The 115,343-nt window shown below is 39.3% G+C and carries 99 protein-coding genes, 1 pseudogene and 4 riboswitches (1 of these 104 running past the window's edge); of the genes and pseudogenes, 22 read left to right on the top strand and 78 right to left on the bottom strand.

Annotated elements, in window-relative coordinates; all coding sequences use genetic code 11:
- The 5 genes in view from CIL03_RS15435 to CIL03_RS15415 are tightly spaced (at most 24 nt apart) and all read left to right on the top strand, a layout consistent with a single transcriptional unit that may run on beyond the window.
- Nucleotides 1-266: the 3' portion of a GntR family transcriptional regulator gene (locus CIL03_RS15435; protein WP_094886783.1), read on the top strand. The gene continues 130 nt to the left of window position 1, outside the view; the window shows 266 of its 396 coding nt (coding positions 131-396); the start codon falls outside the window, past its left edge; it ends in the stop codon at nucleotides 264-266.
- Complete coding sequence (locus tag CIL03_RS15430) at nucleotides 267-1,376, top strand: DUF1648 domain-containing protein (RefSeq protein ID WP_094886782.1); 1,110 nt, start codon at nucleotides 267-269, stop codon at nucleotides 1,374-1,376.
- A gap of 24 nt (nucleotides 1,377-1,400) precedes the next feature.
- Nucleotides 1,401-1,604, top strand: coding sequence for a PLDc N-terminal domain-containing protein (locus tag CIL03_RS15425; protein WP_094886781.1), 204 nt, complete (start codon nucleotides 1,401-1,403; stop codon nucleotides 1,602-1,604).
- A complete protein-coding gene (locus CIL03_RS15420; protein ID WP_094886780.1) occupies nucleotides 1,605-2,513 on the top strand; it encodes an ABC transporter ATP-binding protein in 909 nt (302 codons plus the stop codon).
- Nucleotides 2,513-3,286, top strand: a complete 774-nt coding sequence (locus tag CIL03_RS15415; protein ID WP_094886779.1) for an ABC transporter permease — start codon at nucleotides 2,513-2,515, stop codon at nucleotides 3,284-3,286. The genes CIL03_RS15420 and CIL03_RS15415 overlap by 1 nt, the downstream gene beginning before the upstream one ends.
- 299 nt (nucleotides 3,287-3,585) lie before the next feature.
- Here the strand turns inward: CIL03_RS15415 and CIL03_RS15410 are convergent, their stop codons facing one another.
- The 11 genes from CIL03_RS15410 to CIL03_RS15355 form a co-directional block, all read right to left on the bottom strand.
- Nucleotides 3,586-4,287, bottom strand: a complete 702-nt coding sequence (locus CIL03_RS15410) for a hypothetical protein (RefSeq protein WP_094886778.1) — start codon at nucleotides 4,285-4,287, stop codon at nucleotides 3,586-3,588.
- A 2-nt stretch (nucleotides 4,288-4,289) separates the two neighbouring features.
- Nucleotides 4,290-5,147: an ABC transporter ATP-binding protein gene (locus CIL03_RS15405; protein WP_094886777.1), complete on the bottom strand. Its 858-nt coding sequence runs from the start codon at nucleotides 5,145-5,147 to the stop codon at nucleotides 4,290-4,292.
- Nucleotides 5,137-5,514, bottom strand: a complete 378-nt coding sequence (locus CIL03_RS15400; protein WP_094886776.1) for a GntR family transcriptional regulator — start codon at nucleotides 5,512-5,514, stop codon at nucleotides 5,137-5,139. Before CIL03_RS15400 ends, CIL03_RS15405 begins: the two co-directional genes overlap by 11 nt.
- A 164-nt stretch (nucleotides 5,515-5,678) precedes the next feature.
- Entirely contained in the window at nucleotides 5,679-6,134 is a 456-nt protein-coding gene (locus tag CIL03_RS15395; protein ID WP_094886775.1) for a DUF4064 domain-containing protein, read from the bottom strand.
- Between the two features lie 53 nt (nucleotides 6,135-6,187).
- Nucleotides 6,188-7,069: a ComEC/Rec2 family competence protein gene (locus CIL03_RS15390; protein WP_094886774.1), complete on the bottom strand. Its 882-nt coding sequence runs from the start codon at nucleotides 7,067-7,069 to the stop codon at nucleotides 6,188-6,190.
- 132 nt (nucleotides 7,070-7,201) lie between these two features.
- The gene (locus CIL03_RS15385) at nucleotides 7,202-9,340 is read right to left on the bottom strand and encodes an ATP-dependent Clp protease ATP-binding subunit (protein ID WP_094886773.1); all 2,139 of its coding nucleotides are present in this window, start codon (nucleotides 9,338-9,340) and stop codon (nucleotides 7,202-7,204) included.
- Between the two features lie 222 nt (nucleotides 9,341-9,562).
- Nucleotides 9,563-11,143 (bottom strand): acyl-CoA synthetase MbcS, encoded by a 1,581-nt coding sequence (gene mbcS, locus CIL03_RS15380; protein ID WP_094886772.1) that lies wholly within the window; start codon nucleotides 11,141-11,143, stop codon nucleotides 9,563-9,565.
- Between the two features lie 116 nt (nucleotides 11,144-11,259).
- Entirely contained in the window at nucleotides 11,260-12,048 is a 789-nt protein-coding gene (pdaA, locus tag CIL03_RS15375; RefSeq protein ID WP_094886771.1) for a delta-lactam-biosynthetic de-N-acetylase, read from the bottom strand.
- A 56-nt stretch (nucleotides 12,049-12,104) separates the two neighbouring features.
- Nucleotides 12,105-13,418 carry a Na+/H+ antiporter family protein gene (locus CIL03_RS15370; protein WP_094886770.1) on the bottom strand — a complete coding sequence of 438 codons (1,314 nt, stop codon included), beginning with the start codon at nucleotides 13,416-13,418 and terminating at the stop codon, nucleotides 12,105-12,107.
- 399 nt (nucleotides 13,419-13,817) lie between these two features.
- The gene (locus CIL03_RS15365; RefSeq protein WP_094886769.1) at nucleotides 13,818-14,615 is read right to left on the bottom strand and encodes a YfkD famly protein; all 798 of its coding nucleotides are present in this window, start codon (nucleotides 14,613-14,615) and stop codon (nucleotides 13,818-13,820) included.
- A gap of 499 nt (nucleotides 14,616-15,114) precedes the next feature.
- Complete coding sequence (locus tag CIL03_RS15355) at nucleotides 15,115-15,507, bottom strand: OsmC family protein (RefSeq protein ID WP_094886767.1); 393 nt, start codon at nucleotides 15,505-15,507, stop codon at nucleotides 15,115-15,117.
- Nucleotides 15,508-15,658: 151 nt separating this feature from the next.
- On the opposite strand from CIL03_RS15355, the gene CIL03_RS15350 reads away from it, so the two are divergent.
- Complete coding sequence (locus tag CIL03_RS15350; protein WP_094886766.1) at nucleotides 15,659-16,825, top strand: MFS transporter; 1,167 nt, start codon at nucleotides 15,659-15,661, stop codon at nucleotides 16,823-16,825.
- Between the two features lie 44 nt (nucleotides 16,826-16,869).
- Here the strand turns inward: CIL03_RS15350 and CIL03_RS15345 are convergent, their stop codons facing one another.
- Nucleotides 16,870-17,553 (bottom strand): amino acid ABC transporter permease, encoded by a 684-nt coding sequence (locus CIL03_RS15345; protein WP_094886765.1) that lies wholly within the window; start codon nucleotides 17,551-17,553, stop codon nucleotides 16,870-16,872.
- 12 nt (nucleotides 17,554-17,565) lie between these two features.
- On the bottom strand, nucleotides 17,566-18,462 hold the full coding sequence (locus tag CIL03_RS15340; protein WP_094886764.1) for a transporter substrate-binding domain-containing protein: 897 nt from the start codon (nucleotides 18,460-18,462) through the stop codon (nucleotides 17,566-17,568).
- 257 nt (nucleotides 18,463-18,719) lie between these two features.
- On the opposite strand from CIL03_RS15340, the gene CIL03_RS15335 reads away from it, so the two are divergent.
- Nucleotides 18,720-20,642, top strand: coding sequence for a heavy metal translocating P-type ATPase (locus tag CIL03_RS15335; protein ID WP_094886763.1), 1,923 nt, complete (start codon nucleotides 18,720-18,722; stop codon nucleotides 20,640-20,642).
- A gap of 27 nt (nucleotides 20,643-20,669) precedes the next feature.
- Here the strand turns inward: CIL03_RS15335 and CIL03_RS15330 are convergent, their stop codons facing one another.
- Both CIL03_RS15330 and CIL03_RS15325 read right to left on the bottom strand, forming a co-directional pair.
- The gene (locus CIL03_RS15330) at nucleotides 20,670-21,491 is read right to left on the bottom strand and encodes a YihY/virulence factor BrkB family protein (protein ID WP_094886762.1); all 822 of its coding nucleotides are present in this window, start codon (nucleotides 21,489-21,491) and stop codon (nucleotides 20,670-20,672) included.
- A gap of 37 nt (nucleotides 21,492-21,528) precedes the next feature.
- A complete protein-coding gene (locus tag CIL03_RS15325; protein WP_094886761.1) occupies nucleotides 21,529-21,825 on the bottom strand; it encodes a hypothetical protein in 297 nt (98 codons plus the stop codon).
- A 436-nt stretch (nucleotides 21,826-22,261) separates the two neighbouring features.
- Between CIL03_RS15325 and CIL03_RS15320 the strand changes: the two genes are divergently transcribed.
- Nucleotides 22,262-23,614: an alanine/glycine:cation symporter family protein gene (locus CIL03_RS15320; RefSeq protein ID WP_094886760.1), complete on the top strand. Its 1,353-nt coding sequence runs from the start codon at nucleotides 22,262-22,264 to the stop codon at nucleotides 23,612-23,614.
- Between the two features lie 49 nt (nucleotides 23,615-23,663).
- On the opposite strand, the gene CIL03_RS15315 is transcribed toward CIL03_RS15320, so the two are convergent.
- The 4 genes from CIL03_RS15315 to CIL03_RS15300 form a co-directional block, all read right to left on the bottom strand.
- The gene (locus CIL03_RS15315) at nucleotides 23,664-24,329 is read right to left on the bottom strand and encodes an SOS response-associated peptidase (RefSeq protein ID WP_094886759.1); all 666 of its coding nucleotides are present in this window, start codon (nucleotides 24,327-24,329) and stop codon (nucleotides 23,664-23,666) included.
- Nucleotides 24,330-24,348: 19 nt separating this feature from the next.
- Entirely contained in the window at nucleotides 24,349-25,344 is a 996-nt protein-coding gene (locus CIL03_RS15310) for a glutaminase (RefSeq protein ID WP_094886758.1), read from the bottom strand.
- Nucleotides 25,345-25,560: 216 nt separating this feature from the next.
- Entirely contained in the window at nucleotides 25,561-26,298 is a 738-nt protein-coding gene (locus CIL03_RS15305) for a lysophospholipid acyltransferase family protein (protein ID WP_094886757.1), read from the bottom strand.
- Nucleotides 26,299-26,671: 373 nt separating this feature from the next.
- Nucleotides 26,672-27,538 carry a CAP domain-containing protein gene (locus CIL03_RS15300; RefSeq protein ID WP_094886756.1) on the bottom strand — a complete coding sequence of 289 codons (867 nt, stop codon included), beginning with the start codon at nucleotides 27,536-27,538 and terminating at the stop codon, nucleotides 26,672-26,674.
- A 491-nt stretch (nucleotides 27,539-28,029) separates the two neighbouring features.
- Here CIL03_RS15300 and mreBH point away from each other — a divergent pair, with 491 nt between their 5' ends.
- Nucleotides 28,030-29,037, top strand: coding sequence for a rod-share determining protein MreBH (gene mreBH / locus CIL03_RS15295; RefSeq protein WP_094886755.1), 1,008 nt, complete (start codon nucleotides 28,030-28,032; stop codon nucleotides 29,035-29,037).
- Nucleotides 29,038-29,339: 302 nt separating this feature from the next.
- On the opposite strand, the gene CIL03_RS15290 is transcribed toward mreBH, so the two are convergent.
- The 5 genes from CIL03_RS15290 to CIL03_RS15270 form a co-directional block, all read right to left on the bottom strand.
- Nucleotides 29,340-30,098, bottom strand: coding sequence for an IclR family transcriptional regulator (locus CIL03_RS15290; protein WP_094886754.1), 759 nt, complete (start codon nucleotides 30,096-30,098; stop codon nucleotides 29,340-29,342).
- A gap of 555 nt (nucleotides 30,099-30,653) precedes the next feature.
- A complete protein-coding gene (locus CIL03_RS15285) occupies nucleotides 30,654-31,871 on the bottom strand; it encodes a saccharopine dehydrogenase family protein (RefSeq protein ID WP_094886753.1) in 1,218 nt (405 codons plus the stop codon).
- A gap of 76 nt (nucleotides 31,872-31,947) precedes the next feature.
- Nucleotides 31,948-33,444: an aldehyde dehydrogenase family protein gene (locus CIL03_RS15280; protein WP_094886752.1), complete on the bottom strand. Its 1,497-nt coding sequence runs from the start codon at nucleotides 33,442-33,444 to the stop codon at nucleotides 31,948-31,950.
- 22 nt (nucleotides 33,445-33,466) lie between these two features.
- Complete coding sequence (locus CIL03_RS15275) at nucleotides 33,467-34,651, bottom strand: LL-diaminopimelate aminotransferase (RefSeq protein WP_094886751.1); 1,185 nt, start codon at nucleotides 34,649-34,651, stop codon at nucleotides 33,467-33,469.
- Nucleotides 34,652-34,769: 118 nt separating this feature from the next.
- Complete coding sequence (locus CIL03_RS15270) at nucleotides 34,770-36,353, bottom strand: Na+/H+ antiporter NhaC family protein (protein WP_094886750.1); 1,584 nt, start codon at nucleotides 36,351-36,353, stop codon at nucleotides 34,770-34,772.
- A 258-nt stretch (nucleotides 36,354-36,611) separates the two neighbouring features.
- On the opposite strand from CIL03_RS15270, the gene kynU reads away from it, so the two are divergent.
- From kynU to CIL03_RS15235, 7 genes are all read left to right on the top strand, one after another.
- Complete coding sequence (gene kynU / locus CIL03_RS15265) at nucleotides 36,612-37,883, top strand: kynureninase (protein WP_094886749.1); 1,272 nt, start codon at nucleotides 36,612-36,614, stop codon at nucleotides 37,881-37,883.
- The gene (gene kynB / locus CIL03_RS15260; protein WP_094886748.1) at nucleotides 37,883-38,527 is read left to right on the top strand and encodes an arylformamidase; all 645 of its coding nucleotides are present in this window, start codon (nucleotides 37,883-37,885) and stop codon (nucleotides 38,525-38,527) included. Before kynU ends, kynB begins: the two co-directional genes overlap by 1 nt.
- Nucleotides 38,524-39,372, top strand: coding sequence for a tryptophan 2,3-dioxygenase (gene kynA / locus CIL03_RS15255; protein ID WP_094886747.1), 849 nt, complete (start codon nucleotides 38,524-38,526; stop codon nucleotides 39,370-39,372). Before kynB ends, kynA begins: the two co-directional genes overlap by 4 nt.
- Nucleotides 39,373-39,452: 80 nt before the next feature.
- On the top strand, nucleotides 39,453-40,796 hold the full coding sequence (locus CIL03_RS15250) for a sodium-dependent transporter (RefSeq protein ID WP_094886746.1): 1,344 nt from the start codon (nucleotides 39,453-39,455) through the stop codon (nucleotides 40,794-40,796).
- A 609-nt stretch (nucleotides 40,797-41,405) separates the two neighbouring features.
- A complete protein-coding gene (locus CIL03_RS15245) occupies nucleotides 41,406-42,752 on the top strand; it encodes a CoA-disulfide reductase (RefSeq protein WP_094886745.1) in 1,347 nt (448 codons plus the stop codon).
- 460 nt (nucleotides 42,753-43,212) lie between these two features.
- Entirely contained in the window at nucleotides 43,213-44,601 is a 1,389-nt protein-coding gene (locus tag CIL03_RS15240; protein ID WP_094886744.1) for a sodium:solute symporter family protein, read from the top strand.
- Between the two features lie 22 nt (nucleotides 44,602-44,623).
- Nucleotides 44,624-45,724, top strand: a complete 1,101-nt coding sequence (locus CIL03_RS15235) for a M24 family metallopeptidase (protein WP_094886743.1) — start codon at nucleotides 44,624-44,626, stop codon at nucleotides 45,722-45,724.
- A 47-nt stretch (nucleotides 45,725-45,771) separates the two neighbouring features.
- Here the strand turns inward: CIL03_RS15235 and CIL03_RS15230 are convergent, their stop codons facing one another.
- Both CIL03_RS15230 and CIL03_RS15225 read right to left on the bottom strand, forming a co-directional pair.
- Nucleotides 45,772-46,443, bottom strand: a complete 672-nt coding sequence (locus CIL03_RS15230) for a hypothetical protein (RefSeq protein WP_094886742.1) — start codon at nucleotides 46,441-46,443, stop codon at nucleotides 45,772-45,774.
- Between the two features lie 129 nt (nucleotides 46,444-46,572).
- Nucleotides 46,573-47,625: a C45 family autoproteolytic acyltransferase/hydrolase gene (locus tag CIL03_RS15225; RefSeq protein WP_094886741.1), complete on the bottom strand. Its 1,053-nt coding sequence runs from the start codon at nucleotides 47,623-47,625 to the stop codon at nucleotides 46,573-46,575.
- A 140-nt stretch (nucleotides 47,626-47,765) separates the two neighbouring features.
- Here CIL03_RS15225 and CIL03_RS15220 point away from each other — a divergent pair, with 140 nt between their 5' ends.
- Nucleotides 47,766-49,484, top strand: a complete 1,719-nt coding sequence (locus tag CIL03_RS15220; RefSeq protein WP_094886740.1) for a DNA-binding protein — start codon at nucleotides 47,766-47,768, stop codon at nucleotides 49,482-49,484.
- 329 nt (nucleotides 49,485-49,813) lie between these two features.
- Here CIL03_RS15220 and CIL03_RS15215 read toward each other — a convergent pair whose 3' ends face one another.
- The 9 genes and pseudogenes from CIL03_RS15215 to CIL03_RS15170 form a co-directional block, all read right to left on the bottom strand.
- Nucleotides 49,814-51,694: an ABC-F family ATP-binding cassette domain-containing protein gene (locus CIL03_RS15215; protein ID WP_094886739.1), complete on the bottom strand. Its 1,881-nt coding sequence runs from the start codon at nucleotides 51,692-51,694 to the stop codon at nucleotides 49,814-49,816.
- Nucleotides 51,695-52,023: 329 nt separating this feature from the next.
- The gene (gene nagE / locus CIL03_RS15205; protein ID WP_094886737.1) at nucleotides 52,024-53,502 is read right to left on the bottom strand and encodes an N-acetylglucosamine-specific PTS transporter subunit IIBC; all 1,479 of its coding nucleotides are present in this window, start codon (nucleotides 53,500-53,502) and stop codon (nucleotides 52,024-52,026) included.
- Nucleotides 53,503-53,542: 40 nt separating this feature from the next.
- Nucleotides 53,543-54,367, bottom strand: a complete 825-nt coding sequence (locus CIL03_RS15200; RefSeq protein ID WP_094886736.1) for a PRD domain-containing protein — start codon at nucleotides 54,365-54,367, stop codon at nucleotides 53,543-53,545.
- Between the two features lie 14 nt (nucleotides 54,368-54,381).
- Complete coding sequence (locus CIL03_RS15195) at nucleotides 54,382-54,879, bottom strand: PTS sugar transporter subunit IIA (protein WP_094886735.1); 498 nt, start codon at nucleotides 54,877-54,879, stop codon at nucleotides 54,382-54,384.
- 457 nt (nucleotides 54,880-55,336) lie between these two features.
- The gene (gene ribH / locus CIL03_RS15190; protein WP_094886734.1) at nucleotides 55,337-55,807 is read right to left on the bottom strand and encodes a 6,7-dimethyl-8-ribityllumazine synthase; all 471 of its coding nucleotides are present in this window, start codon (nucleotides 55,805-55,807) and stop codon (nucleotides 55,337-55,339) included.
- Between the two features lie 27 nt (nucleotides 55,808-55,834).
- Nucleotides 55,835-56,446 (bottom strand): annotated as a pseudogene (ribB, locus tag CIL03_RS15185) (3,4-dihydroxy-2-butanone-4-phosphate synthase); the annotation flags it as partial.
- Nucleotides 56,447-56,462: 16 nt separating this feature from the next.
- Nucleotides 56,463-57,113 (bottom strand): riboflavin synthase, encoded by a 651-nt coding sequence (gene ribE, locus CIL03_RS15180; protein ID WP_094886733.1) that lies wholly within the window; start codon nucleotides 57,111-57,113, stop codon nucleotides 56,463-56,465.
- 203 nt (nucleotides 57,114-57,316) lie between these two features.
- Nucleotides 57,317-57,464: riboswitch (FMN riboswitch) on the bottom strand.
- Between the two features lie 184 nt (nucleotides 57,465-57,648).
- Nucleotides 57,649-58,527 (bottom strand): N-acetylmuramoyl-L-alanine amidase family protein, encoded by an 879-nt coding sequence (locus CIL03_RS15175; RefSeq protein ID WP_276282959.1) that lies wholly within the window; start codon nucleotides 58,525-58,527, stop codon nucleotides 57,649-57,651.
- Between the two features lie 74 nt (nucleotides 58,528-58,601).
- Nucleotides 58,602-58,841, bottom strand: coding sequence for a phage holin (locus CIL03_RS15170; RefSeq protein ID WP_094886731.1), 240 nt, complete (start codon nucleotides 58,839-58,841; stop codon nucleotides 58,602-58,604).
- A 286-nt stretch (nucleotides 58,842-59,127) separates the two neighbouring features.
- Here CIL03_RS15170 and CIL03_RS15165 point away from each other — a divergent pair, with 286 nt between their 5' ends.
- Nucleotides 59,128-60,114 carry a DmpA family aminopeptidase gene (locus CIL03_RS15165; RefSeq protein WP_094886813.1) on the top strand — a complete coding sequence of 329 codons (987 nt, stop codon included), beginning with the start codon at nucleotides 59,128-59,130 and terminating at the stop codon, nucleotides 60,112-60,114.
- A 31-nt stretch (nucleotides 60,115-60,145) separates the two neighbouring features.
- On the opposite strand, the gene CIL03_RS15160 is transcribed toward CIL03_RS15165, so the two are convergent.
- The 11 genes from CIL03_RS15160 to CIL03_RS15110 all read right to left on the bottom strand — a co-directional run bounded on the left by CIL03_RS15160 (nucleotide 60,146) and on the right by CIL03_RS15110 (nucleotide 69,821).
- Nucleotides 60,146-60,394, bottom strand: coding sequence for a hypothetical protein (locus CIL03_RS15160; RefSeq protein ID WP_094886730.1), 249 nt, complete (start codon nucleotides 60,392-60,394; stop codon nucleotides 60,146-60,148).
- A 15-nt stretch (nucleotides 60,395-60,409) separates the two neighbouring features.
- Entirely contained in the window at nucleotides 60,410-61,063 is a 654-nt protein-coding gene (locus tag CIL03_RS15155) for a VC0807 family protein (RefSeq protein ID WP_094886729.1), read from the bottom strand.
- Nucleotides 61,064-61,238: 175 nt separating this feature from the next.
- A complete protein-coding gene (locus CIL03_RS15150; protein ID WP_094886728.1) occupies nucleotides 61,239-62,159 on the bottom strand; it encodes an RluA family pseudouridine synthase in 921 nt (306 codons plus the stop codon).
- 88 nt (nucleotides 62,160-62,247) lie between these two features.
- Nucleotides 62,248-62,478, bottom strand: coding sequence for an excisionase family DNA-binding protein (locus tag CIL03_RS15145; RefSeq protein WP_094886727.1), 231 nt, complete (start codon nucleotides 62,476-62,478; stop codon nucleotides 62,248-62,250).
- Nucleotides 62,479-62,553: 75 nt separating this feature from the next.
- Complete coding sequence (locus CIL03_RS15140; protein WP_094886726.1) at nucleotides 62,554-62,835, bottom strand: GNAT family N-acetyltransferase; 282 nt, start codon at nucleotides 62,833-62,835, stop codon at nucleotides 62,554-62,556.
- Nucleotides 62,836-62,921: 86 nt separating this feature from the next.
- Nucleotides 62,922-63,857, bottom strand: coding sequence for a heme o synthase (gene cyoE / locus CIL03_RS15135; protein ID WP_094886725.1), 936 nt, complete (start codon nucleotides 63,855-63,857; stop codon nucleotides 62,922-62,924).
- Between the two features lie 213 nt (nucleotides 63,858-64,070).
- The gene (locus CIL03_RS15130; RefSeq protein WP_094886724.1) at nucleotides 64,071-65,552 is read right to left on the bottom strand and encodes an alkaline phosphatase family protein; all 1,482 of its coding nucleotides are present in this window, start codon (nucleotides 65,550-65,552) and stop codon (nucleotides 64,071-64,073) included.
- Nucleotides 65,553-66,010: 458 nt separating this feature from the next.
- Nucleotides 66,011-66,514, bottom strand: coding sequence for a YehS family protein (locus tag CIL03_RS15125; protein WP_094886723.1), 504 nt, complete (start codon nucleotides 66,512-66,514; stop codon nucleotides 66,011-66,013).
- A gap of 122 nt (nucleotides 66,515-66,636) precedes the next feature.
- Nucleotides 66,637-67,215 (bottom strand): hypothetical protein, encoded by a 579-nt coding sequence (locus CIL03_RS15120; RefSeq protein ID WP_094886722.1) that lies wholly within the window; start codon nucleotides 67,213-67,215, stop codon nucleotides 66,637-66,639.
- A gap of 123 nt (nucleotides 67,216-67,338) precedes the next feature.
- Nucleotides 67,339-68,292: a tRNA dihydrouridine synthase gene (locus tag CIL03_RS15115; RefSeq protein ID WP_094886812.1), complete on the bottom strand. Its 954-nt coding sequence runs from the start codon at nucleotides 68,290-68,292 to the stop codon at nucleotides 67,339-67,341.
- A 719-nt stretch (nucleotides 68,293-69,011) separates the two neighbouring features.
- Nucleotides 69,012-69,821, bottom strand: a complete 810-nt coding sequence (locus tag CIL03_RS15110; RefSeq protein WP_094886721.1) for a DUF2238 domain-containing protein — start codon at nucleotides 69,819-69,821, stop codon at nucleotides 69,012-69,014.
- A 175-nt stretch (nucleotides 69,822-69,996) separates the two neighbouring features.
- On the opposite strand from CIL03_RS15110, the gene CIL03_RS15105 reads away from it, so the two are divergent.
- A complete protein-coding gene (locus CIL03_RS15105; protein ID WP_094886720.1) occupies nucleotides 69,997-70,728 on the top strand; it encodes a MerR family transcriptional regulator in 732 nt (243 codons plus the stop codon).
- Nucleotides 70,729-71,195: 467 nt separating this feature from the next.
- Here CIL03_RS15105 and rlmD read toward each other — a convergent pair whose 3' ends face one another.
- From rlmD to CIL03_RS14995, 23 genes are all read right to left on the bottom strand, one after another.
- Complete coding sequence (gene rlmD / locus CIL03_RS15100) at nucleotides 71,196-72,581, bottom strand: 23S rRNA (uracil(1939)-C(5))-methyltransferase RlmD (RefSeq protein WP_094886719.1); 1,386 nt, start codon at nucleotides 72,579-72,581, stop codon at nucleotides 71,196-71,198.
- A gap of 96 nt (nucleotides 72,582-72,677) precedes the next feature.
- Entirely contained in the window at nucleotides 72,678-73,589 is a 912-nt protein-coding gene (locus tag CIL03_RS15095) for a diacylglycerol kinase (protein WP_094886718.1), read from the bottom strand.
- Nucleotides 73,590-73,977: 388 nt separating this feature from the next.
- On the bottom strand, nucleotides 73,978-75,408 hold the full coding sequence (gene gatB, locus CIL03_RS15090) for an Asp-tRNA(Asn)/Glu-tRNA(Gln) amidotransferase subunit GatB (RefSeq protein WP_094886717.1): 1,431 nt from the start codon (nucleotides 75,406-75,408) through the stop codon (nucleotides 73,978-73,980).
- On the bottom strand, nucleotides 75,408-76,874 hold the full coding sequence (gene gatA / locus CIL03_RS15085) for an Asp-tRNA(Asn)/Glu-tRNA(Gln) amidotransferase subunit GatA (RefSeq protein ID WP_094886716.1): 1,467 nt from the start codon (nucleotides 76,872-76,874) through the stop codon (nucleotides 75,408-75,410). The genes gatB and gatA overlap by 1 nt, the downstream gene beginning before the upstream one ends.
- A gap of 12 nt (nucleotides 76,875-76,886) precedes the next feature.
- Nucleotides 76,887-77,177 carry an Asp-tRNA(Asn)/Glu-tRNA(Gln) amidotransferase subunit GatC gene (gene gatC, locus CIL03_RS15080; protein WP_094886715.1) on the bottom strand — a complete coding sequence of 97 codons (291 nt, stop codon included), beginning with the start codon at nucleotides 77,175-77,177 and terminating at the stop codon, nucleotides 76,887-76,889.
- A 238-nt stretch (nucleotides 77,178-77,415) separates the two neighbouring features.
- Nucleotides 77,416-77,559 carry a hypothetical protein gene (locus tag CIL03_RS19880; RefSeq protein ID WP_165767974.1) on the bottom strand — a complete coding sequence of 48 codons (144 nt, stop codon included), beginning with the start codon at nucleotides 77,557-77,559 and terminating at the stop codon, nucleotides 77,416-77,418.
- Between the two features lie 15 nt (nucleotides 77,560-77,574).
- Nucleotides 77,575-78,849 (bottom strand): helix-turn-helix domain-containing protein, encoded by a 1,275-nt coding sequence (locus CIL03_RS15075; RefSeq protein ID WP_338061892.1) that lies wholly within the window; start codon nucleotides 78,847-78,849, stop codon nucleotides 77,575-77,577.
- Nucleotides 78,850-79,339: 490 nt separating this feature from the next.
- Nucleotides 79,340-80,470 (bottom strand): CamS family sex pheromone protein, encoded by a 1,131-nt coding sequence (locus CIL03_RS15070; protein WP_094886713.1) that lies wholly within the window; start codon nucleotides 80,468-80,470, stop codon nucleotides 79,340-79,342.
- Between the two features lie 14 nt (nucleotides 80,471-80,484).
- Nucleotides 80,485-82,488, bottom strand: a complete 2,004-nt coding sequence (gene ligA, locus CIL03_RS15065; protein WP_094886712.1) for an NAD-dependent DNA ligase LigA — start codon at nucleotides 82,486-82,488, stop codon at nucleotides 80,485-80,487.
- A gap of 15 nt (nucleotides 82,489-82,503) precedes the next feature.
- A complete protein-coding gene (gene pcrA, locus CIL03_RS15060; protein WP_094886711.1) occupies nucleotides 82,504-84,723 on the bottom strand; it encodes a DNA helicase PcrA in 2,220 nt (739 codons plus the stop codon).
- Between the two features lie 19 nt (nucleotides 84,724-84,742).
- A complete protein-coding gene (pcrB, locus tag CIL03_RS15055) occupies nucleotides 84,743-85,420 on the bottom strand; it encodes a heptaprenylglyceryl phosphate synthase (protein ID WP_165767978.1) in 678 nt (225 codons plus the stop codon).
- 410 nt (nucleotides 85,421-85,830) lie between these two features.
- On the bottom strand, nucleotides 85,831-86,133 hold the full coding sequence (locus tag CIL03_RS15050) for a YerC/YecD family TrpR-related protein (protein ID WP_094886709.1): 303 nt from the start codon (nucleotides 86,131-86,133) through the stop codon (nucleotides 85,831-85,833).
- Between the two features lie 22 nt (nucleotides 86,134-86,155).
- Nucleotides 86,156-87,223, bottom strand: a complete 1,068-nt coding sequence (locus tag CIL03_RS15045) for a DUF3048 domain-containing protein (protein ID WP_094886708.1) — start codon at nucleotides 87,221-87,223, stop codon at nucleotides 86,156-86,158.
- 40 nt (nucleotides 87,224-87,263) lie between these two features.
- Nucleotides 87,264-89,006, bottom strand: coding sequence for an adenine deaminase (locus CIL03_RS15040; protein ID WP_206207711.1), 1,743 nt, complete (start codon nucleotides 89,004-89,006; stop codon nucleotides 87,264-87,266).
- A gap of 219 nt (nucleotides 89,007-89,225) precedes the next feature.
- Entirely contained in the window at nucleotides 89,226-90,467 is a 1,242-nt protein-coding gene (gene purD / locus CIL03_RS15035; protein WP_094886707.1) for a phosphoribosylamine--glycine ligase, read from the bottom strand.
- A gap of 12 nt (nucleotides 90,468-90,479) precedes the next feature.
- Entirely contained in the window at nucleotides 90,480-92,012 is a 1,533-nt protein-coding gene (gene purH / locus CIL03_RS15030; RefSeq protein WP_094886706.1) for a bifunctional phosphoribosylaminoimidazolecarboxamide formyltransferase/IMP cyclohydrolase, read from the bottom strand.
- Between the two features lie 11 nt (nucleotides 92,013-92,023).
- Nucleotides 92,024-92,584, bottom strand: a complete 561-nt coding sequence (purN, locus tag CIL03_RS15025; protein ID WP_165767977.1) for a phosphoribosylglycinamide formyltransferase — start codon at nucleotides 92,582-92,584, stop codon at nucleotides 92,024-92,026.
- Between the two features lie 5 nt (nucleotides 92,585-92,589).
- Entirely contained in the window at nucleotides 92,590-93,609 is a 1,020-nt protein-coding gene (gene purM / locus CIL03_RS15020) for a phosphoribosylformylglycinamidine cyclo-ligase (RefSeq protein ID WP_094886704.1), read from the bottom strand.
- 26 nt (nucleotides 93,610-93,635) lie between these two features.
- Nucleotides 93,636-95,012 carry an amidophosphoribosyltransferase gene (gene purF / locus CIL03_RS15015; protein ID WP_094886703.1) on the bottom strand — a complete coding sequence of 459 codons (1,377 nt, stop codon included), beginning with the start codon at nucleotides 95,010-95,012 and terminating at the stop codon, nucleotides 93,636-93,638.
- A gap of 133 nt (nucleotides 95,013-95,145) precedes the next feature.
- Nucleotides 95,146-97,371, bottom strand: a complete 2,226-nt coding sequence (gene purL / locus CIL03_RS15010; protein WP_165767973.1) for a phosphoribosylformylglycinamidine synthase subunit PurL — start codon at nucleotides 97,369-97,371, stop codon at nucleotides 95,146-95,148.
- A gap of 57 nt (nucleotides 97,372-97,428) precedes the next feature.
- Nucleotides 97,429-98,559 carry a 5-(carboxyamino)imidazole ribonucleotide synthase gene (gene purK / locus CIL03_RS15005; RefSeq protein ID WP_094886701.1) on the bottom strand — a complete coding sequence of 377 codons (1,131 nt, stop codon included), beginning with the start codon at nucleotides 98,557-98,559 and terminating at the stop codon, nucleotides 97,429-97,431.
- Nucleotides 98,546-99,037 carry a 5-(carboxyamino)imidazole ribonucleotide mutase gene (purE, locus tag CIL03_RS15000; protein WP_094886700.1) on the bottom strand — a complete coding sequence of 164 codons (492 nt, stop codon included), beginning with the start codon at nucleotides 99,035-99,037 and terminating at the stop codon, nucleotides 98,546-98,548. Before purE ends, purK begins: the two co-directional genes overlap by 14 nt.
- Nucleotides 99,038-99,159: 122 nt before the next feature.
- Nucleotides 99,160-99,259, bottom strand: a riboswitch (purine riboswitch).
- 508 nt (nucleotides 99,260-99,767) lie between these two features.
- Entirely contained in the window at nucleotides 99,768-100,382 is a 615-nt protein-coding gene (locus CIL03_RS14995; RefSeq protein WP_094886699.1) for a DUF2179 domain-containing protein, read from the bottom strand.
- A 142-nt stretch (nucleotides 100,383-100,524) separates the two neighbouring features.
- Between CIL03_RS14995 and CIL03_RS14990 the strand changes: the two genes are divergently transcribed.
- Complete coding sequence (locus CIL03_RS14990; RefSeq protein ID WP_094886698.1) at nucleotides 100,525-100,959, top strand: Hsp20/alpha crystallin family protein; 435 nt, start codon at nucleotides 100,525-100,527, stop codon at nucleotides 100,957-100,959.
- A 52-nt stretch (nucleotides 100,960-101,011) separates the two neighbouring features.
- Here the strand turns inward: CIL03_RS14990 and CIL03_RS14985 are convergent, their stop codons facing one another.
- Nucleotides 101,012-101,719 (bottom strand): MOSC domain-containing protein, encoded by a 708-nt coding sequence (locus tag CIL03_RS14985; protein WP_094886697.1) that lies wholly within the window; start codon nucleotides 101,717-101,719, stop codon nucleotides 101,012-101,014.
- Nucleotides 101,720-101,812: 93 nt separating this feature from the next.
- Here CIL03_RS14985 and msrA point away from each other — a divergent pair, with 93 nt between their 5' ends.
- A complete protein-coding gene (msrA, locus tag CIL03_RS14980) occupies nucleotides 101,813-102,331 on the top strand; it encodes a peptide-methionine (S)-S-oxide reductase MsrA (RefSeq protein WP_094886696.1) in 519 nt (172 codons plus the stop codon).
- A gap of 82 nt (nucleotides 102,332-102,413) precedes the next feature.
- Here msrA and CIL03_RS14975 read toward each other — a convergent pair whose 3' ends face one another.
- On the bottom strand, nucleotides 102,414-103,133 hold the full coding sequence (locus tag CIL03_RS14975; RefSeq protein ID WP_094886695.1) for a gamma-glutamyl-gamma-aminobutyrate hydrolase family protein: 720 nt from the start codon (nucleotides 103,131-103,133) through the stop codon (nucleotides 102,414-102,416).
- A 107-nt stretch (nucleotides 103,134-103,240) separates the two neighbouring features.
- On the opposite strand from CIL03_RS14975, the gene CIL03_RS14970 reads away from it, so the two are divergent.
- Nucleotides 103,241-104,413, top strand: coding sequence for an MFS transporter (locus CIL03_RS14970; RefSeq protein ID WP_094886694.1), 1,173 nt, complete (start codon nucleotides 103,241-103,243; stop codon nucleotides 104,411-104,413).
- A 46-nt stretch (nucleotides 104,414-104,459) separates the two neighbouring features.
- Here the strand turns inward: CIL03_RS14970 and CIL03_RS14965 are convergent, their stop codons facing one another.
- From CIL03_RS14965 to CIL03_RS14935, 7 genes are all read right to left on the bottom strand, one after another.
- Nucleotides 104,460-104,954 carry a hypothetical protein gene (locus tag CIL03_RS14965; protein ID WP_094886693.1) on the bottom strand — a complete coding sequence of 165 codons (495 nt, stop codon included), beginning with the start codon at nucleotides 104,952-104,954 and terminating at the stop codon, nucleotides 104,460-104,462.
- A gap of 127 nt (nucleotides 104,955-105,081) precedes the next feature.
- A complete protein-coding gene (locus CIL03_RS14960) occupies nucleotides 105,082-106,386 on the bottom strand; it encodes an NCS2 family permease (RefSeq protein ID WP_094886692.1) in 1,305 nt (434 codons plus the stop codon).
- A gap of 207 nt (nucleotides 106,387-106,593) precedes the next feature.
- Nucleotides 106,594-106,694: riboswitch (purine riboswitch) on the bottom strand.
- Between the two features lie 307 nt (nucleotides 106,695-107,001).
- Entirely contained in the window at nucleotides 107,002-108,537 is a 1,536-nt protein-coding gene (guaA, locus tag CIL03_RS14955) for a glutamine-hydrolyzing GMP synthase (protein ID WP_094886691.1), read from the bottom strand.
- Nucleotides 108,538-108,665: 128 nt separating this feature from the next.
- A riboswitch (purine riboswitch) is annotated at nucleotides 108,666-108,769 on the bottom strand.
- A 72-nt stretch (nucleotides 108,770-108,841) separates the two neighbouring features.
- Nucleotides 108,842-110,809, bottom strand: a complete 1,968-nt coding sequence (locus CIL03_RS14950) for a transglutaminase domain-containing protein (RefSeq protein WP_240508092.1) — start codon at nucleotides 110,807-110,809, stop codon at nucleotides 108,842-108,844.
- Between the two features lie 236 nt (nucleotides 110,810-111,045).
- Nucleotides 111,046-112,314, bottom strand: a complete 1,269-nt coding sequence (locus tag CIL03_RS14945; RefSeq protein WP_094886689.1) for a DUF58 domain-containing protein — start codon at nucleotides 112,312-112,314, stop codon at nucleotides 111,046-111,048.
- Nucleotides 112,314-113,276 carry an AAA family ATPase gene (locus tag CIL03_RS14940; RefSeq protein ID WP_094886688.1) on the bottom strand — a complete coding sequence of 321 codons (963 nt, stop codon included), beginning with the start codon at nucleotides 113,274-113,276 and terminating at the stop codon, nucleotides 112,314-112,316. Before CIL03_RS14940 ends, CIL03_RS14945 begins: the two co-directional genes overlap by 1 nt.
- Nucleotides 113,277-113,458: 182 nt before the next feature.
- Nucleotides 113,459-114,985, bottom strand: a complete 1,527-nt coding sequence (locus tag CIL03_RS14935) for an AbgT family transporter (protein ID WP_094886687.1) — start codon at nucleotides 114,983-114,985, stop codon at nucleotides 113,459-113,461.
- Nucleotides 114,986-115,343: the final 358 nt, after the last annotated feature.

The following is a 115,343-nucleotide window of genomic DNA, read 5'->3' as shown; positions in this document are numbered from 1 at the left end:
CTGATATCGGGATTAATCTTCATACCGTTAACAAAGCATATCAGCAGCTGAAGCAGGATGGTTTTATATTGATCCATCGGCAAAAAGGTGTTGTCGTCAATCCAGACGGGGTACCCCATGCAGATGAAATATACCGGGACCAAGTTACGGCAAAACTGCGTCCACTGATTGCCGAATCAGTATGCCGCAAGCTTAATGAAGATGAATTTTCAAAGCTTTGCAGTCAGTTATTTTCAGAATTTACAAAGAAAGAAGGTGAAAAGTAAATGAATGCAATTTCAATTTTCTTGTTATTGGCAGTATTAATTCCGGTCTTTATATCGTTAATGTTCATTCCTTATTGGACTAGGAAGACAGAAAGCTTTGGGGTCACCATACCGGAGGAAGTCTATTATCAACCAGAACTTAAGGAAATGCGAAAAAAATATACACTGTTCACAGGGATTCTAAGTATTTTTATAATTATTCTTTTTCTCCTTGCGGGTGTGTATTTTGGCAGCAATGAAAATACATTCAGCATTTTCATTTCCGTACTCATAACAATTTATTTAATCGGCAGTTTTCTTGTCTATCTAAAGTTCCATCAGGCTATGAAAAAGTTAAAGGATAAAGAAAAATGGTCAGGGGAAAAATCACAGCAGATTTTTGTAAATACGCAATTCCGGAAACAGAAACTGACGTATTCAAATCTCTGGTTTATTTTTTCGTTTATTATCGCTTTTGCAACGATCATTATCACATTTCAGTCCTATCAGCAGATTCCGGAGCAGATTCCGATGCAATATAATTTTGAAGGCGAAGTTACAAACTGGGCAGAGAAATCGTATCGGACTGTGCTTATCATGCCAATTATGCAGCTTTATTTAACGTTGCTATTCCTATTCATTAATTCAATGATTGGCAGAGCCAAACAGCAGATAAATGCAGAAAACCCTGAAGAATCTATGCGTAAAAATGTTATTTTCCGGAGAAGATGGTCCCTTTATATTATTATGACGGGGACTGCATTAACCCTAATGTTCTCATTTATTCAGCTTTCCTTTATCTATCCAGTTAACCAGCAGCTGCTGACGATTGTGCCGCTTGTCTTTTCTCTTGCCGTTACAGCCGGAGCAATCGCACTTACGATCACAACAGGTCAGGGCGGCAGTCGCGTGAAAACAGGCACAGGGGGAGATGGCAATGTAATAGACCGCGATGATGATAGATATTGGAAACTTGGTCAGTTTTACGTTAACAAAAATGACCCGGCACTCTTTTTGGAAAAACGCTTTGGTATAGGCTGGACCATTAATTTTGCCAGACCACTGGCATGGATTATTTTTCTTGTGATTATTCTGCTCGCAGTAGGTATCCCGCTCTTACTGGGGGCTTAGAACAGTACATGGAGGTGGAGATTTATGCAGGAATTTTTAAATGAGATTAACTGGGCAATCATTGCTCCATTACTTATTATTCAATTTATTCTGGTTGTTGTTGCACTAATTGATTGGCTAAAAACTGAAGATACGAACGGACCGAAGTGGATGTGGTTTTTTATCATTGTCTTTATCAACATAATTGGTCCCGTACTCTATTTCATTTTTGGAAGGAGTCAGCGCTAAATGACATTGCTATCCGTTAGTAATCTTTCAAAAGCCTATGACGGCAAAACTGCTGTAAATAATGTCAGTTTTGCATTTCAGGAAGGAAAATGCATTGCATTAATCGGTCCAAATGGTGCGGGTAAGACGACTATTTTACGGACATTAGCGGGGCTGCTTAAACCTTCATCAGGGGCGGTAAGATTCACTGGAATGAAAGAAAATGAGGATATTCGAAAATACATCGGCTATCTGCCGCAATATCCTCACTTTTATTCCTGGATGACTGGTTTGGAATTCTTAATGTACAGCGGTCAGCTCGCTTTTCTTTCCAAAACTGATGCGAAAAGACGTGCAGAGGAACTCCTTGAAAAGGTAGGTATTTCTGAAGCCAAAAATAAACGAATCGGAACGTATTCCGGTGGCATGAAGCAACGTCTGGGAATCGCACAGGCAATCATTCATAAGCCAAAACTATTGATGCTAGATGAGCCAGTTTCTTCGCTGGATCCGCTTGGCCGGCGTGAGGTTCTAATATTAATGGAAGAATTGAAAAATGAAATGACAATTCTCTTTTCCACACATATCTTGAGTGATGCTGATGAAATCAGTGATGAATTGCTGCTTTTGCGAAATGGAGAAATTGTGGAATCCGGATCTATGAAAGAACTGCGCCAAAAATACCAGACTTCTATGATAGAAATCGAATTTCAGGAGAATACGGCTTTCTATCAGGATAAAATAAAAAAGTTATCTAGTGTTACAGACTGTTTAATTGAGCGAAATGTATTAAAGATAGCGGCCACAGACATTCTAGTGGCACGCAAAGAATTTTTAACAGCCGCCTCTGAGGAAAACTGGCCATTAGTAAGTTTTACGTTAAATCGTGCAACACTTGAAGATATGTTTATGAAGGTGGTGGGCAAATAATGCAGTGGCGTATACTTTTCAAAAAAGAAATGATTGAGAGCTGGAGAAATAAAAAATGGGTCTGGGTCCCTTTAGTTATTATTTTACTGGCAATCATCGATCCCATTTCCAATTACTATATGCCTCAAATTATTGAGTCTGTAGGCGGTTTTCCGGATGGCACTGTTTTGGAATTCCCCGAATTTGCACCACCTGAAGCTGTGCTGATGAGCCTTGGACAGCTGAGCAGCTTAGGTATTTTGGTTATTGTGTTCATGTCAATGGGTACAATCTCTGGTGAGAGAAAAAGTGGAGTTTCTGAGCTGATTTTGGTGAAACCTGTGTCTCACTTCAATTACATTACCGCCAAATGGACTGCATTGCTTGTTCTAGTTTGGGTCTCCTTATTTCTAGGGATGCTTGTAAGCTGGTATTACACAAATATTCTTTTTGGCGACCTTTCGTTTACTGCTTTTTTACTTATTGTCTTTTTCTACGGACTCTGGTATATGCTTGTAGTAACCTTAGTGATTTTTTATAATACTCTTTTCAAAAATGCCGGAATGGTTGCTTTTTTTACAATCCTTACGATCATGATAATGAGTATCATCACACAGATTTTTGGCCATGTGCTGGAATGGAGCCCAAATAATCTGACTGATCACATCCTGAAAATGCTGATGACAGAGGACATCCCTTCTCAACTGGTTGGCTCAGCGGGAATTACTATTGCCATCTCAGCCGCTTTGCTTGTGTTTTCTGTTATTAGATTTAAAAATAAAGCAGTATTATAGGAGAGTAACGGGTTCCCTTATGAGGTTCAACAAAAATAACAATGAAAATCAAACAAAGATTAGCAGCAAAAATAGCAGGTGCAAATTCAAGAGTGAATTGCACCTGCTATTTTTTATAACTGGCATTTACTTTAATAAAGTTCAAAAATACTCATAAGGCCGATGGGTTTCCGGACACGCTACGGCTGATTTCCCTCGGGTGAATTGTAGCATAGTCGCTCTGTACCAGGCTGCACTCGTCTTTTAGAGATCCATGATAAATGCCTGCTCTCACCAAACGAGAACAAGCATTGTTTTACTTACTTTACCTTTAATATCGTTATCTTCCTCACCAAAACGAAGGTTAAGCCATAAAGTACAATTCCAACACCAAGCAGCTGGTAAAAGAACAGCACATCAATGGATGCAAACACATCTATAAAGAAGTCGAAGATCCAGCCCTGTGCGATGCCTAATAACAATACAACAACCAATATTCCGGCAACACTTCCCCCGCCCGCCAAGCCATATTTATAAAATAGCAGGCCCAGCATAAACATGGCACTTAAGAGAAAGAACATAACCGCTCCATCAATAATTACCCGATTAAGCCAGGTATTCTCCATCAGGTTTGCCAGATGCAGAAAGTTAAAAGTATGAATTCCTGCACTTTCTGTAAAAAAAGAAATGAGCGTTTGCAATAGGTTTGCAACCACTGCCTTTGCAAAAGCCAACAAAAGGAAAAACAGCCCAAAGCTTACAAATATATTCTTCCTTGTGGCTCCAATCTTCAGTGCGAAAGGAATACTATCTTTTACCATTAAAAACCCTAAAATTGCACAATAGACGTAGATTGCAAATGGAAATCCAAAGAAGAACCTTCCATCCTCTACACTTAAAAGAAAATACGAAAAAGCGATGGAAACTGCCAAGATTCCTAATAAAATCGTCCAGAAGATCAATAGTGAATAGCGTATATCCATGATGAAAAAATACAGCAGCCCCTTTAATTGTTTTCCCATGTTCAAGCCCCCTTCTTTCTTTCTGTCAGATATATCATCAATTCCTGAATTGGCACACCTTCTGCATTCAACCCATGCATTTTTGCCTCCTGTATGCTGCTATAAACATATGCTGTCATCATCCCTGCAAGCTGTTTTTTCTCAATTACTTCTTTTCCTGAAATAAATGCTTCCACTTCCTCAATGGTTCCTGATACGGCACAAGTGCTGTTTCGCAGCATATCCGCTTCCTCCATCAGAACCAACGATCCTTCCTGCAGGATCAATACCTCTTCAAACAGCAGACTGACTTCATCAATTAAGTGGGTTGAAAAGATGATAATTCGTTTTTCTGCCTCGTACTCCTCCAGCATAATCTCATAAAATTTCTTCCTTGCTGCAGCATCAAGACCAATATATGGCTCATCAAAAATGGTTATTGGTGCTTTGCTTGATAACCCGACAATAATCCCAAGTGCTGATTCCATCCCCTTCGAAAGTGTTTTTACTTTTGAATTAAGGTTAAGATTGTATTCCTTAATCAATTTATCAGCAAGCTCCTGATCCCACTTTGGATAAAAAAACGAATATACTTTAAGAACATTTTTCACCTTCAAATCTTTTTTGAAGTTATGCCCTTCTTTTATTAAACAAATGGATTCCGTTAATTTCTGGTTATCGAACGGCTCCTCCCCATCAATTTCAATTTTTCCATTCGAAGCTAAAATCTGGCCGGATAAGATATCCATAAACGTTGTTTTTCCTGCACCATTTCTGCCCAGCAGCCCATAGATCTTTGGTCCATCCAATGTGAAGGAAACATTGTTTAATGCATAATTATCTTTGTACCTTTTTGTCAGACCCTTCACTTCAATTTTCATCTGCAGCATCCTCCCTTTTCACCATTTCCATTAGTTCAGTTTCTTTGATCCGCAGTTTCCTTGCTTCTTCCTTCAGTGGCAGCATGTAATGCTCATAAAATGTTTTCTTCCGTTTTTCAATTAAAATCCCTTTCGCATCTTCGGTAACAAACATCCCAACACCCCTTCGCTTAACAAGAATTTCCTCTGCTACGAGTTCATTGATTCCTTTGGCGGCTGTTGCTGGATTAATTTTGTAATATGCCGCAAATTCATTTGTTGATGGCACCCGCTCGCCTGAATTAATATTTCCATTAATGATTGAGTCTTCAAGCTGTTCTTTTATTTGAAGGAATATTGGTTTGTTTTCATCTAATGATTTTTTCATCTTGGACTCCTTCGTTCATTAGTTAGTTACTTTTGTAATTAACCATACAACCAACCACCTTAATAGTCAAGTGAATTTTCAAAAAAATAATAAAATAAATAAAGGCTTTGCACTTTTATGTGCAAAGCCTTTTTTAGACAAGCTTAACTTTTTATAAAATAATCTTATGAATTAAGATCATTTGGTTCATCAATAACCTGCTCCGTAACCTTTGGCTTTCTTGCCAGACAAAGAATTCCTGCTATCAAATAAAAAATCCCCGCAAAAATTCCAATTGGCATATTTATAAATGCAACAATAACCGTTGTTGCGATAAAGATGATTCCTGCTGCGGTTGGTTTTTTATTCCCTTTGAGCAGTACCATTGCAACGATCCCCAACATGATGGCAATTAAAGAAATAATAACAATTTGCCAGCCTGCTTCACCCATTACCCTGATAAAATCATTAAAATTCATCATGCTGATTTCAGGGAAATCCTGAGCTGTTTCTTCATTTAAAATATCCTCAATAAGCCCCTCATTATTGTGCAGCCAAACCATTACAGCTCCAATAACTGTAAATATCCCAAAAACCAATGCACCAATAATTCCTAATATAATTTCAGCAGTTCGTTTCAAAATCAAATTTCCCCCAATAAAATTTCTTTATATCACGATGATAACATACCAGCCTAGCCAGCATCATGTTTTAAATTATTAATTGGTTCCCGCTGTGGAAGAATGAAGTAGTTATTACCATTTGTACGTATGACAACATCACCATATGCCGCTGTTGAATAAATAGTTGCATTTACTTTATATAAATTTTCAATCACACGATCAACCGGGTGTCCGTAATCATTTTCGATACTATAAGTAAGGATAGCGGCCTGTGGGGCTACTTCCTTCAAAAAACCTAAAGAAGTACTTGTATTTGAGCCGTGATGAGCCACTTTTATAATTTCAGATTGCAGGTCTTGATGCTTGAGCAATACTTTTTCTTGTTCCATTTCCACATCACTCATCAGCAAAAAGTCAATCTCATTATAGCTGATTTTTAATACAATGGAAGATTGATTATTATTTTTATTCTTTTCATAGGAATTTAAGATTTTAATATCAAGTAATGGATCAATTTTTACTTGGTCATTTTTCCTGGCAATTTCAACGGGGATATCGTCTTTCCAAATTTGATTAAGGTATCTGCCATATGTCTTTGTTGAATATAATTTGCCTGAATCGAGGATCTGCTTGATTTCAAAGGACTTCATTACATGTGGAAGCCCCCCAATGTGATCAATATCTGGATGTGTAGCAATCAGCAGGTCAATCTTTTCTATGTTTAGTTCTTCCAGGTAAGATACCACCTTTTTCCCTGCCTCTGGAGGGCCTCCATCAATCAGGATTGTCTTATCAGAAGGAGTAATAATAAGAATACTGTCACCCTGCCCCACATCAATAAAGTGAACATCCATCACTTCCTTTGATTCTGCAAATACTTGTATTGGCTGGGTAATTGAAAGTAATAAAAGGAATAGAATAAAAGCGATCTGGGACTGCTTGCTCCAACTCATGAAATACACCCTTTAAATTCGAAGTCCCCCTTAGTTTTACACTTTTTTCGCTTATTATTTATTGGGTGACATGAATTTTTGTAAGCAGAAAAAAACCCCGCTGCACTAAGTCAGCGAGGTGACGTTCATTCTTTATGCTTTTTGCACAACAACGGCATTATCAGCGACATCTACATGAACATTTTCTACATTGTCTTCCTCTAAAATCAGGTCAGTAAGCTGATCCTCAATTTTGTCCTGGATGACTCTGCGTAAAGGTCTTGCGCCAAAGCGTTTATCATAGCCAAGTCGTACTAATTCATGTTTCGCTTCTTCGGAAATTGTTATATTTATATTATTTTCTTCAATTGTATTTTGCAATTCACTTAGCATCAGATCAACAATTTCAAGTAAGTTGTCTTCTGAAAGCTCATTGAAATTAATGATTGAATCAAAACGATTTAGGAATTCCGGTTTAAAATAGGCTGAAAGGTTTTCCAGTGTTGTTACAGATTCATGTGCCTCACTATTAAACCCAACATTGATTTCTTTAACACCAGTACCAGCATTACTTGTCATAATAATTACTGTTTCTTTAAAGCTGACAGTTCTGCCATGGGAATCGGTTAAATGGCCATCTTCCATAATTTGCAGGAACATGTTTTGTACGTCCGGATGGGCTTTTTCAATTTCATCAAGCAGAATGATGGAATACGGATTGCGACGCACACGCTCGGTTAGCTGTCCAGCTTCTTCATGGCCTACATAGCCTGGGGGTGAACCGATAATTTTTGACACCGCGTGTTTTTCCATATACTCACTCATATCCAGACGAATCAATGAATCCCTTGAGCCAAATATTTCTTCCGCTAAAGCCTTCGTCAGTTCTGTTTTACCTACACCTGTTGGTCCTACAAACAGGAAGGATCCAATTGGACGATATTTCGATTTTAGTCCTGCACGGCTGCGGCGGATTGCTTTTGCAACTTTGTTAACAGCTTCTTCCTGACCAATTACTTTCGCGCTCAGGCTTTCCGCAATATTTTTCATTTTTTCCTGTTCGTCTGTTTGCAGCTTCGTTACAGGAATACCTGTTTTTTCTTCGACAAGCAGTTGAATATCGGAAACATCTACATCAATAACCTGTTCCTCACCTTTTGCTGCTTCCAGTTGTTTTTGCAGCTGGATTTCCTGATAGCGAAGATTTGCAGCACGTTCATAATCTTCTTTTTCAGCTGCTCCTTCTTTCTCTTTAATAATATCCTGCAGGCGCTGATTAATTGAGCTCGAATCTTTTACCGCATTAGCTAAATTCAAACGTGATCCAACCTCATCCATTAAGTCGATCGCTTTATCCGGCAGGAACCTGTCCTGAATGTAGCGGCTTGAAAGTGTTACAAATGCATGGATGGCCTCATCAGAGTAACGCACCTCATGGAATTTCTCATAGCGGTCTTTTATACCGTTTAATATTTTTACTGCTTCCTCAGCTGTCGGTTCTTTTACATGAATCGGCTGCAGGCGTCGCTCAAGTGCTGCATCTTTTTCAATTTGGCGATATTCTTTTAATGTTGTTGCACCAATTAATTGCAATTCACCACGTGCCAATGCAGGTTTTAAAATATTTCCTGCATCCATTTGTGAGCTTTCTGCTGTTCCTGCACCAACCAATAGATGAATCTCATCGACAAAGAGAATTACATCCTGGCGTTCCTGCAGTTCGGAAATCAATTGTTTCATCCGCTCTTCAAATTGTCCGCGAATTCCTGTATTGGCAACCAGTGAAGCCACGTCCAGCAGATAAACTTCTTTGTTCATTAATTTTGCCGGGACATCGCCTTCAGTAATTTTAACAGCTAGTCCTTCTGCAATAGCTGTTTTACCAACACCAGGTTCACCGATTAAAACCGGATTATTTTTATTTCTTCTATTTAATGTTTCAATAACACGTTTCACTTCATGATCACGGCCAATTACCGGATCAATTAATCCTGATCTGGCTGCCCCAGTTACATTTTTAGCTAATTGGTCAATTAAACCATTTCCATTATTTTCTTGCTTTTGTTTTGTTCTAGTTGTTGCTTTATTTGATCCGTTTCCTTGGAAAAAGTTGTTGGAAAACGCGTCTGCATTTCCAAATGGTGAATTCGAGAAGAAATCATTGGAATTCATCATTTTATCCTGAATCTCCTTAAAGCAATCATTACAAAGGTGCAGTTGAACTTTCTCATTATTCATTTGCATTGCTACATTAATGTTTGCTGGATTAACTCCACAATTTTGACATTGCATTATCCATTCCTCCTTGAATTTTCCGTATATATTAATCAATGTTTGACTTTGACTATCTTTGACCTTATGACTTTATTATACTCTGACCTTTTTTGACTTTCAAGCCTTTTGATCAAAAAAATTTTAAATTTCCTGTTGCGAGTGTGAACTTCAGCATTCAGCCATTCTTCGCCAACAAAAAAACAGATGAAAGCCGATTAAGACTCTCATCTGTTACAACTATTATTTAGCAGCTGACTTTTCCTTATTACGCAGTTCAATACGTCTGATCTTTCCGGAAGTAGTTTTCGGCAGCTCATCCAAAAACTCAATTTTTCTCGGATACTTATATGGTGCCGTCAAGTTTTTAACATGGTCCTGCAGTTCTTTGACCAAATCTGGATTATTCGCATCAACACCATCTCTCACCACTATAAATGCCTTCACCACACTTCCGCGTATCTCATCCGGGCTTCCAACAACCGCGCACTCCTGAACGTAAGGGTGTTTGACCAAGGCATCTTCCACTTCAAATGGACCAATTGTATAGCCGGAGCTGATAATAATATCATCACTGCGACCTTCAAACCAGAAGTAGCCATCCTCATCCTTATATGCCTGATCGCCAGTTACATAGTAATCGCCTCTTTGCGACATCTTCGTGCGCTCCGTATCTTTATAATACTCTCTGAACAATGCGGGACTGTCTAATTTCAGAGCAATATCCCCTGGTTCATTTGGTGGCACAGGATCACCATTCTCATCAATGATTTCAACTTCATTTCCTGGAGTTGGTTTCCCCATCGATCCTGGTCTCACTTCCATATCCTTCATGATTCCAAGAAGCAATGTGTTTTCGGTTTGTCCATAACCATCCCGGACGGTAATGTCAAAATGCTTACGGAAAGTATCAATAACTTCCACATTTAATGGTTCGCCGGCTGAAACTGCACTATGCAGTGCAGGTAATTGGTAATCATCCAGATTATCCACCTTTGCCATAATCCGGTATTCTGTAGGTGTACAGCATAAAACATTGATTTCATTATCCTGCAGCAGGCTTAAATACTTTTTCGCATCAAATTTACCATGATAGATAAAGCCAGTTGCACCTGATCCAAGAACAGACAGGAATGGGCTCCATATCCATTTTTGCCAGCCGGGTCCTGCCGTTGCCCATACTTTATCCCCTTCATTACTGCACAACCAATTTTCCGGTGCTGTCCTTAAATGGGCATAGCCCCACCCATGCGTATGGACAACACCTTTTGGATTCCCAGTTGTACCAGAAGTATATGGCAAAAATGCAATATCGTCCCGGCTGGTTTCAGCCATTGGGAGCTCTTCTGAGGCATCTTCTTTCAATCTGTCCAGGAAAACCCAGCCATCTGCAGGCTCTCCAACTGTAAACTTTTTCAGCTGATCATATTCTTTAATATCCTTGTACTGATCCACAAACGAAAAATAACTTATGATACCACTGACCTCTCCGTGAGATACTCGGTATTGCAGGTCTTTGGTTTTCAGCATTTCCGAACTTGGAATAATAATGATGCCTGTTTTTAATGCAGCCAGATAAACCTCGTAGACATCAATTACCCTTGGTATCATTACAAGTACTTTATCGCCTCTTTTTAAACCATTTTCCAAAAGTACGTTTCCAATTCTATTAACATTTCTCATCAATTCACTATATGTAATTTCTTTTGTATCACCAGCTTCATTCTGCCAAATCAGTGCTTTTTTAGACAGGTCTGATGCAAAACGTTCCACTTCCATTACAATGTTGTAGTCTTTCGGAGCAATCAATTCTTCTCTATTCATTCTTTCATCTCCTTATCCGGTGTATTTACTTAGTATATCAAAAGTTGTGAAAATTTTAAATAAAAAATTGAGGCTAACTAAAATGTCAGCCTCATATTTGTTACTTATTCTGTTCATTAAAATCCATAAATACCTTCTGGAAGCTTATCCTTTAGCACCAGATCATCTAAACTCTTAAAGCTGTATCCCTGTTTTTTCAATTCGGTTATTAATTTCTGGAGTGACTCCGCATTGTCTGATGATACGGTATGAAGCAGTACGATCGCTCCAGGGTGTATTTGTGCCATGATTTGGTCATAAGCATATTTCCAGCCTTTTTGTTTATCCACGTTCCAGTCGGCAAAGGCGATTGACCAGAATACATGAATATAACCAAGGTCATTCGACCATTTTAATGTTTGCTCATTAAATATCCCTCTGGGCGGCCGTAAGTACTTCAATTCCTTTTGATTGGAAACTTTCGCTACTGCAGCTTCCAAAGTCTCCAATTCCTCTTTCATTGCATCCATCGTCATAACTGAAAAATCCGGATGATGATAGGAATGGTTTCCAATGATATGCCCTTCTTCTGCCATTCTTTTGACAAGTTCAGGTTCACTTTTTACATAATGTCCGGTTACGAAAAAAGTTGCCGGCACATCTTCTTTTTTCAATACATTTAGAATATCAGCAGTATATCCTTGTTCATAGCCATTATCAAAAGTTAAATAAATGTTCTTTTCTCCTGAGAAATCAGCATAGTATGCACCAAACTTCTCAAGCATTTCCTGGTACTTCCCAACTTCTGGAATCTGATGATCAGAGTTTTTCTTATATCCCCAGCCAAAACCACTCGATGCCTCTATAGTCATATAACTGCCGAAAAAGGCAAGAAAAACGATGATGGAAACGATTATTTTCCGCATAACAACCCCACCTATTTTTTTCTTACCTTTTACTAATGCTTGTCATTTTATTCAGTCTAAAGAATGATTGCCGCAACCCATCCAAAGATAAATAATGGAATATTAAAGTGGATGAATGTCGGAACACAGGTATCCCAAATATGATTGTGTTTTCCATCAGCATTCAACCCGGATGTCGGTCCCAATGTACTGTCAGATGCAGGTGAACCAGCATCACCCAATGCCCCTGCTGTACCAATCAATGCGGCTATCGCAAGGGGGGAGAATCCGGCAGCCATACAAATAGGAACATATAATGCCGCAATAATTGGAATGGTACCGAATGAAGAACCAATGCCAATTGTCACAACCAAGCCCACAAGTAATAAAACAAATGCAATTAGGGGTTTATTATCCCCTAAAAATCCGGAGGTAACTTCGACTAATGCATCCACTGCCCCAGTCTCGGTTAAGATATTTCCATATCCTGATGCAACCAGCATGACAAAAGCGATTGTTCCCATCATGCCAATACCTTCTGTAACGATGGAATCCCCTCTATTAAAAGGAACGGCAATAAATAAGAACATTAATACTAACCCAGTCAATGCACCTGCAATTAAGTTTCCGGTAACTATTTGTACAACTAAAGCCGCTACAATAGCAACAATCGTCAGCATATGTTTTTTGTTGAATGCTACTTTTTCTGAATTAGGTGAAATGAAGGAAGCTTCTGTTCCACCCGCTCCCGGTACAGCTTCACGGTCTTTTCGATAAGTAAAAAATACCGCGATTAATAAACCAACAATCATTCCAGATCCGGGAATCAGCATTGCTAACGCAGTTTCTCCGGTTGTAATAGACCCAGCACCATTTTGTTCCATTCCATCAACAATTATTCCGTGAAATATAAGTCCAAATCCTGCTGGAATCATTACATATGGAGCCTTCAGGCCAAATGTCAATGCAGCAGCAACTGCCCGGCGGTCTAATTTCATACTATCAAAAAGCTTTAGCAACGGTGGAATTAAAATAGGAATAAATGCAATATGCACAGGCACTAAGTTTTGCGATAGACACGCGACACCAGCAATGGCCAACACCATCATTGTCTTTTTTCCCGTTAATACACGAATTAAATAGTTAACTAGAATCGAAGTAATCCCCGTATAGCTGATTGCCACTGCAAATGCACCAAGCAGAATATAGCTTAAAGCAGTGTTAGCCTGACCTCCCATTCCAGCAACTAATGTTTCAATTGATTCTACCACCGACAGTCCAGCCATTAACCCAGCAGTAAGTGCTGCAGCGATAATCGCAATTATGACATTGACGCGCAATAGACTTAAAATGGTCAAAACCAAAACCGATACAACTACAATCCATTCCATCTTCTCTTCCCCTTCCTGTCTCTCTATATCCATATCTATTCATAGTGAAATTTATTATTCGCTTTAATACTTTACTATAATAAAGCATTAAAGCGTAAAAATCAACCCCCTGTTATAAAGGAAATTCAGCATTATTTTGCTATCTTCTTATTATGTTACTTTATTGTTATGGTCTAACGGAGCTAAGACAAATAAAACCGCTCTTCGTTACTTTTCTGCTGCATTCGAACGGAGATATATCATATAGATGCTGGCTACTGAACCTATTCAGAGATCTAGAGAAATTTGTACTGCTTTGCTAAGTAAACTTGGATAATTAAAATACCAGAATCCCGATAAATCAATATTAATCAGGATTCTGGTATGTGCTGTTATTTGAGGTCATCCGTTACTGGATGATCACTTCAAATTAAATGAGAAAGAAATATGATCCTGGATTGGGATCCAGGCGCCTATCCCCTGCTTTGTTACATTTTTAATTTCGATGGATTTCTTTGATCCTTTTAGTTGAATGTATACCTCGCCAAATGTGACCTGACCTTTTTCATTTACTGCAGGAGCAAATGCTTTTAATGTTGCATATTTTTTTGCGGGTACATTATAGGAATTATCTTTTTTTGTATTTTTCCCGATCACTGTTTGATAAGAAAGGGGGAGCTTTGTTTTTTCTTTTGATTGCAAAAGCATCATTTTTTTCACATCGTCCGGGTTATTGATTTTATTTGTCAGTGCACCCCTGATTTCTTTTTCCTCCTGCTGATTATAGTTCATTTCCTGATTGCTTTCACCGCCAATATTATTTATTTCATTTAAGTTGATTTGCTGATATTCCCAGTTAATCGTCGTTTCCAATGATTTATAATTCAGCGGCCAGCGACCAATGTAGACCATTCCTCTATAACCAAATGCTATTGGTGAGGGCTTAATGGTTGTTTCATTCAAAAGCTTGATTAGATCCGGATTCTCAATTGGAGTCTCAATGGATTCAATCAATTCCTTCGTTGTTTCACTTGGTTCAACAACCTCTTGATCCTCCGTAGAATTCGGATAGGTGTTCTCTTTTGATATGGTTAAAACATGACTTGGAATTTCGAAATCATCTTTGGTTTTTTCCTTTTCTTCACCAAAACCGCTTATCGGGAGCAAAAAAGTAAATACAAATACAATTAATACAATCAAATAGCTTTTTTTGTTCATGTGCCCATTCCTTTCCTTTTAACCATAGTTTTTTCGGACACATGAATTTTATACCTTAGATTTATCTTTACACTAAGACTATTTTCTAAAAGATTTGGATAGCGCGCTACTTGTCCCTCCGAAAAGGATCCCTTGTTTTTGACAAAAAATCTATAGACTGCGACATAGTAAAAGTTCTCTTGCATCATGTAAAAAAATTGTTGAGTGCTAAAACTCGCTCCGGAAATATTCAGTTTACTGCCGATAAAGTGCAATAGTAATCAATACAAGCATAGAACCACCACACCAGTTCGGGTGAGCGAAGGGCGGTGACTCCTGCGGGAATAGCACGAGTCCGAAGACCCCGCAGAGTGGTTTTCTCGAGGAGGCTGAGGCCGTGCCCGCGGAAAGCATCCGCCCGGAGCGATCCCGAACGGCGATTATAGCAGATACCAATTATGTCGCAGTTTACATCAACTATGATGTTAAAAAAGCAATAAAATGGACAAAAAAACCTGCTCTATCCACTTAACTCAATCGTTTCAATACTTTCTTCAATCTTAATACTATCTTCAACAGAACGAATCATGGAGCAGTTTTTCCTGGATATTTCTAAATTTTTATAGAGTCTTTCGGGATCCAGGCGTGGTCCTTTAATAATATACTTTAAGGATATACGCTCGATTCGATTTGCCTCTTCTGGATTCCTTTCCACTTCTGCATTAATTTGAAGATCGTCCACTTCTATTCGCTGCTTTTCCAGTATTTTGCGAAATACTGATCCACTGCAGCCCGCAATGGAAGCAACCATCAGCTGAAATGGACGGAATCCATAATCCTCATTGCCTGAGATAGATAACTCACCGTAATCAAAATCAATTCTCATACCATTTTCTTTTAAATGAAATTCCATTCTTACCCCTCCATTTTAATTTGTCTACTTAGAATATTACCTTAATTGAATTGTTCTAATCTATTTTTAAATCCATATGGTTCAGAACAATTGACCTTTTATAAAATAGCCATTAAATTTAACTAAGAACAAGCTTTGGCAGGTGACACAAATGGCTACAGAAAAGATAAGATTTTGGATATTGATTGCATTGGTTTCAATCTCAGGTTTCTCACAGGGAATGCTGCTGCCATTGCTTTCAATTATTCTTGAACAAAACGGAGTTGCTTCTTCCGTAAATGGACTTCATGCAACAGGACTGTATATAGGTGTACTTATAGCTTCCCCATTTATGGAAAAACCAATGCAGAAATTCGGCTTCAAACCAGTCATTGTGGTTGGTGGTATGCTTGTTTTTATATCACTTGCACTTTTCCCTTTTTGGGAGGCCTTATGGTTTTGGTTTATTCTAAGGATGATGATCGGGATTGGGGATCAGATGCTTCATTTTGGTACACAGACTTGGATTACAACAACTGCCACAAAAGAAACCAGAGGAAAGAGCATTGCTTATTACGGTTTATTTTTCGGTTTGGGGTTTGCACTTGGACCGCTAATGACCAGGTTATTATCAGTTAATGAAGCATTGCCTTTTCTATTATCTGCCGGGCTAAGCATGCTTGTATGGTCAACGATGCTTTTTGTCCGGAATAAATGGCCGGAGCAGGAGGAGGTAAATACCGCTCATGCTTCAAGCTCATTTGGGAGATTTATCGAAACAGGAAAAATTGCATGGGTTGCGCTTTTACCTGGGTTTGGGTATGGATTTTTGGAGGCTTCACTTCATAGCATTTTTCCAATTTATGGATTAAGAATCGGACATGATGTTGCTATTTTGTCACTGATCATCCCGTGCTTTGCTGCAGGCAGTCTGATAACTCAATTGCCGCTGGGGATACTAAGTGACAAAATAGGAAGAAAGCCAGTTCTGCTTTTTGTACTAACTGCCGGGATAGGCTGTTTTATCTTAGCGGCATTACTTGAGACTTCTATACTTGCATTATTTATATTATTTGCCCTTGCAGGTATGTTCGTTGGCTCACTATTTTCTCTTGGAATATCCTATATGACAGATTTACTCCCAGGGAATCTCCTGCCAGCCGGAAATCTGATGGTCGGCATTACCTTCAGTCTTGGCAGTATAAGCGGACCTTTTTTAGGTGGATTGTACGTCCAGGCATTTCCTGAGATATCTTTCTTTTATTTAATTGCAGCAATGCTGGTAATTGTAATTCTCGCAATAAGCCTGAACATAGGCGCTCAAGTGAAAGCACAATAATTTGTATATAAAAGAGACACTCAAATTTCGGAGTGTCTCTTTTATCATAAAAACCTGCTGTAACGTTCTTCCAGCCTATCCTGCATAAACCCGATCACAATACAAATCGGCCAGTAAATGAACGCCACCAGTACATACATTGTCATTGCATCGAATTCTCTTCCTGCAACGATTTGTGTTTTTTGAAAAAGCTCTGGAACAGTAATGACCGCTGCCAGTGATGTTGCCTTTACAATATCCATGAACACATTTGTCAATGGTGGTATTGCAATTCTTGTGGCTTGCGGCAGAATAATTTTTCTTAGCGTTGTCCAGTATTTCAGATTTAGTGCTCTGGCTGATTCCCATTGACCATTATCAATGCTGTTCAATGATGACCTGTCAATTTCAGCAATATATGCGGCACTGTTTAAACCGAAGCCAAGGATAGCCGCGGTTAATGCTGTAAATTCAAGTCCAACATAGGGCAGACCAAAATATAATATAAATAAAAATACAAGCATTGGTGTTCCCCGCATGAATGAAATATAAATACGGGCAGGCCATCTAAGCATAAATTTTCGCGATCCTCTTGCCAGTGCCAGCACTAAACCCAGCACAAGCCCAATTGCCATGCCAGCAATGGAGACCAGTAATGTCATTGGAAGTCCTTCAAGAACAAAAGGCAGGCTTTCAATAGCCAGTTCTATATCAAATAATCCACCAAAATCAAAACCGTTAAAGTTCATAATTCAGTCTCCCTACAGATCAAGACCTTCTATTTCCTGAATTTCACCTTCTGGTTTTTCTGAAGCATCTTCTTCATAAAACTTGATTGCCAGCTCAGAAAGTGTTCCATCCTCACGCATTTCTGTTAATGCCTGGTTTATATTTTCTGTCAGCTGATCAGCATCTTTTGGTATAACAACTGCCTGTTCCGTTGGATGGAATTTTAACGTCGGATGCAGATGCAAGTCAAAATCAGGAAAAGCCCCTACTCCGAACTTTGTTAAATAATAATCATTAATCACCACGTCAGTCCGTGCATTGCTTACATCACTTAAGTAAGCTTCATTTGGTGCATTTCCATATGTAACAACCTCTGCGCCAAAATGTTCAGCAATCTGGCTATAAATTGTTGTCGCACCGCCACCGGCTTTCTTACCTTCCAGATCCTCTAATGTTTCAATTCCTGAGTTATCAGATTCACGGACAGCCATCGTAGAATAGGAGTATTTATATGGTTCACTGAAATTAAATTCTTCTTTTCTCTTTTCCGTTGGTTCTATATCATTTGCAGCAACATCAATTCTTCCACTTTGAATTGCAGGAAGCATCGCGTCAATACTCATGATTTCAAATGAAATATCCAAATCAAGCCGTTTAGCTATCTCACGCATTATTTCCACATCATAACCAGTTAATTGGTCTTCACTTTCCTCTTCACCATCGTAATAAGAAGCTGCAATTAATGTACCAGATGTTCCAACTACAAGTTCTCCAGCTTCTTGAATTTCTGCCCATCTTTCATCAGAAGTGCTTTCTTCTGCAGTACTTTCATTTGATTCTTCCGACTTATTTTCCTCACCTGAATCCCCACAGGCACTTAAAATAATAACTGTCATAAGAAATGCTAAAAATAATGTAACCTTTTTCATTCCTCTGTCTCCTCTCATTACTCTTGTTATATTAAAATATCCATAATGATTGTAACAATCTAACACTTTAAATTCAATATATTTGGATCTGTTATTCTCCTAATAAAATTACTGTATCAATGATTAGAAATAACTGTAAATTTCTTCTTGACTTTAACTAATGTAATGATAAAATAATAACAAATACTAAATTATAATAATTATAAATAAGGTTATTCCATTTTATATTAATACCAAATAAGGGGGTACTGAAATTGATGACAGATACGTTGAAACAACCCAAACTATCTAAAACACTGCAAGAAGTTAAATTATTTTCCAATTTAAGCCAGCATAAAGAATTAATCGCTGCATTATTCAGCGGTTTCCTAATTTTATTTACATGGATTATTGGTGATCATATTTCCCATACGTTGTGGGTAATCCTGCATCTGACAGCATTTGTAATTGGAGGTTACGCTAAAGCTAAGGAAGGGATTACCGAAACCATTGCAAATAAAGAGCTGAATGTCGAAATGCTTATGATCTTTGCTGCAATCGGGGCTGCTGCAATTGGCTACTGGACAGAGGGAGCAATACTTATCTTTATTTTTGCATTATCCGGGGCTCTTGAAACATATACAATGAACAGAAGCAATAAAGAGATTTCAGCATTAATGAACCTTCAGCCGGAAGAAGCATTAGTGATAAAAGACGGTTTGGAAACTGTAACACCTGTATCAGACCTCAACATTGGTGATATCGTCCTTGTCCGGGCTGGAGAAAGAATACCAGCAGATGGAAGCATCATAAAAGGATCCACCGTAATAGATGAAAGTGCGATTACCGGGGAATCGATCCCTGTCGGAAAAGCTGGCAGTGAAGATGTTTTTGCAGGGACAGTCGCATTGGACGGAACCATCACAGTAAAAATAACAACACAGCCAAATGAAACATTGTTCCAGAAGATTATCCAAATGGTTCAATCCGCACAGGAAGAGAAATCCCCCTCCCAGCTATTCATTGAAAAATTTGAGGGTACCTATGTAAAGGTTGTTTTAGCCGTTGTAGCAATTATGATGTTTTTGCCATATCTTTTATTCGGATGGTCCTTCTCCGAGAGTATTTACCGGGCGATGATCTTACTTGTGGTAGCATCTCCATGTGCTCTTGTAGCATCGATTATGCCGGCAACATTATCGGCTATTTCAAATAGTGCCAAAAGTGGTGTTCTTTTTAAAGGCGGTGTCCATGCAGAAAATTTGAGTCATATAAAAGCAATTGCATTTGACAAAACCGGTACATTAACGAATGGCTTGCCTGTCGTGACAGATGCCTATTTCCATTCCAATTTTAACAGCAATGAGATTTTAGAAATTGCCGGTGCTATTGAAAAAGAATCAACACATCCGCTGGCTCGTGCAATAACTGCATATAGTGAAAGTCAGCTCAATAATACAAGCAGAATAAATGTTTCTGATATGAAAAATGTGAGTGGTAATGGTGTATCAGCATTTGTAAACAACAGTAAGTGGGAGATTGGCAAACCAGACTTTGTGGGAAAGGAAGGGGCAGCAGAATTTCAAAATGGGGTATCCGAACAGCTTGCAGCAAAAGGGAAAACAGTTGTGTTCGTCAAAAAGGATAATCAGATCGTGGCAGTTTTTGCCTTAAAAGATACGGTTCGAAAAGTTACTAAAAAGGCAATTCAATTATTAAGAAAGCAAAATATCCATACAGTTATGCTTACAGGCGACAATGAGGTCACTGCAAAAGCGGTAGCAGAAGAAGCCGGCATTGACGATTACATTGCTAATTGTCTGCCTGAAGAAAAGGTTCAGCATGTGAAGGAATTACGAAAAACCTATAAAAATGTCGCAATGGTTGGGGATGGAATTAATGATGCACCAGCCCTGGCAAGTGCAAATGCCGGTATAGCCATGGGTGAAGGAACAGACGTGGCACTGGAAACTGCTGATATTGTATTAATGAAAAATGACCTTTCCAAAATCACCGATGCAATAGCTTTATCCGGGCGCATGAATAAAATTGTAAAGCAGAACGTAATATTTTCCTTAAGTGTTATCACGATTCTTATTCTTACCAATTTTTTCCAGTTGCTGGATATGCCCCTTGGAGTCATCGGACATGAAGGCAGCACAATTTTGGTTATATTAAACGGATTACGATTATTAAGATAAGATGCTCCCGCGCCGGAGCATCTTTTTTTATTCAGCAGGATGATGCTTCCTTATTGTTGCATTGATCACGCCACCGATCATGATGATAATCCCGGAAATATAAAACCAGATCATCAGTACAATGACGGCACCCAGACTTCCATAGGTAGCAGAGTAATTGCCCATCGTACTTACATAATAAGAAAATCCCAATGATACAAGCTGCCAAAATACCGTGGCAAACAACGCGCCCCATATTGCATTTTTGAAATAGATTCTAATATTTGGTGCTAATTTATACAAAGCAAGCAGCACAACGAAAAATATAACAGAAGAAATTAACCAGCGGAACGTTTCCCAAAACGAAAGAAAGCCTTCAGATAATCCAAAAAAGGAAAACAAATAAACACCGATCATCCGTCCAAATATTGGAAGCAAAAATGCGATGCAAATAATTGTTACCATTCCGATTGTGACAATAATCGCGATTAGCCTGGCAACAATGAAAGATCTGTCTTCATCTACCTCATAGGCCTGGTTTAAAGCCCTCGTGAGTGCATTAACTCCATTTGAAGCTGCCCACAATGTTCCAATAATACTAATGGACAAGAGCCCTCCATTTTGATTATTGACCAACTGGCTGATATTTGTATTAATTAGTTCCATAATCTGCTCAGGTGCGTAAGTTGCAATTAAATCAATTACAGCATTTTCTTCGATTGGCAAATACCCTACCAGGGTCAGCAAAAATAATAAAAATGGGAATAGTGATAATAAGAAAAAATAAGCTAGCTGGGCCGCCAATCCAAAGACATCTGTATCCAACACCCTTTGAAATAGCCGCTTCCCAAACGTAATCATTTTTTTCACATCAGCACTCTCCCACGTAAGTCATTAGCAATTAATCTTATTCTATTCTTTTGGGCTCACTTTTATTAGCGACTTTCTCCAATGTATTTTCAACTTGTTCCAAAGCGTTTATTGCGCTGTCAGCTCCGCTTGCAAAATTTTGATTAAATGTATCGAAGGCTGTCCGCACATTGTGAACTGCTTCCGAAGGATTTTGTATAAAGTACGAGGAACTGGCTTTTGCAGTATTGAATTTTTCTTTTGTATAATCCCTTGTTTCTTTATCAAATAATGTAACCAACCCTCCTGCTGCAGCTCCTATTGCGACTCCTAAGAATAATTTTCGTTTACCCATTTACATTCTCTCCTTTAATGTATGTTCATGTTTTATGTTGAAGTAAATTAATACATCCTTCTGAAACGGTTTAAATGCATAGTAAAAATCCCTTGTACCGCAGGAATCGACTTCTATTTTATCAGATGCAGCCCTCTTTATGTACAGGTTCGCGAGATAAAGGTTCAGCCATTGATGAGGCAGACACGCTAATACAGGGATCGTAATTATATCACCTGCAAACAGTTTAATTATATTATAAGCATCTTGTCAGGTTATAAGCAAAAGATTTCATAGTATTTCCTTATTAACTACCCTTAGACGACATAATTAAACGAATATTTACAAGGATTAGAAAAAATAGTTCGTAAAACATTAAAATAATACTTGACTTTTCTGCTGTATTTTCGGAATATTTAATATAGATACAATAATAAATTAACAAAGGGGGAAGAACATGCAAAATGTAATTGATGCTATCAGCGGGTTTGTCTGGGGGCCATTCACTTTAATCCTGATTGTAGGTACAGGTGTGTATTTAACAATTCGATTAGGGTTTCTCCAGTTCAGGTCATTGCCATATGCCCTGCAGCTCGCATTCAGCCCAACAAGACAGGATAAAAAATCCAAAGGGGATATCAGTCATTATCAGGCATTATCAACTGCTATGGCTGCAACCATTGGGACAGGGAATATCGTAGGGGTTGCAACTGCGGTAGTTTTAGGGGGACCTGGTGCTGTTTTCTGGATGTGGGTAACTGCACTTGTTGGTATGGTAACGAAATATGCAGAAGCACTTCTGGCAGTAAAGTACCGCGTGCAAAACAGCAAAGGTGAAATGTCAGGTGGGCCAATGTATTACCTTGAAAAAGGGTTGAAACAGAAATGGCTTGCAGTGCTCTTTGCATTATTCGGTGCTGTCGCAGCCTTTGGAATTGGAAACATGGTACAAGCCAAAGCAGTATCTGATGCATTAAATCAAACGTTTAATGTGCCTGCATGGGCTACGGGTATTATTTTAACTATTTTAACGGGACTGGTTATTCTTGGCGGGATTAAAAGTATTGGCAGAGTTACCGCTTTTTTCGTACCATTTATGGCTTTATTCTATGTTGCTGGTGGTATTATCATTATTGTAATGAATTTTGATATCGTTCCTGCAGCAGTTAACTTAATTCTTACAGATGCATTTACAGCTTCTGCTGCCGGCGGGGGTATATTAGGAACAGTAATTCGATACGGGGTTGCCCGCGGGGTATTCTCCAACGAAGCCGGGCTTGGTTCCGCACCGATTGCAGCCGCAGCAGCAAAAACAGATTATCCTGGACGTCAGGCACTAGTTTCCATGACACAGGTATTTATCGATACGATTATCGTATGTTCCATCACTGGTATTACAATTGTTATGGCTGGTTTATATGACGGAAGTGTTGAAGCCGGTAATTTAACAAATGCTTCATTTGCAGCATTCCTTGGAGATACAGGCGGGTTAATCGTAACCTTGGCTATTGCATTATTCGCATACTCCACTTTAGTCGGCTGGTCATACTATGGAGAAAAATGCTTTGGATACTTATTTAATGATAAGGCTATTCCTTATTACAAAGTTGTATTTGTCCTATTTGTTTTCGTAGGGGCTGTATCACAACTCAGTCTTGTTTGGGGAATTGCTGATATCTTCAACGCATTAATGGCAATACCGAACTTAATCGGACTCCTAGGACTTTCCGGAGTAGTTGCATACGAAACGAAGAAATTTATGAAAGTTGCAAAGGAAGAAAAAGAAAGAGCAAAAGCAAAATCAGCATAATCAAAGCAAAAAGGAATTCCCGGGGCAGCTGGGAATTCCTTTTTATATACTATACAATCGGGGCAATGCAATTCTCATCATTGTTTTTGGCTGAATTCACGTAATTTGGAACGGTATATGCTTTGTATTCATTATCCTCAAGTGATTGCAAAAAATGATATGCTTCCTCTGGCTGTTGCTGAATTGGACTGATCCATTCATCTTCTTTATCTTTTGGCAATATAATCGGCATGCGGTGGTGAATATCCTTCATAAAGCTATTTGCATCTTTTGTCAACATCGTACATGTAAAAAGTTCTCTGTCCCCATCCACCCATTTATCCCAAAGTCCTGCGAAGGCAAACAGCTGCCGATCTGTTAGCTGAATGCGCTTTGGCTGCTTTTGTTTATCTGTCTTTATCCATTCATAAAAGCTGTCAGCGATAATTAAACACCTTTTTCTTGTCATCAGTTTTTTAAAGCTTGGCTTTTCATGTGCTGTCTCACTTCTGGCATTAATCATTTTGTAGCCAATTTTCTCATCCTTCGCCCAGGAAGGAACAAGACCCCAGCGCAAATAACCAGCCCGCTTCTTTCTTCCATCATGAATGACTGTCAGGATATTTTGGCCTGGAGCAATGTTATAGCTCAGCTGATAGGAGTCAATCGGCTGATCCAGGTTAAACTCCTTTATAATCTTCAATTCATCTGCAAGTAATGTATAACGCCCGCACATAACTTTTCAAACCTCCAGACTAAAATATGCTAAGGTCCCATTGACTGGCAATATGACGCAGCAAACGAATTCCTGCAGTACTATTTCCCTTATCATCCAGTGCTGGACCATAAACTCCTATTCCACAGCCATTAATAAAAGGTAATTCTTCATCACGAACTCTTGGTGGTGATAACGCAATGATGCCACCCGAGACACCACTTTTTGCGGGTATACCTACATATGCGGCAAACTTTCCTGAAGCATCATACATACCGCATGTCAGCATTAATGCTTTTGCAAGCCGGGCAACCTGCCGTGGAATTATTTCCTCCCCGGATTCAGGATCCATTCCATCATTTGCAAGAACTACTCCCATTCTTGCAAGGTCATCAACAGTGATTTCTATGGAACATTGCTTGAAATACGTTTCTAATGTAATATTCAGATCTGACTCCAAAAATCCGGTTTCCAGTAAATAATACCCAATCGCCCTATTTCTCATGGATGAGTCTCTTTCCGATTCATATACATCAACATTAAGAGCCGGCCGGTAGCCAAGCATATTTTCCATTAGGTCGAAAATGCTCATCAGTTTCTCATCAGAGGTGTTCCCGCTTAACATGGAGCTTACTGTGATTGCACCTGCATTTATAAGTGGATTAAAAGGTTTTTTCAGCTGCTTCATCTCCAAATGCATAATGGAATTAAAGGCCTCACCTGTAGGCTCCACATCAACTCGATCCAAAACATACGTAATTCCCCGATCCATACATGCAACAATAAAGCTGAAGACTTTTGAAATGCTCTGAATCGTAAAAGGAATACCGACATCGCCAGAACTGACTCTCATGCCATCATTACCGATAATCGTTATACCCAAATGATCCGGGTTCGCCTCCCCTAAAATTGGTATATATGAAGCGACCTCACCATCAGCGGTATGTTTACGATAAAATGCCACCCAGTCATCAACGTAATTTTGAAGCCATTCCTGTGTTGTCTCTGTATTCCAATTTACTGCACCTTGTACCATAGCTATCACCCCACTACTAGTATGTGTATGTTGCACCCTATATTTTGTCTTTATTACAGTAATAGTTACTATTACCCTTTTAAAGCCCTGATACTCCATCTTGCTTAAACAATAAATGATAAGAACAGATGCCGCAATCAATATGCAGAAAAAGAAGCTGTTAGTCGTACCTGCTCCTCTTTCTGCAAATTATTTCTTTAATGGTATATCCTCTGGTTAAGCTGTCTGTTCGCTTGTTTTGCCCTGCAGACTTTTTTGAATAATATCCTGAGCCTGTGCAGCAATTTCCCCACTTTTTTTATTCTGATAATCTTCCGGATAAATAGGATCCTCAATCCTCAATGAAACAGTTGAAGCCTTCACCCGCCCCTCATCCTCCTCGAGCATTTGATAGGTGCCGTCAATTGCAACAGGCACTATCGGTACATTAGCTTTTATAGCCAGCCGGAAGCTTCCGGGTTTAAAATCATTTAAATTACTTCCCCTGCTCCTTGTCCCTTCAGGAAAAATGACAATTGAGTGCCCCTGTTTCAAATAATCAATTCCCCGATTTATTGCACGCACTGACTGCCGCCTGTCTTTCCGATCAATAAATACACAATGAATCATTTCCATCCAGGAGCTGATAATTGGAAGCTTTTCTATTTCTTTTTTCGCAATAAACCCAACCGGTTTTCCCAAATAACCAATCAATGCCAAGATATCAAAAAGCCCCTGATGATTTGCAACAAATAAGACCGCTCCATCTGGCAGTTTCTCCTGACCTTTGACATATACCGTACTCCCCGTCCGTTCCATCACTTTTCTGGAAACCATTTTTGGCTGCTCGAAAAGTTTCTCATTTATTTCTGCAGAACTTTTCTGTTTTGATAGTTTTTTTGCCTTTGGCAAGTGAAGCAATGTTCCAATTACCACAAGGCCTGCATATATGTAGATTCCAATTGTGCGAATCATGCTGACTTCCCCCTTTTTTATCAACATAATTATTATACAATGATTGGGTGAATTTTTCTCTGTGAATAACAAAAGCGCAAGCGCCTGTTTAGCGACGTACGGACTGGACTGAGCCGTAGGAGATAATGGAAACATGCCCCTGAATAGGGGTATGTCGACGTTGGCTTTAGCCGGTTTTAGTCGGCCCTCCCTTAACACCGGAGACGATGTTGACTTATCGTACGAAGGTGAGGGAAGTCTCGCTAGTCGCTGGGCGCTGGAGCTGGACGTGGCTGTTTATGTCTAAGAGGTTTTAACTGTCAAATTTTATACTTTACTCATAGAAAAAAGGGACCAGCTAAGGTAGCTGATCCCTATAACAAATTAATTCCTCTTATTTTCCAATAAATTGTTGTGTCCAGTGGTTTCCTTGTTCAACATATCCTACTCCGATATGAGTAAAGTCACCGTTAAGAATATTTGCACGGTGCCCTTCACTGTTCATCCATGCATTTACAACTTCTGCTGGAGTACGTTGACCTTTTGCAATGTTTTCACCAGCTGTTTTATATGAAACACCAAATTGCTTCATCATGTCAAATGGTGAACCATATGTCGGGCTGTTGTGTGCGAAATAATTATTTGCTGCCATGTCAGATGATTTTTCGCGAGCTACTTTGCTCAAATTCGTATCAACTTTTAGTTCTGACAGGCCATGTTTTGCTCTTTCTTGGTTTGTCAATTCTACTACTTCTTGTTCGAACTGGCTTAATTGACTATTTTGAGCCTGATTTTCACTTTGAGTTTGTTCCTTAGCAGGCTGCTGTACTGGAGCCTCTTGCTTAGCTGGTTGTTTTTCTGTTTGCTGCTTAGCTGGTGCTTCTTCTTTCTGTACTGGCTGTTCCTTAGCAGGTTCTTCTTTTTGTGCTGGCTGCTTCTCAGCAGGTGCTTCTGTTTTTTGCTCAGCCTGTTCTTGTTTAGAAGGCTGTTTTACTTTTTCCGCAGCAGGCTGTTCTTTTTGTTCTGCTTGATTTTCCCAATTGAACTTGTTCCAATCAATCTGGTAATCTTTCAATATTTTATTTAATGCATTATTTAAATTATCCTGAGAAAAGTTTCCCCACTCTCCATTAACAGAATAATAGACTTTATATTGAACATTAGAATTATCAGCATTAGCTGATGCATCTGCAGTTGTTGCAGTTCCTCCAAATAATAATGCAGTTGACAAAGCGGTAACTATACCAATTTTTTTTAACATCTTGTTGCACCTCTCCTTGGTTTGTTTTTGTCTTGCAAAATTATCATAGCATGAGTTTTTTGTAATAATTCTGGCAAGGGTTGCCAATCCGGATAACTGCACTTGCAGCTAAAGTGAAAAACACCGGAAAAACCTTATTTATTAAAGAGGTGTCCATAAATCGATTATCAGGCAAATAGGAAAATGTTAAATCTATTGGCAGAAATTACAATAAAGTCATAGTTGACACTATCAAAAATAGCAGGAATATATTACAAAGTCCGGGTTTTTGTAATGAGATTGTTACTTGATTTTCCCCGGTTTAATGGTTTAATTTTAACTGTAACCACAATTAATTATTACTCTCATATATCAAAATATGCAGGTTATATATCTACCCCCAGAAACTATCATATATAATGGAAATTCTATAATATTGTATGTTCATATAATAGTAGAGAAATATTTTGAGCACCTTTATATAGAAATTGTCATCATTGGAGGATTTTATTATGTTATCAAATGCAGAAATCGGTATCGACTTAGGTACTGCAAATATTCTTATCTACTCAAAATCAAAAGGCGTTGTATTAAATGAACCATCTGTCGTGGCAATTGATGTGAATACGAAGCAAGTAGTTGCGGTTGGAGCAGAAGCAAAAGAAATGGTAGGGAAGACTCCGCAAAATATCGTGCCAATTCGCCCATTAAGAGATGGTGTTATCGCTGATTACGATGTAACCGCACAAATGCTCAAAGAAATGCTGAAGAAAGTCAGCAAGAAAATTGGGCTCTCCATGAGAAAACCATCTGTTGTTGTTTGTACACCATCTGGCAGCACCAGTGTAGAGCGACGTGCTATTCATAATGCCGTTACAAGTTATGGAGCAAAGCAGGTTCATCTGATTGAAGAACCTGTTGCAGCTGCAATCGGTGCAGATCTCCCGGTTGATGAGCCTGTAGCTAACGTAATCGTGGATATTGGCGGTGGTACTTCCGAAGTAGGAATTATATCCTTTGGCGGCGTGGTATCATGCAATTCCGTTCGTATTGGCGGAGATAAAATGGATGAGGAGATCATTCATCACATTCGTAAAAGTTATAATATTTTAATAGGCGAACGTACCGCTGAAAATATTAAAATGGAAATCGGCTATGCACATCCAAACCATAAAGAGGAAACAATGGAAATACGCGGACGCGATATGGTAACAGGTTTGCCAAAAACGATTACCATCACTTCCACAGAGATTTACAATGCATTAAAAGAGTCTCTTGAGCAGATATTGGAAGCAATTCGTTCTACACTGGAAAATTGTCCTCCCGAACTAAGTGGGGACATCGTTGATCATGGTATTGTCTTAACCGGTGGCGGATCACTATTGAATGGCATGCAGGAATGGCTGTCCAATGAAATAATCGTTCCAGTTCATCTTGCTCCGAGCCCACTTGAATCAGTAGCAATCGGAACAGGCCGGGCACTTAAAATGATAAACAAACTGCAAAAAGCTGCAAAATAAGGTTTCACGATGAAATGCTCACACATCTGAGGGAATGTGTGAGCATTTTTTAACTGGCTGATGAATTAATATATAGGCAGTTTCAAAAGTTGAGAGAGACAGCCGGAAGTTGAGAGATAAAAGAGGAAACTTGAGAGACAGCATTGATTAGTTGAGAGATAAATAGTTATATTCAGGTTATCTCTCAACTTCACTCATTCTTCTCTCAACTCCAGGCAACTGCCTCTCAACTTCATTCACTTTTCTTTCAACTTTTTGTGCACCGGGCCCCACTAACAGTAACAGCATTAATTTCAATTCATTCACCTATAACCTAACTGCTCGGAAATTAATTTCGCTGTTTGTTTTGTTTTTCCCTTAATAAGCTGCAGATTATCCCCCTCAAAATGTTTGGAAAAGCCACTTACTGTCAATGCAGCAATTACTTGCCCATGAATATCATAAATTGGATAGGAAATACCTGTTGTGTCAGCATCCTGTTCACCAATGCTATATGCATAGCCATCCCTTCTGATCCGGTCCAGCTCCCGCATTAGTTCTTTTCTGTCAATAACTTTATCTGTATTAAGTGAGGTTAATTCAGATTCATCCAATATTTCAGCCTGTCTCATTTCTGTTAAATAAGCCAGAAGCATCTTTGGTCCGGAACCAATATATAATGGAGAATTTTTCCCTATTCTCGTATATAACCTGAGAGCACGAGAGCTTTCCACTTTTTCGATATATGTTGCCTGATTGTGATTTACAATGACCAGGTGAACGACTTCATTAATATCCTGCGACAGCTGCTGCATAAAAGGCAGGGCTACCCCTCTAATTTCCAGATTATCGGACACAAGTTTTCCAAGTTCAAGTAATTTTAGACCTAAACGGTAGCGGCTGTCATGCTCCGTTTCCTTCGTTTTATATAAAAAATTACTTGCTTCCAGTGAAGATAATAGACGATAGGCTGTTGGTTTTGGTATATTTGCCCGGTTCGAAATTTCCTTCAAGGTAAGCTCCTGTGTATCTTCTGTAAATAAATCCAGTAATTTCAATGCTTTTATTACGCTTTGATTCATTTTTGCTCTCCTTGCTGTTTGGATGAATGATTATTTATGTTATAGGCTATTTTCTAAAATGGTTCGTACTGCGTGTATTCGTTCCATCGAAAATTGTCGTTTCTAATAGCTGCGGGTCACATAGAGCGCTTTCTCTAAGCCCAAATAGCCGGATACAAGTAGCTACCGGTCACATAGCGTGCCTCTCTAAGCCCAATTAGCCAGAAACAAGTAGCCGCCGGTCACATAGCGCGCCTCTCTAAGCCCAAACAGCCAAAAACAAGTAGCCGCCGGTCACATAGCGCGCCTCTCTAAGCCCAAACAGCCAAAAACAAGTAGCCGCCGGTCACATAGAGGATATTTCGGTGGATGGCTGATAGGATGATGGAAGTGGGCTTATATTTTCTGAGCGGCCGATGGAATTATCATCGCTGATTTTAGTTCGCAATTTACATCAACTATGTCGATTACAAAGCGACATAGTTGATGGGGCGAACGAAGTGCAGTCCCAAAATTCACGAAAAGTGCCTTGTTATAAAATAAAGTAACCCTCTGCGTTCACAGAGGGAACCTGCCTTATATTTTTACCTGAGATTTTTCAGCATGCACAGTCTCAATGATATTGACTCCGCGTTTTGCCATTTCTTTGATATATATGTCACCAGTCACGACTTTCTCCGGAGGATAGACTCCTTTTTTATTAATGGTAGCATTTCCAATCATTTGTGCAACAACAGAGATTGTATTGGCAGTAGCACGGGCCATTGCGGTTACCTGTGTTTTTCTGTCTTTGTATGTTGTCATTTCATATTCATACACTGCAGGTGCACCATCTTTTTCCCCTGAGACGATTACCCTCAGCAGAACTGCATCATCCTTCTCTCCCAGTTCAACAATTGGATCAAGCACCTTTAGCAGTACTTCGCGCGGATTAATCTTTCGGCCATTAACATCAACCTCATAATCCATTCTTGTAAGATTCAAATCTACCAGCAATTTGAACTTTTCCGCATGACCAGGGTAGCGGATTGTCTTATACTCCAGTGTTTCCAAGTTTGGGTATGAAAGTGACAATGTTGATGTTCCCCCTGATGTATGGAAAGCTTCCAATGGCCCAAACTTTTCAAAGTAAACCCGCTCCACCTCAGACAGGGATGGAATTTCCTGTTTGATTCCATTACGAATAATAAGGGAAGGATCGGTATAATGATCAAAAACACCCTCCATTGAAAATACATGATTATATTCAATTGGGGGTTCCGGTTTAACTGGGATGCCGCCCACATATAGTTTAATTGAATCTAATTTATCTAATTTACCAGCTCCGTGTCCTGAAAGAATATTGATCATGCCTGGTGCCACACCAAGGTCGGGTATCAGGGTAACCCCGGCTTTATTTGCATCCTCCCCCATAGCAAGCACCCTGTCTGTCATATGCCCAATATGTCCACCTAAATCAACAGAGTTTACTCCAACTTTAATAGCAGTTTTGGCAACAATTTCATTAAAGGAATAAAAGAGTGCATTGATAATTACATCAAATTGCATCATATAATTTGCCAGTTCCTGTTCATCACTCGCATTGACCTGATATGCAATCAACTTCGGAGAATTCAACTGATCACAAACTTCCTGTGCCCGCTTCAAATCAATATCTGCAAGGCCAACTGCCGTAACACCATCACTTGCAGCTAAATCACGTGCTGCTTCTTTGCCCATTAAACCTGAACCCAATACACCTATTTTCATCCGATTCACTCCCTGTAAAGATTTAATTTGCCAGTATCCAATCATTAACAGTGCCTCATAAAAGGCTGACTCTTAGCTTAAAGGAGTCAGCCTTTTGGCAAAAATACAGCTAATCCTGAAATTACTCCACGTCAATTTGTGCGCGCTGCAGCTTGCCGCTGTAATCAACGTAAATTGCCCGCCACTCTGTAAACACATCCAATGCCTGAACACCTGAATCTCTGTGTCCGTTTCCTGTACCCTTGGTTCCACCAAATGGCAGATGGATTTCTGCACCTGTTGTTCCTGCATTTACATAGACTATTCCTGTATCCAGATCGCGCTGTGCCTTGAACACGCGATTTACATCATTTGTAAAGATTGAACTGGATAGCCCATAAGTAACACCATTATTTACTTCGATCGCTTCTTCAAAGCTTTTTACCGGAATCAGTGAAACAACCGGTCCAAAAATCTCTTCCTGAGCAATTCGCATATCAGCAGTTGCATCTGTAAATAATGTTGGCGCAAAATAATTCCCGTTTCCATAAGCGTCATCAGCTAATTCATAGCCACCTGCAAGTAATTTGGCACCTTCATTTTTTCCGATTTCAATATAGCTTTTTATTTTGTCCATACCGGCTTTATTAATAATCGGACCAACTTTGATCGACTCATCAAGCCCATTTCCAATTGTCAATTTTTCCATTGCTGCAAGCAGCCGTTCTTCCAGCGTTTCTTTTACAGCCTCATGAACGATAACACGGCTGCATGCTGTACAACGCTGTCCACTGGTTCCAAAAGCACTCCAGAGAATACCTTCCACTGCCAGGTCCACATCAGCATCATCCATTACGATAACAGCATTCTTACCACCCATTTCCAGTGATACCTTTTTAAGCTGTTTACCGCATTCTCCTGCGATATTTCGCCCAGTATCATTGGATCCTGTAAAGGAAATAACTCTTATATCGTCATGATGAACCATGGCATCTCCAACCTCGGAACCTGCACCAAATACGACGTTTATAACTCCTTTAGGCAATCCAGCTTCTTCAAATATCTTTGCTAATTCATATGCCATTATTGGCGTTTCCGTTGCCGGCTTCCAGATCACTGCATTTCCTGCTACGATTGCCGGGAATGACTTCCATGTGGCAATTGCAATTGGAAAATTCCATGGTGTAATAATCCCAACAACACCAACTGGAGTCCGCTGACTCATTGCAAATTTATCTTTTAACTCGGCAGGAGTAGTCTGGCCAAATAGACGTCTTCCCTCTCCAGCCATATAAAATGCCATATCAATTCCTTCCTGTACTTCACCACGCGCTTCTTCGATTACTTTGCCATTTTCCATCGTCAGAAGCTGGGAAAGTCTTTCTTTACGCTCCTTCATAAGATAGCCGACCCTGTATAATACCTCTGCACGCTGTGGTGCTGGTACAAGTGCCCATTCCTTTTGAGCCTTTTTAGCTGCTTCAACAGCTTCCTCAACGTTTTTTGCTTTTGATAACGGAACCTGAACGACCTCTTCTCCTGTCGCCGGGTTTATAACCGCAGTGGAATCATTTACTTCCACCCATTCTCCATTTATAAAGTTTGATAATTTCTTTGTTTGCAGTGATACAGCTGTCATTAAAAAATACCTCCTAATAAATTTATATTTCACCTGCTGAAGCCTTAAGTTTAAGCTGCTTCAATCGGCTGATAACCTCATCAATTCTTTCTGTCGTTACAGAAAGTGCTATCCGGAAATACCCTTCGCCAGTTGGGCCAAATCCTGTCCCCGGGGTTACAATAATCCCTGCTTCCTCAAGCAATTCATTCGCAAATTCGATGGAACTGAACCCATCGGGGACCTTTGCCCAAAGGAATATCGTACCTTTTGGTTTTTCCGCAGCGATACCAATTTCAAGTAATGCCTGGTGCATTTTTTCCATACGTTTTTTATAAATCCTATTATTTGCTTTTACAGCTGACAAATCACTTTTCAGAGCAACTGCAGCCGCTTTTTGAATAGGGAGAAACTGACTTGTATCCAGATTGCTTTTTAATGTACCCAATGCCCGAATAACCTCTTTATTTCCGACAACATAGCCAATCCGCCAGCCGGTCATATTGAAGCTTTTGGATAATGAGCCAAATTCTACTGCAAAGTCTTTCGCATTCGGCACCTGGAGCACACTTGGTGATTTATAATCATCAAATGTCAGCAGATCATATGCTGCATCATTAGCCAGCAGCAGATTATTTTCTTCAGCGAATGAAATCGCTTCCAAAAAAGTATCTAATTCGACAGTTGCAGATGTCGGATTGCCGGGATAATTTAAAAACATCAGCTTTGATCTATTTATTTCAGCTTCAGACAAATTATCATAAAGTGGAACGTATCCATTTTCCTTATCCAGCGGCAATGACACACTTACACCGCCTGCCAAGTGCACTCCATTACGGTAGACCGGATAACCAGGATCTGGAACAAGCACAGTATCACCAGGATTAATTACTGCCTGAATCAGATTCGCAATCCCTTCCTTGGAGCCAATTAATGTCAGGATTTCCTGCTCCGGATCTAATTCCACATCATAATTTTTTTTATAAAAGTCTGCAACAGCCTCTTTAAATTCGATACAGCCACTATAGGTGGAATATCGGTGGTTCTCTGAGATTTTAGCTTCTTCCATCATCGCGTCTATAATAAAGTCAGGTGTAGGAAGATCTGGTGCTCCAATTCCCAAATCGATAACATCTACCCCTTTATTTTCAAGTTCCTTTTTCTTTCGCTGGAACTCCGAAAATAAATAGGGTGGCAGGTTTTTCACTTTATCTGATACAAAAGTCAACTGCATCCCTCCATTTCATTAAATGAAATGCTGTTTCATATTTATATTAACAGTATAAATCAGTATTTCAAAATTTTCAATTGTTTTTAAAATACTGATTATATTTTTTTATAATTTTCTATTTAGCGATCGGTTCGTCATTCGTCATTTCCATATTATCCGGCTTTTTTAATACCGCAAATAATACTGCCAATCCTACAATTACCATAGCCAGACCCAGCCATACACTTCCCGAAAGCCCCAGCGCCAGGTAGCCGATACCTGCAATTACAGCTGCAGTAATTGCATATGGAAGCTGTGTTGTTACATGATCAATATGGTGACAGCTTGAACCGGTAGAGGAAAGAATAGTAGTATCTGAAATTGGCGAACAGTGATCTCCAAATACTGCTCCTGCCAGTACTGCTGCAAGCATTGGCAAAATCAGCGAAACATCTGTTGCTGCTGCAATTTCCCCAGCAATCGGAAGCAGGATACCAAATGAACCCCAGGATGTGCCTGTCGCAAATGCAATAAATCCGGCAACGATGAACATAATTACTGGCAGAAAAGCGATATTGAGATTTGATGCCTCTACAACACCTGCGAGATACGTTCCTGTACCCAACTGGTCAATCAATGTCACAATTGCCCATGCAAAAATCAAAATAGCAAATGCCGGGAGCATAGACTTTGATCCCTCTACGATTCCACTGACAAAGTTTTTTCCATTCAGTTTCCTTTTTGCTAAATGACGTGCAAACATCAGAAATGTAGCTGCTAAACCGATCATACCTCCATACAGCAAAGCAATAGATACATCTGCACTTCCGAATATATTGATTAATGTTTTTTCACCTTCAACTGCACCCAAACCATTAAAATAAATGGATAAAATCGTTGCTACAATCAGAACTGCCATGGGTAATACCAAATCACTTATTTTTCCTGCATCACTTTCTGCTAGCTTGGATTCGGCATCAACTTCTTCCTTATTTTCCGGATCCAGTACCTGCCCAGTTTTCAAGGCACGATTTTCATGTATTTTCATTGGCCCAAAGTCAGCTTGCTTTAATGCAATGACAAGTACGACCCCAAGTGCTGCCCAAACATAAAAATTCATTGGAATGATTTGAATGAACGCTCCAAAAGCTGAATGTTCTGTAATGCTCTGTGTTGCGAACACGGTACCTATGATTCCAATAATATAAGCACCCCAGCTGGATACAGGGGCTATTACGCAGACTGGTGCTGCAGTTGAATCAACAATGTAAGCAAGCTTGGTTCTGGATACACGATGTTTATCCGTAACAGGTTTGGCAATCTGTCCAACTGTCAGACTGTTGAAATAATCATCCACAAATAGGACAACACCAAGAAACATTGTCATTATTTGCGCGCCTGCTCTTGTTTTCACCCTTCGTATCATCCACTCGGCAAATGCACGTGTTCCTCCCATCATACTTACAAAAGCGGTCAGTATTCCGAGCATTAATACAAATAACAGGATATAGATATTCCATGTGTTTAAAGCACCGTCAGCAACAAATACTCCCTTGAATGCCTCCCAGACGAGTGTCAGTGACTCAAGAATGTTAAAACTTCCTATAAAAAATGCTGCAGCAACAATACCCACCCCAAGTGAAAGCAATACCCGCTTTGTCAGCAAAACCATAGCAATAGCAAGTATTGGCGGCAGCAGTGACCAAAAGGTACCCGCCATAATAAACCTCCTCGTATTTTTTAATTTTTTAAAACCGGTTCGTATCCTTTGTTGCTTTTGACATAAAATCTATAAACTGCCAAAAATCTTACTTTTTGCTAATGATATACTTTCCCCCCTTTCATGTAAGCACTTTAATTAAGATCATTTATACTATTCTATAATATTTGCGGAATCCCTCTTTTATACAGGAAAAAGTTAAAGCTTAACTATAAATTTGTTAGAATGAAACTAACTAATTCAAATGGGGTGTGTTTTATGAGTACGGAAAAAGCTTATGCACTATCATTAGATGAACAAGACAGTTTAAAGGATTTTCGAAATGAGTTTTATGTGTCGGAAGATAAAATTTATTTTGACGGAAATTCATTGGGGCTGCTCTCAAAACGTGCAGAAAAATCTGTACATACACTAATGGATTCATGGAAAAAGCATGCAATTGATGGATGGTCAGATGGAGCGCATCCATGGTTTTATTTATCCGAAAACCTCGGGAAATTGTCTGCAAATTTAATCGGAGCAAAGCCTGAAGAAGTAATTGTTACAGGCTCAACAACAACAAACCTGCATCAGCTGATTTCAAGCTTTTTCAAACCACAAGGAGAAAAGACGAAAATTCTGGCAGATGAATTGAATTTCCCCTCCGATATTTATGCATTAAAAAGCCAGCTGCAATTGAAAGGCTTGAATCCTGAAAATCACCTTGTTCAAGTGAAAAGTAAAAATGGAAATACACTTGAAACGCAGGATATTATTGATTTGATAACTGATGAAATTGCAATAATTGTATTGCCGGCAGTACTCTATCGAAGTGGACAAATTCTTGATATGGAAACATTAACAAAAGAGGCACATGAGCGTAATATTCTCATAGGTTTTGATCTGTGCCATTCCATAGGCTCCATTCCCCATTCACTAACTGACTGGGAAGTTGATTTTGCCTTTTGGTGTACATACAAACACCTGAATGGAGGCCCGGGAAGTGTTGGCGGACTTTTTGTCAATGAGAAGCATTTTGACATATCCCCAGGACTCGCCGGCTGGTTCGGCTCAGCAAAAGATAAACAATTCGACCTTGAACATGAATTTTCTGCGGCAAGAAATGCTGGTGCCTTTCAAATTGGTACACCACATGTACTGAGCGCCGCACCCCTAATAGGATCACTGGAAATATTTCAGGAGGCAGGTATAAGCCGGATTCGCAGAAAATCGCTGCAGCTGACGAAATATTTAATGGAGCTGATTGACGCTGAATTGGCCGATTATGGATTTAGTATAGCAAATCCGAAAGATGACGAGATCCGTGGTGCCCACGTTTTTCTGGAGCATCCAGAAGCTGCACGAATTTGCAAAGCATTGAAAGCAGATGGAGTTATACCCGATTTCAGGAATCCAAATGGAATCCGGCTGGCACCGGTTGCCTTGTATAATACATTTGCAGAGGTATGGCAGATGGTACAGATTTTAAAAACAATTATGATGGAAGAACGTTATAAAGAATACGATAATAAAAGAGGAGTGATCGCTTAATGGGAAAATGGATCGATATTTCGCAGTGTTTAACAAATGATATGGCATGCTGGCCCGGGGATGAGCCCTTTTCCTTCTCACTGACATACCCCATGGACCAAACCGGATCTGTCAATATTGGCCAGCTGACTGCAAGCCTGCATACAGGTACACATGTGGACGCACCCTTTCATTATGATAATCAGGGCAAAACAATTGAACAGCTAGACATTGACACGTATATTGGGAAAGCTGCGGTGATCGATGTAAGTCACTTTGATAGAATTACGGCAGATGTCTTAAGGGAAATTGAATGGGAGGACGCGTCTCGTTTATTGCTCCACACCTCCCTGCCGAATAACCCAAAACGCTTTCCGGATCAAATGCCGATTCTGGACCCGGACATTGCTCCATACCTTAGGGAAAAAGGTGTTTCTTTAATCGGGGTTGACATGCCTTCTGTAGATCCGGCGGACAGCAAGGACCTTGAAACACATCATGCACTTTATGAACACGGCATCAATATTTTGGAAAATATAATGCTTGACCATGTAAAACCCGGCAGTTATGAATTGATTGCCCTGCCCCTGGCAATTAAGGGCGGTGACGGAAGTCCGGTTCGTGCAGTGATCCGGCCAATTGATAATAAGGGGGATATATCATGACTGAAAACTTCTCCAATGATACATTTAAATCCGAAAAAGGAATACATACCGATTTCATTGAAAAAATGACGTATGGGGATTACCTGCAGCTGGATACGTTACTGTCCAGCCAAAAGCGTTTATCAAATCACCATGATGAAATGTTATTTATTATTATTCACCATGTCAGTGAACTGTGGCTTAAGCTGATTATTCATGAAACACAAGGAGCGATCGATGCAATTCAGCGAAAGGATCTTCAGGCATCCTTTAAAATGCTTGCACGTGTCTCCAAAATACAAACACAGATCATCCAGGCCTGGGATGTTTTATCAACATTAACTCCGGCAGAATACATGGAGTTCCGCGATAAGCTAGGGAATGCTTCCGGGTTTCAATCCTATCAGTACCGGCTTGTGGAGTTTGTACTTGGATATAAGACACCGTTTATCTTGAAAATATACAAAAAGGATCCTGAAGTTCATGGGATTCTTGAAAAGGCATATTTGGCTCCCGGTTTATATGATGTATCGATACATGCACTCGCAGATGCTGGCTTTCCAATTAGTAAAACCGTATTGGAACGGGATTTTTCGAAAACCTATGAAAGAGATGAATCCGTTGAAGCAGCCTGGCTTGAAGTATACAGGAATGTTGATAAATATTGGGACCTGTATCAGCTTGCAGAGAAGCTTGTCGATATCGAAGACTGGTTCCAGCAATGGCGCTTTCGCCACATGAAAACCGTTGAGAGGATTATTGGCCATAAAACGGGAACAGGCGGTTCTTCAGGCGTTGGTTATTTGAAAAAAGTTCTGGATCACTATTTCTTCCCAGAGCTTTGGGATATACGGACAAAAATATGATTATATAAATAAATATCTATGAATGCTATACTGGGTTGGATAATCAGTATTGAAGTGTTTAGTGGAAAGGAAGGCAAAACATGAAAACAAAAACAGACCAATGGTCGTCAAAAATCGGTTTTATTTTTTCATCAGCAGGAGCTGCTATCGGCCTTGGTGCAATCTGGAAATTCCCTTATATGACAGGGATGAACGGTGGAGGGGCATTTTTTCTATTATTTATTGCCTTCACCATCATTATTGGCCTTCCTATTTTAATTGCCGAATTTATTATTGGCCGGTCCGCCCGGAAGGAAGCTGTAACTGCTTATAAAACATTGGCACCTGGCAGTGTTTGGTCCTTTATTGGACACTGGGGCGTTGCCGGTGCATTTTTGCTCATGTCTTTTTACAGCGTTGTAGGCGGATGGGTACTGATATACAGTGTCATGTCCATACCGGGGCTGATCATTAACGAAGGAGCAGATTACCCGGGGCTTTTCGCTGCGATCACCGGAAATCCTTTTATAACGCTTCTCGGTCACGGCTTATTTATACTTATTAATGTCATCGTCATTTCCTTTGGCATAAAAAATGGTATTGAAAAATCCAGCAAGCTGCTGATGCCATTATTATTTGTATTCTTTATTATTCTCGTTATTCGGGCAGTAACCTTTGAAGGAGCAATGGAAGGTATCCGCTTCTTTCTGCAGCCGGACTTTTCCAAGCTGAATGCTGAAAATGTTCTGTATGCATTAGGGCAGTCTTTCTTCTCACTTGCTGTGGGCATTTCCGTAATGGTAACCTACAGTTCTTATTTAAAGAAGGATGTCAGCCTTGCCTCATCGGCAGGTTCTGTTTCGATTATGAATATTTTCGTCTCCCTGCTTGCTGGCTTAGCTATATTCCCTGTTGTATTTTCATTCGGACTTGAGCCGGCAGAAGGGCCTGGCTTGTTATTTATCGTCCTGCCGGAGGCTTTTGCACAAATGCCTTTTGGAGAAGTTTTTCTAAGTTTATTTTTATTGCTATTCCTATTTGCTGTTTTAACATCATCCTTTAGTATGCTGGAGATTATCACATCAGCGTTCACTGAGAAAAAGCAGCGGTCACGCAAAAAGGTAGCTGCACTTGCTGGTTTAATTGTTTTTCTTGCAGGGATTCCTGCAGCATTATCAACCAGTAATCTAGCAGAATTTAAGATTTTTGGACTTACTGTTTTTGATGCGACTGACTTCCTAGTAAGCAATATTATGCTGCCAGGCGGTTGTTTATTTATTGCATTATTTATTGGGTTCAAAATGGACAAAACACTGATAAAACAGGAATTTTCCTATGGAAGCAATCTGTCAGCGGGAGTATATCAAACATGGTATCAATTAATGCGCTGGCTCGTTCCTGTAACCATTATTATTGTGTTCCTTGGGTCATTGGGAATTATTTAGGGAAAGACTATTTTATAATAACTGGGACTGTACCATGGATTCGTCCCCCGAAAAGATTTGTTGCTTTTGTATATGCAACTGTTGAATGATGTGAGCAGTTTCTATAGATTTCGACGTAGTGAAAGTTCACTTGCGTAGTGCAAAAGCTTGTTGAGTGCTAAAACTCGCTCTGGAAATACACTTCGCTTTCCGCGGGCTCGCGATGAGCCTCCTCGGTCGCAAAGAACGCTCCCTGTGGGGTCTCATCGTCTTCGCTTTCCCGCAGGAGTCTCAGTGTATTTCCTACGCTGATATTCTGATTCTGCCGATGAAGTGAACTAGTGAGCTATATAAAAACATTGAACCGTCTCACCAGTTCGGGTGAGCGGAGGGCGGTGACTCCTGCGGGAATAGCACGTGTCCGAAGACCCCGCAGAGTGGTTTTCTCGAGGAGGCTGAGGCCGTGCCCGCGGAAAGCATCCGCCCGCAGCGATCCCGAACGGTAGCATCAGCACATTTTTCGGAAGTCAAACTAATTTTAGTTCACACTTTACATCAACTGTGGCTCAGGCAGCACAATCTATACGAAAAGAGCTTTAGGGAAAGACTAATATAAGGGAGTGTGATGAAGTGGCTCAAAAAATAGTAATCATTGGTGGGGTTGGTGGCGGTGCAACAGCTGCTGCTCAAATTCGCAGGAATGATAAGCAATCTGAAGTAATTCTGTTTGATAAAGGAAGTCATATATCTTTCTCCAATTGTGGAATGCCCTATTATATTGGCGGGGCAGTGGAAGAACGTGATGATTTATTAATCTCTGCAGATAGGTTTCGCGAAAAATACAAGGTCGATGTGCGTACAAACAGCGAAGTGATTTCCATTAACCGGAAAAAGAAATCCATCCAATATAAAATGGAAAGTGAGATTCACGAGGAAACTTACGGCAAGCTTATATTATCGCCTGGAGCGGAAGCGGTTGTTCCGAATATTGATGGGATAGAAGAAACAAGGACGTTTACCTTGCACACCATTCCCAATATGGACGCAATTCACTCATTTATAGACATGGAAAAACCTAAAACAGCCGCTATCGTTGGAGCTGGTTTTATCGGAATGGAGATTGTCGAAAACCTGCATGCTTTAGGAATAAAGTGTACAGTTATTGACCGATCAGAACAGGTATTGAAGTTAGTTGATCATGACATGGCATCTATTATTGAGGATCATCTGAGTGAAAAAAATGTAGATATAATTTTAAATGATAGTCTTGCTTCCTTTTCGGACCATGGAAAATGCCTGCATCTAAACAGCGGGAAAACTGTTCAGGCAGATATGACCATTCTGGCTGTAGGGATTAAGCCAAACACAAAGCTTGCCATCGATGCAGAATTAAAGATAGGAAATACTGGGGCAATTCATGTCAATGAATTTATGCAGACAACTGATCCGGATATCTATGCACTGGGGGATGCTGTGGAAACAAAGGATCAGATTACACAAGCACCACGGAGTTTCGCACTGGCATGGCCGGCACATCGGCAGGCATACATTATCGCCAGCCATCTTAATGGTGAAACAATTAGCTATAATGGCACGCTTGGATCCGCTATTTTAAAAGTATTTGATCTGACTGTAGGAGCTACGGGAAATAACAGCACACGAATTAAACAACAAGGCTTTACATTCAAGGAAGCGACGCTTAAGACCTACTCCAATGCTCGATATTATCCTGGTTCTGATAGGGTATGGCTCAAGGTTTTATTCGATGAAAAATCGGGAACTATTTATGGAGGTCAAGTGGTTGGCTTTGCAGGTGCCGATAAGCGACTGGCAGTATTAGCCACTGCAATCAAAGGAAATCTGACCGTCGCTGATTTGCCGGAACTGGAACTTGCCTATGCCCCGCCTTATTCAAGCTCAAAAGACCCGATTAATATATTGGGATATAAAGCTGCTTCTCAAATAGAGAAAGAATAGGCGACCCTTATATCTGAAAGGGTAATTTACATTAGAATTAATAACGAAATATCCAATGAAATAACTATAGAAATCAGCACTTTTAAACGCTTGGATTCATTTAGATCCAAGCGTTTTCGTAATTTCTCCCGTTTCCATTAACATACTATCCCATAAGAATGCACCCGTCATATCTTATCAATTTCCATTCCATTTTATCAAATTTATTAATAGACCATAATAAAACTGAAATCTCTCTCAGATTCAAGCGAATACGTACATTTAAGCAATTTGATATGCATTTTTGCTTATGTTACTCTTGAAAAGCTGTCAAATTGAAAAGCGTTATCTATCTGAATTATCTCATCACAATCATTAAAAATCGTGATTTTGCAATCGGTCGTGAATTTTGTGTGAATCATAGGATTAGTTGATTGTGGAAGAATAGATAGAAATCAAAACAACAGGAGTTGACTTAGGAATGGAATTACAAGCAAACCCCCAATTATTATGGTTTATTGGGATCTATGCCTTAATTATGGTCGGTGTAGGAATTTATATGTCAAAGAAGGTGTCAAACAGTACAGACTTTATCCTGGCTGGCAAAAGCTTAGGTCCATTTGTATTAATGGGTACCCTGCTGGCTACATGGACAGGAAGCGGAAGCATCTCCGGTGGTGAAACGTCTGTAGCATACAGTTTTGGTATTATTCCTTCATTGATGTTGATGCTGCCAACCTTAATTGGAATTCTTATCCTTTATGTAATCGCCCCTAAAATCAGGGCATTTGGCAAATATACCATTTCAGGAATTCTTGAAGCAAAATATGGAACCTCTGCCCGCAATTTATCGAGTATAATCGTCCTGTTAGCATACGTTGGTATCGTTTCATATCAAATGGTAGGTTTCGGATTCATTTTAAACCTTACAACAGGAATCAGTGTGGAACTGGGAACGATAATTAGTGCTGTATTAATTATATTTCTTGCCATGATCGGCGGACTTCGCTCTGTTTCACAAACAGATGCGATAAGTGGATTTTTAATGGTTGGTGGTTTATTGATTACTGTACCTGTCATTATCTCAATTGCAGGCGGATGGGATTCTATCGTTGCAAATGTACCAGATTCCCATATGACTGCAACAGGTGGATTAACAACCATCCAGCTGATTGGTTACCTGCTTCCTTCATTATTTTTACTGCTTGGTGACCAAAATATGTACCAGCGTTTGGCAGCCTCTAAAGGTGACAAATCAGCTAAAAAGGCTCAACTGGGCTGGCTATTAATTATGCTTATCATATCACCAGCTATTTCAATTATAGCGTTTACTTCCCGCTCTTTATTCCCTGATATTGATCCTGGAATGGCATTAATGGCAACCACGCTTGCATTGCCATTAGGAATCGGTGGTATTTTACTTGCGGCGGCTGCTGCCTTTATTATTACAACAGGGAACTCTTATTTACTTTCCGCCGCAACAAATATGACGTATGATATATATGGAAAGTATATTAATAAAAACGCATCAGATAAGAAAAAATTAGTCATGACTAAAGTATTCATTGTATTACTTGGAGCATTATCGTACCTTCTAATCAGCTATTTCCCAACTGTATTAGAAGTGCAGATGTATTCTTATACGGTTTATGGAGCAGGTATTACACCAGCAATTTTGGCTGTATTCTTCTGGAAACGGGTTACTGCAATTGGAGGGTTATCTTCCATGGTCACAGGTGTTGTCACAACATTGCTATGGGAGCTTGTTCTCGGCAAACCATTTGACTTAAATAGTGTCGTCATTTCAGTTCCAGCAGCGATTATTGTACTTGTAGCCGTTTCTCTGGCAACACAAAAGAAAAACAAGTAATTATTACAAGGAGTGTTCAATTATGCAAGAACGTTTAGACACATTAACTGCCTGGTTGAATGAAAAAAATATAGAAGTAGCATTTTTAAATTCGACTGAAAATGTATACTACTTTTCCAGTTTCTACACAGATCCGCATGAGCGGTTAATGGGAATTTTCGTATTTAAACAGGAGCAGCCACTATTTGTCCTGCCTGCAATGGAAGTTAACCAATTAAAAGATGCTGGTTGGCAATATGAAATCATCGGGTATTCGGATCACGAAGACCCTTGGAAACTGATTCAAGCATCCCTTGAATCAAGAAAACTTGCTACGGCTGAAGCTGTGTCTCTTGAAAAAGAAGTCTTGTCCTATAGCCGCAGTGAAGCATTTCTATCATTATTTCCAGATGCGAAAGTCGTTTCCGCAGAAGATAAATTAAATGAAATGCGCGTAGTAAAAAATGATAACGAAATAGCTATTATCAGGAAGGCAACTAAAATGGCTGATTTTGGTGTACAAGTTGGTATCGATGCCCTCACAGAAGGCATTACTGAAATGGAAGTATTAGCAAAAATAGAGTTCGAACTGAAGAAAAAGGGAATTCGTGAAATGTCGTTTTCAACCATGGTTCTATTTGGTGAAAAATCCGGTGACCCACATGGTAACCCGGGTGACCGTCAATTGAAAGCAGGAGATATGGTTCTATTCGATTTAGGTGTAGTGCTTGAGGGATATTGCTCGGATATCACCCGAACAGTTGCATATAAATCCGTGACTGAAAAGCAAAAAGAGATCTATAACACCGTTCTTAAAGCACAGCTTGCATCTTTGGAAGCAAGTAAACCGGGTGCTCGTATCGGTGATTTAGATAAAGCTGCACGAGATGTCATTACAGAGACAGGATATGGCGACTATTTCCCACACCGCATTGGTCATGGAATGGGGATTAATGTCCATGAATTCCCTTCCATGAGTCATTTAAATGATGGCATATTAAAAGAAGGAATGGTTTATACGATTGAACCAGGAATTTATCTTCCAGGTGTCGGCGGTGTTCGAATAGAAGATGATGTGCTTATTACGAAAGACGGATTTGAAACACTAACGAAATTCCCGAAAGAACTTCAAATTGTAGAATAGAAGACAAAAAAGAGGCCGCAACATACGACGGCCTCTTTTTACTGTTATTATAAATCTTCCTCAAAACGGTAGACAAGCTTGAACGTATTTTCATCCAGCAGTTCAGCAACGTGAACCCGCACACCGTGGCCGAAAATTACTTCATCCTCTGTCATGGCAACGATCATTGCCTTTGTCTCCTGCTGAACATCGATATAAATATCACCAACAACAGGTTTCAATGTATTATCAGTTTCAGCCAGATAAGATATTGATTCATCCTGCAACTGCTGTTCCTCGGGGACTAAATTTTTATCAAAATAAGCAATTTCCTGACTTGCATCCGCTCTGCCTGGTACCATTACCACATATTCACTATGTTTTACACCATTGTCCCTTGTGGTAACAACATTGCCATCTTCCACACTGTCAACCTTCTCGATTTCATTCAGGGAATAATGATCAAGGAAATCAGGGGCTGGCTTTATGATTAAAATATAATCACCTGGCTTTGGCTTGGAATTCTTATCAATTGTATAGCGTTTGCCATAAAAAATAAATGTATCATTATGCTGAGGTCTGTAAAGTTCAATTTCACTAGCTTTGGTTAAAATCTGCTGCATATCCTTTAAACGATACAAGTGAACAGATTTTTTAAACATTGGCTTTACTGAGTAAACCTTATGCAGTTCATTTCTGTAAAAAACAAATTGTCCTTTTCTTACCTGAAAAAGCTTCAATATAATACCTCCTAATTAGAATATACATAACAGCTATGTATATAATTCCTTTATCTATTTTCCCGTAACTGCCCTTAATTTAAACATAATCTTTCGTAAAAGTATACTATTAAAAGGAAAATCTGAAAATCAGCGTACATTGCTTTCCATATGTACTAATGGCAAGTCTGTATCGACTTCTCCAAGTATACGTTTTGCTGTGACTTTTTCTCCACTGAGCCATTTGCCAAAATCAAAAATAATGGGTTTGCGGTTCCCGCCAAGTGCAAACCACGCCTTTTTCTCTTTTGGGAAATATGCTGAGGTGTGAATAGTACCTGCCCAGTTCTTATATTGTGTGGAAAACACTTCTTTATCCGTATCATTCAACATCCGAAATGCTTTATAAGCATCTGTAGCCTCTCCCTGCTGCTGTTTTATTGCATTCATGCGCTTATAAGAATCATCCAGGTGATAACGATTTTCGTCCTTCAGTAATTCAAAATGGTTTGTACAAACATTTGACCGCCGTACTTCGACACTTCTTGGAGTAGCCTCTATGACAAATGTTTCTTCATCCCCGTCCAGCACAATATAACTGAACGAATGACGATGGGGAATTCCTTTCAAAAGATGAATAGCTTCTCCGACAGTTGCACAATTTTCCAGAAGGATCCGGCCAATCATATTGCAGATAAACCCATCTCCTGGCTTTTTACGATGCATAAAGTTATAGCCCATTGCCAGTCCTTTTTCATTCATCCCATCCATTCTCCCTGTTATTCGCTGTGTGGGGCCAATCACTGCATACCCTTGATCTGTTGGCTGAAAGATTGTGTAGCGTCCTTCATAGGTTTTCGGATGATAATCATAATTCCTGATCATATAATCTGCACCTGTAAAAATAGAACAGCCACTTTTTATATATTCAAGCCGGTAACCGCCAAATTCCTGAAGTACATCTTCCATTGACCATTCCAATGCATCCTGAAGCCCGATCAGTTCATCCCAAATACCTGGAGCAAAAGGCATAATGGCATTTTTGACTTCCTCCGTACTAATTGTAAAGCGTGGCTTCCGGATTTTCCATTGTTTTTTTCGATTTTGAATGGTAAAGGAATCCTTTAATAATTTCCCCTGCTTGTATCCAAATTCATAGTGACTTCCACGGAATTGAATAATATCGCTGTATATCTGTCTCATTAAGTATCCCTCTTTTATATATTACTACTCTAAGTTTAATCGATAATCAGCATGAAAGAAATTAAACCATATCGTTTTGAAACTTTTTTCATTTATCATTCGTATTATTTACTGGAGAAAAAATTATCGGAGCTGAACATATGACTGGAATCTTAACAACAACCATTCTCTCATTTATTTTGTTTTTTATTATATCTATTTATTTTATAGTTAAAAACAATAAACTTCGAGCAACAACAATGAAAGCAGTTGCAATTATTTTTGTTATTCTATTTATTATCGGGACAATTATCGTTTATATTTTCATGCCTGCGATTACTATTCCGAATATCACATTCGCAAATCTGATTATTGGTATTCTTGGTTTGATTGGATTATATAGTTTAACTGCCAGCCAGCCTTTCAAAAAAGCAATCAAAGATCTTGATGTGGGGGCAGGCTTACTTATTCTATTGGCGATTATTTGTATTCCTGCTTTTATTATTTTAAGTGTTTTTGCGCTAGGGGATTCACATGATTCAATCTTAAAACAGGAGGTTGAAGAAGCAAAGCCGCTTGATAGGGATGCAACACCTATTGTCGTTTCACCTGAATTTGCACGAAACAAAGTGCAAAAAGCGATGAGTGTAGTGCCTAATACACAGTTTTATGACTTGGGAAAACTGCAGGTGCAAAAAATTAATGATGATATCGTTTTTGTAGCCCCAGTGGAATTTTCCGGTTTCTGGCGATACTTCCGCGGAAAAGAAACAGAAGGATATTTTACAATTTCCGCCACTGACATCAATGCACAGCCTGAATTTATTGAAAGTAAAATGAAGTATACAAACTCAAGTTATTTTAACCATAATATACAACGTACCATTTATGGATCTTACCCGAATTATATTCAAAGCGGGGAAGCTCAAATTGAAGTAGATGAAAATGGAAAACCATGGTATGTTCAAACATTATATAAACCGATTGGATTAACAAACAAGCCGGATATGAGTAAGCTCAATGTGGCAGTTGTTGACCCAGTTACAAGTGAAGTTACTTTATATGATACGGCTGAAGCACCGGATTTTGTGGATGGCTCCATCAGCTCAGAAATGGCTTCAACTGAAAATAAGTATTTCGGTAACTATATTCATGGATGGCTGAATTCAGTTTTTGGTAAAAAAGATGTTAAAATACCAAACGAATCTGGTACGGAAAGCAGTGTAACACCTATTTTTGACGAAAATGGAGATATGCACTATTTCACAGATATGTCCTCACCAAAAGAAAACATTGATTCCGCTCTGGGATATACATTAATCAATGCCCGGACTGGGGAATTAGTTTATTATAACGGGGATAAAAACAATGGAATTATGGATAGTAAAGGTGCAAAAGAAATTGTGAATAAGGAATTCCCTGAAAAGAATTGGACCGGATCAATGCCTATTTTATACAATATTGATGGCGATCCGACATGGGTAGTGAACGTATTGGATCCAAATGGCCTATTCAAGCATTATGCTTATATCAAAGCAGCCGATTCAGACTTTGTTGTGTTCGGTGATACTGCCAGACAAACACTGGAATCATATCGGTTAGCCCTTGCGACAGATCCAAGCAATGTGGAATCTACTGGCGAAGCTGCATTGGAAAATCGAAGTGGCAAAGTTTCGCGTGTATTGGTTACAACACAGGATAAAACTCAGATTGTCCAATTCCTTTTGAACGGAGATAAAACAATATATACAATAAACTCTGGAAAAGCTCCACTGGCTATATTCCTGCAAGAGGGGGACAGCGTACAGCTGGAAGCGAATCTTCGGGATAATGGAACGGGAATTGTGGAGACGATTGAGATTGATGGATTGACTCAATAGAATAATGAATGGCCGCTCAGGTGTAATCTGGCGGCCATTTTTATTATGCTCTCAGTAAGACTGCTTCAAGCTTATCTGGTATTGTCGCGGCTGGGTAGTCGCGTGACAGAAGAGCAGGGGCGCGCAACTCAGACTGGAAGTTGCGCGGCTCATGCCAAAAGTTATGCGACATCGTAATAAAGCGGTGTTATTGCGCAAGTTCCCGCAGCCATCGCTCGACTTCATGTGGAGTTCGCACGACTTTTCCTGACTATTGCGCGACTTTGGCAGTCAGCGTTTTCATAAATACCAGACTTTATAAAAAACTGACCTAAAAGATAACTTTCAGGTCAACTTTTTCCTTCCATTTCTTCCACCAACAATGAGAGTTCTTCCCACCGTTCCATTTTAGCTTCTAATACAGCTTCCACTTTTTGCTGCTCAGCAAAAAGCTCTTGCACCTTCTCTGAATCACTGCCCGCTTCAATAATTCCTGCTTGCAGTTCCTCAATCTTTCCTTCCAAATCCATAATCTGATCCTCGATGGATTCCCACTCTTTTTGTTCCATATAGGATAGCTTTTTCTTTTGTTTTTTAGGTCTTATATCTGTTTTAACAGGTTTAGGTTTCTTCTCGGCATCTTCTTGATTCTGCTCTAAATACTCGCTGTAGTTTCCAAAGAACAGGTTGGTGTGCCCTTCTCCACTAAAAGCAAGCAGACGATCCACAACCCGGTCCAAAAAGTAGCGATCATGAGATACTGTTATTACGACACCTGGGAAATTGTCCAGATATTCCTCCAGAACACTTAATGTTTGTGTATCTAAATCATTGGTCGGCTCATCAAGGAAAAGTACATTTGGCTCTCTCATTAAAACCTTCAGTAAGTATAATCGCCGTCTCTCTCCACCAGATAGTTTTCGAATATATGTCCACTGTTCAGGTCTTGAGAATAAAAAGCGTTCCAGCATCTGTTCTGCAGTAATTACATCTCCATCGATTGTGTAAATTACCTCGGCAACTTCTTTAATATAATCGATAATCCGCATGCTGCCATCCAGCTCTTCATCACCTTGCGTATAGTAACCGATTTTAACAGTCTCACCAACTTCAATTTCACCACTGTCGGGGCTTATACGTTCTGCCATAATATTTAGCAGTGTTGTTTTTCCAGATCCGTTCGGCCCAATAATCCCCAGCCTCTCACCAGGAGTTATCAAATGGCTAAAGTCTTTCAACAGATTTTTCCCTTGAAAAGACTTATCTATGTTTTTCAGTTCAATTACTTTCTTGCCTAAACGAGTCGAACCAACCTGGAAATCTACATTTTGTTTTTTTGTATCAAATGTTTGTTCCTTCATGTCACCAATACGTTCAATTCTTGCTTTTTGCTTTGTTGAACGCGCTCTCGCTCCACGGCGCAGCCATGCAAGCTCGCGTCTTAATGTATTTTGATGCTTTATCTCACTGCTCGCTTCCAATGCTTCACGCTCTGCCTTTTTCTCTAAAAACACTTCATAGTTACCTTCGTAAATGTATAAGTTGCCTTTATCAAGCTCGTAAATTCGGTTTGTCACCCGGTTTAAAAAGTATCTGTCATGTGTCACAAGCAGTAAAGATCCTTTATAGCTTTGCAAAAACTTCTCCAGCCATTCAACCGTTTCATTATCTAAATGGTTCGTCGGCTCATCCAAAATCAACAAATCGGCAGGCTGAATAAGTGCTTTGGCGATAGCCACACGCTTTTTCTGTCCACCAGACAGCTCCGTGATCTTTTTATCAAATTGAGTAATCCCTAATTTGGTAAGGACCGTCTTTGCTGTTGTGTTTGCTTCCCATGCTTCTGCTTCATCCATTTTCTGCTGCAATTTCAGCAACTGATCCTGAGCAGTATTATCATTTGCATCCCGCTGAAGCCGAAGAAGTGCACGTTCATAGTCACGCATCAGCTTCATGATTGCAGCGTCTCCATGATAAATTTGCTCAATTACAGTTAAGCTGGAATCGAGCACTGGATCTTGAGCTAAATATTCAATATGATAATCTTTTGCGTGTTTAACTGTACCTTTCTCTGGTGATTCAATTCCGGCAATGGTTTTTAAAAATGTCGATTTTCCGGTACCGTTAACCCCGATCAAGCCAATTCTTTCATGATTCGCAATCGTACAGGTAATATTATTAAATAAAACTTTTTCACCATAGGATTTATATAAATTTTCAATCGTCAGCATGTGCTTTAACCATCCTTAAGCATTCGTATTCGTTAGTTACGATCCTTTTTTTGAAATAATGATTTCAATACAATTACAATTAAAAATAATAACCAGGATGTAACAATATAAAATATTGCCTTGCTAGCGGTATTCATCTCAGAAAAAAAGAAAGCCATCCCTGTCCAGATAACCGCAATCATTATAAGCTGTATATATAATAGCTTCAGTGTTCTCTCCTCCAAATTAGAAAAATTGCCTACCTTCTAGTTTATCTTACCATAGCGTTATTTTCCATCCAAAAAACCGGAAGCACAGAATATATTCTGTGCTCCCGGCTTCATTTACTATTATTTATTTTTCAGCTTACCATGAATTTTATTAATCTCATCAGCAACAAATTGAACACTCGTCCCCACTATGACCTGGATATTATGTTTTCCAACAATATTGATACCAGGTACATTTGTAGACTTGATCTTATCCTGATCAACAGCGTCCATATCTTTTACTTCAATTCGCAGTCGGGTGGTACAATTATCAATTGAAGTAACGTTCTCTTGACCGCCTAGACCATCATAAATTGTTTCACCCATCACTGCAAAGCGATCTTTTCCAGCAGTTTCAGTCAATTCACCTTCTACTGTTTCTTCATCAGCCAAATCCTCTGTTTCCTCTTCTCTTCCTGGTGTCGTAATATTAAATTTAACAATTAGGAATCGGAATAGGAAATAATAAATTACTGCAAATACAAGTCCTTGAACAATAAGCATGTATGGCTGATTTGCCAACGGAAGTCTCATACTTAAAACAAAGTCGACTAACCCCGCACTAAAACCAAAACCTGCTGTCCAATGGAAAAATGCAGCTATAGCTAAGGATAGCCCGGTTAATACAGCGTGTACTACATAAAGTGCTGGAGCAACGAACATAAATGAGAATTCAAGTGGTTCTGTAACCCCTGTAAAGAATGCTGCGACACCTGCGGCAAGCATAAGTGAGGCAACCTGTTTTTTCTTTTTTGTTTTAGCTGTGTGATACATTGCTAAAGCAGCAGCAGGCAGTCCAAACATCATAACAGGGAAGAAACCTGCCTGATACATTCCTGTGACACCTTTTTCTCCCGTTCCTGCCCAGAAATTGCCAATGTCATTTATACCAGCTACATCAAACCAAAATACAGAGTTTAAGGCATGGTGCAATCCTGTTGGAATTAATAATCTATTGAAGAATCCATATAAACCTGCACCGATAAACTCAAGATTACTTATTGCTGTACCAAATGAAACCAGACCGGAATAAACAACTGGCCATACAAAGAATAAAATAGCGGACACGATCAGCATGGAAGCAGCAGTCATAATTGGGACAAGCCGCTTTCCACTGAAGAATGCTAGTGCATCTGGCAATTTCACTTCACTGTAGCGGTTATACATGACCGAAGCAATAATACCTGAAAGTATTCCTATAAAAGCGTTGTCAATATTCGCAAAGGCCAGATTCACTTCCTCCGGATCCACTGATTGAAGCAATGCAACGGTTTCTGTAGAGAGCAATGTAGTTACTACAAGAAAACCAACTAGACCTGCCAGTGCCGCAGCTCCATCCCTTTGTTTTGCCATTCCGAGTGCCAGTCCAACAGCAAATAAAATTGGTATACTATCAATAATTGAAGATCCGGCTTTAATTAAGAATGCCGCAATGACGTTTCCTTCACCCCAGCCTGAAGGGTCAATCCAATAGCCAATCCCCATCAAAATCGCTGCAGCAGGCAGTACAGCTACTGGCAGCATCAAAGAACGACCTATTCGTTGAAAATATGCTTTCAAGATGATTTCCTCCTAAAAAATTTATAAATGCAATGCAATATCAAGACTGCAGACTTCTTAATCTTTCAATATGCAGTGTAATGTAACCCAACTCTTCTTCTGGAAGAGTTATTCCATGTTCTGTGTCAAGTTTATCCGCCACCTTTTTTGCACAATTGAATGAAAGAGTAAATTTCTTTTTCATCATTTTAAACATCTCCTCATCCATTGTGTGAAGCTCATTTGAATTGAGCCTCATGATGGCAAACCGCAAATGGGTAATAAGACGCTCATATGCAATATCATCTTCTTCTACTGTGATGTCCAAGTCGTCATTTATGGTTTGCACCATATCCTTCAAAATAGAGGTCAAACGGACAATCTCGTGTAAATCACCTCCTTGAATTTTCATTGCATGAATATGAAGTGCAATAAAAGCGGCTTCATCGATGGGCATTCTGATTTGAAGTTTCTCCTCAACATGATCTAATGCCCAGAGACCAATTTCAAATTCCTTCTTATATAAAACTTTTACCTCTTGAAGCAGCTTATTTCTTAAATGAATGCCTTTCTTTTCTCTTTCAATAGCAAAGGAAATGTGATCAGTGAGAGCTAGACGAATATGTTCATCCAGTTTTGTGTTCAGCATTTCCTCGGCATACGCAATAATTTCCTCTGCTATTAAAATATGCTCCTCCGGGATGCGAGCAAATAATCGCTGCAGCTTTTCATTTTCTTTCAATACAAAAAGCTTTTCTATTTTAGCGTTGTTAACGATGTCGTTTTTTCCTTTGTTAAAGCCAACTCCGCCTCCAATAGCAATCTTTTCCTCATTTTTATCCATTACAACTACAGCATTATTATTTAAAATCTTGGTTATTTTCATTCAGGACACTCCCTCTATTCCGAGACAGTTATCAATACTGTTTCCCCACTTATGCCTGTTTTTTCCTCTGTCATCGTATATTTCTTATTGCTGTTCATGCTGTTTGTTATCACGATAGGAGTAACGATACTTTTAGCATGCTCACGGATATATTCCAATTCGGCCTCAATGAGCACCTGTCCGACAGTGATTTGATCACCTGTTTTTACTAATGATTTAAAGCCCTCTCCTTTTAGCTCAACTGTATCAAGTCCAATATGCATTAATATTTCTATGCCATCCTCTGTTTCAATCCCAACTGCATGCTTTGTATCAGGAACCTGCACAACCTTACCATTTACAGGTGACTGAAATTTACCGTCTGTTGGCATTATTGCGATTCCTTCCCCCATCATTTTTTCACTGAATACCGGATCCGGCACTTCCTCCAATTGAACGATTTCTCCATTAACAGGTGCGATTATTTCCATTTTTGATGATTGCTTGGACTTTTTGAAAAAATTAAAAGCCATTTTTTATCTCTCCTTAGTTGGTCGTAGTTAATATTATTTGCTTTCCCTTATTTTTCTATTATCGAACATTAGAAAACTTGGCTTTTCGCCAAGCATTAATGGCGAAAGCCTTAGTTGCACTTATACTGGTTTCCTTAAAAAGTTATACTTTCCTATCAGTGTTAGAAAAACTCGCATTCGCTTGTCTTTAGCGAATGTGTTAGTTTTTCTAATACTTGGGACCTTAAAATTTTAGCTGTGTCGAACCCACTTCTTGGCTAAAATTTTATACTTTTCCAACATACAAAAAAGACATGGAGGTATAGAAAATTCCTGTGCAGAATTTCCTGGTTACCACCATGCCTGATTTAACAGTAACATGTGATCAATATTTGTTTCTAAATTTAAAGTACCAAAGAATCATAAAAAAATCAACATATTACTACAAAATTAGCAAGCAACTCGTCTATAAAGTTGTTTAGCTCTCCAAACTTCTTGTCAAATTAGCCATCTCAATCGCAGATACAGCAGCTTCAGCTCCCTTGTTGCCTGCCTTTGTCCCTGCACGCTCAATTGCCTGTTCGATCGTTTCCGTTGTTAATACTCCGAAGATAACCGGCTTTCCGGATTGAAGAGATGCACTGGAAATGCCTTTTGCTGCTTCATTGCAGACATAGTCAAAGTGCGGTGTTGAGCCACGAATGACAGTTCCTAACGTTATAACGGCATCATACTTTTCATTCCCTGCCATTTTCCCTGCAATCAAGGGAATCTCATATGCACCTGGCACCCATGCGGTATCAATATTTTCATCCGCAACCCCATGCCTTTTTAATGTATCTATCGCACCATCAACTAATTTATTCGTGATAAATTCATTGAATCTGGCAACTACAATTCCAATTTTTAAATCTGTTCCAACTAAATGGCCTTCATAAATTATTCCCATTTTATCCATCTCCCCCATTTAACTATGAATACGATTTTCCTGTTTTTTTTGATAAGCAATTAACGCTTCAATTGAGATTAGTTTTAAGTCAAATTCTTTTGCCATTTTCTTCAGATCTGGCACCCGTGCCATTGTGCCATCATCTTTGATAATTTCGCAAATCACCCCTGAAGGAAATGCCCCACTCAGTTTTGCTAAATCAACAGAGGCTTCTGTATGACCTGGCCGAGTCAGGACACCTCCTTCTTTTGCAATCAGTGGAAAAACATGTCCAGGCCGTTTAAAATCTGCTGCATTTGCGTTTGGATCTGACAATGCCCTAATGGTTTTTGCTCTCTCCGCAGTACTTATTCCTGTGGTCGTTTCAATATGATCTATCGTTATCGTAAAAGCAGTTCCCAACGGATCTGTGTTTTGATTTGTCATCATGGACAGCCCCAGGTTTTCTGCATGATCTGCTTGAATTGATGTACATACAAGACCCTTACCATGTGTAATCATAAAGTTGATCACGTCTGGTGTCACCATTTCAGATATAGCAACAAGGTCTCCTTCATTTTCTCTATTCTCATTGTCAACAACTATAATCGGCTTTCCTATTTTCAAATCTTTAATTGCGTCTTTAATTGAATGAAACACCATGTATGTCACTTCCTTATTTGAATCCATTATTTTGCAGAAAATCTTCCGTAATCTTGACTTTCTTATCAGGAAATTGTTGTTTCAGCATGTTTTGAACATATTTTGCGAGCATATCACACTCAATATTCACCAGATCACCTTTACCTTTTTCTCCAAGAATTGTTTCTGATGCTGTATGTGGAATAAGTGAAATTGTAAATGTATTCCGCTGTACACCAAAGACAGTCAAGCTTATTCCATCAACTGTAATGGAGCCTTTATGCAATAAAAATCTCATTAATTCATTTGGGATTTGAATGTCATAGTAAATCGCATTTTCCTGTTTTCTTTTTTCAACAATCTTTCCAGTGCCATCTACATGTCCCGAAACAAAATGTCCGCCAAATCTCCCTCCAGCAGACATGGCACGTTCCAAATTCACTTTTGATCCCGCCTTTAGAGATTGTAATGAAGTCGATTTAATCGTTTCAGGCATTGCCTCTACCTGAAAATCATTTGAAGAAAAGTTCGTTACTGTCAGACAGATTCCATTAACTGAAATGCTGTCACCAATATTCACATCTTCTATGATTTTCAGAGATCCAATCGTCATTTGTACTGCATGATCAGAAACTTTTTCTATTTTTCTTACCGATCCCATTTCTTCAATTATTCCTGTAAACATTTACCTCTTCCTTTCATAAACCTTTGTATATTATGAACCTCCCTTTTTAGAAATCAAAAAAACCTCTGAATCAGCTTCAGAGGCGTAAGGGTAGAATTTTAAATTTCAAGCACTAATCCAAAAATAGGTGTACCAAAATAACGTGTACAGAAAAATGTACAGTTCTATGGAAGTCACCCTTATTATAATAAAGTGCTTACCTAAAATTCCTTCTCCCATCCAGACTATAACTGTCGGCTCTGGAGTTTCACCAGATCCACCGCTTGGCTCAAGAAGCCGCACGGGTCACGGACTAAGAAGCATTGCTTCAACACCGCCGATTGGGAATTTCACCCGACCCCGAAGGAAATTAAATTATGAAGTTGTAAGTTGTATAACTTAAAAGCGATTATACCGCAATTGATTAGAGTTGTCTATGTTACTTTTTGGTTTTTTAATATTGTCATTTTGGATAATTGTTGACGAAAAGTGAGCATATCGTCAACAATATGCCGTTGTAACAACAAAACTTATGAAAAAGATGTTCCTTTTTATTTTAAACCAATGTGCCTTTATTTAACCTGCGCTGTAACTCTTTTACCATCGCACTTGGGTTCCATATTTCACCATCGACAGGCGTACCTAAATACTTTTGAGATTTCCGGATCGTTTCCGGACCGATAAATCCATCCGGCTTTGCGCCTATTTTGCGCTGCCACGCTTTAATTAATATGCTGCCAGTATATTCAGGCCCAAAATCCACACTTAAAATAGGCTTCGTACTGCTATTCCTGTACTGGCCGCTTATAATACCATCCGCTGGTGTACCCATAGCTTTTTGCCATGCTATTGTAGTGTTTTTGCCTAAGCGTCCATCTATTACTAGTCCAGGCAATGGTTTACCAGGAGCCGAATATTTATGCCCTCTATACTCGCAATACGATCTGACAACTGATTCAGCATACTTTTTCCAATGTTTCCTGATTCGGTCCGTGTCTGTTTTATTATCAGCAAAGCCATATTCGACTATTGTTGTAGATACATTGCCTGTTTCACGATGCATGTAGTAGTAGTCACCACTACCCGATTTCCGGGTAAACACACGTCTGACGTTTTGACCGGCCTCTTTTAAACCATCAGCTATTGCCTGAGCCATTTTTCCATCATTAAAAATTGAGTGGATCATCTCTGCTCCCTGACCGCCACCTGAATTAATATGGTTTGAAATGCAATCCTTTGCCCCACTGTTTCGGACTATTGCACTTCTTGTCCCCGAATCTAGATATTTATCAGTAGTACGTGTTATTGCAATTGGCACACCCAAATCTTTAAATCGGTTGTATTGATAAAGAGATATATCCAGCACCATATCTTTTTCTTTCCAATATTTATTTATTCCACCACCCGGGTCTTTTCCTCCATGACCGGGGTCAATAATTAATATTGGTATAGCCCCATTTAAATCAACTCCCTTCCATAAATTTATTACAAGACATTCGATTGAGTGCCTTATTTTGCTTTTGTTAAGCCTTTTTCTTTCAATACTTCTTTTTGACGTTTCCCCTTAGCAGTCACATAGTTATTTTTAAACCATGCAGTTACTGCTGCGACCATAGTAAATGCAGTGGCAATTACCTCACCCCACAACGCTTCTGATCCAGGTATTGGATTAAGTCCTGCAGCAATTAAAAATTGATTCACCAATGCGATCACTAATACTGCTGTTCTAATAATTGTTCCTTTATCCAAAATATCCACCTCCTAATTAATAGTATTAAAAAAACAACTTGCTCGTGTGGACTAGCCGAATAACTATTTAATCAGGGCTGACCTCACATTCACATCATTTTTCAACAAGGGATGCAATCTAATGTGCGGTTGTGAAGTCCAATTTCACAAGATGGTTGGTGATTATAATGGAGAGATAAAGCTTGATAGTAGCGAAACACTGTTAATAGAAAGTATACTTGGCTGTATAGAAGAACTTGGCAAGATGATAACTAAAAACAGTAATCAAGAAAGGAAGAGTTTTCTAATGACTCTCTCAAAAGGAAAATTCAATTGTATAACTGATGTCAAAGGAGTGCAGGTTGGCCATGTCACCTTGTCTGAAAAGATAAATGAAGAGGACACAATCTGTACTGGCGTAACTGCCATTCTGCCGCATGATGGAAATCTTTTTAACAAAAAGACACGTGCAGGATGTACCGTGATCAATGGATATGGAAAAACTGCCGGTTTGATACAAATCGTGGAACTCGGGCTGCTGGAATCTCCAATTATGCTGACAAATACATTTAGTGTTGGGGCTGTTCTCCAAGGAACGCTGCAATATATGGTCGACTCTACAAAGGAAATTGGTGACACAACAAGCACCGTTAATATCGTTGTAGGAGAATGCAATGACGGCTATTTAAATTCCATTCGAAAGCAGGCAGTAAAGCCGGAACATGCTGTTCAGGCAATTAAGAAGGCTAATGGAAACCCAGTTGAAGAAGGTGCTGTGGGAGCTGGGAAGGGCATGGTCTGTTTTGGATATAAAGGTGGAATCGGAACTTCTTCACGAACAGTAACCGTAGGTGAGGAAGTATATACGGTTGGCTGCCTTGTATTAAGTAACTTTGGTAAACGTGAAGAGGCTTTATTTGCAGATTGGAAACCAAAAAAAGTAAACACACCCGATGGATCGATCATGATGATTATCGCAACAGATGCACCACTGTATGACCGGCAATTAAAGAGACTCGCCAAGCGATGTGCAGCAGGGCTGGGTCGAACTGGAAGCAATATCGACAATGGCAGCGGGGATATCGCTATCGCCTTTTCCACAGCCAATTCATACGACCACAATGCGAAAACACATTCAGAGTTATTGACATTTATCCGCGATGATCATCCGGTCATGAACCAGCTGTTTCAGGCCGTTATTGAAACTACCGAGGAATCAGTGATCCGATCACTTCAACATGCAGAAACAACAGATGGAAGAAAAGGAAGGTCAGTGGAAAAAGCACCAATTTAAAAGGGATGGGCATCGGCAGCTCATCCCTTTCCTATTGTTTTGCTATAACCTTAAAAAATTTCATGACAGCGATTGCCACACAAAATGAAATAATCCCGAAAAGAATTACAAGCAGCGGATCTGTGTTTCCAAACTCAATTTTGTCCGGGAATATTTTCCCCGTTTCCAAAACAGTGGAAACATCGGGTGTGTAAAACATGGTGGAAACTACCCCGGTGATGATTTGCAACAGAAGATACGTGCCAATGAATATTACGGTAAAGCCTATGTACTTAAGCATAAACATCTCCTTTCCCTATTGCGCTTCTTCTGTCTGAAAACGCTGAATCTCTTTTATATAATTATTTATTTTAACACCAATCAGTATAAAACCCAAGGTTATCAAAACACCAAATGTCCAACCGCTTATATTCATGTAAATAAGCATTTTTCCATAACCATCAGCACCATAAATGTTTATCAGCCAGGCCTTTAGGCCATTTTGAAAAATGCCGCGCACAACAAATAACAGGGTTAGAAGCTGATACCACATAAAGATGCCTTTTGAATAGTACAATCTTTTGCTGTCTTTCCTTCGATATCCCTGCAGGTATGCCCAGTCTACAGCGAAGTATAATGCTAATGGTTTTCTGAAAACAATTGATAACAGATAAATTGCTGCATAGCCAAACCCTAAATAAACCTGGTTCCAAAGCATCGATTCTGCTGAAGAAGAGAGTAAATTCACAGCTGTACTGATAAGAAGTGAACTAAGGATAAAAAACCCGGCTATATTAAACTGCTTTTCTATTATAAACCGGTAAATCGTATAAATGAATCCAGGTATTGTGGATAAAAGAATTGCCAGATAATCACCCAATGGCTCCCTGCCATAATTCCAAATTAAATAAGGAATTGCCGCATAGCAAATCAGGTCTAGGAAAACCAGGTTTTTATGCTTTTTGTTCATTGGTCCCCACCTGCCTGCTGGTGAAAATAATATTCCTGAGCTTTCCTGATAAAGTTCGAACAGTACAGCTCGTTATTTTTGCCAACCTTCCAATCGAATACATAAAAAAGAACCTCCGTTACGAATCATTATCTTTCATTATACATGGTTACGTAACGTGAGATTCAATTATTTTTTAATTTTTCACAAATTTCGATTTTGCTAAAAAGGATTTTGGAACATCTGCCTTGAATAGCAATAACTGTCCTGTTGTTGGGTGGTTAAACGATAGCACCTTCGCATGAAGACCCAGCCGTCCAATTTCATTCGTTTTGGAACCATACTTCTTATCTCCAACAACCGGATAACCCAGGTCCTGCATGTGGACACGAATTTGGTTTTTGCGACCAGTCTCAAGCTGTACGTCAAGCAAGGAAAAATCTTTATTCGATTGGATTACTTTATATCGGGTAATTGCATGGAGCCCGTCATTTTTAGTTTGACTGGAGTACATTAGACGAGTCTTGCTTTCCCTTAGCCAGGATGAAATATACCCTTCCTGCTTCTCTACTTGTCCTTCGACAAGTGCAGCATAGGTACGCTCTTTTACACTATCCTTCCAATTACGCTGCAGATCCCGCTTCACTTTTTCACTTTTTGCAAACATCATAACCCCTGATGTATCTTTATCCAACCGGTGTACAACAAAGATTCTATTCTCCGGATTTTCCTTTCGAACATAATCCATTAACTGATGGTGTGCTGTTTGTTTCTTTTCTTTTTCAGTTGCAATCGAAAGTAAGCCAGCTTCCTTATTGATAACGATAATATCATCATCCTCATATAAAATGGACATACCAATTAGGATGCTTTCTTTAATTGCAGCTTTATTTTTTAAAATGGTAACAGTTTGTCCAGGTTTCAGTGGATAATTGTGTTTTGTTTCAATATGATCATCAACCGTTACCTGGCCTCTCGTCAAAATGGATTTAACTGAATTTCGACTGCGGTTTGACATGGCTTCCAATAAAAATGGTAATAGCTCTGTTTTTTCTTTAACTGTATATACCAGCGAATTCTCTTTTCGTTTTTTTCCAGCATGCTGTCTTTTTGACATATTTGTATGCTCCTCTTAAAAATGTTAGGAATACATTTTAATATAATGTGTACACCTAACATAAAATAACTGTTCTTATATAGCAAATCTAGTCTTCATCTTTGACATCGATATCTTCAGGAATTGGCTCATTCAGATAATCCTGAATCATTTTCCTGTATTTTTCTACCTGTTCAAAATGTGTGGTGAATTGTTCTTTATTAATAAGGTATTGCTCGCCATCATGAATGGAGCGAATGCGTCCCTGCAGAACTAATGCTTTAACCTTTGATTCTTCTATCGATAGGTATTCTGCAGTTTCCGAAATGGTCAGGTACATAAAGGTCACTCCTCCTTTTCTAACACAAAAAAATCAGGAAATCTAAAGAAATCCTGATTTCTATATCTATGAAGTTTACTCTTCTTCCAGCACGTCATGAAAGGATGATGTTTTCTCTAATTTACTTTTAGCGTATGGACATAAAGGTTTAATCTTTTTACCTTTTTCCCGTGCATACATAACAACCTGTTCCACCAGCATTCCTGCAATACCCTGACCCCTAAGCTCGTCCGATACAAAGGTATGGTCAACAACTATTCGTGCATCTCCATTTTCGATGAATGTAATTTCTGCCAATGGATCTTTAATGTCGTCTCCTACGTAAAATTTATTTGCCCCTTTATTTATTGTAGCCATTTTAAAGCCTCCATTTAAAATAAAAAATTACGATGCTCATCTAATAGTATCACTATCTCTAATAATTCGGCAACAAATTCAGACATTTAACTAAAAGCTGGCAATGTCAAAATAATTGTCAGCAGGAATAGTATCATTAAATAGTTAACCGAGTAAAGAAAATTCATATGTGCCCATTTTAAATCATTCTTCATAAAAAAGCCGCTTATTGCCAATACAATCCAGGCAAGATTAAGTATTGTTGCAATCACAATAAACACTGTTCCCAGCTGTGCCAAAAAGAATGGCAATGGCAGCAGACAGGCAACATATATAACAATTTGACGTTTGGTAAATTCAAAACCATGCACTACTGGAAGCATTGGAATGCCTGCAGCTTTATATTCCTTGCATTTTTTCATTGCAATAACAAATGTATGCGGCATTTGCCAGATAAAAACAAGCAGAAACAGAACGATCGGCACTATATGAAAGGCAGAATCAACTGCTGCCCAGCCAATTAATGGTGTGACTGCACCGGAAATGCTCCCAATCACTGTATTTAATGTATATTTGCGTTTCGACCACATCGTATACAATACAACATAGGTAAACCATCCGATAAATGTATATATGATTGTCTCCACTGTAGTAAACAATAGCAAACTAAATCCAAGTACCGTCAAAGCAATTCCTGTTATTAACACAGATTTTAATGAGAAGTTTCCGGTAACTGTCGGGCGCTTCTGCGTTCTTTTCATAACTGTATCAATGTCAGTATCATACCAATTGTTCATGACAAGCGCCCCTGCCATTACCAGTGTACTTCCAACTAGAGTTAATAGAAAGACACCCAAATAATCCGCAATGGATGAATTGGTAAAATAAAGTGCCAGCCAGAATCCGGCAAAAACGGGCAATACATTTGCAATCAATACACTTGATTTGATAAGTGCTTTTATATCGGAAATTAATGATCTTTTTTGGTTGCCAATTTGATTCGAACCTGTATTTTCTTTCGAAGCGTATGTCTTTTTATTCATCTTCTAATATCCACCCCAGAACTGTAAAACATGTATTTAAAGGGTTAAAAAATCAGTCTATCCTTTAAACACAATTATTTCAATTATATCATGGAATGGACAATCAGACAGTCTAAAAGCCCGACTGGCAAAAACAGTCAGGCTTAATTTTGATAATCTAATGAATATTTTTATCTGTATATTTCCCGTAGTCCGGTTTTACTTGTACAATTGTTAATCCTCGTTCGAGTAAAGAAGCATCCGAAGTATCAGCTCTTTCATATCTACAAGACGTGGAAAATTAGGTTTAAGGGCTGTCCCTGCAATCACCAACGGTACAAGTGATTCTTGTTTATGCAATGAACCGTGAGCCGCACCTCCAAGATGAAATGGTGTAGATTGAGCTTTAAATTCACACCCAGGTTTGGCATTAACCACAATGAAACGTCCTGAATGGGAGTGCAATGCTCCATAAATCCTAGCTAACGCATCTGGATAATCCCCGTAGGACACCCTTTTATCATTTGTTATGTTTAAATCCACCAGCTTAGCATCTCCATCCAGGCTCCATCGTTGATCATATATATCCTTATATTCTCCTCCTGGGTGATATTGCAATGAACCCTCTCTCATGCCCGATACGACGTTAACCGACCCCTCATTCTTCCAGGCAATAATATCGATACGCTGATCATTTTTAAGATGTTCGACAATAGTGGATAGAGGGAGGTTTTTATCCAGTACATAGATATAAGCCATACGTTGGTTTACACTTAAAACAAGCTGGCTTTTTTGGGATACCGGCCGCTGAATTTTAGCTATTCGGTATTTTTTCAGTATTTTACGTAAATCAATAATAAAATCACGGTACTTGCTACCCATTGGAGCATGACCATTATCTCCCATAACCATCCATATATTACGGCCAAGTGCTTCTTCCCAGCTCGGATACAAATTCAACACCTTTTGAATTTCCTTATCAATCCTGGCAATCCCTTTTATATCCATTGGGCCTTTAAAATGAATGCGTGCATCCATATCCTGAAATATACAAAAAGTAAACCCTGGAAGTTTGCTTTTACGAATTAAGTGTCGAATCTCTCTGGCCGTATATTTATAATTTCCGGCTGCTATTTGCATTGGGACACTTTTCGATCGTAGTTTGGAAAAGGTGCCTAGCGAGAAAATAGATGTGGCTTTGGTTGTCCACTCACCGTCTTTAAAGTGAGTTAATGTGCTGAGTAATCGAGGGACATGTAATAGCTGGGGTGTATTTCCACGGTAAACAAAGGAATTAATCGAAGCAGAGGGAATCCCCTTGTCAGCCAATTCCTCATAAATTGTAGTAACTCTACTACTTAAATGCTCATTGTTCAGTCGGTAGAGCATGTTATGAACAGATCGCCGCATGCCTATCCTAAATGTTTCCCGAAATCCCGTCCCGTAGTTAATGAACTGTTTTTCTGAAGTGTCAAACCAATTTAATCCCGGAATGCAGTGTTTATCTGCATAAGCTCCAGTTAAGAGACTGCTGTCAATCGTTACTGACATGGTTGGAAACGAAGTAACCATATTTGGTATATAATTACCGTTTTCCATCAAATATTGCGGGGCAGGAGCTTTCCCGGTTTGGACAGCTACTTCCAAAGGTTTAGACATCAATGAATCAATGTTTAGTAATATAACTGATTTTAGCGTTTGTTGATGTTGCTTCATATTGTTATCATCCTCATTATACTACCCATTTATTTCTCAAAACGTAAATGGATATTTAGAATATTTCACTCAAAGGACTTTTTTATAATAGTTTGGTTCAGACGAAATAAATATCCGATTTATATGATTATGTAGTATTTATAATGACTATGGTATGCCTTTATTTAGAACTAAACATAGCCCTTGCTCTTCACAATATTGTATCCTTCTGTCGAAAATATTATCCTGATTTATCCGATGAAAGTGTTACTGACCTATAAAAATGGTGCCTATCCCCCACTGCTTTAATACTGTAAAGCGATGGGTGACCGACACCTGGTTCGACACCTAGTTCATAATGTTCTATTTATAATGAACAGTTTTGGATTATCTTTCTATATTTATTTTCAATTGTTTTGTACCAATAAAACAGCATTTTTTCGTTGACTTTTCATAAGTAATATAGAAACAGGACTCATTTATCCCCTATATTTTATCGAAAGACCTTTTAAGAAGTTTCTAGCATATTTGTCTCCACACTCTTTATAATTCTTATGACCTTCTTTTCTGAGAATGGCACTTAGTTCTCCTTTTGTTATAACTACACCTGTTCTTTGCAAAATATCTATGATATCTTCACTGGTTAAAGCCAGTGCTATTTTTAATTTCTTTATCATGACATTATTAACATTCATATTATTTTTTATAGACATCGGCGGGGTTGCAGGCTGACCTGACTTTGTATCTTGTCTGCCTCTTTTAAAGATTATCAAACCATTTAGAAATGATTCAAACATAAAATTATTCAACTTCATTTCATATTCATTTTCATAGTCGTGATAGCTTTCTTCTGTTTTTGTAAGCATCTTAACCACTTCTTGATTTGTTACTTCAACACACCCAAGTTCAAAAATCTTTACCAGATCTGTATCTTTTATATCAAGGGCGTATCTTACCCTTAGTAAAATATCGTTATTAAGCACCTGTAAACCTCCTAAAACATTATCTAATTTCTGTCTTGCGAACTAGTCTTGGCAGTGTGTATGGTACAAATAATGGATAGCCTTTGGCTGGTATGCATCTTTTGCTATTTAATTTGCTGCGTTTATACCGATTCTTTTCTATCCACCATTACATGTTCACTAAAAATTCCTGTCAGTTTCTCTTTCATTTCCTCTGAAATAATGAAACAACTTATCGGGAATCCTTTTGTTTTGATTTTCAACTCAAAACCTTCATTCACTTCTTTTGAATGGCCATAATATTTATTGTTTATATCCATAGGCACAAAATGAAACGATTTTATTTTATTCCAAGCCACAAATCTATTTCCACACAGTAAACCATCATTAATTACAGCAAACATATTTAGAAGGTTAAAAGAGTATGCCATCGGGAGAAAAATCAACCAGTAAATCTGCCAGCCAAACAAGTGAAAAAATGTTCCTGCGAAAAATAGAACAATAACAAATAAAAGCATAAATGAATAAATAATGATACCAGTTTTTTGCTTGGAATATGCCGGGAAATCCAGAGCTTTTTCAGGCTGTATTCTAATGGCTGACATTTCTTCGTCAGTTGCAGGTAAAATAACTTTTTGCTTCATTTTAAATAAGATTTGAATAAACTTATAAGTGTAATAACCAATGATGAATAAAAATAGTATATCCATAAACAGCTTCATACTAATCCCCTCACTATTCAGCAAATTAACGGAATATCATCTATGTTTAATTTTGTATTATTCACATTGAACTTTCAAACTTTATAAATATTCTCTTCTTCTTCCAGTTCCATCAACATTCTTTCACGCAAAGTTATCGAGCAATGCACGGACTTCATCCGTTGACTCTGTGCTCATCAATTGGTTTCTTAATTCACTAGCTCCTCGGAAGCCGCGGACATATATCTTAAAAAAGCGCCGAAGAGGTCTGAATGGACGTGGCTCTAATTTTGAATAGTTGTCAAAAAGGTCCAGATGCAATCTTAAGAGTTCAAGTAATTCCTTACTGTTATGATCTTTCGGTTCTTTTTCAAAGGCAAATGGATTATTAAATATACCGCGTCCAATCATAATTCCATCAACACCGTATTGATGAGCGAGCTCCAAGCCAGTTTGACGGTCTGGAATATCCCCATTTATCGTCAAAAGTGTATCTGGTGCCACATCATCACGAAGTTTCTTAATCTCCGGAATCAATTCCCAATGAGCATCTACTTTGCTCATTTCCTTTTTTGTACGCAGGTGAATGGATAAATTAATGATGTCCTGTTTCAATAGGTGTGTCAGCCAGTCACGCCATTCATCTATATCAGTGTATCCGAGCCTTGTTTTCACACTTACGGGCAATCCTCCAGCTTTTGCTGCTTGTATTAGTTCTGCTGCAACTTCCGGACGACGAATAAGACCGCAGCCCTTCCCCTTCGTTGCCACATTAGGTACAGGACAGCCCATATTGATATCCACACCGCGGAATCCAAGTTCCGCCATACCAATACTCATTTGCCGGAAGTATTCAGGCTTATCACCCCATATATGGGCCACCATTGGTTGTTCATCCTCTGTAAAAGTCAATCGCCCGCGCACACTCTGGATCCCATCAGGGTGGCAATAACTCTCTGAGTTTGTAAACTCTGTAAAAAACACATCAGGTCTGCCCGCTTCACTCACCACATGGCGAAAAACAACATCAGTTACATCTTCCATTGGTGCCAGTACAAAAAACGGCCGTGGTAAATCACGCCAAAAATTCTCTTTCATATTCAAATTCCAATCCTCTCGTTATCGGACAGCAGGTCAAACCCTTGTCCCAAAAATAAAAGCAAAGATGTCCCTGCTTCTTTTACACTTATACCATGCTAATGCACATTTTATCAAACTGATCGGGGGTTCATTTTAAATGGATGAGGTTGTACAACAATAATAAACCCCTCCGAAATCATCCCCCTCAAACCCGCATTCCACCGTTCGAGTTAAAATAAAGTTTACCTAAAGAACCCCTATTTTTCCACTTTTTCAATTCAAAAATACCCGTTTCCCGCCTATATTTCACCTGTTTTTTCACCTTTTTTTCACATTTATAATAAAGTTCTCCGAAATAACAGAAGGAAGAATATTGGATAGAAGAGAACAGAGAAGACGTAAGAAGTCGTCGGACCATATTGAATCAGAACAGGGTTATTATTGAGATAAAGCGTGGATAAGATATTGAATAAACCCAGTATTGACAAGGGATAATGAAGATAAGAATGATGGAATAAGATTCTTTCCTCCTCCCTCTTTACTCTATTATGGACACAAAAAATCCCGGGTTCCTGTTGAAGAAAGCCTGAGATATTATTGGTTCAGACCCCGAAATCGGAAATGTTTATTTTAACGTAAGTGGAGTCAGATTCGGAAATGTTTATCTTGGAGGTTCACTCAATTGACTAGCAACCGGAAACGTATAAAAAAACATATTTTTGAACAGGAAATATTTCTCACTCTGACTTCCCTTTTTTAGGTATGAAGTTTCGAACAAATCTATATTTTTTTTGGTTATGCCGAGCATATAGATAGCCAAGCACACTGAAGACAATAGCACCAATCAAGTTGACAAATAAGTCCTTCATTGTATCAATAATTCCAATATCAAGATATCCGTGATCTATAACGGTTTCAATAATATCTCCTGAAGGGTCCTTACTTTCAATAACTGTACGTTGAATATCCTCAATCCGATAAACGGCGTTGTTTTCTACATCAATACTTACACTGCTAATTTCCTGAACAATTCTGTCTTTCTGCATATCGAGATTCACCCATCGGTCTGCGGAGTATTCAAAAAACTCCCACATAACGCCAACAGTCATAGAAAAACAGAAGGTGACTATCGCTAGAAATAATGGGCTCAAATTAATCCCTTTAGCATTCTTATTTAACAGATAGACAAGTGAAAAACCGACACCTGCCGCTAGAAATCCATTTAGCGTATGAAATGCCGTATCCCAAATTTTAAAGTAACCGTAAAAATCACTCAGTTCTCCCAGAATAGTCGAACTAAAAATAAAGACTATTATAATTAGTTCCAATAAGTTAGGAATTTCAATTTTAAATACTCGTTCCACAAGTTGCGGGATAGCAAATAAAACGAGCGTAAGAATGAGAAGAAAAGCATCCCCCCATCTTTGCATAGGTATCTGATTGATAAGCATAAAAACAGCAATTGCACGAAATATAACATAAACTACAACAATCTTCTTGTTGGCTGTTGTCGTGCTACTAGTAAAGAATCTTTTTATGATATTCATGAATAACATCCTCCAATTAATTAGGATATTCAATTCTTGTTATTATAAACGTTAGTTACTTCTGTATTCCCGTTTCTACAATTCTCACTCTCAGCCAAAAAAATATTTTCAGAAATCGTATTGACTCTCACGTAACGGGATACTTTATATTAACTAGTGAGGGGAGTGAAACAAGATGAAGGTAAAGGAAGTTGCTAATTTAGTTGGGATTAGTGTACGCACACTACATCATTATGATGAAATTGGATTATTAATCCCAGAGGAAACCACAGTGGCTGGTTATCGGGTATACTCTGAAAACAATCTCGAGACTTTACAGCAAATCTTATTTTTTAAAGAACTTGGCTTCCCTTTAAAGAAGATAAAGGAAATCATTGATAGCCCCTCCTTTGACCGACTCGAGGCACTTGAAATGCAACATAACATGCTCCTAGAAAAAAAGGGCAGGCTCGATAAGATGATAGGCACAATTGAAAAAACGATTCAACATTCGAAAGGAGAAATACAAATGTCTAATCAAGAAAAATTTGAAGGCTTTGACTTTAGCCATAATCCATATGAACAAGAAGCAAGAGAAAAGTGGGGAGATCAAGCAGTTGATGAGGCAAATGAAAAAGCGAAAAACATGGCTAGCTTCGATCAGAAGAAATTCAATGGAATCTTTCATAACCTTGCGACACTCCGCCATCTCACTCCTGACTCAAAAGAAACTCAAAAAAGAATTAATGAGTGGTATCAGTTCTTAAACAAAATGGGGAACTATTACTCTTTTGAGGCATTCAAAGGATTAGGTCAAATGTACGTAGGCGACGAACGCTTCACCAAGAACATTGACCAATTTGGTGAAGGTTTAGCCAAATTTATGTGTGATGCCATGGCCTTGTATGCAGACAAAAATAAAATATAATATTTATTCATAAGAGGTTATGGCTTTTGGCCATAGCCTTTTAAACATTTCTTTAGTTCTTTTAATCCATCCTACTATTTTATGATTACTCACAAGTTAAGTATTGATTATTAAATCTATTCTCTTATCTTATCTCTCTACATCCATATTACATTTCAAATATTACAAAACCAACTAAATTCTTTTTTCTAACTATGTGCCAAAAGATTAATCATTTTGGAAAACCCCACCCCTCCAGCCCGCATTCCACCGTCTGAGTTAAAATAAAGTTTACCTATAGAACCCCTGTTTTTTCACCTTTTTTTCGCATTTATAATAAAGTTCTCCGATAATAGAGAGAATAGTAAATCGAGAAAAGACTGATAGAACAAGGATTTGCATGAAAAAGACCCGGAAATCGGAAATGTTTATTTTCACGAAAACCGAGTCTGAATCGGAAATGTTTATTTATTTGGGTGATTTATATTTTAGTTAGACAAGGACCGCTCAATCTTCACCACACACTCTATATGATTTGTTTGAGGAAACATATCCACTGGCTGCACTTCCAACGCCCGATACCCTCCATCTTCCAACACGCGCAAATCTCTTGCCAGTGTGGATGGATTGCAGGATACATAAACGATCCGCTCCGGTTCCATTTCGATCATGGCATTTAGAAAGTCGACCTCACAGCCTTTTCTTGGTGGATCAACAACTATCACATCCGGCTTTAAACCTTGGGCCTTCCACCATGGCATTACTTTCTCCGCTTCGCCTACAAAAAATTCTGCATTCGTTATGCCATTCAATTCAGCATTTTTTTTGGCGTCGCTGATTGCTTCAGGAACGACCTCTACACCATATACTTTCTTAGCTTCCTGGGCTAAAAATAACGAAATGGTGCCAATGCCGCAATAAGCATCAACAACAATATCATCACTTTTAATATCTGCATACTCCAGCGCCTTCTCATAAAGCTTTTTCGTCTGTGGTGGATTCACTTGATAAAATGATTTGGCGGAAATCGCAAAGCGAATATCTCCGATCGTATCGTAAATATATTCCTCGCCCCAGATCACCTTTGTTTTTCGACCGAGTATCACATTTGTACGTTTGTTATTGATATTGTGAACAATTGATTTTACATGTGGAAAGGTCTCAGTCAGTTCACGTATCAATTCATCCTTATGTGGAAGTTTTTCCGTACGTGTAACAAGTACAATCATGGTTTGGTTCGTTTCATTCCCTGTTCGAACCATAATATGGCGCAAAACCCCTCTGTCAGCTTTTTCGTCATATGCTTTGATGCCAAGACGGTTGGCAATCCTTCTTACAGCATGGACAGAACGGTCATTCAATTCATCCTGGATGACGCAGGTCTCCATATCATCAATAATGTCATGACTCCGCATTCTATAAAAACCTGTAATTAATTCGCCATTTTTTTCGCCAACAGGCATTTGGACTTTATTCCGGTAGCGCCAAGGGTCTTCCATGCCAAGTGCTGGATGTACAGGCACATGGTCAAGATGAGCAATCTTTCGCATAACATTCTTAACCTGATTTTGTTTCATCTCAAGCTGCAGCTGATAACTCATATGCTGAAGCTGACAGCCGCCACATTGATAATAAACATTGCAGGGTGGCTCTACCCGTTCACCACTCTGATTTGCCACTTCCAGCAATTTTCCAAAACCGAAATTTTTATTTACTTTAACAACCTTAACTTTCGCTTCTTCCCCTGGTAACGCGTAGGGTACAAATAATGGATATCCATCTATTTTCCCCACACCATTGCCTTCATGGGTCAGATCTTCGAATTTAAGTGTGATTATTTCATTCTTTTTGACTGGAGCTGTATGTTTAGCCATTACTATCTTCCTTTACGTGCTAGTATTTGATTTTCATCTTATCATATACTGGAAGTAAAAATCACTTTTTCATTAAAAAGAAGACTGCCACATTGGTCAGTCTTCCTTCTCCTTTTCAATAAATTCATCCGACACATAAAACTCAATATGCTGCTGCAGGTTTGTAAATTCACCTGGAAGCAAGCCGCCAAATTCACCATCGATATTTAGTTGCATTTTCTCATCTGTTGAGACTTTTATGGATTTTGCTTTTGCATAAATGACGTTTTTATCCTCTAAATGGGCTCCGCGTAATGCCAGTGTTGCAATCCGGATAAATTCTGCAAGATTGATTTTCCGTAATATAAGTAAATCAAAATAGCCATCATCCATTTTTGCATCTGGGGCAAGTTTCTCAAAGCCGCCAACAGAATTCGTATTCGATACAAGAAAAAGCATAATATCTTCATCTATTACGTTTCCATCATATTCTATCCTGGCACGGATCGGTTTCAAAGAAGGAAGCATTTCTATCCCTTTCATATAATAGGCAAGCTGGCCAAGCACCGTTTTTAATTTGCTTGGTACTTCATAGGTGAGTTCTGTTAGTTTCCCGCCACCGGCAATATTCATGAAATAAATGTCATTCACTTTGCCGATATCAAGTGCCATGGTTTGATCAGCCAAAATAACATCAACAGCCTTTTTAATATCACGAGGAATTAATAAAGCTCTTGCGAAATCATTTGTCGTGCCTACAGGTATAATCCCTAGCCTTGGCCTGTGTTCCTGCTCTGCCAGGCCATTAATCACTTCGTTGATTGTGCCATCTCCGCCTGCAGCAACAACCAGATCGAACTTTCTTTCTACAGCCGTTTTAGCTGCTTTTATCGCATCACCTTCACAGGTTGTAGCATGTGTTGACGTTTCATATCCCGCTATTTCAAATTTTTCAAGGACTGTTGGCAGTTCTTTTTTAAATGCTTCCCGTCCTGATGTCGGATTATATATGATACGGGCCTTTTTCATTGTATTTCCTCCCCCAGTTATTCCATTATGCAGGGTCATTGTTGTAAAGGATGTTCAAAAAGTCACCAAATTATAAGCGTCGAATCTTGCACGAATGCTTGTTTTTCCGGTACTCACGTATCAATTGCATACGTTCCGTTCCTTGGAAAAGAAAAGCGCTTTTCCTGCGTGCGATGGTTATTCGGTGAAGTTTTGCCTAGTCCTCAAAACTTCGCCGCCTCGACCTTCTTGCTTCAAATTCGGCACCTTTTTGAACTCACATTTGTAGTAATATTTTTACCTTAATTTTATTCTTCACATACAACCTATATCATAGACCTTTTTACATAATTTGAAAAGGGCAAAGTAAAACTGCTGACACCGGGGTGACAGCAGCGTGTAATATTAATTATCTTTTATCTAATTCTTCTATGAGAATTTTATTAACCATAGGAGGGTTAGCCTGTCCTTTGGTCACTTTCATAACCTGGCCAACCAGGTATTTCTGCGCCTTGGCTTTGCCATTCTTATAATCAATAATCGATTGTTCATTATCTTCAAGCACGTTGGAAATAATTTCCTTTAACTGACCTTCATCGGAAATTTGAACAAGTCCTTTTTCCTTAACAACCTTCTCTGGATCTCCACCATTTTCCACCAATTCAGCAAAGACCTTCTTGGCTATTTTCGAGGAAATTGTTCCATCTTCAATTAGATTTATCATTTTTGCCAGTGCTTCTGGTGTAATAGCTAGATCGTGAAGTTCTTTATAATGCTTATTCATATAAGCCGAAACCTCACCCATCAGCCAGTTCGAAACCTGCTTCATATCAGCTCCGTTATCCAAAGCTTGCTCAAAAAAGTCCGCCATCTCCTTGGAGCTTGTCATTACCTCGGCATCATATGCCGGCAAACCAATCTCTTCAATGTATCGCTTTTTACGTGCATCAGGCAATTCCGGGATTTCGCTGCGTACACGTTCTTTCCAGGCTTCATCAATGTATAATGGAACCAGGTCTGGTTCTGGGAAGTAACGGTAATCATCCGATCCTTCTTTGACACGCATAAGGATGGTTTCTTTCGTTTTTTCATCATAGCGGCGTGTTTCCTGAAGAATTTCACCGCCAGTCAGCAATACTTCTTCCTGGCGCTTTTCTTCAAATTCAAGTCCTTTTTGTACATAGTTGAAGGAGTTCAGGTTTTTCAATTCAGCTTTTGTTCCAAATTCCTCCTGTCCAATTGGGCGAAGGGAAATATTGGCATCACAGCGAAGTGATCCTTCCTGCATTTTCACATCGGAAACACCTGTATATTGAATGATATTTTTCAGTTTTTCCAAATAAGCATATGCTTCTTCTGGTGAACGCATATCAGGCTCAGAAACTATTTCAATCAATGGCGTCCCCTGACGGTTGATGTCAACTAATGAATAACCGTCATCCGTATGAGTCAGTTTTCCAGCATCTTCCTCCATATGGACACGGGTGATGCCGATGCGCTTTTTCTTACCGTTAACTTCAATTTCAATCCAGCCATTTTCACCAATCGGCTTATCAAACTGGGAAATTTGATATGCTTTTGGATTGTCCGGATAAAAATAATTTTTACGGTCAAACTTTGTGTCTGTTGCAATTTCACAATTAAGTGCCATCGCTGCTTTCATTGCATAGTTAACAGCCTCTTCATTTAATACCGGAAGTACCCCAGGATAACCTAAATCAATCGGGTTTACGTTTGTATTTGGTTCAGAGCCAAAGGCATTTACACTCGGGCTGAATATTTTTGATTTTGTTTTTAACTCAACATGTACTTCAAGTCCGATAATTGTTTCAAAATTCATTAGTTGGCACCTCCAAGCTGAGGTCGTTTTGTATGATGATCAGTTGCCTGCTCGTAAGCATGTGCTGCACGATATACTGTACTTTCATCGAAGTATTTCCCAATGATCTGAAGTCCAATCGGCAGACCTTTTTCAGAGAACCCGCATGGAAGTGAGATTCCAGGTACACCCGCCAGGTTTACAGGTATAGTCAGAATATCATTGGCATACATGGTTAACGGATCATCAATATTTTCTCCAACTTTGAATGCCGGTGTAGGCGTGGTTGGTCCAATAACGACATCATAATCTTCAAATATTTTATCAAAATCATTTTTTATTAATGTACGAACTTTTTGTGCCTTTTTATAATAGGCCTCATAGTAGCCTGAGCTTAAGGCAAAGGTTCCAAGCATAATACGGCGTTTTACTTCATCACCGAAGCCTTCACTGCGTGAGTTTTTAAACATATCAATCATATTGTCTGCATTTTCAGATCTGACTCCATAACGCACCCCATCAAAGCGGGCAAGGTTGGCAGATGCTTCTGAAGAAGAAAGCAGATAATAGGTAGCAACCGCGTATTTCGAATGTGGCAGGGAAACCTCTTCCCATGTTGCTCCAAGCGATTCGTATACTTTCAATGCATTTTGTACAGCCTCTTTTACTTCTGGTGCTACACCTTCTGCGAGGTACTCTTTGGGCACAGCAATTTTCAGACCGTTAACATCGCCTGTCAGGCTTTCTGTATAGGATGGAATATCTACAGCCGCGCTTGTTGAATCCATTTCATCATGGCCTGCAATAACTTCAAGAACTCGAGCATTATCCTCAACATTGCGGGTAATAGGCCCAATTTGATCCAAAGACGATGCAAACGCAACTAATCCAAAGCGTGAAACCAAGCCATATGTTGGTTTTAATCCTACGACACCACAAAATGCAGCAGGCTGACGAATCGACCCGCCAGTATCAGATCCGAGTGAAAATAATACTTCCCCGGCCGCCACTGCAGCAGCTGATCCGCCACTGGACCCTCCTGGAACATAATCTGTATTCCATGGATTGCGTGTTGGTGTATAGCTGGAATTTTCATTCGATGAACCCATTGCAAATTCATCCATGTTTAATTTTCCGATTGTAACGGTATTTTCTTTGTTTAATTTCTCTACAACAGTAGCGTTATACAACGGCTCATTGAAGTTATCCAGGAATTGACTTGCACATGTTGTGCGAAGCCCTTTTGTCATGATATTATCTTTGATTCCGCTGGGCATTCCAAATAAACGCTGTGACTTCTCAGATGCCTCATCCAATTCTTTCGCTTTAGCAATTGCCTCTTCTTCATTTAATGTCAAAAAAGCATTCACTTGTCCATCCACTTCTTTAATTCGATTGTATGAAGCTTCAACAAGGTCCTGCACGGAAATTTCTTTATTATGTAGCTTTTCTTCGAGTTCTTTTATTGTGTGATCAAATAATGACATCGGTTATCCTCCCTACTCCAAAATCGATGGTACTTTGAACTGGCCATTTTCTTTTTCTGGGGCATTTTTCAATGCGTCTTCCTGTGTAATCCATTCCTTAGGTTCGTCCTTACGCATTACATTTTTCAGATCCAGTACATGTGTTGTCGGTTCTACACCTTCTGTATCCAATTCATTCAGCTGTTCGGCATACCCAATGATTGCACTCAAGTCTTCTGCTAATTTCCCTACTTCTTCATCAGTAACAGCAAGTCTTGCCAGGTTCGCAACATGCTTCACCTGATCTTTTGTGATTTCTGCCATTTCCTGCACCTCCGTAATCTGTTTAGCTCTTCTATTTAATTATTTCATTTTTTATTCCACAGTAAACATTATACCACTATTGATAATAGCAGAGTGAAGAGGCTTTAAGCAACTATTCAGCGAGGTTTGCATCCATCGTTTTAAAACAAAAAAAGACCTGAAATAGGTTCCACGCTATTTCAGGTAAATCCATCATATAGTAATAGGGTAAAAAAATTACTTACTAGCACTTCAAGGGTTAGAAGAAGTAGCTAGGTGTTTCCACAGAGAAAATACTTGGCTCTAATTCGCCAGCAAGTTCTGTCGGCTCACTGCTTTGTGACGCAAACAATCCAACAACAATAACAGTACCTAAAGCAATAGTAGCAATCATCTTTTTCATATCTCTCCCCCCCCTTTATAAATTAACTAATTCTTCATATGTCAAATTTGCGAGTTTGTAATATTTAACGGATTCCTTGTACTTGCCAAGTTCTTCAAAGTGATTCCCAAGCATATTTGCATAAACAACTATATTTGCATAATCCTTATGATTAGTTAAATAGGGTATAAGTTCATTAATTACAATTTTTTCAAATTGGTTGTTCTGTTCATTTATAGCATAACTATAGGTATTCAGAACATAATAGTGGACTTTATGCTTTTCCACATCTTTTGTACCGATTAATTCAAATCCTTTTTTTATCATTTCTTTCGTTCTTTCAATTTCGTTTATAGAATAATATTCTTTAATTAATGCGGTTAACGAGGTTAATCTTGCATTCTGTTCGACTTCTGGATCATCTACCACCTGCAAATAGTAATGAATGGCATCTTTTGAATCTCCTTTTGCAGAGGAAAGGTAACCTAAATTTAAATTTGTTAGCTGGATTATCTGTTTGTCTTTATTTAATTCTCCTAAGTGTCTTGCTAAGTTATAATTCTTAATAGCCTTCTCATACATTTTTATTCGTCGGTAGGATATCCCTAAAACAATATGAGATTGTGCACATCTGAAAAAATTATATTCTTTCATATAAATATCCAGAGCCTTCTCAGCATATTCAATAACTTCTAATGTATTCCGCAATTTACTGTGAGTAATAGCTATCGTATATTGAAGGTCTGCTATTTCCTTAACTTCAATATCTATCCGATTTGATTTTTCCTCAGCCAATTTATACAATTGCATTGCCTGACTGAAAAAACCACTTGCAGAGTTGTAATTCCCCCGAAACTTATACCAATAATACTTGTGTAAATTATCAAAGGAATCCGCCATCTCATTTAATTCATTAATTTTTACCAGGGCTTTATCCAATTTGCCTAAAATTAAATAATACCTGATTTTATGAATTTCAAACATCAATAGACTGTCGGTCAGGTTTGTATCCATGATCTCCTGAAGTTCATTGTATGTAGTAATGATTTCTTCTTTGTCATTTACTTCAAAGAGCATGTTATACCACTGTTTGCATTTCTCCTGGATGCTTGCATCAAATCCATCTTTTAGTTGGATTCCAAGGCGCGTACATAAGAGCTGAATAATTTCCGGACTTGCATCCGTCTTCTTATTCTCAATTTTTGATAAGTAGGATAAAGATACTATTCCTTTAGCTAATTCTCCCTGTGTCATCTCTTTTTTGGTGCGCTGTAATTTGATAAAGGATCCTATTTCTACCAATATACCCACCCTTGCCTTTATTAGAATTATAATGCTTTGTATATTTACATTATAACATAGATTCTGATAATTCATATTGGGAAAATAACAGTGAAAATACACCTTTTTCGCTCCAAAAACACCCTAAAAACTTTCCGATTTTCCTATATGAGGAAAATTAGTGCATTTTCGAGGGATTTTTTATAATCAATGAAAGATTCTACAAAATATAACTTATTACTCATTACTTATTACTTAAAAACTTCTTATTTTTACTGCATAAATTTATTAAAAAATAAAAAGGACGGAACTTGTCCATCCTTTTTAATTGATAAGAAAAGTATAAAATTTGCAGCAATTAATTCTTGGACATAAACAGCCACGTCCAGCGACTAGCGGACTTCCTTCACCTCCGTACAATAAGTCAACATCGACTTCCTGCGGTCGTCGTGTTTCCTTTATCTCCTGCGGCTCAGTCCAGTCCGTACGTCGCTAAACGGGCGCTTGCGCTTTTGTTCTACTAATGAAAAATATGGTATGTCGGAGAGTCTGCTCCAGCTTTTCGGTAAATTAAACTTTCCACTTGGCTGCTTGATGTTACCTTTATTTCCAAATCAAAATAATCCGCAAACATCTCCTGAACAAGTCCGTAAACAAACTGTGTAAAGCCAATAATCTCACCTTTTCCATAAAACTCAATTGGGATCTCGATTGTCAGCTTTTGTAATTCTTCATTAATGTAAAAGCCCTTGCCAATTATACCTACATAATTTGGAAAGTACTCTGCAACCTCATTTCCGAAGCTTGTAACAATTTCGTGATCATCAAAATACTTCTTTCTCCCTTCCTCCGATGGGAAAAGGATATTTTCTTCGTTTATTGTATCCCAGTCGCCAATGGATGCTTTACCTCCAGCTACGTTCGTTTTAGCAACGAAATTCCCTGGCACTGGTGAAGCCTGGTCCTCTTCCCGATAAACAGCAAACATGATTGGAATCTCCCCAAGTCCTTCCATTTCCCGGATTCGTTCAACAATCGTTTGTGCAATTTTGTTTGCCTGTTCCATCATCTGATCTTTTGGGATATCCTGATAATAATACGGCCCACCAACTTCAGTCTGGAAACGGTAGACAGATTTCATTGCTATTCCAATTGACATTCCTACAAGGTCAACTGTTTTATCTTCTTTCTTTTGCAGGAAGTTCTGTTCCAAAATATGTGATAGGTAACGAGGATTATTGCGGTAAAACTCCTCTTCTTCTTCGGGTTCCAGCCCTTCTGTATCTTCCTTTTTAATTACCGGATTTAATTCATCCAGCCATTCATAAAGCAGTTCAGAACTTAGATATTGGCCTTCCTGAAAAAAATACTTCCCAGGGTCATATACTTCTTTGGAATGACGTCTTAGCCCTTCCTCCATCTCATCAATATCCAGCCGATTTCCCATCTGGTTTGTAATAACACCCCTGGCATTGCTGACTTTATATGGAAGAATCATCTTGTAATTTTCATCTGACAGCTGATAGCTTGGCACAATTGATACTTCTTCTTCTGATTCATCATTTTGCAGAACTTCTTCTTCATTCATATTTGGTGCACAGCTTGTTAGCAAAAGGAGTGCACATATTAGCCAGACACTGATTCTTTTCATGTTTCAAACACTCCTTAACCTTCTGCAGCTTCTTTCAATTGTTCCTCATCCCAGATATCAATCCCAAGCTTCTGCGCCTTATCATATTTGGAGCCGGCATCAGCCCCGGCAATAAGGATATCTGTTTTTTTGCTAACACTTCCTGTTACAGAACCGCCCATCGATTCAATCAATTCTTTTGCTTCATTACGTGTGAATTTCTCCATTTTTCCTGTCAGTACTACTGTTTTCCCTGTAAATATAGTGTCATTGCTTTGTTCCGATCTTTTTGGTCCCTTAAATTCCATATTCACTTCAAGACCTCTTAGATCCTCAAGCAAATCAATTACCTTTTGCTCGGAAAAATACTTTACGATCGAATCTGCCATTTTCTCACCAATTTCATCAACTGCCAGGAGATCGTCCATGGAAGCTTTTTGAAGGTTTTCCATCGTTTCAAACTCAGCTGCAATTGTTTGTGCAGCTTTTGCTCCGATAAACCGGATGCCAAGTCCAAATAACAGCTTTTCAAGTGAATTTCCTTTTGATTTTTCAATTGCCCTCAGCAGATTATCAACTGATTTTTCTCCCATCCGTTCAAGCTGGAGTAATTCTTCAGGCTTTAACCGATAAAGATCAGCCATGGTGCGGATCAGGTTTTCCTGGAAAAGCTGGATAATTACTTTCTCACCTAATCCATCAATATTCATCGCATTACGTGATACAAAATGAATTAGCCCCTCCATTAACTGTGCCGGACAGTTTGGATTGATGCATCGCAGTGCTACTTCTTCCTCAAGTCTGACAAGTTCATTCCCGCATGCGGGACAATCCTTTGGCATATGGAATTCCTTTTCGTCACCTGTACGCTTTTCTGTTACGGCCCGAACTACCTTTGGAATGATATCACCAGCTTTTTTAATGACAACCGTATCTCCGATTCGAATATCCTGCTCACGAATTAAATCTTCATTATGCAGGGACGCCCGCTGGACCGTGGTGCCGGCAACCTTTACAGCATCCAGTATTGCAGTAGGTGTGACCACACCAGTTCTTCCAATACTTAATTCAATATCTGTTAGTTTGGTAAGTGCCTCTTCTGCCGGGAATTTATACGCTATTGCCCAGCGCGGGCTTTTTGCAGTAAACCCAAGCTCTTCCTGTTGGTTTAGATTATCTACTTTAATGACAATCCCATCTATTTCGTAGTTTAAATTCGGACGCTCTTCAGTCCAGTATTCCACATATTCAAGTACCTCTTCAATTGTTGCACACTTTTTCCATTCGGAATTTGTTTTAAATCCAAGTTCTTTCAATTTATCCAAACGTTCACTATGGGCAGTCAGAGGACTTGTTTCCCATTCACCAACTCCATACAAAAATATATCCAGATTGCGTTTCGCCGCAATTTTCGGATCCAATTGCCTCAAGGATCCTGCAGCGGCATTTCTTGGATTGGCAAAAAGCTCTTCGCCATTTTCTTCCCGCGCTTTATTTAATGCAAGAAATGACTTATGCGGCATAAAAGCTTCGCCTCGTACTTCGATAGTTTCTGTCTCCTTGATGGTCAAAGGAATTGATCGGATTGTTCTCAAATTACTTGTAATATCTTCACCGGTTGTCCCATCACCACGTGTTGCTCCACGAACAAATTCTCCATTTTCATAGGTTAATGAAACTGCTAGTCCATCTATTTTTAATTCACAGACGAAGGAGAGGGGGGCATCTGTACCCGCACTAGCCCTTCTTACAAAATCATGAAGATCCTGTTCATTAAAAGCATTTCCCAGGCTCATCATCGGAACGCGATGCTGTACCTTTTGAAAAGCATCGATTGGTTCTCCGCCAATTCGCTGGGTAGGCGAATCCTTCGTTACAAGTTCCGGAAACTCTTCTTCCAGCTTGCGGAGATCCTGCAGTTTTTGGTCATATTCTGAATCAGGGACGCTTGGTTTATCCAAAACATAATATTCATAGCCATATTGGTTCAGCAATTCTTTCAAAGCATTAATTTGAGCACGCGCCTGCTGTTTATCCACGAATCATGCACCTCTTTACTCTCTCGATATTGGGGCAAACTTTGCCAGAACCCGCTTTATGCCGGTCGGTGCAGGAAATGCAATATCAAGCTCCATTGCCTCACCTTCACCCTGAACTTTGACAACTGTGCCAACGCCCCATTTTTTATGATTTGCCTTGTCTCCCGGACCCCATGATTCGCTTTCGGCACCAGTCGTTTTTTGCATTCTTTCTGCTTTTCGCTTCATTGGTGCTGGTTTGTCTTTAGGTTTTCCAAAGGATGCGCCGAACATAGACGTCCTGGCCTGTTCAATTCCTTCAATTAATTCTTCCGGAATCTCATTGATAAAACGGCTGATTGGGTTCATATTAGTTCGTCCGTAAAGTGTACGCATTTTTGCATGGGTAAGGTAAAGCTCTCGTTCAGCACGAGTAATCCCTACATATGCCAGCCTCCGTTCTTCTTCCATCTCATCATTATCCATCATGGAGCGGCTGTGTGGAAAAACATTTTCTTCCATTCCAATTAGGAATACGACAGGAAACTCCAGTCCTTTTGCCGCATGCAATGTCATTAAAGTGATTTTTTCCTGATTGTCCGGATCCTCTTCATCCACCTTGTCAATGTCCGCAATTAAAGCAAGATCTGTAAGGAAAGCAATCAATGTTTTATCTTCAGCAGTCTTTTCAAAATCCTGGGTAACTGTCATGAATTCTTCCAGGTTTTCCAGACGGCTTTGTGATTCTATTGTTTGTTCATTTTTCAGCATTTGTTCATAGCCTGTCCGTTCTAATACGGCTTCAACCATATCTGTTGCTGTTAAAAATTCCTGCTGCTGGGTTAAAGTCTTTATCAAATTCCCGAACTCAGCTAATGCATTGGCTGCTTTTTTCGATACGCCTGTAAAATCAACCTCTTTCACCGCTTCATAGAAGGAAATATCATGCGTCATAGCATGTGCCCTCAGACGGTCGATTGATGTTTTACCAATACCCCTTTTCGGCACATTTACAACACGTTCAAAACTCAGGTCATCATCCGGGTTTGTAATCAGGCGTAAATAGGCAATCATATCCTTAATTTCCTTACGTTCATAGAACTTAGTCCCGCCAACCATCTGATAGGAAATATTTGATTTCATTAATGTATCCTCAATCGCACGGGACTGGGCATTCGTCCGATATAAAATAGCTACATCACCTGCGGAATAACCTTCATTACGCGTGAGTTCCTGAATTTTATCGGTAACATAGAGCGCCTCTTCCTGCTCCGTTGCGCCCTGGAAATAATTAATATTTTTTCCGTCAGCATTTTCTGTCCACAGATTTTTCGGTTTACGTCCACTGTTGTTACCGATAACTTTATTAGCTGCAGCAAGGATTGATTTTGTTGAGCGGTAGTTTTGTTCTAAAAATACGGTTCTTGATGTTGGATAGTCCTTCTCAAATGAAAGGATATTGGTAATGTCCGCACCTCTCCAGCGGTAAATGGACTGATCCGAATCACCAACGACACAAAGATTCTGAAAACGGCTTGCTAGCTGTTTCACCAGAAAATATTGTGCATGGTTCGTATCCTGATACTCATCCACATGAATATATTGAAACCGGCGCTGATAATATTCAAGCACTTCCGGTACACGTTTGAACAGATGAATAGTCTGCATGATTAAATCATCAAAATCCAGGGACTGGTTTTTATGCAGCATTTTCTGATATGCCGTGTAAATTTGCGATATTTGTTTTTCGTAAAAATTCCCCACATTATTGCTGTACTCTTCAGATGTAATCAGTTCATTTTTCGCCGCACTGATTTGCCCAAGCATTGCCCGCGGATCAAATTTTTTCGGATCAATGTTGAGATTTTTTAAAATCTGCTTGATAACAGAAAGCTGATCCCCACTGTCCAGTATGGTGAAATTACGGCTGTATCCAATCCGGTCAATATCTCTTCTCAAAATTCGCACACACATGGAGTGGAATGTTGATACCCACATATATTCACTTTCTGGTCCAACCAGCTTTCGGACCCTTTCCTTCATTTCCCGCGCTGCTTTATTCGTGAATGTGATTGCCAGAATATTTCTTGCGGCAACATCCTTTTCACTGAGCAGGTAGGCAATCCGGTGTGTAAGCACACGCGTTTTTCCACTTCCTGCGCCAGCCATAATCAAGAGTGCCCCATCTGTATGTTTTACAGCCTCCTGCTGTTCTTTATTTAATCCTTTTAGTAAGTCATCTATCGTTTGACTCATAAAAAACACCGCCTCTGAATCAATTATCTTTTACTGCTTTGACCGTCTTCAAAGCTTTTTTAATATCGGAATAAATAATATTTCCTACAATTATAATGTCAGCATGTTCCTTCATTTCACTTGCCTGAAAGGTATTTTCAATCCCGCCCCCATAAAGAAGCAGTGTTTCGTTCAACTCATTTTTCACCTTTTTGACAAGCTCCGGATCCCCGTATTTCCCGCTGTATTCCATATAGAATATTGGCAGGTGAAACACCTTCTCCGCCATATACGCATATGCAATCAGGTCTCCCGCATCCGGCAGATAGCTGTTTGTACGATGAAAAGCTTTTGCTTCTTCATTTAGAATGCAATATCCTTCAAAGAAAATTTCACTGTATTCCATCATGTCAACATACTGCTTTATTGCCTGATGCTGTATATCCATCATCCATTTTTTCTCTTTGCTGTTCAGCACCATCGGGATAAAATAATAATCAAACCCTGGTGTAATTGCATCCATTTCGGAAATTTCCAGGATGCATGGTACAGTATATCTGCGTACACGTGACAGCAGATCCAGTACCCCATCGAGAGTCACGTCATCTGTCCCGCCAACAATTACCGCATCTGTTCCCGATTCACAAATCATTTCCAGATGCTCATCAGAAATCTCCTTGGCAGGATCCAATTTAAATATATGCTTCCATTCGTTCATTGTCGTATGCAAATTTTTAATCCTCCGTTATCTAAATGGTACATTACATTATTATACCAAAAATCGTGTGTGGAATTTAGGGATATGCGGAATCTTTTTTGAAGTATATTAGAAGAATGCTTTAGGGAGTGGTGCGGGGGCGAAGTTGAGAGATATGCAGTGGAACTTGAGAGATAAATGCAGAAGGTGAGAGACAAGTAGTAAAAGTTGAAACATAAACAGTTAAAGTTGAGAGAAACTGTTGGAAAGTTGAGACATAACTGAACCTAATCACTTTTTCTCTCAACTTTACGCTGACGTCTCTCAACCTTGGAAAGTTTTCTTTCAACTTTATCGTTATTTTACAGAATGGTTGGATATCCTTCCGCCCTCAACACAAATACCGCTACCCCATAATGGCAGCGGCATTTTCAATTCCCTTTATCTTCCAAGATCCGGTCAAGCACCATCTGATATCCTTCACTGCCGTAATTTATGCAGCGGCGCACCCTTGAGATGGTTGCTGTTGAGGCTTTTGTCTCTTGTTCAATAGCATTATACGTACTGCCTTCTGTCAGCATTTTTGCAACCTGCAATCGCTGGGATATGGAATGAATTTCTGACATTGTAGCAATATCGTCAAAGAAACGGTAGCATTCCTCCCGATCCTTCAACGATAAAATCGCATCAAACAATTGATCTAATTGTTCTCCACGCAATTTATCAATTTGCACGACAAAACCTCCTGCTTTTACACTAGTTTGATATGGTGACAGATTGTTCAATTCCCGGGGCAGATGGAATAATATTAATCCAGGTTTTACCTGGAACAAATCCTGCTGGCTTCCCGTCAATAACAGGAATAATTTTTCCATCCTGATTTTCCCACTGAACTTTCTGTACATTTCCTTTTTGAATTAAATACGCATTACCTCCAGAAGCTAGATCAATTGCACGGCGTCCTGCATCATCGATCACTTCATGATGGGTTTCCACTATAAAAATATTTTCCACCTGAACCGCTTCATCTGTATTTAATTCGACTGTTTTTTCCCGATCATTGAATCTGGTATATTTCCCGCTTGCTTCATCATACGCAAACTCAACAATTTCCATTGGGTTGTTCGCTGAGTATACAATTTCCACATGGTTTGCAGGTTCTCCGGAAAGTGAAACCACTTCCTTCTCATCCAAAAATTCCAGTCCTTCAAATGAAGAAGTCACCTCATATCCTTTTCCTTCTGCCACATCATACACTGCATCAACCTGCAAATAGGAATTATGTGGTGCTTTTCGAAATGCTTCCCTTTTAAATAAGTTACCATCATTATCATAAATGGAGCCATTTAAATGCTCAATACCTCGATTGATAATCATATCATTAACAAAATTTGCAGCTCCATGGTAAACATACAAGGCATTATAGGCATTTGCCAATTTGAAATAATATTCTCTGGCACTTCTTACAGGGCCAACCACATCCGGGATTTTACTTTGATATAATGCCAGCAAACGTGTGATTTTCCCCTCAGCCAGAATTTCAAAAACCATATCTGCACTGGAAAGTCCCGATTGCGGTCTTGCCAATGTATGGTTATTTACCATTATACCTATTATCCGATTATCTGCCTCTTCATCTGTTTTCATTCCTGTTAATGGAAAGATGTTTTTCAAAGCTTTTTCAGCTTCCTCTTCACCATCCGGAACTGCTTTTTCCTCCGTTGAACTATCTCTCTGTTTATTATTCTGCGCTTTCTCTTCCTCTTTCGAACAGCCTGTAAAAACGATTAATAATAGTAAGAGAAGGTAAATTGCTTTCTTCATGTCCCCACACCTCGAAATAAGACTTTACTGCTATAATATGCTAACACATCGTTGCAGGGAAGAGTATTTCTTTTTTCTTAACGTCCACGATTCCTTGCTGGGTTATTCGAATAAAAGGCAGATGTGTTGATGATAAAAATAGCAAGCTGTAAACCGGATCATTAAATGAATAGCCAAATTCCTCCAAAACTGTCTTCAGCTGCTTCTCTTTCTCAATAAGCTCTGTCATACTTCCATCATACATTGCCCCGCCAAGGGTAAGCGGTATTTCCAGCACAACTTCTCCTTTATTCACCAGAACAATTCCACCACCGATTTCCTTCATCCGTTTCCATGCAAGCAGCATATCACTTTTGCTTTTTCCGATAAAGACGAAATCCCCTGTTGTTGAATAAGATGTAGCAATTGCTCCCAATTGATTTGTAAAACCTCGAATAGTAGTATTTACACGCCATTTTCCGTTTTTATCAATCATTAAAAGAAATGCATCTTCCTTTTCAGCAGGTATTTCATCCAGTGTAATGTCTGTATCGATTGCATATGGTTTCATGATTACTTCATTTACCATATTCAGACCAACCGGCAGCGAAAACTGAAGTTCCTCCTCCCTAAGCTCCCAATCAATTGATAGGGGGTTAATTCCATATTTCTCCCAATCAATTACAGGAGAAAGCTCTTGATTTACATCATCTTTCACAATCCATTTTCCTTTTGCCAAAACACTTACTGGCCGTGGGGCTTCTTTTTCTTTTAAAATATTGATATGAGCTATCCTACCAGGTGCTATGCTTCCCAGCTGTTCATCCATACGAAAATGTCTTGCTGCGTTATAGCTCGCCATCCGGTAGGCTTCCACTGCAGGAACCCCTTTTTCAATCGCTATTTCAATACATCTATTCATAAGACCATTTTCATAAAATGCCGGGGTGCCGCCATCTGTTGTCATTGTCAGATTATCATAGTTTTGCAGATTTTCAGCCACAATTTCTTCGATCAGTTTAGGTAAGTCTGGTCTAATGGAAGAGTAGCGCAATCCAACCTGATACCCCAGCCGAAGTCTTCGAAGCACTTCTTCACCCGTCATAGATTCATGGTCCGCACTCACGCCAAGCAGTTTCATTTTTGTCAATGTCTTTTCTGATGCTCCAGGGAGATGTCCCTCCACGGGTTTTCCCTGTCTTTTCGTTTCCTGTATCCAATACAGCAATCTGTCATCACCCGCAAGCAAGCTGGGCCATGAGGTAAGCTCTCCGCCTTGGACTACCGATGGATGATTGATCCACTTCAGTACTTCTTCGGTGTTAAATAATGATTCTTCATCCTGTAAGGTTGTCTGCGAATCAAAACGTGCCCACCAGAACATTGAAACAGGTGATTTGCTAAAATCTTCAATCATAGAAAACGCTTTCTTTTTATCTAATAAAAAATGCCACATCAGGTTGTCATTAATTAACGTCGTTGTACCAAATCTGGCCGCATGATTTGCTAGCTCTTCAGGATTATATAATTGAAATGGATGGGCATGTGGTTCGATATATCCAGGCACTAAATATTGCCCCTCGCAATCTATTATTTCAGTTCCATCCAGATTCTCCGGAAGATTTTCTCCAACATAAACGATGCGGTCATTAGCAATCCAGATATTGGCCTTTAGCCATTGTTTCGTATATACATTTAAATAAGTACTGTTTTTTAATAGCAGTGTTGGTGCGTCTGTGCCATCAATCACACTTACTTGCTGTCTAAGCTCACGATTTCTCCAGTAATATCCATTTTCCAACATCAGAACAACTCTCCAACTTTTATATTTTACTTTATTTTACCATATATTTCACTTTAACACTGTAAAGTAACTGTTAAATAAAGTGACTTTTTTGTGAAGAATTAGTAAAGAGGGACTGGCGCCTTGTTATATTAAGGTTAATTGCAGGAATTAATAGTACTATAGACTATAAAAGGAGCCTGTTAACCCCATTACAATGTGGGAAGACAGGCTCCTTATTCATTTTCCAATATCATTTCTGTAAAAAAACCCACTTAAATCATACTGCTTTAACTGATCGTAGACTTTCGCAGCTGCTTTTTCCAATGAACTGCTTTTTGCACCTACCAGGAGAACGCGGCCTCCGTCTGATACAAGTGAGTCACCAGCGTACTTGGTACCCGCATGGATAATATAAAAATCTTCCGCTGGTTCCAGTGACGGCAGTTCTACACCTTTTTTATAAGAACCAGGATAACCGTTTGATGCTACAACAGCACCAGTGCAGAATTTATCTTCCCACTCAAGCTTTGGATCATTTCCATCTAAAATATCCATAAACACTTGCACGAGATCATTTTTCAGAAGCGGCAAAACTACTTGTGTTTCCGGATCACCGAATCGTGTATTGAACTCGATCACTTTTGGTCCGTGCTCCGTCATAATGAGTCCTGCATATAATATCCCTGTAAATGAACGGCCTTCTTCCATTAATCCATCTACCGTCTTTTGCAGAATTTTATCCATGGAAAATGCCAGGTGATCAGCAGTGATATCAGCAGCCGGAGCAAATGCCCCCATTCCGCCGGTATTAGGGCCCATATCGTGATCAAATGCCCGTTTGTGATCTCTTGCCGTCACCATTGGGTAGACATTGTTTTCATGAACAAATGCCATCAGTGAAAATTCTTTTCCTGCTAAAAACTCCTCAATTACTATGGTAGCTCCCGCTTCTGCAAACTCCTTTGAAACCAGCATCTGATCAATAGCGTTAAGTGCCTGGTCCATTGTCTCCGCTACAACTACACCTTTACCTGCTGCAAGTCCATCTGCTTTAATAACGATTGGTGCACCTTTTTCTTCAATATACTGCTTTGCCCGGGCGGCCGAAGTAAATGTTCTATACTCTGCAGTAGGAATATCATAATTTTTCATAAACTCTTTGGCAAAGCTTTTGCTTCCCTCCAATAAGGCAGCTTCCTTCGTTGGAGCAAAAACCTTCAATCCTACTTCCATAAAACGGTTGGCTATACCTGCATTTAACGGATTTTCCGGTCCAACTACGGTCAGATCAATATTGTTTAACTTTGCAAAATTCAACAATGCCTCTATATCCATTTCATCAATAGCAACACAAGTCGCGACCTGCTCGATACCGCCATTGCCTGGTGCTGCATACAAATTGGTGACTTTTAAACTTTCCGCAAGCTTCATAACAATACTATGCTCGCGTCCTCCACGACCTACTACTAAAATATTCATGAAAAGTCCCCCTTAATGTTTAAAATGGCGCATATTGGTATAAACCATTGTAATTCCATGTTTATCACATACATCAATCGAGTCCTGGTCACGCTTTGAGCCACCTGGCTGGATAATAGCTGTCACACCAGCCTTCACAGCTGCTTCTACTGTATCCGGCATTGGGAAGAACGCATCAGATGCTAGAACCGAACCTTCAGCTTTTCCCCCAGCCTGCTCAATGGCAATCTTTGCAGAACCTACCCGATTCATTTGTCCTGCTCCAATACCAATTGTCTGCTTATCTTTTGCCAATACAATCGCATTTGATTTCACATGCTTCACTGCTTTCCAGGCAAACAGCAGATCTTTCAGTTCCTTCTCATCAGGCTTACGATTTGTCGCAACTGTCAGCTCCTCCTCGGCAACTTTCCCGTTATCCCGGCTTTGAATTAGTACGCCGCCATTTACGGTTGTAAGTTTATGATTTACTGACTCAGCCCGCTTCATTTCCAATTCAAGCAAACGAATATTTTTCTTTCTGCTCAAAATTTCGAAGGCCTCTTTTGAATAGCCTGGCGCAATGACTATTTCCAGGAAAATTTTACTTATTTTTTCTGCAGTATTAGTGTCTATTTCACGGTTAACCGCAACAATACCGCCAAAAATAGATACAGGATCTGCATCATATGCGCGATCGAAAGCACCAGAAAGATTATCAGCTATACCAATTCCACATGGGTTCATGTGCTTGACTGCGACTGCGGCCGGATTATCATACTCTGCTAGTATTTCCAGAGCCGCATTTGCATCCTGAATATTATTGTAGGATAATTCCTTCCCGTGCAATTGCTTTGCTGTTGCCAGACTCATGCTTTTATCAAGCACATTTTTGTAAAAAGCCGCCTCTTGATGCGGATTTTCCCCATAGCGCAAGTTCTGCACTTTTTCATATGTAACTGTATAGGTTTCTGGAAATGCCTCATCTGTTTCTGCTTGAAAATATGCTGCAATCATCGCATCATAATTGGCAGTATGGCGAAATACCTTTGCTGCCAGCTGTCTGCGCTGCGCAAAATCTAAATCGTCTTCCTTCAAGTTATCTAAAATAGTTTCATAATCAGTTGGGTCTACCACAACCGCTACGTCAGCAAAATTTTTCGCCGCTGAACGAAGCATTGTCGGTCCGCCAATATCAATGTTTTCAATAATTTCCTCTTTCGTTACACCCGCTTTTTCCAGTGTTTCTTTAAATGGATATAAATTCACCACAACCATATCAATTGTTTCAATTTGGTTTTCTTCCAATTGCTTCATGTGGTCTGGATTTAAACGTTTTGCCAGAAGACCGCCATGTACAGATGGGTGAAGTGTTTTTAGCCTGCCATCCATAATTTCCGGAAAACCGGTTACCTCATCTACAGCTATTGCATCAATTCCAGCTTCCTTCAGCACCCGCAATGTGCCTCCAGTTGAAATAATCTCATAATCCAGTTCTGCAAGTCCTTTGGCAAAATCCGTAATGCTCTCTTTGTTCGATACACTGATCAGCGCTCGTTTTTTCATAAAGAAACTCCTCACTTCGCTTGTATAAGTTGATTGATTACTTTCGGATATAACTGATGCTCTGTCTTTTGAATCCGTTCTTTCAATTCCGTTTCTGTATCTCCTGTGAGAACTGTTACCGGAACTTGTGCAATAATTGGTCCTGTATCGATTCCTTCATCGATAAAGTGAACAGTAACTCCCGTAATTTTAACTCCAGCCTTAAACGCCTGTCCGATAGCATCTTTTCCGGGAAACGCTGGAAGCAATGAAGGATGAATATTTACTATTTTATTTTCAAAAGCCCCAAGTAAAACAGGACCAGCAATTCGCATATAGCCAGCCAGGAATATCCATGAAATTCCTGCTTCCTGCAATTTTTTCACAATCTGTTGTTCATAGGCTTTCTTGGAAGGATAGTCCTTTGGATTAAAAACAAAGACTGCCACTCCATATTTATTTGCTTTTTGGATGACCTGAGCTTCCGGATTATCACAGACAAGAAGCGTAATTTCACAAGCCAGGTCTTCTGTATTCATGATCACATCAAAATTACTGCCGGTTCCTGATGCAAATACTGCAGCCTTTACCATCTTGCTCATGATGTAAAATGCACTCCTTCATTCGCTGCCACATGACCGATCCGATAAGCCTCTTCACCATTTCCCCTGAGAATCTTAAGTACACTTTCTGCATCCTCTTCCGCTACTGCCAAAGCCATGCCAATCCCCATATTGAATACGCCGTACATATCTTTATCCGGGATGTTTCCTTTTTCCTGTAAAAATGTAAATATTTCAGGTGTTTTCCAAGCTGTACGGTCAAGCTCCACACCAAGACCTTCAGGCATCATACGTGGGAAGTTTTCATAGAAACCACCGCCTGTAATATGGGAAATACCTTTTATATTATAATTCTCCAAAACTTTACCGACTGCTTTTGCATAAATTTTCGTCGGTGTCAGCAATGTTTCACCTAGTGGTTTTGACAGACCGTCATAGCTTAGTTTCAAATCAAGATCCTCCACGACTTTCCGTGCAAGTGAGTATCCGTTTGAGTGAATCCCACTTGATGCTAAACCAATTATTGCGTCACCGTCTTGAATTGATTCACCTGTTACAAGCTTTGATTTTTCCGCAATTCCAACGACAAAACCTGCCAGATCATATTCTTCATCTGCATACATTCCCGGCATTTCGGCAGTTTCTCCACCGATAAGTGCAGCACCTGCATCCACACATCCGTTCGATATTCCCGATACAATCTGTTCGATGATTTCCGGATTATTTTTCCCGCATGCAATATAATCAAGGAAAAATAATGGCTGTGCTCCTTGTGCAACAATATCATTTGCACACATTGCCACTAAATCGATTCCCACTGAATCATGTTTGTCCAATTGAAAAGCAAGTTTCAGTTTCGTGCCAACACCGTCTGTTCCTGAGACCATGACTGGCTCCTTATAGTTAAACGAAGAGAGGTCAAACAAGCCGGCAAATGTTCCAATTCCGCCCAGCACTTCAGGTCTTGTTGTTTTTGCAATATGCTTTTTCATTCGTTCTACGGCTTCATAGCCCTTCTCAACATCAACACCAGCATCTTTATAAAAATCTGACATGATTGACACATCCTCCAGAAATATAGTTAATTTTTGAAATAAGAAGGTTCCTTTTCCCCATGTTCAGTTACAGGATAATTGCCTGTCATACATGCATTGCAGATACCCTGATGGATGGTTTTATCCTTCACAATTGCGTGCTCAAGTCCCTCGGTTGATAAAAAGGCTAAACTATCGGCACCAATGATTTCACGTATTTCATCAATCGAATTATTTGCAGCAATCAGTTCGTCTTTCGTGGACATATCAATCCCGTAAAAACAAGGATTCGTAATCGCAGGTGAGGCAATCCTTACATGTACCTCTTTCGCACCAGCTTCCTTAAGCAGCTTAACGATTCGTTTACAGGTCGTTCCCCTGACAATGGAATCATCAATCATTACCACACGTTTTCCCTCAACAATTCCACGGACAGGTGAAAGCTTCATCTTCACACCCTGTTCACGCAATTCCTGGGATGGCTGGATAAAGGTTCGTCCAATATAGCGGTTTTTAATTATCCCCATTTCATATGGAAGACCTGATTGCTCTGCATAGCCAATTGCTGCGGAAATGCTGGAATCAGGAACACCTGTTACAACATCTGCTTCAACTGGTGATTCTTTAGCTAATTCTATTCCCATTTTTTTACGCGACGCATGAACATTCACATAGTTTAAATCACTGTCCGGTCTTGAAAGATACACATATTCCATTGAACATAGCTTTCGCTGTTCCCGCATTGCGAAGCGAATCGATTCCAGCCCCTTATCACTAATAACAATTAGCTCTCCTGGAAGCACTTCACGTTCAAAGGAAGCCCCAATGATATCGAATGCACTTGTCTCTGATGCCACTACAAATGCATCGCCCAATTTTCCAATCGAAAGCGGGCGAATTCCCCGCGGATCTGCAGCGACATACATTTTATCTTCTTCCAGTATTAAAAAAGTATATGCCCCGATTAATTTCTGCAGAGCTTCAGCAATAGCATCCGCTGTCTTTGCTTGTTTGCTGCGTTTTACCAGATGTGCCAGAATTTCAGAATCCGTAGATGTCTGCAAAATACTGCCGGCATCTTCCAGCTCCCTGCGCAGCTGATGTGAATTAAGGATATTTCCACTATGGGCAAATGCGATGCTTTTGGTTTGCGAGTGGAATAGCAGTGGCTGTACACTGTCCACTCCTCCCTCTTTATCCTCCTGTGTGGAATAGCGTACATGGGCAATTGCAGCTTTCCCGTTCAGCTTTTTGAAATCACATGATTTAAAAACATCATTGACTAATCCAAGCCCTTTATGAGGCTTCAGTTTTTCCCCATCACTTACTGCAACACCAGCACCTTCCTGACCGCGATGCTGCTGTGCATGCAGTCCATAATATGCTAGTTCAGCTGCCTTTTCATGACCCCATATTCCAAACATAGTGGCATTCCTCTTTTATGAATTAGATTTTTAGAAAAACTCACATTCGCTTGTTCCTCAGCGAATATGTTAGTTTTTCTTATACTTGGTTCTTTAAAATACTAACTGCGTCGAGTTGCTTCCCAGTAAAATTTTATTGCTTCCCAACGTGCAAAAGATTCGGAATTGCTTCTCTCCATAATTTATTGAGTTTTTCTGCGTCTTCATCAATAATTTTGTTATTTTCCTGACTCACTTTAAGTTTTCCGTCACTTGTTACAACACCTATTTGCTTTGCATGTTCAATGATTTCTTCAAATTTTGCTTTATTTTCCTTTTTAACTGTAACTAAAAATCTTGATTGTGATTCGCTGAATAGAGCAGTAGTCGGATTTCCTTCTATTTCAGCTTTTACGCCTAAACCTTTATTGTTAAAAACACTTTCTGCAAGTGCAACTGCTAATCCACCTTCAGACAAATCATGTGCTGATACAACAATACCTTGATGAATTGCTTCCAGCAGCTGCTTTTGACGTGTTGCTTCCACATTCAAATCAATTGCGGGCGCCTTTCCGGAATAGCTGCCTTCTAAAATATTCTGCAGCTCACTGCCGCCAAACTCTTCATTTGTTTCACCGATCAGATAAATGAGATCATCTGCATTTTGGAAGTGGCTTGGTGTTACAAGTTTTGTAGATTCCAAGAGTCCAACCATTCCTATGATTGGTGTTGGCATAATGGCTTCTCCCTTTGATTGATTGTATAAGGAAACATTACCGCTGATCACTGGTGTATCAAGGGCGAGACATGCTTCACTGATCCCATCAATGCTTTTTTCCATTTGCCAGAACGTTTCCGGGTTTGTTGGGTTTCCGTAGTTCAATCCGTCAGTTAATGCCAATGGCTTTGCACCGGAACAGATAATATTGCGGGCAGCTTCAGCAACTGCAATTTTCCCGCCCATTTCCGGATCAAGATAGATATACCTGGAATTACAGTCTGTGGTTATTGCGATCGCTTTATCCGTTCCTTCTATCTTCACGATTGCCGCATCTGACCCAGGTCCTGCTATGGTGTTATTCTGGGCATCGGAGTCATATTGGCTATATGCCCATTCCTTACTTGCAATCGTTGGCTGCTGCAGCAGATTTTTTAACATTTCCTGATGATCATCAACAGCTGGAGTCGTTTTTTCTTTGTCCTGAAAATCTTTATAATATCCCGCTTCTTCTGAAGGCAGATGATAAACCGGTGCTTCTTCTGTCAATGCAGCAACCGGAATGTCTGCTGCAATTTCGCCATGCTGCTTAATACGAAATGTCTTTTCCTCAATTACTTCACCAATTGCTGCTGCATCCACTTCATGTTTGGCGAAAACATCAAGAATTTCCTGTTCACGGCCTTTTTCCACAACTAGCAGCATTCGCTCCTGTGATTCTGAAAGCATGATTTCATACGCATCCATGTTTTCTTCACGCTGTGGAACCAAGTCAAGATTCATTTCGATTCCAGTACCTGCCTTACTTGCCATTTCACTAGCAGAGGATGTCAGGCCTGCTGCTCCCATATCCTGAATGCCAACTAATGCATCGGAATGAATTACTTCGAGACATGCTGCAATAAGTTTTTTTCCAATATGCGGATCACCAATTGCAACTGCTGATGCATTGTCTTTTTCCCCTTCAACAACATCTGAAGAGAAGGTTGCACCATGAATTCCATCTCTTCCGGTAGCTCCCCCGGCATAGATGACTGTATTTCCAACACCTGATGCAAGACCTTTTTGTACATCGTCGTGATTTACAAGACCGACAACCATTGCATTGACAAGCGGGTTTTCTTCATAGCTTTCATCAAACTGAACCTCTCCGCCAACGGTTGGCACCTCAATAACATTTCCGTAGCTCGCAATTCCGCGAACTGCTTCAGAAAACAGCATCTTTGTGTGGTCGTTATTCAGGTTTCCAAATCGCAATGAATTCATGGAAGCAATTGGTTTCGCCCCCATTGAAAAAACATCACGGAGAATTCCTCCAACACCTGTAGCTGAACCTTCAAATGGCTCTACTGCGGAAGGACTGTTATGGCTTTCTATTTTAAAGACGACTGCCTGGTTGTCGCCAATATCAACAACGCCGGCACCTTCACCAGGACCTTGGAGTACATGCTCTCCTTTGGTCGGGAACTTTTTTAATAATGGTTTCGATGTTTTGTAGCTGCAGTGCTCTGACCACATTACCGAAAAAATACCTGTTTCCGTATAGTTTGGAAGACGTTCCATTTTGTCCTTTGCCAGTCGGTATTCTTCGTCACTTAAACCCATTTCTTTGTAAAGTTGTTCTGCTTCAATCTGTTCCGGTTTAATTTTGTTTACATCCATTATTTTGTTCCCTCCAAAATTAATTTAGGATTCCTTTTAAAATCTCTGCATTTAAGCTTAACGTGCTGCTTTTTCAAATTCACTAATCTGCTGTGCTACTTTTCCCTGTGTTTCTGCAATAAACGTAACATGGCCCATTTTCCGTTTTACTTTAGGCTCCGCTTTTCCATACAAATGAATAAATCCATCATTGGTTTTTGCCATTGCTTGTAATACATTCTCCAAATCCTCACCAAGTATGTTAATCATGGTCGCAGGGTTATGAAGCGTAACTTCAGTTAATGGCAGCCCGCAGATTGCACGGATATGCTGGGCAAATTGTGAAACATTACATGCTTCAATCGTATAATGTCCTGAGTTATGCGGGCGTGGTGCCATTTCATTAAGATAAATATTTTCCCCTTGAACAAACATTTCAATTGCGAAGGTACCTACAACATTTATTTTTTCAGCGAGCTTTCCAGCTGCCTCCAATGCTTTTTTCTGAATCGTTTCGTTTATGCCAGCTGGTACAGTGGTTTTGAAAAGAATATGATCCTTGTGATCATTTTCAGCAATCGGAAAAAAAGTGATTTCTCCTGATTGTGCCCTCGTAAATACTACGGAAATTTCCTTATCAAAACGAATCCATTGCTCAATGATGCAATGCCTATTCTCTTCCGCAAAATCAACTGCCACATCAACATCTTCTTCAGACATCAATTTAATCTGGCCCTTTCCATCATAGCCACCCCGGCATGTCTTAATTACACTCGGAAATGCGAAATCTGCCAAAGCCTTTCTGCATTCTTCACCATTTGTCACAACAGAAAATGCTGGAACGGGCAGTCGGGCATCTTTCATTAATTGCTTTTCTTTCTCACGATTTTGTGTGATTTCGAGTGCTAATGCACCCTGAGGCAATTTGCCCTGCTCTTCAATATAGGCAGCTGCAGTCAGATCTACATTTTCAAATTCATATGTGATGACGTCGCTTATCTCAGTCAGCTCTTTAATTGCATCCATATCATCATAAGCTGCGATTATTTGCTTATCTGCCACTTGAGCTGTCGGACAATCCGGTGTTGGGTCAAGAACGGTGATTTTATATCCCATGTACCTTGCAGCAATTGCCATCATCCGCCCAAGCTGTCCACCACCAATTATTCCAATCATCCCTGGAGGTAAAAGTGTCTTATTTGTCTTCAAGCTCGTCCCTCATTTCTTCTACTTTTTTCTGCATATTTCCTCTGTATTTATCAAGTTTTTCTGCTATATTGTCATTAAAAGCTCCAATAATTTCAGCTGCGAGCAGTCCGGCATTTGTTGCCCCTGCTTTGCCGATTGCCACTGTTGCAGTTGGTACTCCACCTGGCATTTGCACAATGGATAACAGTGAATCCAAACCATTTAAGGCTTTGCTTTGAACTGGAACTCCTATAACCGGAAGTGTCGTTTGTGATGCAACCATTCCCGGTAAGTGTGCGGCTCCGCCGGCTCCAGCAATAATTACTTTTAATCCGCGTCCGCGCGCTGTTTTTGCATATGTGAACATGTCATCAGGAGTGCGATGTGCTGAGATAACCTCTTTTTCATATGGTATTTGAAGCTCATCCAGCACACTGCAGGTATGCCGCATTGTTTCCCAGTCGGAAATGCTTCCCATTATAATGCCAATACTAGCCATGAAATCCCTCTTTCTAAAATTGGATAATAATATAAAAAGCCTATTCAAATACTCTCATTAAATTGAGAGAAGATGAACAGGCTAAAGCTTCTGCATATCAAAACGGATCGTTGTCTTTCTTACAACGACTCATCTTCCCTCATAGTCCGGCATTTAAGGTGCCGGGTAGAAACTTCCAGGCCATATTCCCAGAAATATATGAGGCAATCTATTAATTTGTTGCTTTAAGCATACCAAAAACAATTACCCAATGCAATAAAATATCGAACGATTTTATAGCAAAAATGTTTATTGTTCGGTTTTTACAAAGTGGAAGTCAATTGTAAATACCCCACCTCTAAATAACAGTTCGATTTCCTTACCAATACCGTTAGCTTCACCTGTTATGAAGACTACTTTTCCATAAACATACCGAAAAGATTATTTAATTAAAAGCCATTTTATTAATTTCAAGTGCATTAAGAGTAAGTTAATAAAAAGGGGATTTTATGAAAGTTCTTCCTGGCAGGACCGGGGACTGTGCCGGTGGTGTACGTGGTAGAGCCGAAAAACTGGAAAAGTCGCGCGGTATCACTTTTTTAGAATACTGCGCAATTTACAGCATGAGTTGCGCGAGTTACCAGCTTTAACGCTCGACTTTATAAATTTAAATTGTGCGATTGGTGATTGCTTAAGAAGTAAAACAGCACAATTTCACATTAGGAAATTGTGCTGTTTTTATTATCTTTTTTTATTCTATTGGTTTATTTTCTTCGTTTTGCTGCGTACTGACCAATTTATTTTCATTCTTATTATTTTTCTTCGGATTCATTAATCTTCCTTTGCGGACCTGTTTTACCCAGAAACCGCCATGGATTTGCTTCGGTTCATAGGAAATTATAAATGCTTTTGGGTCGATTTCTTGAATTGTTTCATAAAGTTTTAATTCGTACTTTCTCGGTGTTAAAATTTGCATAGACAAACGATCACCGTCCATCCCATAAGCAAACCAGCTTGTTACACCATATCCTTTATCCCTCAGCTTCCGGGTAAACTCAAGATCTGGGTTCGATGATACAACATTTACAGTTATATACCCTAGTGCTAATTTTTCTTCAATCTTCGTGCCAACAACTACACCTGTTCCAAAACCAATCGCATATGCAACTAAATTCTGTATTTGATCCAAATTGTCCAGCACCAGACCAAGTCCCAATACATAGATAACAACTTCAAACATACTTACAAAAGCGGCTATATATCGCCGGTTTTTTAATGTCAGAATCATTCGTATTGTTGATAAGGATACATACACAATATTTATTATTAGAATAATCGCGACCATTATATATGCATTTTCCAGCAAAGCAAGCCCTCCGATTTCCTCGTATATTAGAATACACTCTATTGTACTTCACGGAAATAATCATATGCAATACGATATCAGATATTTCACGATAAAATAAATCTGGGCATATAATATATAACTAAATATCCGAGGTGATTAAATGGATCCGTTTAAACAGATGGGTGACTGGAAAAAGAATCTGGATCATTTTTTTGGTGAGAGCTTCTGGGGTGAATTTGAAGGTATTATCAAACCAGCGATCCCGCAAATCAATCTTTACCAGTCAGATCATGAGCTTTTATGTATCGTGAATATGCCTGGTCTGGATGATTTATATCAAATTGATATTTATGTAGACTATGCCACTCTGGAGCTAAAGGGCACGATAGACTTAAATCAATTTGGCAAAACTGCAGTAAAAGAGGAAATTCTGCAGGGAGTATTTGAACGGAAAATATCACTGCCATTCCCTGTTCGTGCCGACAAAATTAAAGCAACCTATAAAAACGGTCTTGTTTTTATCCAATTGCATCGATTAATTTCTGAAACAAGCAGAAAAAACAAGGTCAATGTTCGCCTGCTTGAAGACGATTAAATACATTTTATCTGCCGCTCTTTCAACCTCTGAAAAAGGCGGCAGATCTGGATTATTTATTTGGACCAAAAACCCGTTTCTCCATAATTGACTCTTGACCGCGCAGCCGTTTATTAAATGTGCGTTTCCAATTTTCGGCAAGCAGCGGGCATGAGGCAAGTTCCTCTGCAAGCCGCAAATCTTCTTTATATATATACATAACTTCATTGCATGCCTGAATCGACCACTGGGGGTATGGACGATCAATAAGTTCGAGGTCAGATTCCGCCTTCACATTTCCTTCCTGCAAAACACGGAAATACCAGCCGGTCCTTCCACTTTTTTGAATGCGCAAAGCAAGGTCCATTATACGAAAACGGCGTGCCGGCTTCCAGCAGGGCCGACGAGGCTGGGACACCTGAATAATTGCATCCCCTACCTTATATGTATCCCCAATACAAACAGAAAATTCATCCATTTCGAGTACAGCAAAATTTTCCCCAAAAGCGCCCATGTCAATGGATTCCATCTCCAGTTCTTCCTTCCAAAAGGTATAGTGCTTGATTGGATAGGAAAAAACTGCCTTTTCTGGTCCTCCGTGATTCCTTTTATCAGCAACTTCATCTCCTGTAAAGCCTGTTTTTCCAAGCCAAAGCGTCTTATCCGTCTCATTTTTGAATATACCGCTTTCCCACGGTCTGTACAATCGGTTTTTTGCTTCAGGATCACCCATTTTCTTTACTTTACCGATAAATAGTTTATGTACATGTGGTTCGTCCATACTGTCACCTGCTTTGATATGTGATATAGTATCTATATTCTAACTGATAACTCACTATTATGTAATGAAAATGATAATTTGGAAGTGATAATAATGATTCAAAAAGCGACTTTTGCGGGAGGCTGTTTCTGGTGCATGGTGAGGCCATTTGACCAGTGGGATGGTGTGAAAAGTGTTATTTCAGGTTATACCGGCGGACACCTGGAAAACCCCACATATGAAGATGTGAAAGCAGGTACCACCGGTCATTACGAGGCAGTAGAGATAATCTATGATTCATCCATTATTGCCTATGAAGATATTTTAAAAATATACTGGCAGCAAATTGACCCAACCGATGACGGCGGACAATTTCAGGATCGCGGTGATTCCTACCGCACGGCAGTTTTTTATCATGATGAGGACCAACGGCGATTAGCTGAGGACTACAAACAAAAGCTTGGTCAAAGTGGAACATTTTCTAAACCAATTGTAACTAAGATTATCCCAGCAGCTGAATTTTACGCAGCTGAGGACTATCATCAGAACTTTTATAAAAAGAATGAACAGGAATATAAAGAAGACCGTGCCAAATCAGGGCGGGATGAATTTATTGAAGCTGTCTGGAAATAAAGAACGGTGTGCAAATCATTTAAAGAATTGCACACCTTCACCCATTATCCATCTTTTCTAACAGATAACTATGCCAGCTGCCTTATTTATTTTTCCTCTTATACTCTGCACAAGCTGCTATAAAACCTTGATAAATTTTACTAGAGGCTTCATCTGTCATTCCCTCCGGATGCCATTGTACGCCAAGTACAAATGAGTGTGCTTTACTTTCTATTGCTTCTACTACCCCATCACTTGCCTTGGCACTTACCTGAAAAGAACTCGGCACACTGCGATTTGCTTGATGGTGCCAACTATTTATTCGAAGTTTTTCTGAATCTGTTAATTGATGAAGTAAAGATCCTTTTAAGACTTTTACAAAATGTGAACCATGCTCCAATGGCGCTTTTTGTGTATGCTGAAGTAATTCCCAGTCAGTCTGTGCATAAATATCCTGATACATATCCCCGCCTGCTGCGATATTTAGGATCTGACATCCACGACAGACACCTAAAATTGGTTTCCCCATTTCAATCAGTTTTTTGATAAGTTTCATTTCAAACGTATCCCGTCCAGGTATTATCGTTCCTAATTTAGGATGAGGCTCTTCCCCAAATAACGTTGGATCAATATCATATCCTCCAGTTGCGTATAAGCCATCAATCTCACCTGCAATTTGTCCGATATCCTCATCCTCTAATAGGTATGGCAGCATCACTGGTACTCCCCCAGCCTTTAAAATTGCTTTTATATTTCTGTTCGTTACACTGTAGTGGGATTGATCAACTTCCATGGACGAGGTTACTCCAATTAATGGTTTCATTTATTATCTCCTCCTTAAAATTTGTTAGCATACAAACAACCAAAAAAATGATATAGTGTTCTAATAGCATATGTACGGGAAGACACCTACGTTAGGGGAGAATATTTTTGTCAAAAAGCAATTCATTAACACCATTAAAGATGCTATTATTTAGCTTTCATGCAACAAATACGATTATTCTTAGTTATTTACCATTGTATTTGAAATATAAAGGACTGAACGGTACTGAAATTGGCTGGGTATTAGCTGTTGGTCCACTTGCTTCTATCGTCGCCCAGCCGTTTTGGGGATATATGAGTGATAAATATAAAACCGTGAAGCGAATTCTCCAAATCTGTATTGTCGGACTTCTTATTACCAGTGTATTATTCTTTCAGATGGATGCACTGATTGCCATTCTTTTAATGGGTGCTGTTTTCTATTTTTTCGTTACACCTATAGGAGCATTGGGAGACAGTCTCGCACAACGACGCGCTGATGATTTAGGCGTTTCCTTTGGGACAATCCGGATGTGGGGTTCCGTTGGATTTGCAACGTCATCCCTGGTTATTGGGGAAATCCTGACAAGAGTCGGAATCCAATACATGATTATTCCCTATTTATTTTTCGGTACGATTGCACTTATTGTAACCTTTCGACTAACTGATGTAAAAGTAGATTCCGAACCCGTTCAGTTGAAAGATGTCACAACAATCATTAAAAGCAAACCATTTGTTATTTTTCTTTTATTTATTATGCTGTTAAGTATTACACATCGTGCCAACGACAGCTTTATGGGCTTATACATTGCACAGCTTGGCGGAAGTGAAGGATTGGTCGGATTAGCATGGTTTGTCGGCGTCCTTACAGAGGCAGCAGTATTTGCTACAGCAGGCTTCTGGTTCAGAAAATATCACCCGCTGATATTTATTATTATCGCAGGGCTTTTGTACAGCATCCGCTGGTTACTTTATGCCTCAATAGATAACCCAATGTTTATTGTTGCTCTGCAATTCACACATGGACTGTCATTTGGCTTATTTTATTTAGCCTCATTCAGTTATGTATCCAGACTTATACCGAAATTACTGCAATCTACCGGTCATCTAATATTTTTCGCAACATTTTTTGGATTATCAGGAATCATTGGTTCACTGGCTGGCGGTGCATTAATAGATACTTCTGGCGGCGGTACACTGTACTTTGGAATGGGGATTCTGGCACTTGCTGGCACGATATTACTTACAATTTACCATGTGTTGCCATATGGAAAAGACTTATCTGCACAAAAAGCTGATTAAACAATCTCTGAGGGCATCCATTTGACGGTTGCTCTCATTTTTATGGTTACGGAAGTATTTCCTTAAAAAAGGAATCCTCATCCCAGTCAATTTTCCATTCATCGTTTATTTTTTCAATTCGCATTCTGCCATCAATGCTGAACTCCTCCACTACAGAATCATTCTGGATAAATTGTATCGTCATCTGATATTCCAGATTCTTATTTGTCTCACTATTATCGGGAAGATCAATGAAATCCATTTGCAGATCCTTCACTGCTACATCGGCTTTACGGTTTTCCGCTTCAAAAATCGGTTGAAGCAACATTCGGTTGATTGACTGACGCTCCAACTCATCCTCTGTCAAATATTCTTTAGCTCTTTCCTCTGAGAAATCAGCCATTTCAGGTATACTTCCTGGTGTCTGCTCATACTCCACCGTATATTGTGCTTCCTTAAAATCTATTGCTATCGTAAGAAGCTTATCTTTCAATTCTTCAGTATCACTGCAGGCGGCTAATAATCCTGCAATTACAATAAAGATCATTATCCCTTTTTTCATCTATTTGTCTCCTCTGGCAAAAACTCTTACTACTCTCTTTCTATTTAAAGCGACAAAATTCCTGCATTTAGTGATAACAAAAAGACTGATGCTTATTAAATTTCAGCATCAGTCTTTTTATCATATGCTAGCTCAAGAAAATAAAATACAAGACAAAGATGACAAACAAGCCATACATAATTGGATGTATTTCTTTCGCTCGGCCTTTTAGAATCATCGTGATCGGATAGAAAATAAATCCGATTGCTATCCCTGTGGCAATACTATAAGTCAGTGGCATCATTAAAATCGTAAAGAATGCCGGTACTGCAATTTCAAATCGATCCCAATCCACATTTTTAAGTGAGTTTGCCATCATAACCCCAACGATAATTAAAGCTGGTGCGGTAACTTCGGGTGTTACAACACTTAGTAATGGCGAGAAAAATAGTGCCAGGAGGAAGAATCCTGCTGCAACGATTGCAGTAAATCCAGTTCTTCCACCAACACCGACTCCTGCAGTTGATTCAACGTAAGAAGTTGTTGTTGACGTACCAAGGCTGGCACCTACTACAGTTGCTGCCGAATCAGAAAATAATGCTTTTCCTGCACGCGGCAATTTATTATCCTTCATCAAACCTGCCTGTGTTGCAACAGCTACCAGTGTACCTGCAGTATCAAAGAAATCTACAAAGAGGAACGTTAGAATTACTACAAGCATTTCAATGGTAAAAATATCACCAAAATGTAAAAATGCCTGTCCAAAGGTTGGTGCTAAACTTGGCACTCCACTTACGATTCCACTGAGTCCAGATGGAACAGGAACCAGTCCGAAAATCATACCAGCTACTGAAGTGATAATCATCCCATAAAAGATACCAGCCTTAATACCCACTGTAAGAAGCATGACAGACACAATCAGACCAAACACTGCCAGCAATACGGTTGGGCTGGTTAAATCCCCTATTCCCAGCAAAGTAGCTTCATTGCCAATAACAATTCCGGAACTTTGAAGCCCGATAAATGCGATAAATAAACCTATCCCGGCACCGACTGCCATCTTTAAGTTTGCCGGAATGGCATTAATAATTGTTTCGCGCAACCCTGTTAATGTTAAAATGATAAAAATAATTCCAGATGCCAATACTCCAGCAAGTGCCGTTTCCCAAGGGATTCCAAACCCAATAACAACGGTGTAGGCAAAAAATGCATTCAAGCCCATTCCCGGAGCAAGGACGATAGGATATTTTGCAAAGATCCCCATAATCAGAGTACCTACTGCTGCTGCTAAAGCTGTTGCAGCAAACACAGCGTCAGTATCCATTCCCGCTTCTCCCAATACATTTGGGTTAACAAAAAGAATATAGGCCATTGCTAAAAATGTTGTCATACCAGCCATAAATTCTGTTCGATAGTTTGTACCTAATTCTTCAAAACGAAAATATTTTTTCACTTTTCTTTTCCCCCTATAGAAATATTAGAAAATCTGGCTTGCTTTGGCAACAGCCTTGGTTCAACGAAAAATACTTTTCGTCTCGGAAGCAAATACTCGAAGTATTACTTATAATCAGTTAAAAAGAACCCCTGGAATATTCCAGGAGTTCTACCATTGACATACAGAAAAAATAATATAGACCGCAAATTCAGCAATCAGAACGGTCTATTTTATGATTTTCTGCGTAGTCAGACCGTTTACGGCAGTCTGGTAGAAACTCTGGGCCATATCCCCTAAATTATACGCATTTCTATTAAAATACATTATTATACTACTATTTCTATTATGGGTTGTCAATGAAAACCGAATGATTATATTTAATTTGTTTATAATGTTCGTCTTATATAATTTATAATGATATTTGCTTTTTGTGAAGTGCAAACATGATTGTGTATAAAGTTGAGAGACAAGAAGTTTGAGTTAAGAGATAAATAAGTAAAGTTGAGACATAAACAATAAAATTTGAGAGAAAGTTATCTTAAGATGTATTATCTCCCAACTTCCGTCTGGCTTCTCTCAACTTCAAGCCCAGTTTCCCGATATCCACCATGCTCAATATCTAGTCAAACTAACTTATTCCCACTCAATCGTCGCAGGCGGCTTACTCGTTACATCATAAACCACGCGATTAATGTGCTCCACATCATTTACAATCCGTGTTGATATTTTTTCCAGTACGTCCCAAGGAATACGCGCCCAATCAGATGTCATACCATCAATGGAAGTTACTGCACGAATGCCGATGGTATAATCATAGGTCCTTGCATCACCCATAACACCGACACTTCTAATATTAGGAAGTACCGTGAAATACTGCCAGATGTCACGATCCAACCCAGCCGCAGCAATTTCTTCTCTTAGAATAGCATCAGATTCACGAACTATGTCAAGCTTTTCTTCCGTTACTTCTCCCAGTACGCGAATTGCCAGACCTGGTCCCGGGAAAGGCTGACGCCATACAATGCGGTCAGGGATTCCTAATTGTGTACCAAGTTCGCGCACTTCATCCTTGAAAAGTGTGTTCAATGGTTCGATCAGCTCAAACTGCATATCCTCCGGCAGTCCGCCGACATTGTGATGAGATTTAATTGTTTGTGCTGTTTCTGTCCCGCTTTCAATAATGTCTGTATAAAGAGTGCCCTGTGCAAGGAAATCGATATCTTTCAGCTTAGCTGCTTCATCATCGAATACATAAATAAATTCATTTCCGATGATTTTTCGTTTCTTCTCCGGATCATCCACTCCTGCAAGCTTTGTTAAAAAACGATCTTTTGCATCAATTTTAATAATATTCATATGGAAATCTTCAGCGAATACTTCCATTACATCATCTGCTTCATTTTTGCGAAGCAATCCATGGTCAACAAATATACATGTAAGCTGATCGCCAATTGCTTTATGGATCAGTGCTGCAACAACGGATGAATCCACACCTCCGCTGAGTGCACATAATACTTTGCGGTCGCCTACTTTGTTCTGGATCTTTCCTATTTCCATATCTATAAAATTCTCGATTGACCAGTCACCTTCACTTTGGCACACATCGTAGACGAAATGCTTTAATACATCATTTCCGTACTCCGTGTGGCGAACTTCCGGATGGAACTGAACACCATAGAGTTTTTTGCCGGAATTGCTCATCGCCGCAATCGGTGTTGAAGGGCTTGTTGCATCAACTGTGAAGGATACTGGTGCTTCCATCACCTTATCCCCATGACTCATCCAGACTGTTTGACTGGAAGGAGTATCTTTAAATAGAGTTGGTTCCTCATTCAGGTTGATAAGTGCTTTACCGTATTCACGGTTTTTAGACTTTTCAACTTTTCCACCATAATGGACAGCCATAAGCTGCATGCCATAGCAAATCCCCAGGATCGGGATATCCAGATCGAAAATTTCTTCGTCACAACGAAAGCTGTTTTCATCATAAACACTGTGAGGACCGCCTGATAAGATAATACCTTTTGGGTTCATTTTTTTAATTGCTTCAGCCGTTAATTTATGTGTGTGCAATTCACTGTAAACACCGAATTCCCGGATCCTTCGGGTAATCAGCTGATTGTACTGACTTCCAAAATCCAATACTAGTATCATTTCGTTATTTTCCATGCTTTACGCTCCCTATCGATTTATTGGGACAAGAGAACCGTCCCCATGTCCCATAATAAAACCTGAATCCCAGCCTTTTCGTATACTTCTACAAGCTACAAAAAGGCAGAAATCCAGGTTGTGTGCATAACTTTAGATTCTGCCTTCATAGTCAGAGCTTTTACGGTGCTCCGGTAGAAACTTTCAGGACCATATCCCCTGAAGATATACGAACGCATTATTCAGTTTAAATTATTTCAATGGCATTCAAAAATAAATTTCGCATTTTAATATGTTCCTATTCTACTAACCTGTAACGGCTAGGTCAAGCCATTATTCGGTTAATTAAATCTTTCCATAATTGTGTCAGCTCTTTCGCTTTCACATCATTCATTTCGCTTTTATACAAAATAAGCTCCAAATGACTTGTCAGCTGACCCATTTCATTCGTTTCGAACCGATCATCCACCCGTTTGGCAAATTCACGTAATGTCTGATCAGGTTCTTTGGCAAAACCATAGTGGTTCAGCACTTTCATTAAATGATGGTAAACATCCTGATAGGTTTTGGCATCCTGATTTGTATTAAACTTCTTCAACAATAAATAAGTCTTCCAGCGAAATCTTGTTTTATAGATCAGCAATGCTGCTATTGCCAGAATGACAGCTGCAATCAACCCATGCCACCATTTAAAATTAGTAGAATCTGTATCATTTGCTGCCATGGCTGTTTCAGCCTCTTCTTCATCTTCAGGTAGTTCTGGTGGCTCAGGCTCATCCATTTCAGGAGTTTCCTCTAAAATATCATCCTGCTCCGCAGAAGCATTTTCTTCAACATCTGTATGGAAATCGGAAAGATTATCAAACCCTTGTGTTGGCTCAAATGGCACCCAGCCAACCTCTGGAAAGTATACTTCCACCCAGGAATGAGCATTTGAATTCGTTACCTCATATACATCAAAAGAATCACCAGTATCTGACACGTCATCAGCAATTTTCTCCCCACTGGTAAATCCCTTCACCCATCTTGCTGGAATATCCAGACTTCTGAGCATGACAACCATGGATGTTGAATAATTATCACAATAGCCTACTTTAGTATCAAATAAAAACTGATCAACATAGTCTTCGTTTTCATCAGGAACAGCTACATCTGTTGTTTGGTAAGTAAACCCATTCCTGCCAAAATACCCTTCAATCGCCCGTGCTTTTTCATAGGTGGTATCGAACGAGGCAGTAATTTCTTCTGCTAATTGTCCAACTCTTTCGGGCAGTGATTCCGGAAGCTGTGTATAACGTTCAAGGAAATCAGACTGCTCATATCCCATTTGCTCTCGTAGTTTATTAATCTCAAATGATGGATTATCATAGGACATCGTATAACTATAAAGGCTAACTGCTTCTCCATCCATTCTCGATTGAATCGCTTGAGAAAAACCATCCAAATAATAATCCGCCTGCGCTGCATAAACTTGTTTGATTCCATATGGATAAATCAGCTTTTCAATTGCTGTGTTTCCCTGAAATTCAATCATTGCTTCATGCCTTGTTGTTTCGACAACCTCTGGATCATAATCATATAATGAAATTGTGCCATCTTTTTGTTCAACATAGTCTGGTTCGGCGGAAAGCTCCCAGCCCTTTCCTGTATAAACATCCTTCGATTCAATCCGCCAATAATGTTCATCTGTTACTGCAGCCTGAAACACAGGTGAATAATCCTGGACAAATGATCCTCCAAGACGCGTATCATCTTCTCCATACCCAACCTTTTGAACAGCAGAGCCGCTATTCGAGCTCCCTGCATTTTCTGCAGTACTTTTCAGAAATGGAACGGGATCAGGCCACTGCGGATCGAACTTGGGGGCTGCAAACCCGATTAATGATGAAAATAAAACAATAGATATTAACGGGATAATCCAAATGGGTGTCCTTTTAATCCAGGTAAACCGAATGGATTCTCTATCTATCTCCTTCATAAAATTAGCTATTCCGAGAGCAATAAAGGAAATAATAAATGTGCGGATAATAGACATCTCAGCACCGTAAATTGTAAATGTATCCAATATTGCCAAATAAACAAATGTAAGAATGACAAACAAGAAAATCCGCTTCATGACCACAAACCAATAATGCAGCAAATAGCTCATCAGCCAAATCAGCAATAAAAATAGGACACTGCGAAATGCCGGTGTCAACTGATACCAGGATTGAGTGAACAGCGCTTCGACATTAAAGGCAATTTCCATGAATATATATTCAAACCACAGTCTGCTCATAAAACTATAATCCAAAAATAACCCCTGAATAATAAATAATAGTCCGAACCCTTTAATTAGAAAGGTAATCCACCATTTCAATTGAAACAATGAAATAAAAAAGCAAAAGAAAGCATAAATAATAAAAATAGTCAGGCTGCTGGTGTCTGTAATATCCTTGACAGGGTATAGCCATTCCAAGAACAGAAAAAAACCGCAGAAATAGAGGATTGAGGTATATAGAAATGGGGTGTTATTTTGTTTGAGCCTGTTCATGTCATATTCACCTCAATTGGATCTTTCACTAATTGCTCCTCTGTTATAACATGTATGCCAATTCCTTCATGCAAAAGCTGCTGAATGATATGATGCTCAGTTTGTGATATCAATTTGGAAGACTGGATAAATAGGACGCTGACATTTTTCGTACGACGATTTAACCGGTGCATCGTCTCTTTAAATAACGTATCCATATGTGTAGTAATAACCAGAATAATATTGCCTGCAGTTATTTTATTCATTTCCGCTTTTAATTTAACAGAAAATGGATCACTGTCTGACAGTTGAATTTGTGTCAGATGCTTCCTTACCCACTCCTGCTGTTTCAGATCATGATGAACGGGGAAATGAATTATATTTTCTCCAATCGAAAGCAACCCAGCCTGTGTTGACTGCTTTTGGATCGCCTTCATCAGGGAAACTGTAACTTCGACTGCAGCCTCAAAAGCTAATGGATTACTGTCTTTATGATTGCAGCTGTTTAATATCAGCAATACATCATTATTTCTTTCCTGTTCAAATTCCTTTGTCATTACCTCATTTTTCTTTGCAGTTTGTTTCCAGTCAATCCATGAAAACTTATCTCCAGGCATATATTCGCGAATTCCTGTAGCTACATTTGTATTTTTTAAATTCAAAGCATTGGAAGATACAGAACCCTGTTCAAAGCTGTTCACTTTTTCTGTAAACTGGACAGGTCGTTCTTTTGGATAAGCAACAAGCTGATCTGAAAGTTCAAATACATGTTCCTTTTTAACAAATCCAAACACATCTCCCGTTTTAATGCGAATTCCATTTAGCTGATGTTCCCCGCGAGGAATTTGTTCCATCCGGTACGTAAGTTCAAAAACCTTCCGGACTGATGGAAACATAATCTTTTTGATTTTTCGGTTGATCTTTAATTTATCGGGCTGATCCATGTAATGGTATTTATTATTTTGATTATCCACTTTCTTTAAAGAATCGGGGTAAACTTCCTCAAAAATACAGTAATATAACGGAAACGGGAAGGAACGTTTTACCTGTACCGTTACTGAAATATCTTCACCGGCACGAACCACATGCCTTGAAAACATTCTTGAGACCTCCCATTTTTTCAAGGGGTAAAGCAGCAGGCCAAGATGATACAGAAAGATTGGCAGAAAACTGAAAAACAAGAACCAGCTTGTAAAGCCACCCTGAAACATTGCGAATGAAAATAAAAGCAGGAATAAAAAGACTATAAAGACAAAATTAGAAACAAACCGGAGCTGTTCCTTCATCAGCGGAATTCCTTCCGAATCGGAATATGTGTATTTTTGACTATTCCATTCACGATCTGTTCACTTGTCATTCCATCATATCTTGCTTCAGATGTTAAAATGATTCGATGGGATATTACAAAAGGTGCGAGGTATTTCACATCATCCGGAAGTACATAGTCTCTTCCATGTATATAGGCATAGCTCTTAGCTGCCTTCATTAATGAAATGGATCCCCTTGGGCTTACACCGAGATAAATAGATGGATTTGATCTTGTATTTGTTACCAGATTGATAATGTAGTGCTGTACATTCTTGCTTACATAGACTTCCTTTACTTCCTCCTGAATAGCCAGGAGCTCGTCCTTTGACATAACAGCATCAATTGTTTCAATCGGATGATTTTTTGAAGTTCTTTCAAGCATTTCGAGTTCATCTGCAAAGGATGGATATCCCATTTTAAGTTTCAGAATAAACCGGTCCAGCTGAGCTTCCGGCAATGGATAAGTTCCTTCATACTCAATCGGGTTTTGTGTAGCCATGACAAAAAAAGGCTTCTCAAGCGAAATTGTCCTTCCGTCAACGGTTACATTTTTTTCTTCCATTGCTTCTAAAAGTGATGATTGTGTCTTTGGAGAAGTACGATTAATTTCATCTGCTAGTATGATATTTCCTAAAATCGGACCGCCGCGAAACTCAAATTCAAGTTCTTTTGGGTTATAAATGGAGATACCTGTAACATCAGAGGGCAATAAATCCGGGGTGAATTGAATCCGTTTAAAATCACAGTCCAATGATTTTGCCAATGTGCGGACAAGCATTGTCTTCCCAACCCCTGGAACATCCTCTAGCAATACATGTCCCTCTGCCAGCAAAGCTACTAAACTAAGTGTTGCTGCATCCTCTTTACCTATCATTACTTTATTTATATTTGTTAATATTTTTTCTATTTTTTCATTATATACCGAAGTCTCCTGCATCATAAGAAAAGCCCCTCTCAAGCAATCACTGTTTCTTCACTATATCTACTATTACTATACTAAAAAAGGCCCATGAAGTAAAAGCAAACTAATTGGAAGAATTCTTATCCAGTATGTACAGTTTCAAAGTTACATATACTAAAAGATGCACCCCTCAACAGTGAGAGATGCATCTTTATTATAAATTATGGCTGATATAAAATTGGAGCTCCTGGTCCAAGTTCGATCCCGAGTAGCATCCAGACAACCAATACAAGTGTCCAGCCAACAAGGAAGTAAATGGAGTAAGGAAGCATCGTAGAAATTAATGTTCCGATTCCCATCTTCTTATCATACTTCTGAGCAAATGCGATAATAATCGCAAAGTACGTCATTAATGGTGAAATGATATTTGTTGATGAGTCAGCAACACGGTAAGCCATTTGCGTTAGCTCCGGTGAGTATCCCATCTGCATCATGATTGGTACAAATATTGGAGCCATCATTGCCCATTTTGCTGATGCGCTTCCGATAAATATATTGATAAACGCAGCAAGTAAAATAAATACCAGTACTAATGGAATACCTGTTAAATTAATGCTTTGTAAAAATTCAGCACCATAAACTCCAAGTACTATTCCAAGATTTGATTCATTGAAATATGCAACAAACTGACCTGCTGTAAAGGCAAGAACGATGAACATTCCCATAGAAGCCATCGTATCAGTCATTTGATTAGCAACATCTTTATCATCACGAATTACTTTTGTGACTTTACCATAAACAAGACCTGGTACAAAGAACAGAATTGCTATGATTGGAACAAGTGAACTCATGAATGGTGATTGGATAATTTCTCCCCCTTCACCACGCATTGGCGCATTTTCCGGTAAAATGAGCAATGCTGTTAAACCTAATGCAACTACCAGAGCAACACCAGACCAGATGAGTCCTTTTTTCTCGATAGCAGACAGCTTTTCGATTTTTTCGCGGTATTCGCCTTTATATTCTCCTAAACGTGGTTCGACAACACGTTCCGTTACCCATGCACCTATAAATGTAAGTACAAATGTAGAGACAATAATGAACCAATAGTTCATTGCGATGCTCATTGTATCCGCATAGGCCGGATCAATAACCGCAGCACCTGCAATTGTCAGTTCACCCAATAATGCATCTGTTCCGGATAAGAACAGGTTCGCACTAAATCCACCGGAAACCCCGGCAAATGCTGCAGCAAGACCTGCCAATGGATGTCTTCCTATTGCAGCAAACAATAATGCACCGAGCGGTGGCAATACAACATAGCCTGCATCTGATGCTACACTGGACATAACCCCAGCAAATACCAGGCCTAATGTAATGAAACGATTCGGTACAGACATAACAAAACCACGAAGTAATGCACTAATTAGCCCAGATCTTTCGGCAACACCGATACCGAGCATTGTTACAAGCACAACGCCAAGTGGCGCAAAACCAATAAAGTTATCAGTCATGCTTGTGAAAATATATTGAATCCCTTCGGCACTTAACAGATTATTAACTTCAACCATTTCGCCCTCTTCACCAGGATGCTCCACACTGATCCCAAGTGGCGTCAAGACAGCTGATAAAATCAGTACTGCTAAGGCCAGCAAAGCAAATAGCGTAACTGGATGCGGTAATTTATTTCCAACTAATTCAATTCCATCCAGAGAGCGCTGAATAACACCTCTTCTTTGCTTCCCCATATTTATTCCCCTCTCTTATTCTGAATTCGATAATATTCTGAAAATAGTTTGCGTATTTTTACACAGGATTATATTATAAATGGCTTGATTCAATAATTAAACCTTAAATCAATAAGTAGCACTAGTAGAATTTTTCTCAAGATTAGCGCTAGGGAGATAATTTTATTATTGGATAGATTTGAGGATTGAAGTGGTGGTCGGGTTGGGTTCTATGCGGCAGGCTGCTACTGATCGGGAGTTTGACACCTACATAAGTAAAAATAGTCTTTAAAGCCTTTGATGGCTTTATTTTTTTGTCAAATTTTAGATATTCTTATTGAGTACTATTTAGTACTATGTTATGATTGAGCTAACTTAA

The organism is Virgibacillus indicus, from assembly GCF_002266285.1.
GTDB classification, from domain to species: domain Bacteria; phylum Bacillota; class Bacilli; order Bacillales; family Amphibacillaceae; genus Virgibacillus_K; species Virgibacillus_K indicus.
This window is presented reverse-complemented; position numbering and strand designations above follow the sequence as displayed.

Coding starts and splice junctions, on each gene's coding strand:
- CIL03_RS15430 (WP_094886782.1), top strand. CDS start 267: ATGAATGCAATTTCAATTTTCTTGTTATTGGCAGTATTAATTCCGGTC.
- CIL03_RS15425 (WP_094886781.1), top strand. CDS start 1,401: ATGCAGGAATTTTTAAATGAGATTAACTGGGCAATCATTGCTCCATTA.
- CIL03_RS15420 (WP_094886780.1), top strand. CDS start 1,605: ATGACATTGCTATCCGTTAGTAATCTTTCAAAAGCCTATGACGGCAAA.
- CIL03_RS15415 (WP_094886779.1), top strand. CDS start 2,513: ATGCAGTGGCGTATACTTTTCAAAAAAGAAATGATTGAGAGCTGGAGA.
- CIL03_RS15410 (WP_094886778.1), bottom strand. CDS start 4,287: ATGGGAAAACAATTAAAGGGGCTGCTGTATTTTTTCATCATGGATATA.
- CIL03_RS15405 (WP_094886777.1), bottom strand. CDS start 5,147: ATGAAAATTGAAGTGAAGGGTCTGACAAAAAGGTACAAAGATAATTAT.
- CIL03_RS15400 (WP_094886776.1), bottom strand. CDS start 5,514: ATGAAAAAATCATTAGATGAAAACAAACCAATATTCCTTCAAATAAAA.
- CIL03_RS15390 (WP_094886774.1), bottom strand. CDS start 7,069: ATGAGTTGGAGCAAGCAGTCCCAGATCGCTTTTATTCTATTCCTTTTA.
- CIL03_RS15385 (WP_094886773.1), bottom strand. CDS start 9,340: ATGCAATGTCAAAATTGTGGAGTTAATCCAGCAAACATTAATGTAGCA.
- mbcS (WP_094886772.1), bottom strand. CDS start 11,143: ATGAATAGAGAAGAATTGATTGCTCCGAAAGACTACAACATTGTAATG.
- pdaA (WP_094886771.1), bottom strand. CDS start 12,048: ATGCGGAAAATAATCGTTTCCATCATCGTTTTTCTTGCCTTTTTCGGC.
- CIL03_RS15370 (WP_094886770.1), bottom strand. CDS start 13,418: ATGGAATGGATTGTAGTTGTATCGGTTTTGGTTTTGACCATTTTAAGT.
- CIL03_RS15365 (WP_094886769.1), bottom strand. CDS start 14,615: ATGAACAAAAAAAGCTATTTGATTGTATTAATTGTATTTGTATTTACT.
- CIL03_RS15355 (WP_094886767.1), bottom strand. CDS start 15,507: ATGGAATTTCATTTAAAAGAAAATGGTATGAGAATTGATTTTGATTAC.
- CIL03_RS15350 (WP_094886766.1), top strand. CDS start 15,659: ATGGCTACAGAAAAGATAAGATTTTGGATATTGATTGCATTGGTTTCA.
- CIL03_RS15345 (WP_094886765.1), bottom strand. CDS start 17,553: ATGAACTTTAACGGTTTTGATTTTGGTGGATTATTTGATATAGAACTG.
- CIL03_RS15340 (WP_094886764.1), bottom strand. CDS start 18,462: ATGAAAAAGGTTACATTATTTTTAGCATTTCTTATGACAGTTATTATT.
- CIL03_RS15335 (WP_094886763.1), top strand. CDS start 18,720: ATGACAGATACGTTGAAACAACCCAAACTATCTAAAACACTGCAAGAA.
- CIL03_RS15325 (WP_094886761.1), bottom strand. CDS start 21,825: ATGGGTAAACGAAAATTATTCTTAGGAGTCGCAATAGGAGCTGCAGCA.
- CIL03_RS15320 (WP_094886760.1), top strand. CDS start 22,262: ATGCAAAATGTAATTGATGCTATCAGCGGGTTTGTCTGGGGGCCATTC.
- CIL03_RS15315 (WP_094886759.1), bottom strand. CDS start 24,329: ATGTGCGGGCGTTATACATTACTTGCAGATGAATTGAAGATTATAAAG.
- CIL03_RS15310 (WP_094886758.1), bottom strand. CDS start 25,344: ATGGTACAAGGTGCAGTAAATTGGAATACAGAGACAACACAGGAATGG.
- CIL03_RS15305 (WP_094886757.1), bottom strand. CDS start 26,298: ATGATTCGCACAATTGGAATCTACATATATGCAGGCCTTGTGGTAATT.
- CIL03_RS15300 (WP_094886756.1), bottom strand. CDS start 27,538: ATGTTAAAAAAAATTGGTATAGTTACCGCTTTGTCAACTGCATTATTA.
- mreBH (WP_094886755.1), top strand. CDS start 28,030: ATGTTATCAAATGCAGAAATCGGTATCGACTTAGGTACTGCAAATATT.
- CIL03_RS15290 (WP_094886754.1), bottom strand. CDS start 30,098: ATGAATCAAAGCGTAATAAAAGCATTGAAATTACTGGATTTATTTACA.
- CIL03_RS15285 (WP_094886753.1), bottom strand. CDS start 31,871: ATGATTGGATACTGGCAAATTAAATCTTTACAGGGAGTGAATCGGATG.
- CIL03_RS15280 (WP_094886752.1), bottom strand. CDS start 33,444: ATGACAGCTGTATCACTGCAAACAAAGAAATTATCAAACTTTATAAAT.
- CIL03_RS15270 (WP_094886750.1), bottom strand. CDS start 36,353: ATGGCGGGTACCTTTTGGTCACTGCTGCCGCCAATACTTGCTATTGCT.
- kynU (WP_094886749.1), top strand. CDS start 36,612: ATGAGTACGGAAAAAGCTTATGCACTATCATTAGATGAACAAGACAGT.
- kynB (WP_094886748.1), top strand. CDS start 37,883: ATGGGAAAATGGATCGATATTTCGCAGTGTTTAACAAATGATATGGCA.
- kynA (WP_094886747.1), top strand. CDS start 38,524: ATGACTGAAAACTTCTCCAATGATACATTTAAATCCGAAAAAGGAATA.
- CIL03_RS15250 (WP_094886746.1), top strand. CDS start 39,453: ATGAAAACAAAAACAGACCAATGGTCGTCAAAAATCGGTTTTATTTTT.
- CIL03_RS15240 (WP_094886744.1), top strand. CDS start 43,213: ATGGAATTACAAGCAAACCCCCAATTATTATGGTTTATTGGGATCTAT.
- CIL03_RS15235 (WP_094886743.1), top strand. CDS start 44,624: ATGCAAGAACGTTTAGACACATTAACTGCCTGGTTGAATGAAAAAAAT.
- CIL03_RS15225 (WP_094886741.1), bottom strand. CDS start 47,625: ATGAGACAGATATACAGCGATATTATTCAATTCCGTGGAAGTCACTAT.
- CIL03_RS15220 (WP_094886740.1), top strand. CDS start 47,766: ATGACTGGAATCTTAACAACAACCATTCTCTCATTTATTTTGTTTTTT.
- CIL03_RS15215 (WP_094886739.1), bottom strand. CDS start 51,694: ATGCTGACGATTGAAAATTTATATAAATCCTATGGTGAAAAAGTTTTA.
- CIL03_RS15200 (WP_094886736.1), bottom strand. CDS start 54,367: ATGAAAATAACCAAGATTTTAAATAATAATGCTGTAGTTGTAATGGAT.
- CIL03_RS15195 (WP_094886735.1), bottom strand. CDS start 54,879: ATGGCTTTTAATTTTTTCAAAAAGTCCAAGCAATCATCAAAAATGGAA.
- ribH (WP_094886734.1), bottom strand. CDS start 55,807: ATGGGAATAATTTATGAAGGCCATTTAGTTGGAACAGATTTAAAAATT.
- ribE (WP_094886733.1), bottom strand. CDS start 57,113: ATGTTTACAGGAATAATTGAAGAAATGGGATCGGTAAGAAAAATAGAA.
- CIL03_RS15165 (WP_094886813.1), top strand. CDS start 59,128: ATGACTCTCTCAAAAGGAAAATTCAATTGTATAACTGATGTCAAAGGA.
- CIL03_RS15160 (WP_094886730.1), bottom strand. CDS start 60,394: ATGCTTAAGTACATAGGCTTTACCGTAATATTCATTGGCACGTATCTT.
- CIL03_RS15155 (WP_094886729.1), bottom strand. CDS start 61,063: ATGAACAAAAAGCATAAAAACCTGGTTTTCCTAGACCTGATTTGCTAT.
- CIL03_RS15150 (WP_094886728.1), bottom strand. CDS start 62,159: ATGTCAAAAAGACAGCATGCTGGAAAAAAACGAAAAGAGAATTCGCTG.
- CIL03_RS15145 (WP_094886727.1), bottom strand. CDS start 62,478: ATGTACCTGACCATTTCGGAAACTGCAGAATACCTATCGATAGAAGAA.
- CIL03_RS15140 (WP_094886726.1), bottom strand. CDS start 62,835: ATGGCTACAATAAATAAAGGGGCAAATAAATTTTACGTAGGAGACGAC.
- cyoE (WP_094886725.1), bottom strand. CDS start 63,857: ATGAATAAAAAGACATACGCTTCGAAAGAAAATACAGGTTCGAATCAA.
- CIL03_RS15130 (WP_094886724.1), bottom strand. CDS start 65,552: ATGAAGCAACATCAACAAACGCTAAAATCAGTTATATTACTAAACATT.
- CIL03_RS15120 (WP_094886722.1), bottom strand. CDS start 67,215: ATGAAGCTGTTTATGGATATACTATTTTTATTCATCATTGGTTATTAC.
- CIL03_RS15115 (WP_094886812.1), bottom strand. CDS start 68,292: ATGAAAGAGAATTTTTGGCGTGATTTACCACGGCCGTTTTTTGTACTG.
- CIL03_RS15110 (WP_094886721.1), bottom strand. CDS start 69,821: ATGAATATCATAAAAAGATTCTTTACTAGTAGCACGACAACAGCCAAC.
- CIL03_RS15105 (WP_094886720.1), top strand. CDS start 69,997: ATGAAGGTAAAGGAAGTTGCTAATTTAGTTGGGATTAGTGTACGCACA.
- rlmD (WP_094886719.1), bottom strand. CDS start 72,581: ATGGCTAAACATACAGCTCCAGTCAAAAAGAATGAAATAATCACACTT.
- CIL03_RS15095 (WP_094886718.1), bottom strand. CDS start 73,589: ATGAAAAAGGCCCGTATCATATATAATCCGACATCAGGACGGGAAGCA.
- gatB (WP_094886717.1), bottom strand. CDS start 75,408: ATGAATTTTGAAACAATTATCGGACTTGAAGTACATGTTGAGTTAAAA.
- gatA (WP_094886716.1), bottom strand. CDS start 76,874: ATGTCATTATTTGATCACACAATAAAAGAACTCGAAGAAAAGCTACAT.
- gatC (WP_094886715.1), bottom strand. CDS start 77,177: ATGGCAGAAATCACAAAAGATCAGGTGAAGCATGTTGCGAACCTGGCA.
- CIL03_RS19880 (WP_165767974.1), bottom strand. CDS start 77,559: ATGAAAAAGATGATTGCTACTATTGCTTTAGGTACTGTTATTGTTGTT.
- CIL03_RS15070 (WP_094886713.1), bottom strand. CDS start 80,470: ATGAAAAGAATCAGTGTCTGGCTAATATGTGCACTCCTTTTGCTAACA.
- pcrA (WP_094886711.1), bottom strand. CDS start 84,723: ATGAGTCAAACGATAGATGACTTACTAAAAGGATTAAATAAAGAACAG.
- pcrB (WP_165767978.1), bottom strand. CDS start 85,420: ATGAACGAATGGAAGCATATATTTAAATTGGATCCTGCCAAGGAGATT.
- CIL03_RS15045 (WP_094886708.1), bottom strand. CDS start 87,223: ATGAAGAAAGCAATTTACCTTCTCTTACTATTATTAATCGTTTTTACA.
- CIL03_RS15040 (WP_206207711.1), bottom strand. CDS start 89,006: ATGTTGGAAAATGGATATTACTGGAGAAATCGTGAGCTTAGACAGCAA.
- purD (WP_094886707.1), bottom strand. CDS start 90,467: ATGAATATTTTAGTAGTAGGTCGTGGAGGACGCGAGCATAGTATTGTT.
- purH (WP_094886706.1), bottom strand. CDS start 92,012: ATGAAAAAACGAGCGCTGATCAGTGTATCGAACAAAGAGAGCATTACG.
- purN (WP_165767977.1), bottom strand. CDS start 92,584: ATGGTAAAGGCTGCAGTATTTGCATCAGGAACCGGCAGTAATTTTGAT.
- purM (WP_094886704.1), bottom strand. CDS start 93,609: ATGTCAGATTTTTATAAAGATGCTGGTGTTGATGTTGAGAAGGGCTAT.
- purF (WP_094886703.1), bottom strand. CDS start 95,012: ATGTTTGGAATATGGGGTCATGAAAAGGCAGCTGAACTAGCATATTAT.
- purL (WP_165767973.1), bottom strand. CDS start 97,371: ATGGATGTAAACAAAATTAAACCGGAACAGATTGAAGCAGAACAACTT.
- purE (WP_094886700.1), bottom strand. CDS start 99,037: ATGGCTAGTATTGGCATTATAATGGGAAGCATTTCCGACTGGGAAACA.
- CIL03_RS14990 (WP_094886698.1), top strand. CDS start 100,525: ATGGATCCGTTTAAACAGATGGGTGACTGGAAAAAGAATCTGGATCAT.
- CIL03_RS14985 (WP_094886697.1), bottom strand. CDS start 101,719: ATGGACGAACCACATGTACATAAACTATTTATCGGTAAAGTAAAGAAA.
- msrA (WP_094886696.1), top strand. CDS start 101,813: ATGATTCAAAAAGCGACTTTTGCGGGAGGCTGTTTCTGGTGCATGGTG.
- CIL03_RS14975 (WP_094886695.1), bottom strand. CDS start 103,133: ATGAAACCATTAATTGGAGTAACCTCGTCCATGGAAGTTGATCAATCC.
- CIL03_RS14965 (WP_094886693.1), bottom strand. CDS start 104,954: ATGAAAAAAGGGATAATGATCTTTATTGTAATTGCAGGATTATTAGCC.
- guaA (WP_094886691.1), bottom strand. CDS start 108,537: ATGGAAAATAACGAAATGATACTAGTATTGGATTTTGGAAGTCAGTAC.
- CIL03_RS14945 (WP_094886689.1), bottom strand. CDS start 112,314: ATGAAGGAACAGCTCCGGTTTGTTTCTAATTTTGTCTTTATAGTCTTT.
- CIL03_RS14940 (WP_094886688.1), bottom strand. CDS start 113,276: ATGATGCAGGAGACTTCGGTATATAATGAAAAAATAGAAAAAATATTA.
- CIL03_RS14935 (WP_094886687.1), bottom strand. CDS start 114,985: ATGGGGAAGCAAAGAAGAGGTGTTATTCAGCGCTCTCTGGATGGAATT.